This window comes from Rubrivivax gelatinosus, assembly GCF_004340905.1.
Classification (GTDB): Bacteria; Pseudomonadota; Gammaproteobacteria; order Burkholderiales; family Burkholderiaceae_C; genus Rubrivivax; species Rubrivivax gelatinosus.
Genome location: NZ_SLXD01000005.1, coordinates 167,849 through 282,046 on the forward strand (window position 1 = coordinate 167,849; position 114,198 = coordinate 282,046).

Genomic DNA, 114,198 nt, shown 5'->3' on the forward strand with positions numbered 1-114,198 from the left:
GTCTCGTCGTTTTCCTGGAAGTAGCGGTCGGCGGAACCGGCCTTCATCGCCCCGATCGAGCCCATGCCGCGGTAGCTCTTGTAGCTGCGGCCCTGGTAGAGGATGACCTCGCCCGGCGCTTCTTCGGTGCCGGCGAACATGCCGCCCATCATCACCGTGCTGGCGCCGGCGGCGACGGCCTTGGCGATGTCGCCCGAGTAGCGGATGCCGCCGTCGGCGATCAGCGGCACGCCACTGCCGCGCAGCGCGGTGGCGACGTTGTCGATCGCGGTGATCTGCGGCACACCGACGCCGGCGATGATGCGCGTCGTGCAGATCGAGCCCGGGCCGATGCCGACCTTGACCGCGTCGGCGCCGGCCTCGACCAGCGCCAGCGCGGCCGCGCCGGTGGCGATGTTGCCGCCGATGACGTCGACCTGCGGGAAGTTCTTCTTCACCCAGCGCACGCGCTCGATGACGCCGGCGCTGTGGCCGTGCGCGGTGTCGACGACGAGCACGTCGACGCCGGCCTTGACCAGCAGCTCGACACGCTCCTCGGTGCCCTCGCCGACGCCGACCGCGGCGCCGACACGCAGCTTGCCGTGGCTGTCGCGCGCGGCGTTCGGGAAGTCGGTCTGCTTGGTGATGTCCTTCACCGTCATCAGCCCGCGCAGCTCGAAGGCTTCGTTGACGACGAGCACACGCTCGAGCTTGTGGCGGTGCATCAGCTCCTTGGCCTCGTCCAGCGAGGCTTCCTCGCCGACCCAGACCAGACGCTCGCGCGGCGTCATGACCTCGCGCACCGGGGCGTCCAGGCGGGCCTCGAAGCGCAGGTCGCGGTTGGTGACGATGCCGACGACCTTCGGGCCTTCGAGCACCGGGAAGCCGGAGAAGCCGTGCTGGCGCGACAGTTCGCGCACCTCGCGCACCGTCGTCTCGGGCGTCACCGTGATCGGGTCGCGCAGCACGCCCGACTCGTAACGCTTGACGCGTGCCACTTCCGCCGCCTGCTGCTTGGGCGTGAAGTTCTTGTGCACGATGCCGATCCCGCCCTCCTGCGCGATGGCGATCGCCAGGCGCGCTTCGGTCACCGTGTCCATGGCCGCCGACACGAGCGGCAGGTTCAGGGCGATGTTGCGGGAGAGACGGGTCTTGAGGCTGGTGTCGCGGGGCAACACCTGGGAGTACGCCGGCACCAACAACACATCGTCGAAGGTGAGCGCTTTGCCGAGTAGGCGCATGCTGAGGAAAGCTCCAGACGCAAAAGCGGATTATAGGGAAGAGTCGACGCCCTCCGCAGGTGCTGCGCTTTCGTCAAATGCCGGCCCGCCGTGGAGCACTACACTGCCCCGATGCCGCCCGTCCGCCCGTCCCTGCTGCGCCCGCTCGTCCTCGCCGCCTGCCTGCTCGCCTTCGTGGGCACGGTCCAGGCGCAGTGGATCTGGCGCGACCGCAACGGCCAGATCACGGCCAGCGACCTGCCCCCGCCGCGCGAGGTGGCCGACAAGGACATCATCCAGCGGCCGTCCAGCGCACGCCGCCTGCCCCCGCCGCCCGCGGCCGCCAGCGCCGCCTCGGCACCGACAGCGGCCAAGGTCGACCCCGTGCTCGAGCAGCGCCGCCGCGCCGCCGAGCAGGAGCAGCAGTCCAGGCTCAAGGTCGAGCAGGAGCGCGTGGCCCAGGCGCGCGCCGAGAACTGCCGCCGCGCCAAGGCGCAGCTCGCGGGGCTGCAGAGCGGTCAGCGCATCGCGCGCCTCAACGAGAAGGGCGAACGCGAGTTCCTCGACGACAAGGGCCGCGCCGAGGAGTCGCGCCGCGCCGAGGGCATCATCGCCTCGGACTGCGACTGAACCCGGTTCAGCGAGCGCCGCGGTAACGTTGCCGGCGCGCTTCTTTCGGGTCCACCGTCAGCGGGCGGTACAGCTCGACGCGGTCGCCGTCGCGCAGCACGGTCCGGGGCGGTTGCACGCGGCCCCAGATGCCGGCGTCCAGCGCCCCGAGCGCCAGCCCGTGGCGTTCGGCCAGACCGCTGGCACGCAAGGCCTCGACCAGCGTCGTGCCGGCGGCGAGTTCCAGTTCGACGCGGTCGGTGGCGTGCGGCGCGGCGCAATAGACGACTTCGACGCGCATCGTGTGCCCGGCGTGCTCAGCGAGCGCCGTAGACCGACTCGGCGCGTTTGACGAAGCAGTCGACCAGCGTGTTGGCGACGCGGTCGAAGACCGGGCTGACGACGGTCTCCAGCGTCTTGCCCGCGAAGGCGTAGCGCAGGTCGAGCTCGACCTTGCAGGCACGCGCCTCGGGCCCGGCACCGCCCAGCGGGTGGAAGAGCCAGGTGCCTTCGAGCAGCGAGAACGGGCCGTCGACCAGCTTCATCAGCACGCACTCGGGCGGCGTGTTCTCGTTGCGGGTGGTGAACGCGTGTTTCACCCCCATGTAGTGCATGCCCAGCCGAGCGGTGACGCCGTCCTCGTGCGTCTCCAGCACGTCGGCGCGGTCGCACCAGGGCAGGAACTGCGGATAGTGGTGGACGTCCGTCACCAGGTCGTACATCTCCCTCGGGGAGTACCACAGCAGGACCGACTTCTTCACGTGCTTCATACAATGCTTCGATTGTAGGGGGCTGCCCCTTCACGACGACTCCATGGCCAACATCGCAGAAAACCGCCGCGCCCGATTCGAGTACCACATCGAGGAGCAGTACGAGGCCGGCATCGTGCTGTCGGGCTGGGAGATCAAGGCCATCCGCGCCGGCCAGGTGCAGCTGACCGACGGCTACGTGCTGGTGCGCGACGGCGAGCTGTTCCTGATCGGCTGCCGCATCAACGCGCTGCGTTCGGCGTCCACCCACGTGCTGCCCGAGCCCGACCGCACGAAGAAGCTGCTGATGAAGAAGGACGAGATCCGTCGTCTCGTCGGCAAGGTCGAGCAGAAGGGTTTCACCCTCGTGCCGCTGAACCTGCACTACAAGGGCGGGCGGGTGAAGGCCGAGATCGCGCTGGCCAAGGGCAAGGCGCTGCACGACAAGCGCGACACCGAGAAGAAGCGCGACTGGGAGCGCGAGAAGGGCCGGCTGATGCGGCACAAGGTGTCGGGGCCGGCGAAGGACTGACGCCGGGCGGCATGTCCCCGCTGTCGGGTTCGTTCAAGACGCCGGCGCCGGCATCGCGCAGCATCGGGCCTTCACCCGCATGCCCCGCACCATGAAGCTCGCCTACACCATCCTCTACGTCGACGACGTCGCCGCCAGCCTGGCGTTCTACCGTGCCGCCTTCGGCCTCGCGCAGCGCTTCCTGCACGACAGCGGCGACTACGGCGAACTCGACACCGGCAGCACGACGCTGGCCTTCTCGTCGCGCCGCCTGCTGCGCGAGATGGGCCACCACCCGCAGCGGCCCGACGCCCGGGCGCCGTGTTTCGAGATCGCGCTGACCACCGACGACGTGCCCGCGGCGATGCAGCGCGCCATCGAAGCCGGCGCGCTGCCGATGCAGGAGCCGCGGCAGATGCCCTGGGGCCAGACCGTGGCCTACGTCGCCGATCCGGAAGGGTTCCTGGTCGAGCTCTGCACGCCGGTCACGGCTCAGGCGTAACCGGGTTCGGCCAGCAGCGCCAGCAGGTCGGCGCGCCGGCGCAGAGCGCCCGGCGCCAGCCCGAACCAGGCGCGCAGTTCGCGCGTCAGGTGCGCCTGGTCGGCGTAGCCGTGCTGCACGGCCAGGTCGGCCAGCGGCAAGCCCGTGGACAAGGCACGGGCGGCACGCCGTGCACGCGCCAGGCCCTGCCAGTAGCGCGGCGGGCGGCCGGTGGCCGCGTGCAGCAGGCGCTCCAGCGTGCGCTCGCCGACGCCGAGCTGGCGGCGTGCCGCCAGCACGCCCCCAGCCACGGCCAGCGCCTGCAGCGCCTCGTCCAGGCGAGCGTCCAGTCGCACGTGTTCGGCGATCAGCGCCAGCGCCTCGGCCTCGTCGCGCTCCGGGCGCGCCTGCAGCGCGGCCAGCAGCGGCGCCGCGGCGATGCAGGCCGCCGGGCGCAGGCGAAAACCGACGAAACGGTCGCCGGCCTCGCTGCGCACGGTATAGGCGCGGGCCGGCAGTTCGGAGACGAACCAGGCTGGCCGCGCCCCGTTCGGGCAGGACAGGATCAGGTCGCGACAGCCGTCGGGCAGCACCGTCGCGTCGACGACCTCGACGGCCAACGATCGCCAGCAGGCCAGGACCGCCGGCGCCTCCATGCGCTTCAGTCCGCCAGCGCGGCCAGCGTCTGCTCCAGGTCGGCCTTCAGGTCGGCCACCTCTTCGAGGCCGATCGAGAAACGCACCACGGTACCGTCGTAGGCGGGCCGGGCGCGCATCTGCTTCAGGTCGTAGGGCACGACCAGGCTCATCGGCCCGGCCCAGGAGTAGCCGATGCCGAACAGCTGCAGCGCGTCGACGAAACGGTCGACCTGGGCGCTCGTGAAACGCGGGTCGACGATCACCGAGAACAGGCCGGCCGCGGCACGGCAAGTGGTTTTCCAATGCTCGTGGCCGGGCGCGCCGGCCAGCGCCGGGTGCAGCACACGCGTGAACTCGGGCCGCGTGGTGCACCAGGCGGCGAGTTCACGCCCTGCCGCGTCAGCGGCGTGATAACGCAGCGACAGCGACGGCAGCGAACGCAGCATCGCCTCGGCGTCGTTGGCGCCGACGCCCTGCCCCAGCCGGCCGTGCGTCATGTGGATGCGGTCGGCCAGTTCGGCGTCACGCGTGACGACCGAGCCCATCAGCACGTCGCCGCCGCCCGAGGGGTACTTGGTCAGCGCCTGCATGACGACGTCGATGCCGAGATCGAAACCGCAGAACGCGAGGCCCGCACCCCAGGTGTTGTCCAGCGCCGTCGTCACGCCGCGTGCGCGGCAGAGCTCGACCAGCGCCGGCAGGTCCGGGAACTCCATCGTCACCGAGCCCGCAGCCTCCAGCCAGACGAGTTTCGTCGCCGGGCCGATGGCCGCGGCCAGCGAGGCCGGGTCCATCGGGTCGTAGAGCTTGTGCGTGATGCCCCAGGCGGCGAGTTCACGCCGCGCCAGTTCACGGCTCGGGCCGTAGACGTTGTCGGGCAGCAGCAGCTCGTCGCCGCTCTTCAGCAGCGCCATGTTCACCAGCGCGATCGCCGCCAGCCCGCTGGGCACCAGCACGCAGTGCGTGCCGCCTTCCAGCGTCGCGATGCGTTCTTCGAGCGTGAAGGTCGTCGGCGTGCCGTGCAGGCCGTAGGTGTAGCCGTTGCGGTGGCGCCAGTCGCGCGCACGCATCGCCGCGACGTCCGGGAACAGCACCGTCGAGGCCTTGTGCACGCCGACCTGCGGCGCATCGAAACCGGCCGGCGGCCGGTACGGGTGGTGGATCAGTCGGGTGGTCATGGAAGGTTCAGGGGGTCAGAGCGCCATCGCGACGAGATCGTGCCCTTCGGCGGCGACGATGCGCGCCCGCACGAACTCGCCGACCTTCAGCGTGCGCGAGGCCTTCTGCGGCGGCAGCAGGCGCACGCTGCCGTCGATCTCGGGCGCGTCGGCATAGCTCCGCCCGACGCCGCCCTTGCGGCCCAGCGCCGGCGCGTGGTCGACCAGCACCTGCATCGTCTGTCCGACGCGGCGCTGCAGCCTGGCCACCGACACCGCCTCGGCGACTTCCATGAAACGCGCGCGGCGCTCCTCGCGCACCGCGTCGGGCAGCGCGCCCGGCAGCTCGTTGGCCGGGGCGCCGGCCACCGGCGAATAGGCGAAGCAGCCGGCGCGGTCGATCTGGGCTTCGCGCACGAAGTCCAGCAGGGTCTGGAACTCGGCCTCGGTCTCGCCGGGGAAACCGGCGATGAAGGTCGAGCGCACGACGAGCTCGGGGCACAGCTCGCGCCAGCGTGCCAGGCGCTCGAGGTTGCGCTCGCCGCTGGCCGGGCGCTTCATGCGCTTCAAGACGTCCGGATGGGCGTGCTGGAACGGCACGTCCAGGTACGGCAGGATGCGCCCTTCGGCCATCAGCGGCAGCACCTCGTCGACGTGCGGGTACGGGTAGACGTAGTGCAACCGCACCCAGGCGCCGTGCGCCTCGGCCAGCCTGGCCAGCTGCTCGCAGAGCTCGGCGAAACGGGTCTTCACCGGGCGGCCGTCCCAGAAGCCGGTGCGGTACTGGACGTCCACGCCGTAGGCGCCGGTGTCCTGGCTGACGACGAGCAGCTCCTTGACGCCGTTCTCGAACAGCGCCTTCGCTTCGCCGAGCACCTCGCCGACCGGGCGCGAGACCAGGTCGCCGCGCATCGTCGGGATGATGCAGAAGCTGCAGCGGTGGTTGCAGCCTTCGCTGATCTTCAGGTACGCGTAGTGGCGCGGCGTCAGCTTGATGCCGGCCTCGCCGCGGAACTCGGCGCGCACTTCGGGCACGAGGTCGACGAAGGGGTCGTGCGGCTTGGGCACGTGGCGGTGCACCGCGTCCATCACCTCCTGCGTCGCGTGCGGGCCGGTGACCGCCAGCACCTTGGGGTGCACCTGCTGCACCATGTTGCCGCCGGCCTCACCGGCACGTGCGCCCAGGCAGCCGGTGACGATGACGCGGCCGTTCTCGGCCAGCGCCTCGCCGATCGTGTCCAGGCTCTCCTTGACGGCGTCGTCGATGAAGCCGCAGGTGTTGACGATGACGAGGTCGGCGCCGGCGAAGGTTTTCGAGGTGCGGTAGCCCTCGGCGGCGAGCTGGGTGAGGATCAGCTCGGAGTCGGTCAGCGCCTTGGGGCAGCCCAGCGACGCGAAGGCGACGGTCGGAACGGTTTCATGCATCGACGGATTTTCCCAAATCCGCCGGCACCCCGGCTGTGAACGCTTAGCGCTTTCCCGGCGGGAAGCGCCCGAACACCGCCATCTGGTCCTGCATCGCCTCGAACACGGCGCGCGACTGGTCGAGGTAGCTCGTCATCAGGTTCGGGAACACCGGTGGCTTGCCGCCGACGAACTGCTGCTGCAGTTCGACGAAGGCCTTCAGGTTCTGCTCGAGCATCGCGCCCATCGGGCCCTGCATCGCGCTGCCGTAGAAGCGGATGATCTGCGCCAGCATCTCGGTGCTGAACATCGGCACGCCGCCGGACTCTTCCTCGAGGATGATCTGCAGCAGGATGCTGCGCGTGAGCTCGTCGCCGGTCTTGGCGTCGCGCACCTCGAAGTCCTCGCCGCCCATCACCATGCGCTTGACGTCGGCCAGCGTGATGTAGCTGCTGGTGCGCGTGTCGTAGAGACGCCGGTTGGGGTACTTCTTCAGCGTCCTCGGTCCGGGCTGGGCGTTGGCGTCGGCGGCCGGAGCACGGCGGGACGTGGGCATGCGGCAAGGCTCCTGTCGGTGGGTCGAGCGCCGATTCTAGAAGCGCAGCGCCCGTGCACCGCCACGGATTACCCTGCGGCCGCCACCGGCGCGAAGACCTCCGCCAGGAAGGCGTCGACGGCCTCGGTCGGCTCGCCCTCCTGCCCCAGGCGCTCGTTGAGCTCGGCGTGCGTCAGCGCCAGCGGCAGCGAGCGCGCGCGGCCGCCGCGTTCGACCAGCCGGGCGGCGAAGCGTTCGGACTGGCGCACCGAATCCTCGCGCAGCGACGAGCACACCAGCAGCACCGGGGGCGGTGCCGTCAGCGTCGCCGCGCGGTGCCAGGGTGAAGCCGATTCCCAGCCCTCGCGCGCATCGCCGAAGGCGCGGTCGTGCAGCGGCAGGTGCACGCCCTGCATCACCTCGACGACGTCGAGCGCGGCGCTGTCGACCAGCACCGCGGCGGCCGGCGGCTTGCACCCGGCGTCGGCCGCCAGCGCCGTGTCGGCCAGCACCAGCGCCGCGAGGTGCGCGCCGGTCGAATGGCCGAGCACGACGATGCGCCCGGCGTCGCCGCCCCAGCCGGCGCACTCGCGCTGCACGAAGGCCAGCGCGCGCGCGACGTCGGCGGCCTGCTCGCGTGGGTCGGCCCAGGGCAGGCGGCGGTAGTTCAGCGCGACGAGGATCCAGCCCTTCGGGCCCCAGTGCGCCAGCTTGTGGCCGACGACCTGCGGCTGCTGCTTGTCGCCGGTGATCCAGGCGCCGCCGTGCACGACGACGAGCACCGGCGCGGCCTGCGCCTGCGCCGGACGGTAGACGTCCAGCCGCTGCGCCGGCCAGCGGCCGTAGGCCAGGTCGGCGTCGAAGACGACGCCCGGCGGCAGCGCAGGCGCCGGCTCGGCGCTGTCGCGCCGCCGCAGCCAGCCGCCGGTGTCGGGGCTCACCGCTTCAGCGCCTCGTTGGCGGCGAAGTGGATCTCGCAGCCGCCGCGCGGGTTGGGCACGTAGCGGTCGCCGCCCAGCGGCATGATCTTCGGCCCGAACGGGTTGGCGGTGCCGCAGAACAGCCCGTACGGCGAGGACACCAGCGTGCGCAGGCCCATGTTGTACGGGTTGTCGAAGCCGTTGTTCGTCACCGGCACCCAGTTCTCGCCGTCGAAGCTGCGGTACAGGTCGAAGCCCGAGTGGTGGTCGAAGATCGCCTGCGCGCCGACGTGGTTGATGACGTTGGCGAAGGCCTCCGGCCAGCGGCTGCGGTTGGCGTAGCCGACCAGCGTGCTCCACTCGAAGGTGCTGAGGTAGAGCCAGCCGTCGTGCTCCACCATGCGCCAGAAGTAGCCGTTGAAGAAGTTGTTGAAGCCGGGCATGTAGCCCGACAGCGGGATCTTTCGGCCCTGCGGCGTGTCGCGCTCGTCGCCGACCAGCAGGTCCCAGGAACCGTCGGGCCAGACCCGCACCAGTTCCGGCGGCGCCGGGCCGACCTTGTTGGCGGTGTCGATGCCGCCGCCCTGGATGCCGCTGCCGATGTAGAGCGCGCCCTTGAAGGGCAGCATCGACAGCGTGCACTGGTTGAGCTTGCCGCGCCCGGCACCGCGCTCGATCACCTTCTCCCAGACGTAGGGCTTCTCGCCTTCGCAGGTGCTGCGCCAGACCTGGTAGCCCTCGAGGTTGAAGGTGCCGACGTAGAGATGGTCGCCGAAGCCGCACATCTCGAAGATCGTCTTGTTGCCCGGGTCGCCGAAGCCGAAGTCGCTGACCGGCTCCCAGCCGCCGTGCGAGGGGTCGGCGCTCTCGTAGACGACCGAGTGCGCGGAGATGTTCGGGTTGCCGCCGCGCGAGCCCGCCGGCGTCGTGAACAGCCGCCCCTTGAACTCGGTGACGGTGCGGATCGTCGTCACCGGCAGCCCGGTGAGGCCGGGCTCGCAGGTCGGCACGAAGTTGCGGCCGTCTTCCGAGCGCAGCAGGTGCGGCCCCGGCCCGCGCGCCGGCGACCAGGTGCTGACGAACAGCGCCGGCGGCTCGACGCCGCGGCCGGAGTAGACCAGCATGCCGCGCAGCCCCAGCTCGCGCGGGATCGGCTTGCCGTGGCTGCCGAGGATCGTCGGCGACTTGAACACGCGTTCCCACTCGTCGGTGAGCGGGTCATAACGCCAGATCTCGGCGTGCATGTCCAGGTCGAACGGGTTCTCGGGGCACTCGACCGGCCAGACGTCCATCGCGATCGGCAGCCGCGCCTTCATGAACGGGAAGTTGCCGCGTGTCGTGCCGACGTAGAGATGGCCGTTGAACCAGGCCATCGAGTGCGCGTAGGCGTTGTTGCCGTCGCCGAAACCGCCGCGTGCGACGCAGCGGAAATCGCGCCGGTTGAGCCCGGGCCAGATCCCGAGCCGGTTGGCTTGAACCATCAGACCGTCACTGCCATGTCGGAGATGTAGCGTGCGAGTGCGTCGTGGGCCTCGTCGGGCGTGGCGTACGGCCCGATGTGGCCGCGCTCGCGGGTGCTGAAATGCCAGGCGCCGTCGACCTTGAAGACACGGTCGCTGCGGAAGTGGCGGCGTTGCTCCTCGCCCGAGCGCACGACCGGGCGGCGCGAGTAGTCACCGCGCCAGAAACGTTCGCACTCGTGCATCACGTCGGCGGCGCGCGAGACGGGGAAGAAGTGGCCGGCGTCGCGCACGCGGCGGAACTCGCCGTGCGGCCAGACCTCGAGCAGTTCGCCGCCGGTCAGCCGCGCCTGCGAGTGGTCGCCGTAGAGCGCGAGGATCGGGAACAGCAGCCGGCGCAGCGACTCGAGCGTCAGCCCGTCGTCGCCCATCAGCTGGGTGCCGGCGGCGGTCTCGTCCATCAGCTTGACCCACTGCATCGCGGTGCGCTTGCCCTGGCGGCCGAGCATCGGGCCGACGAGCGCGAGCAGGTCCTCGCCCACCGGCTCGTGACGGATCTGCAGGTGCGCCACCTCGGTCAGCAGGCGGTGGCCGAAGTACGGGTCGTGCGTGTCCAGCGCCAGGCCGTGGCGGTCCAGCACCGACTGCACGTAGGCGCGCCGGCTCCATTCGCGCGGCACCGCGTGGCGGCGCACGGCGGAGATGTGGCTGTCGCAGAGCACCAGGCTGGCGAAACGCGCCGGGTCGCTGCAGGCGGCGTTGAGCGCGACGACGCCACCGAAGCTGTGCGCCACGAGGTGGGCGCGGGCGATGCCCAGCTCGTCCATCAGGCCGAGCAGGTCCTGGCCCAGCGCCTGCGGCGTGTAGCCCTCGGGCGTGATCTCGGAGCGGCCGTGGCCGCGCAGGTCGAACAGCGTGACCCGGTAGCGCTTGGCGAAGGCCTGCGCATAGGGCAGATACCAGAACGCCATGTTCGCGGCGAGGCCGTGGACCATCACCAAGTCCTCGCGCGCAGCACCGTGATGGTGGTGATGCGGCTCGTCGACCTGGAGGACGTTCAGGCGCGCGCCGCGGACCAGCGCGTGCGGCATGCGTCTACTCCATGTAGCCCAGCAGCTGCAGCTGGGCCATGATCTGCGCCTTCTCGTCGTCGGCCATCGCGTCGCCGTCGCCGCGCTTGGCGCCGGTGGTCGGCGCGCCGATGAGCACCGGATGCGCCTCCTTGTGCGCCGCGGTGAACATCGCCTCGGGCACCTGGCCCTCGAAGTCGCTGGGCACCGGCAGGCCCAGGCTGTAGAGCAGCGTGGCGCCGACGTCCATGATGCGGCGCCGGCCGATCTGCTTGCCTTCGGAGATGCCGGGGCCGCAGGCGATGAACACGCCGTCGGGGTGGTGGGTGCCGGCGGCTTCGGGGCGCTTCTCGACGACCGGCAGCTTGTTCTTGATCGACACGAAGCCGAAGTCGCGCAGCACGAGCTGCAGGTCGGGCGCGTCACCCATCGCCGAGCCCGGGAAGACGTCCTCGCGCTTGTGGATCTCGGTGACGATGCGCTCGCCGGTCTCCGGGTCGCGGAAGTCTTCCAGGTCGCGGATCAGGCGTTCACGCGTGGCTTCGTACTCGGCCAGCGGGATGCCGGGCTGGCCGGGCTCGCGCGCGACGCGGATATTGATGCCGTTGCTCGACGGCGTGCGGCAGTAGGCCACCGTCTTGCTCCAGTCGAGGTAGGCGAACATGCTGTCCTCGCGCCGGCGGCCCTCCTCGGTGTCGGGCACCGGCTTCCACGCCAGCCAGCCCTTCTCGCCGAGGTAGGTGTTGATGCGCACGACCTCGGTCGTCGCGGTGAAGCCGTGGTCCGAGGCCATGAAGACCTGCACCTCGGGGCCGGCGGCGGTGACCAGGGCCTCGATGAAGCTGTCGAGCTGGCGGAAGTAGTCCAGGCACAGCGCACGCATGCGCAGGTGGTATTCGCCGTCCTCCGGGCTCTGCAGCGCCGGGTCGAGGTACTGCCAGGCCTGGTGCTGCAGCTTGTCGACCCCGTCGAACATCACCGCCATCAGGTCCGGCGCTTCCTCGCGCATCAGGTATTCGGCGATGCGGAACCACTGCTTCTCGCGCGGCAGGTGGTAGCGCACCCAGTTCTCGCGGTCGTGGTCCGACAGGCTTTCCATCGCCTGCTTTTCCTGCTCGAAGTCCCAGGCGAGTTCCTGCGCGCTGAACTCCGGAATCGCCTTCAGGCGGTCGTACAGGTCCGCCGGCGTCGTGTTGCGGCGCAGGTGGCGCCAGGGCACGAAACCCGGGACCATGAAACCGTTGAGGTCCTTCGGCGGCGGCGCCGTGAACGGGAAGTTCAGCGCCGCGACCTTCTTGCCCTGCCGGCTGGCGATCGACCAGATCGTCTCGACGCGGCAGTCGCGCGAGTCGTAGAGCGTGAAGAACACGTCCTCGCCGCGCTCCTCGGCACGGATGAAGTCGAACACGCCGTGGTGGCCGGGGCTGCGCCCGGTCATCAGCGACACCCAGGCCGGGGGCGTCAGCGGGTTGGGCGTGGAGCGCAGCTTGGAGCGCGTGCCGCGCTTGAACAGGCTGCCCAGGAAAGGCATCACCGGCGCGCCGTCGGCGGCCGTGGTGAGCTGGTCGAGGACGGTGAAGGTGGCCCCGTCCATCCCGATGAAAAGCGTCTTGACGGTCACGTCGCGGTTCCCCCGCCTGCGGCGATACGGGTTTCGATGAAGGCGGCGATCTGGCTCACGGACAAATCGCCGACATAACTGCCATCGCGCATCAGGAGATTCTGGAAACCGAGTTTCCGGGAATAGGCTTCCTCGAGCGCGACGCAGAGCTGGATGATGTCGACGGAGGCGAATTCGAGATTCGCCACGAGTAACGTCGAGGGGCCGACGCCGCCGTCTAGCTCGAGCCCCCAGTCTTGAATCAGATCCTCGATCACCGCAATCACGGTGGCCTCGGCGGTCGCCTTCAGCAGACTGCTCATGCCCTTATCCTGATACCTTTTCTTGATATTCGGCGAGTGCAATCACCGAATTCCCAACACGTTCAAGCAAAACTGGGACCATGATATCACCGGAGGTGACCACGGCCCGGCTCGCGACCCCCGATTCGAAGGCCACCGCGAAGGCCTCGGGCGCGCCTTGCAGGCCGGTTCCGAGAAATTTTGCCGCCGCTTCCTTGGCACACCACACGCGCAGCAGCGCGTCGTCGCGCGCGGGGGCCGGCTGCGCCGCCAGCCAGGCCCGTTCAGCCGGCGTGAACGCGGCTTCGAGCAGGTCCGGGCGCTGCACGCGGCCGATCTCCTCGGCATCGACGCCCACCGGCGCACCATCGTCGCGCAGCGCTGCGACATTCCAGCGCGTGCCGTGCGTCAGCGAGACCGCGGGTGCCGCCGCCAGGCTCTGCGTCCACCAGCCGTCGACGAAGGGCGCGCCGCGTTCGTCGTGGCCGACGACCACGTCCGACGGGTAGACGAGCTGGCCGGTGCTTTCGTGCAGCCAGTGGCGCACCAGCTCCTTCAGCGCCAGGCGGCCGTGCAGCCACTGGCGACGCTGGCGCAGGTTGTCGGGCAGCGCACGCCAGGCTTCACGCTCCTCCCAGGCCAGCGTGGCGTGCGCCAGCATGCGCAGGAAGATCGCGTTGGACTGGGCGCAGAAGGCCTCGGGCAGGCTTTCCAGCTGCCACAGCCGCGCGGCGCCCACCGGCGCCAGCGGCTCGCCGAGCCAGCCGCCCAGCGGGTCGCGGCGCACCTGGTAGAAGCGGTGCGGGACGTGGAAGAAGACGTTGACCAGGCCGTCCACGCGCACCAGCGGCCGGCCGTCGGCGCCGCAGGCCTCGAACTGCCAGCGCCGCGCGGCGGCGATGTCGCCGGCCTGCGAGGCGTCGACCGCGCGCTGGCGGCCGCGCAGCAGCAGGCCGGCCTCGGCGGCCGGTTGCCGGCCGAGCAGCTCGATGCGCTCGATCGTCGACGGGAAGCAGTTGAAGTCGGTGCCGACGTGCTCGGCCACCCAGCAGGCGGCGAGCTGGCCCATCGCGTCCATCAGCACCGGGTTCAGCACCATGGACGGCGTCGTCTCGCCGTCGAAGAAGCCGGCCAGGCTGCAGTCGCTCAGTTCGCAGTCGATGCCGCTCTCGTCCCAGCCGCGCACGTGCGCCAGGCTCTGGAAGATCGGCCCGTGGAACATGCCGACGTCGTAGATCGCCTGGCCGTCCCAGCGTGCGGCTCGCGGCGCGGCCAGCGCCGGCAGCGGCGCCAGGCGCGGCGTGTCGGCGAGCCGGAACAGCGCCGTCACGGCCGGCGCACCCCGCTGCGACAGCGTCGCGCGCCAGAGCCCGGTCTCGCCGGCCACCGGCTCGGCGACGACGTCCAGCGCCTGCGCCTCGTCGTCGAGCGCGATCCAGTCGAAGGCGCGCACCTGCTCGATGCTGGCGAAGTCGGCCGTGCCGGCCAGCGCCGCGGCAGCCTCGGCGAGGATCTCCAGGCTGGCCATCAGCGGCACGCAGGCCAGGCCGAAGAGATCGGGGTCGGTGTCCGAACCGCGGCCCGACAGCACGTGATCACGCAGGAAGGCGTCGCGGTGCACGGCGAGGTGGCAGCGCGCGACCAGGCGCTCGGGCGAGGCCTCGACCAGTTCGTCGAGGAACGGCGCCCAGGCCAGCGGGTCTTCGGCCGCCGGCTGCGGCTCGGCCGCGCCCGGTTGCCAGGCTTCGAGCAGCGACTGCTGCTGCGCCAGGAAGGCGCGCATCGTCGCGAAGTAGTCGGCCATCACCGCGGCGCGTGCGGCGGCCTCGCCGTCGTCGGGCCCGGCTTCGGGTTCGGCGGCCACCGCGGCCACTGGTTCGGCGGGCACCGGGACCTTCACCTCGACGACCGGCGCGCCGGCGGCACCGATGCGCTGCAGCAGCGCGCGGTCGGCGTCGGTCAGGCGCAGCACCGGCATCGTGTTGTCGAGCATCGGCCGTTCGCGCGGCACCGGCGCCGGCGCCGTCAGGTCGACGACGGCGACGCGGCGGCGGGCGTACAGCGCCTGCAGCGACATCGGCCGGCCGTGCACCCAGAGCTGGGCCAGCGTCGCCAGCAGCTGCTCCAGGCCGTGCTTGCGGCGCTGGTTGGAGGCCAGCGCCAGGTGCGGCTGGTCGGCCAGGATGTCGTCGACGAAGGCCGTCAGGTTGCCCGAGGGGCCGACCTCGACGAAGGCGCGCACGCCGTCGGCGACCATGGCCTGCACCGTCTCGCGGAAACGCACGGTCTGCGACCACTGCGCCCCGGCCAGCTTGCGCACCGCCGCCGGCGACGCCGGGAACAGCCCGGCCGACGCGCAGGAGTACAGCGGCACCCGCGGCGCGCCCAGCTTGATCGCCTTGTAGTGCTCGGCGAAGGCCGCGCTCATCGCGCCGAAGGACGGCGTGTGATAGCCGCGGTCGAAAGGCAGCGGCATGCAGATCGCGCCGATCGCGGTGAGCCGCGCCTGCACGGTGTCGATCGCCTCGCGCGTGCCGTACAGCACCAGCTGGTTGGCGCAGTTGTCCATCGCGACGTCGATCGCCAGCCCGGTGGCGGCCACCGTCTCGTGCACCATCGCCGAGGGCAGCGCGCCGACGGCCAGCAGCGCGCCGGTCGGGATCCTGCCTTCGGCCAGCACCTGGGCGTAGACGGCGTTCAGGTCGCGGATGAAATCGGCCAGGCGGGTGCGGTCCTCGGTGGGCAGCGCGCCGCTGGCGGCCAGCGCCGACGACTCGCCCGAGCTGTGGCCCAGCATCACGTCGGGCTCGACGCCCAGCGCACGCAGCAGCGAGTACATCGCCTGGCCGCCGATCATCACCGCCTCGCTGCCGACGTCCATGTCGTGCAGCCGCGCCTCGAGCTGCTTGCGGCGCTCGGGCGTCAGCTCGGTGGCCGGCGGGTAGACGATGTCGGTGCGGGTGTCGCCCGGCGCGTCGTCGTACAGGCCGCGCCAGAAGTCCAGCCAGTCGCGCACCTCGTCGAAGCACTGCGCCAGGTCGGCGAACATGCCCAGGTACTGCGAGCCTTCGCCGGGGAACAGGAAGGCCAGCTTGCCGTCCAGCGGGCGCGGCGAATAGAAGACGCCGGCGCGGGTCGCGAACGCCTTGTCGCCGGCGCTGCGCAGCTTGGGCAGCGCCTGCGCCAGGCCCTTGGCCAGCGCCTCGCGGCTCTTGGCGACGATCGCCAGGCGGGCCTCGCCGCCGCGGTCGGCGGCGGCCAGCGCGGCGGCGATCTCGGCCAGCGTCCAGCGCGGTTCACGCGCCAGTGCGGCGACCAGCGTCTCGACGGCGGCGGCCAGCGCCGTGGCGTCGGGCGCCGACAGCACGCAGAGCTCGAACGGCCAGCGCGCCAGCAGCGGCGGCCGCGCGGCGGACGCCGGCGCCTGCTCGACGATGGCGTGGGTGTTGATGCCGCCGAAGCCGAAGCTGTCGACGCCGGCGCGGCGCGGCTGGCCCAGCGGCGCGATCCAGGGCATGGGCTCGGTGTTGACGAACAGCGGCGTGCGTTCGAGGCCGAGCTCGGGGTTGACCTGCTCGCACAGCGTCGGCGGCAGCACGCGGTGGTGCAGCGCCAGCGCGGTCTTGATCAGCCCGGCGACGCCGGCGGCCGGGATGCAGTGGCTGATCATCGACTTGACCGAGCCGATCGCGATGCTGCCGCCGGCACCGCGGCGCGGGCCGAAGACGTTGGCGAGCGCGTTGATCTCGGTCTTGTCGCCCAGCGGGATGCCGGTGCCGTGGGCCTCGATCAGGCCGACGGTCGCCGGGTCGACGCCGCTGTGTTCGTAGGCGCGGCGGATCGACAGCGTCTCGCCGTCGACGCTGGGCGCCAGCAGGCCGGTGCCGCGGCCGTCGCTGGCCTGGCCGATGCCGCGCAGCACGGCGTAGATGCGGTCGCCGTCGGCCAGCGCGTCGGACAGGCGCTTGAGCACGACCATGCCCAGGCCTTCGCCGAGCAGCGTGCCGTCGCTGCCGGCCTCGAAGGGGCGCACGCGGCCGCGCGCGCTCAAGGCGCCGAGCTGGGTGAAGATCGTCGAGACGTCGGCGGGCAGCGAGGCGTTGACGCCACCGGCGATCATCATGCGGCTGCGGCCGGCGCGCAGTTCGTCGACCGCGGCGCTCACCGCCAGCAGCGACGACGAGCAGGCGGCGTCGACGAGGTAGTTCGGGCCCTTCAGGTTGAGCCGGTTGGCGATGCGCCCGGTCATCACGTTGGGCACCAGGCCCGGCGCGGTGTCGGCGCAGTGCGGCGGCAGCTTGGCCAGCAGCGCGCGGCGCAGCTCGGCCTCGCCGGCGGCGTCCAGCCCGGGCAGCGCGGCCTTCAGCAGCGCCATCGTCTGGTCGAGCACGATGTTGTGCTGGATGACGGTGACCTGGCCGCGGTGCAGGTAGGTGCTGTGGCCGAGGATGATGCCGGTGTCGCGGTGGTCGGCGTCGTGGCCGAGGTAGCCGGCGTCGGCGAGTGCGTCGCGCGCCACGCGCAGCGCCAGGTACTGGTCGGGTTCGCCGCCGTCCATCGAGTTCGGCATGATCCCGAACTCCCGCGGGTCGAAGCGGTACAGGTCCTTCAGCCAGCCGCCGCGCGGCGTCTTGATGCGGCCGTCGGCCAGGTAGCGCTCGGCGTCCCAGTTCTCCACCGGGTCGCCGACCGCGTCGACGCCGTCGAGGATGTTGTTCCAGAAGGCCTGCAGGTCCGGCGCGTCCGGGAAGATGCAGGCCATGCCGATCAGCGCGATCGGCTCGGGCGCGGTGTTGGGCGGGTTTCGGCTCATGCGTCGATCGCCGTGCGCGCGCTGCCGCCCAGGCGGTTCAGCGCGGCGCTGGCGATGCTCTCCAGTTCCTCGATCAGCATCACGGGCTCACCACGTTCGTCGCTGAACACCACGTTGGCGCGGATCAGCGTCGGGTCGTCGGTCGGGATGCGTTCGTACTCCATGCGCAGCCGTTCGGGGAAACGTTCGGCGTAGCGCACGACGCGGCCGAACTTCGCCGGCAGCGCCGATTCGTCGCGGAAGGCGCGTGCCCACAGCCAGGCCATCTGCGCCGCGGCGTCCAGCAGCGCCGGGTCGAAGACCCAGCCCGGCGCGTCGGCCGGCGTGCCGCGCAGCCAGCTCGACGGGTGCGTGGAGCGCACCGCCGTGCCGGCACCCTGCTGCGACAGGCCGTCGAAACGTTCGATGACCTGGAAGCGCGGGCCGTGGAACAGCCACTCGCCGTAGGCGCGTTCGACGGTCAGGCTCTTCTCGCGGTGCGGGCGCGGCACGATGCGTTCACCGGCCGGCAGCTGCTGCTCCAGCCGCACCACGCCCTTGTAGTGGGTGATGAAGCGGCCGGCGGCCAGTTCGCTCTGCAGCGCCGCGACGACCTCGAAGCCTTCGCTGCTGCCGTAGGGCGGCGGGCTGACCAGCACCCGCAGCGCACGCGCCGGCTCCTTCAGCTCGACGCCCTTCATCAGCCGGAACTCGCGCACCTCGACGACCTTCCAGCCCGGCCACAGCGTGGCCGCGGCCTCGGCGGTGATCTCCAGCGCGGCGGCCGCCGGCAGCACCGGCGTCGCGTCGATGACGTGTTCCTGCAGATAGAGGTGGCGCGCCACGTCCAGGCGCAGCGCGACGACCTGCTCGCCGCGGCCGGCGTCGAGCACACGCGCGGCGCCCAGCAGCGCGCCGAGCTCGGGGCCTTCGGGCTCGGGCGCCCGTTCGCGCCAGGCGCCGATCTCGGCTTCGTGGCGCTCCCAGGGGCCGGCGCCGCAGACCACCTCGACCGGGCCGCCGGCCGGGCGCGAGATCTCGTCGGCGAAGAGCTTGCGCCCCACGGCCGCGCTGACCAGCGTCACGCCCTTGGCAGCGAACTTGGCCTCGGTCTCTTCGGTCACCATGCCGGCGCCGAACTTCGTCGGGCCCCACGGGCCCCAGCACAGCGCGCTGACGGCGACACGGCCGTCCCAGCGCCCGCGCAGGTGCTCGCAGATGCGGTTCATCAGCTCGTTGGCGGTGGCGTAGTCGCCCTGCCCGCTGTTGCCGTAGCGCCCGGCGACCGAGCTGAAGACGGTGAGGAACTTCAGGCTCTGCGGACGCAGCCACTTCTGCAGCAGCAGCAGGCCGACGACCTTGGTGTCGACGACGCGGCGCCAGCTCGCCGTGCTCTTGTCGGCGATCAGCTTGTCCTCGATGACGCCGGCGCCGTGCACGACGCCGTCGAGGCGGCCGTGGCGGGCGTAGACGCCGTCGAGCAGCGCGCGCATCGAGCCCTCGTCGGTGACGTCCACCGCGTGGTACTCGACGGCGGCGCCGCTGGCGCGAAAGTCGGCGATGTTGGCGCGCATCTCGCGCAGGCCCAGCAAGGCCTGCACATGGCGGTTGATCTCGCCCGGCTTCATCGCCAGCGCGCCGCGGCGCACCTCGGCGATGAAGTGGGTGCGCAGCGCCGCGGCGTCGGCCAGCGCCGCCAGCTCGGCGGGTTCGGCCTCGGGCAGCGTGCTGCGGCCGGTCAGCACCAGCGTGTTGCCGGGCCGTGCCAGCTCGCGCAGCACCTCGGCGGTGATGCCGCGTGCACCGCCGGTGGCGAGCACGACGACGCCTTGCAGCGCGACACGCGGCGCGTCGGCCGGCAGCTCGGCCACAACGCTGCGGAACACGGTGCGCTGGCCGCCGGGGTAGCCGACTTCCTGGCGGCCGCCGTCGAGCTCGAGCTCGTCGAACAGCGCCTGGGCGTGGGCCAGCGCGGTCTGCGTCGGGTCGAGGTCGACGGCCTTGACACGCAGCGTCGGCCGCTCCTCGCGCAGCGACTTCAGCAGGCCGGGCGCGCCGCCGGCCAGCGGCAGCGCCTCGGGCGCGCGGCCGCGGCCGAACAGGCCGCCCAGCGTGCTGGCGGCGAGCACATGGGCCTCGGGCACGAAGGCGGCGCTCAGTTCACGCAGCAGCACGAACAGCGCCTGGTCGCCGGCGGCGAGCGCCGCGCGCCAGTCGTCGGGGCCGGCGTCGGCACCGGGTTGCGGCGCGTCGACCGGGCTCAGGAAGACCAGCCCGGCGACGGGCGCGACGCGGTGCGTGGCGCACCAGGCGACCAGCGCCGCCTCGTCGGCGAGCAGCGCCGGGTCCAGGCGCTCGACCGTGGCGCCGCGTTCGGCCAGGCGCGTGGCCAGGCCGTCGGCGAGCGTGCCGCGGTCGGGCACGATCAGGTAGCGCCCGGCGGCGAGACGGCGCGCGGCCGTCCCGGGCAGGGCTTCGGGTGTCGGTTCGATCAGATGCCGAGACGGGGCATGGCCGGCGACGACGGCGCCGGCCACCGGGGTGCCCGCCTCGGCACGTTCAAAAGGGACGGCCGCCCCTTCCTTGGCCGAGCCGATCAGGTCGAGCATGCCGTTGAGCGTCGGCTGCGTGTTCAGCTTGCTGCGGCGGTCGACCAGCGCGGCGCGCCAGCCTTCGGGCAGCGCCTGCAGCATCGCGCCGACGACCTCGATGCGCTTGATGCTGTCGATGCCGAGGTCGGACTCGAGGTTCTGGTCCAGGCCGACCATGTCCTTCGGGTAGCCGGTCTTCTCCTCGACGATCGCGAGCAGCATCTCGGCGAGCTTGTCGCGCGACAGCGCGGCAGCCGGGGCGGCCGCGGCCACCGGGGCGGGGGCGGCGACGGGGGCGGCGGGTGCCACCGGCGCGACCGGGGCCGCGGCGACCACCGGGGCCGGCGGCACGACCGGTGCGACCGGAGCCACGGGGGCCGCCGGCACGACCGGCGCCGACGCGACGACGGGCGCCACGGGCACGGCCTCGGCGACCCGCGGCAACACCATCGTCGGCATCGGGCGGGCGCGCAGCGCACGCGCCGGCGCGGCCGGCTGCTGGCCGAGGAAGGCGGCCATCACGCGTTCCTGCGACTCCAGGAACTGGCGCATCGTCTCGAAGTACTCGGCCAGCACGGCGGCGTCGGCCGTGGCGGGCATTGGTCGTCGTTCATCCATCGTTCGGACCCTCCGGGAAAACTGGGACGTGATCGGGGTTGCGGAGCGCACTGGTGCGGCCGCGGGCATGACTTGCGGGACGGCCGCCGGGGCGGCCGCGGGGTTCGGGGCGAGCTGCGGGGCAGCCTGCGGGGCGGCCGCAGCGGCCGCGGGCGGCGCCGCCAGCGCGGCCTGGGCCTGCTCCAGCGTCACGCCGACCGGCTTGACCGGGTCGGCGAGGCGGCGCACGCCGGCACCGTTGATGACCCAGGCGGTGCGCGCCGGCGTCTCGCGACGGTCGATCGAGGCCAGCCGTTCGGGGTCGCCGACGCGGCAGTCGCGGCCGGCGAACAGCGGCTCGACGTCGAGCGCGGCGCCGGCCACCAGCAGCTGGCCGATGCCGGCCAGCAGCCCGGCCAGGCCGCTGCCGTCGTCCAGCGCGACGGCCACGTGCGGCTGTTCCTGCAGGATGCGGCCGACCAGGCGCGACAGCACCGCCTTCGGGCCCACCTCGACGAACAGGCGGGCGCCGTCGTCGTGCATCTGGCGCACCTGGGCGACGAACTCGACCGGCTTGACCAGGTGCTCGGCCATCAGCTGGCGGCTGCGCGCCGGCTCGGCCGGGTGCGGCCGCGCGGTGGCGTTGGCGTAGACGGGGATCGCCGTCGGCTGCCAGGGCGTGGCGTCGATCAGCGCCGACAGCGGCCCCTGCGCCGGCTTGACCAGCACCGAGTGGAAGGCCGCGGCCACCGGGATGGCCTGCGCCTCGATGCCGGCGGCGGCGCACTTGGCCACAGCCGCCTCGACGCCGGCACGCGTGCCCGAGACGATGCTCTGCAGCGGCGCGTTGTGGTTGGCGACGATGACGTCGGGCAGGTCGGCGATCAGCTGCTCGACGACACCGCGCTCGGCCGGCACCGCGGCCATCGTGCCGAGCTCGGCGCCGGCATCCTGGGCGGCGTCGACGATGAAACGCCCGCGTGCCGCCGACAGCGCCATCAGCGCACCGAAGTCGATCGCGCCGGCGGCATGCTGGGCGACGAACTCGCCGTAGCTGTGGCCGGCGGCCATGTCGGCCTGGAAACCCAGCGCCTGCAGCAGCCGCCACAGGCCGACCTCCAGCGCGCCGAGCGCGGGCTGGGCGACGTCGGTGCTGGTCAGCGCACGGCGCGCGGCCTCCTGGGCGGCGTCGTCGTAGGCCGCACGCGGGAACAGGAACTCGCCCAGCGTCTTGCCGAAACGCTGCTTGAACGGCACCCGCAGCGCGGTCTCGGCGTCGGCCAGCGCGTCGGCCACTGGCGGCAGGTACAGCGCCGCTTCGCGGCCCATGCCGGTGTACTGCGAGCCCTGGCCCGGGAACAGCACCGCGACCTTGCCGCCGAGCGGCGCGCCGGCGCGGTGGAACACCCCCGGCGGTGCGGCCTTGGCCTCGCCGCGCAGGAAAGCTGCCGCCGCGGCGAGTTTGGTCGCCAGTTCCTCGGGGCTGCGCGCGACCAGCGCCAGGCGCTCGGCGGCGCCGCCCTGCCAGCGGCGCGCCAGGCTGGCGGCCAGGTCGCGCAGCTCGACCGGCGTGGCCGCCAGCTCGGCGTGCAGCGCCGTCAGGCGCGAGACCAGCGCCTCGCGGCTGTCGGCCGAGAACAGCAGCAGCTCGGCCGGCCAGCGCCGCGCGGTGGCGCTGCGCAGCCAGGGCCGGTACTCGCGCTGGTACTCCTCCATCACGACGTGGAAGTTGGTGCCGCCGAAGCCGAAGGCGCTGCAGGCGGCACGCCGCGGCTGCTCGCCGGGCAGCCAGGGCAGCGCGTCGCCGATGACGTGCAGCGGCGTGTCGGCACGCTTGAGCGTCGGGTTCGGATCGCTCACGCCCAGGTGCGGCGGCAGCACCTTGTGGTGCAGCGCCAGCGCGGCCTTGACCAGGCCGGCGACGCCGGCGGTGGCCTTGGTGTGGCCGATCATCGTCTTCACCGAGCCGACGACGGCGCCGTGGGCGCGCGCGCCCTCCTCCAGCATCAGCCGCGTCGTGCTTTCCAGCTCCGCGGTGTCGCCGGCGACGGTGCCGGTGCCGTGCGCCTCGAACAGGCCGACGGTGGACGGGCCGAAGCCGGCCATCTGGTAGGCGCGGCGCATCGCACGCAGCTGGCCCGCGGGCAACGGCGCGGTCAGGCCCTTGGCGTTGCCGTCGCTGGAGCCGCCGACACCCTTGATGACGGCGTAGATGCGGTCGCCGTCGCGCTCGGCGTCGGCCAGGCGCTTCAAGGCCACCATCGCGATGCCTTCGCTGATGACGATGCCGTCGCCCGAGGCGTCGAAGGTGTTGCAGCGGCCGCGCGGCGACAGCGCCTGCGTCTTGCTGAAACACAGGTAGCCGAACGGGCCCTGCACGGTGTCGACGCCGCCGGCGATGACGATGTCGCTGCGCCCGGCGGCCAGTTCGGTGACGCCCTGGTAGACCGCGGCCAGCGACGAGGCGCAGGCGGCGTCGGTCGTGAAGTTGACGCCGCCGAAGTTCAGCCGGTTGGCGATGCGCCCGGCGATGACGTTCAGCAGGATGCCGGCGAAGGAATCCTCGGTCCACTCGGGCAGGCGTTCGGCGACCTCGGCCGGCAGCTGGCCCGAGAAACGCGGCAGCTCCGAGCGCAGGCCGTACTGCGAGCCGACGTCGCCGGTGCCGCCGCTGGCGCCGACGATCACCGAGGCGCGTTCGCGGTCGAAGGGCTTGCGGTCGTAGCCGGCGTCGGCGAGCGTGCGGCGCGCGACTTCCAGCGCCATCAGCTGCATCGGGTCGACGGCCTCGATCGACTTCGGCGGCATGCCGTAGCGTGTCGGGTCGAAGACCAGGTCGTCGATGAAGCCGCCCCACTTCGAATAGATCTTGTCCGGCGCGTGGCGGTCGCTGTCGTAGTACAGGCGCCAGTCCCAGCGGTGCGGCGGGATCTCGGTGATCGCGTCGACCTTGGCCAGGATGTTGTCCCAGTAGGCGGCCAGCGAGTCGGCCTTGGGCAGCAGCGTGGCCAGGCCGACGATGGCGATGTCGACCGGGCCGGTGGCGGCCACCGGCGCGGCCTGGCGCGCGTCGGCCGCAGCGGCGAGCAGCGCGGCGGCGCCGGCCGTCACGTCGTCGTGCAGCGAGGCGACGGTCGTGACGCCGTCGCGCAGCGTCGCCACCTGGCCGAGCATGTACATGCCGTCGGCGTACTGCTGGTGTTCGTCCAGCGTCGTCAGCTTGCCTTCCTCGCCGATGCGCGTCGTGCCCTTGGAGGCGATGCGCAGCCGGCCCATGATCAGGTCGTCGAGCACGCGGCGGCTCTCTTCGCCGGCCACCTTCTGCTCGCGCAGCTCGGCGCGCTTCTTGAAGAACTCCTGCGCGAACGGCGTGTAGCCGCAGCGGCTGGCGTGGCCGGGGCCGGACTCGAGGCTGACGGTGTGGCGGCAGGCGATGACCTCCTGCTGGAACTTGGCCACCACCGCACCCGAGGCGACGATCTCCTCGGTGAACAGGTAGGCGCTGCCCATCAGCACGCCGACCTTGACGCCGCGCGCGACCAGCGGCGCGGCCAGCACCTGCACGAAGGCCGACGAGGCGGCGTCGTGGATGCCGCCGGCGAACAGCAGCTGCAGCTCGGCCGGCGCGACGCGGCGCGCGTCGATCTCGTCGGCGATTCGGTCGACCATCGTCGACCAGAGCACGAAGCTCGACAGCGGGCCGATGTGGCCGCCGCACTCGCGGCCCTCGAAGATGAAACGCCGCGCGCCTTCCTGGACGAACAGCGGGATCAGGTTGGCCGAGGGCACGTGCAGGAAGGTCGGCACGCCCGAGGCCTCGAGCTTGACGGCCTGGTCGGGCCGGCCGCCGGCGATCAGCGCGTAGGCCGGCTTGTACTGCGTGGCCAGCGCGAGCTGCTCGTCGAGCAGCGCCTGCGGCGCGAAGCCCAGCAGGCCGATGCCCCAGGGCTTGCCGCCCAGCAGCTGCTGGGTGCGCGCGAGCAGCTTGTCCAGCGGCGCACCCTTGAGCAGCGCGAAGGCGACCATCGGCAGGCCGCCGCCGTCGGCCACGGCCTGGGCGAAGTCGGCGACGTCGGAGACGCGCGTCATCGGGCCCTGCACGATCGGGAAACGCAGGCCCAGCGCCTGGGCCAGCGGCGCGCCTTCGGCAACCGGCGGCTGGGCCGCGACCAGCGCGAGCTGGGTCGCGACCGCACCGTCGAAGGCCTTCAGCACCGCGGCCAGGTGGCCGTAACGCTTGCGCCAGTCGGCTGCGAAGCAGACGTCGTGGCCCACCGGCAGCAGGCCGGCGCGCGGGTCGTCCCAGTTGATGCGACCGGCGACCTTGGCACGCAGCGCGGCAACGCCGCAGCCGTCGCCCTCGGTGATCAGCGCCTTGGCCACGGCGTGGCCCGGGCGGCTCAGGATGCGGAAGTACTCGCCGTGCTCGCCGTCGCCGACGGCCACGGTCTCGTTGCCCGACAGGCCGGCGATGACCGCCTGGCCGGCTTCGCCCAGGCGCGCCTCGTCGAGCAGCAGGACCTGCGAGTCGAGCGCGCCGCCGGCCACACCCAGCGCGGCGCAGCCCGCGGCGACGGCCGGCGTCAGGCCGCCGCGCACGTGCAGCGGCAGCGCCGTGCGGCCGCGCCACTTCTGCAGCAGGATGAAGCTGGCGTCCTCGCCGACGAAGCCACCGGCCTCGTTGCCCTTGAGCAGCAGCGCGTCGACGTCGGTGTCCAGCGGCCCGGCCGGCCAGTCCGGCGTCGTCAGCTCGGCCATCACACGCAGGCCGGCGGCGCGCAGCGCGGCCAGCGTGTCGCGTGCGGCCGGCACCGCGGCGGCATCGATCAGCAGCCAGGCCAGGCCCGCGGCACGCGCGGCGACCAGGCGCTCGGCGTCGCCGTCGGCCAGCGCCGGCAGCTTCAGCGCGTGGCCGCCGTCGGTGGCCGCGGCCACGGCGGCGAGCGCCGGGGCCCAGCGCGCCGGGTCGGCGTCGAGCTCGTGGTTGACGACGCCGACGGCGCCGGCGCGGCAGGCCGCGATCGCCAGCGACACGTCATCGTGTCCGGCCGGGGTGAGGACGAAGGTCTGGAAGAGGCTCATCTCAGGGGCGGGACAAACCGAGGCCGACGAGGGCCGGGGCGGCGTCACGCATCGTGCGATGCGTCACCGAAGAGGTGCCCACGCGGCAGGCGCGTGAACAAAGGTGAAGAAACGGGAAGCGGTTGGAAACTGAGAGCATCGTGAGGCTTGGTAACCCCGGTCCGGCGGGGTCGCGCTCCGACCTCTTCTTCCCGTGCACCAATTTCGTACTGAAGTTATCACGAGAACGCGTGCGTACCGGGCGTGGCAGGGCTCGCGTCACCCACCCGAGGGGGCCGCACTCAGGGCGTGCGCGAACAATCGCACGGCCCGACTCGGCGCGGCTTCGCGTGACGGGCGTTGACAGTGCATTGCATTGCACCAAATGGCTTAACAGACGCGACACGAGAGCCTCGTGTGCAAGTCCGATGCCGCCAAAGCCGCCGGAACGCGCCGATCCCGGGATCCGGGGGGAGCCGGGGCCGGAACACGGCCCGGAGAATGCTCGCGCCCGTCCCGGTCGCGCCGCTGGACTCGGCCCGCGCGTCACAACCGGCCCTCGGAGGAAACCATGCCCAATGCCACGGCGCGGCAGCGCTGCCGCACCCGCTTCCGGCTCGCCGCCGCGGCACTGGCCGCCTCGGCGGCCTTCCTGCTGCCCGCCTGGGCGGGCACGCCGCTGCGTGCGGTCGAGACCGATCTCGCGAGCGACAACGAACGCATGATCTCGTACCGCCACCAGCAGCACATGTGGCTCACGCCCGACGGCGCGATGCACCTGGTGATGAACCGCGGCAGCTACGAGCCCGGCGGGCTGGCGCTCTACAGCAGCCGTGACGGTGTCGCCTGGCAGCTGGCCCACGCGTTCGCCGACACCGACGACAAGTCCACCGCCGACGTTCAGCTGCAGGGCGAGGACGCGCACGTCGTCTATCACACGGCCGCCGGCAGCGTGGTGCACGAGCTGCTGCACTACGACGCGGCGGCCGGCTGGGCCTCCTCGGGCGCGCAGGCCGCGTTCGCGAGCAACCGCATCTCGGCGCAGAACCCGGCGATCGCGGTCGACGCGCAGGGCGGGCTGTGGGTCGGGTTCCTGGCGCGCACCAAGCTGTCCAACCAGGGCAACCTGCGTGTCGTGCACCGCCCGGCCGGCGGCGGCTGGACCGACCCCGGCCTCGTCTTCGGCCCGACCGACAACCGCGCCGTCGAACGCAGCGCGCGCCCGGCGGCCATTCCCGGGGGCGTCGGCATGGTGTGGACGGTGCGCGAGGTGACCTACTTCTCGCGCCGGCTCGACGGCGATGCCCCGGGGGCGCCCTGGAGCACCGAGACCGTCCACGTGGGCACCGTCGAGAGTTCGCTGGCCGACCCGTACGCGAGCCACTTCAACGTGGTCACCGACGCCGCCGGCGGGGTGCACCTGGTCACGGTGGACAACTACGACATCCTGCACTTTCGCCGTGACCCGCAGACGCAGTCCTGGGACGGGCCGCGCCTGGTCGACGACACACGCAAGGTCGCCTATGCCCAGATGGGCCTGTTCAACGGCAACCCGGTCGTCGGCTACACGGTGCAGCGCGGCAAGGGCACCTTCGAGACGGGTGACGCGCTCGGCCTCGCCTGGGACCCGACCTACGAGCTGGCCATGGTGCCCGCGGTGCCCGGCATCAACTACAACACCGCGCGCATCGAGCTGCCGGCAGCCGCCGCCGGCACGATGCCGGTGCTGCAGCAGTACGACGTGTCGGGCGTGCAGCGCCTGATGCTGTACCGGGTGCCGACACCCTGAAACGACGAAGCCGGCGTCCACGCGGGCGCCGGCTTCGTGTCAGGCCGGCGCGGCGGCCGGCCTTGAGTTCAGAGCCCGGGGTCGGCGAACCAGACGCCGTCGGAGCACTCGGGCTTGCGGCAGGTCTTGTAGCGGCCGCTGTCGGAGACGTCGGGCACCAGGCGGTTGTAGTAGACGCGCGGGCCGGCATCGGTGATGAAGACCTCGGGGTCGGTGCGCGTGCGCAGCGGCTCGGTCGGCGTGATGCGCTTGAAGACCGGCGCCGTGGCGTCGATGTTGGAGACCCAGACCTCGGAGCGGAACTTGTTCGGCCGCACCGTCTGCGACATGAAGATGTAGGACTTGCCGTTCCAGGTGAAGGGCTCGGGCGAGTAGATCTTGTTGCCGCGCACCGCGCTCTGGCTGTAGACGGCCTTCCAGCTGCCCGAGACCTTGCGGTAGACACGCAGCTCGGTCTGGTCGACGAGCGTGAAGAACACCAGCTCGTGGCCGTACTCGGGCGCGCACCACATCCAGACCTCGTACTTCTGGCCCGCGTCGAAGGTCAGCTGCTGCGAGGTGTTGCTGTCGAAGTCGCGGTAGAAGACCTGGTCGACGCCGTCGACGGTGACCGGATAGACGACGGCGCGCGAGCCGGCGATGTCCGGGCGCGAGCAGATCACGTGGCGCACCGGGTAGTTGGAGTCGGGGAAGTCCTCGATGCGGCGTTCGGTCGACGGCGCAAGCAGCTCGGCCCAGTAGTGGACCTCGCGGTTGTCGACGTAGCTGATGCGCGGCGAAGGATCGCCGGCGAGGTTGCTCCCGTACGGTGCCTTGCGCACCGCATCGGACAGGAAAGTGCTCGTCCAGGTGCCGTCGCCGTTGTCCCAGGCCAGCCCGATGCGCGAGTTGCCGTCGGTGTGGCGGCCGTTGTACTTGGTGTGCACCAGCACTTCGCCGGTGGCCGTCGGCACCCATTCGGGGCCGTTCTTGGTCTTCTGAGCGTCCTGGAAGGTCATCGAGTTGGCGTCGACGACGATGCCGCGGCCGTCGGCCGGGACGAACTTGCCGGTGGCGCGCTCGACGCCGGCGACCCACAGGTTGCCCAGCGTGTCGTTCCAGGCGATCTGGGCCCGCGACTGGCTGAACTCGTAGTCGATCAGCTCGGCCTCGGGCGAGGCCTGGGTCTCGTTCGGAGCCCAGGTCTGGGCCGGCGCGTTGGCGGACAGTGCGGCCAGCGCGGCGGCAGCGAGCGGCAGCCGCCAGCACAGCAGCGCGCGGGTCAGGACGGATGAGGGCATGGAACCTCGCGAAGAGTCGGACAGTGGGACAAGCCAAGCAAACCGAGGACCGGAATGCGTGTAACTGGACCTTAACGAGCCCCCGATTCGCGGGCAACGCTCGGCGGCGCGCCGGCACACGAACACGGGGTGCACGAGGCCGACGGGCTTTACATCCCGACCCCGCGAAACGAGGGGCAGCCCGCCATCACCGGTTCGGGGCTTGCTTGCTAGGATCATCCGAACCAATGGAGTCGCCATGAACGACAAAAGCTCTCCCCGCCGTCCGCGTCAGGCGGGCGTCGCCGCAGCGCTGGGCGTCGCCTGCCTGGCCTTCGTGCCCGCGGCGCGTGCCGCCACCCTGCCCGAGGTCCAGGTGACCAAGGCCGCGATTCCCGACTTCGAGTTCGACTCGGCGCGCAACGGCAAGCTCTGCGCGAGCTGCAATGGCGGCCAGAGCAACTCGCTGTTCGCGTTCACAGCCGCCGACGGCAAGCTCTGGGTCGCGACGGTCGACTTCCAGACCGGCGCCTTCTACCCGCCCGACGGCCACGGCGTGCTCGTGGACACCGAGACCGCGCCGGTGGTCGACTTCGGCAACGGCCCGGAGTGGATGTCCGGTGCCTCGGGCTCGCGCATCGTCTACACGCGCTACAAGAGCGGCGCCACGCACAGCGAGAGCACGGCGCAGATCGGCATGGCGACGATGCTCAATGGCAGCTGGACGCCCTCGGTGCTGGCCAACTCCGCCGGCCGTGCGACGCCCGACGGGTCCAAGGACGACACCGACACCGACCCGCGCATCAACTACATCGCCGCGGACAAGAGCGCGCTCTTCTGGCGCAAGATGTCCAAGAGCTCGACCGAGGTCACGATGCCGATCTCGGATCTCACCGGCGGCAACTCCCGCCGCTGGGTCCCGGGCACGCGCAAGATCATCTTCCAGGGCCACGTCGCCACCGACCCGCGCCTCGTCGACCAGGTCTTCACCTACGACACCGACAGCGGCGCCGTCGAGCAGCTCACCTTCGACAAGGTCGGCAAGTACGGCGGCTTCATGTGGAAGGCGCCCGAGTACAACAACGAGTACGTCTTCTTCACGATGGCGGACTTCCGCCGCAAGATCCTCGTCTACCGCAAGGTCGCCGGCACCGACGGCGTCAAGCGCTGGACGGTGACCAAGACGATCACGCCGCCGACCCAGCTGCCCTTCTTCTGGTCGCCCGAGGTGTTCACGCACAACGGCCGCTCGTACATCTTCACCGTCGTCAGCCCGTCCAACAAGTTCTGGGACAAGGCCTACCCGACGCACCTGGCGATCACCGGCATCGACCCGCTGAAGCAGAACTTCAAGATGCTGACGAACGACACGACCAAGCCGCGCGTGCGGCTGGACCCGGAGTACTTCATCACCGCCAAGGGCCCGTTCATCTACTACAACCGCATGGTGCCGGTGACGGACAAGTACCCGGAAGGTGTCAACGACGGCGTCTGGTACGTCGACACCGGACTCGGCGCGCCGGTCTCGAAGTAAGGCCTGGGGCCGCTTCAGGCCAGACGGAAGCCCCCGACCAGCGTCGTCAGCTTGCGCGCCTGCTCGCGCAGGCTGGCGGCAGCGGCGGTCGATTCCTCGACCAGCGCCGCGTTCTGCTGCGTCGACTGCTCGATCTGCACGACCGCGACGTTGACGCCGCCGATGCCCTCGCTCTGCGCGGCCGTCGTCGCGCTGATCCCGTCGACGACCTCGCCGACACGCTGCACCGCGGCGACGATCTCGGCCATCGATCGCCCGGCGTCGCCGGCGCAGCGTGTGCCCGACGCCACCTCGCGGACCGAATCGTCGATCAGCGCCTTGATCTCGCGCGCGGCCTCGGCCGAGCGCTGCGCCAGCAGGCGCACCTCGCCGGCGACGACGGCAAAGCCGCGCCCCTGTTCGCCCGCACGCGCGGCCTCGACCGCCGCGTTGAGCGCCAGGATGTTGGTCTGGAAGGCGATGCCGTCGATCGTCGCGATGATCTCGGCCACGCGGCGGCTGCTGCGCTCGATCTCGGCCATCGAGCGCACGAGCTGGTCGACGACGCCGCCGCCGCTGCGCGCGACGTCGCCGGCTGAACGCGCCAGCGCATCGGCGTTGCGCGCCGACTCGGCGGTCTGACGCACCGTCTCGGTGAGCGTCTGCATCGTGCTGGCCGTGGCCTCGAGGCTCGAGGCGGTGCTCTCGGTGCGCGCGCTCAGGTCGGCGTTGCCGGCGGCGACCTCGCGGCTGGCGACCTCGATCGACTCGGCCACCTCGTGCACCTGGCCGACCAGCGAACGCAGCGCCTGCTGCATGTGGGCGATCTCCGCGCTCAGACGGTCGGTCTCGGCCTCGCCGGCAGCACGCGCGAGCGGCTGCGCCAGGTCGCCGTCGGCGATGCGCCGTGCCGCCGCCTGCAGCGTGGCCAGCGGCCGCGTGATGCCGCGCGTGAGCGTCCAGCCCATCGCGACCGCGGCGACGATGGCGACGATCGACACGACGATTGCCGTGGCGCGCAACTCCTCCATCGCGCTGACGGCCCGGGCCGAGATCTCGCGCTGGCGCTGCTGCTGGAAGGCCAGCATCTGCGCCGACACCTGGATGTACTCGGCCGTGACCTGCTGGAAACGCGCGCCCTCCTCGGCGACGCGTGCGCTGTCGTCGCCTGCAGCCAGCAGCGCCTTGCGCTGGTCGAGGTAACGCTGACGCACCCCGCCGAGCGCCTCGAGGCCGGCGCGCCCGCCCTCGGTGGTCTCAAGTTCGGTGTATCGCTTCTGGATCTCGCTCGTGCGCGCGGTGACGGCCTTCATGCGCTCGGCGAAGGTCCGCTCCAGCCCGGCGTCGCGCGTCAGGCCGATGGCCAGCGCCCGCTGCGAGTTGACCTGGATGTTCTGATGCCACTCGTGCGCCAGCGCCAGACGCTCCGCCTGGACGCCGACCAGCTCCTCGCTGGACCGCTCGGCTCGTGCGATCAGCGCGAGCACCGCGCCGAGCACCACCAGCATCAAGGCGACGACGACGCCGAAGCCAAGAGCCATCCTGGCCCCGATGCGAAGACGCGAGAGCACCGACATTCCGACCCCAAAGGTGTAAAACTGACATCAAATGATACCTATGACACTACCCAGGGTATGCGGAAAAATGCACGCGGCCCGGGAGCCGAAGCCGCCGGGCCGCGTCGTCCACCCCTCGGCGGGGCGGGGTCGGGTTCAGTCGATCAAGGCAGCCACGACCAGACCTGGACGTTGACGAAGCGCACCACCGCCTGGCTGAAGGCCTGCCAGACCGGCATCGTGCCGGCGTCGACCTTGGCGTAGCCGGTCATGCCCGACTTCAGGTCACCGGCGCCGTTGTCGACGACGGCGACGACCTTGACGATGCGTCCGGTGGGCTTGACGCTGACGTTGCCGTCGATGCGGTCGACCTTGCCGACGAAGGTGCGGTCGTTGAACGCGTTCGGCCGTACGCGCACCGGCGCGCCGACCTTGACGTAGCCGATCTCGCCTTCGGGCACGTCGATCTCGACCGTCATCGAGCCGACGGCCTCGACGGTGGCGAAGGGCGCGCCCTTGTCGAGCACACTGTTGAGACGGTCCTTCAGGTGCAGCGACAGGATGGTGCCGTCGAAGGGCATGGCCATCACGGTGCGGCCGGCGCGGCCCTCGAGCTCGGCGCGCTGCTGCACGAGCGACTGCAGCGTCGCCTCCTCGGCGGCGATGCGGTCCGGCGGCGTGCCGGCCTTGACCAGCGCCAGCGCGGCTTCGCGCTGCACGACTTCGCCGCGGTCGACCTCGGCTTCCTTGCGCGCGGTGTCCAGCTCCTCGAACGAGATCGTGCGTTCCTTGAACATGCGCTCCAGGCGCGGCACGCGTTCGCCGCTGAAGCGGGCGCGCTGGCGCGCGGTCTCCAGGTCGCTCTGCGCGACCGCGACCTCTTCCTTGCGCGGCCGCGACTTCAGCTCGGCCACCACCGCCCGCTGCGCGGCGATGCGCGCGTCGAAGGTCTGCAGCTGGGCCTTCATGTCGGTGCTGGCGACACGGGCGATGACCTTGCCCTTGGCGACGCTCTCGCCGCCGTCGAAGTTGACTTCCTCGACGATGCCGCCGACGTCGGTCGTGATGACCTGGCGCGCCGCGGGGAAGATCTCGAAGTCGCCGCCGGCGTCGTACGGGTAGGGCAGGAACAGCAGCAGGATGAAGGTGACGACGAGCGCACGCTTCATGTAGTACCAGGTGCGGCTCTTCGGCGCCTCGGCCTGCGCCTGCTCGGACGCCTCGGAGGGCAGCGCGCGCTTGCGCCAGCGTTCGAACTGCTGCGAACGTTCGTAGGCGCGCGTGATCAGCTGGAAGCGCCGCGTCGTGCGCACCGCGAGGAACACACCGAGCGCGACGACGACGATCAGCGCCGCGCCGCCCAGGCGCATCTCCTTGATCAGGAAGTGGCCGCTGACGTAGACGATCAGCAGCACCACCAGGTAGGCGTAGACGAAGCTGGCGAGCGCGAAGGTCGTCAGCAGCATCTGGCCACGCTCGGTGCTCGCACCGCCGCGCAGGCGGTCGAGGAAGGCGCGGTAGGCCTTGCCACGCAGCTGCGGCTCGTCGACGAAGGCGGCCAGCAGGTGGTAGCCGTTGCCCTTGACCAGCGGGTTGCCGCCCTCGACGAGCAGGTTCACCGCGCACAGGAAGGTCAGGCCCAGGCCGATGTTGGTCAGGCCCTCGTAGCGGCCGCGCGCGTTGTACCAGATGAGCACGCCGATGCTGAACAGCAGCACGCGCGTGAGCAGCGGGCCGGCGTGCATCCACATGCGCTCGCGACGCGACAGCTGCATCGTGTGCCGGATCGGCACCATGAAACGCGGGAAGAAGCCGAAGCGCAGGCCGATGCCCAGATCGCCCAGGCTGGCGCGGAACTTCTGCGCCACCAGCGACTGCGTCACGACGACGGCCAGGTTGATCGTCACCAGGCTGAACAGCGCGTGCACGGCCAGCGTCGTGGCGCTGCGCAGCGAGGTGATGTCGCCCCACAGCAGCTGGAAGTTGCGCAGCACGAGGATCAGCGCCACCAGCGCGATCAGCGGCAGCAGGTAGATCGCGTACTTCAGTGGCTCGACGATCGGCAGCAGCGTGGACGCCAGCGGCTGCATCGGGAAGAACTTGAACAGCTGGCGCGTCTGGCGCGGGTCCAGGCTGTCGGCCTCGTTGACGCCGGCCGGCAGCACCGCGTCCTCGGGCAGTTCGTCGGGCGCGCCGGGCGTCGGCCCGGGCGCGGGCGAGGCGCCCGGCGCGGTGCCGGCCTTGGGCGTCTGCGACGCCATCTTGACCGCCAGCTCCTCGAAGGACTTGGGCTTGATCAGGCCCTGCTCGAGCGCGTAGCCCTGGCGCGTGAACGGCTTGAGCAGCGGATGTTTGGCAGCCTCGTCGTCGAGCAGCTTCTGGTCGGCCAGCTGGGCGAAGAAGCTCATCACCTCGTGTTCGGTGATCTCGCGGCCGAAGCGGTCGGCAAACACCGACAGCAGCTTGTCGGCGGTCTCGCAGCCGGGCAGCACCTCGAGGATGAAGAACTGCCACTGCTCGACGTCGTAGGTCTTGTCGGCGAGCTTGTCGCGCAGCACGTAGCTCGTCTTGTCGCCCCGGACGATGCGGAAGGCCTGGAGGCGGCGCGGCAGGTAGGCGGGCAGCGCCACCAGCTTGGTTTGATCACTCATCGGGAGGTCGTCGTCGATTGGGCGGTGGAAGCGGTGACGGCAGGCAGCGACCAGCCGCCGCCCAGCGCCTTGTAGAGGGAGACGAAGGCGTCGGCGCGCGCGTAGCGGGTCTGGTTCTGCAGCTGCAGCCCCGAGGCCAGCGAACGTTCGGCGTCCAGCACCTGGAAGTAGTCGTCGCGGCCCAGGTCGTAGCGCCGCTGCGCCACCTCGCGCTGGCGCTCCAGCACGGCGATGTTCTCGTCGCGCAGCGCCATCTGCGTCTCGATCTTCTGGCGGCCGACGAGCGCGTCCTGCACCTCGTGCAGCGCGGTCTGGACCGACTTCAGGAACTCGATGGCGGCCTGGCGCTGCAGCGCCTCGGCCTCGCGCACCTGGCCGGTGAGCCGGCCGCCGGTGAAGATCGGGCCGAAGAAGGTCAGGCCGAAGCTGCCGAAGTTGGAGGTCAGCTGGTCGAGCTTGCCGAGTTCGCTGCTGGCGAAGCCCGAGCTGCTGGTCAGGCCGATCGTCGGATAGAACTGCGCCTTGGCGACGCCGATGCGGGCGTTGGCCGAGATCAGCTCCTGCTCGCGCTGGCGCACGTCGGGGCGCTGGGCGAGCAGGTCCGCCGGCAGGCCGGCGGGCACCACCGGCAGCTTCAGCGCCTGCAGCGAACCGCGCGGCAGCGCCCCCGGGTTGCGCCCGGCGAGCGCGCCGAGCGCGTTCTCCAGCGCCGCGATCTCGGCCTCCTTGGCCGGGATCTCGGCGGAGCGCTGCTGCCACTGCGAACGTGCGTGCAGCACCGGCAGCTCCGAGCTGCCGCCGTTGTCCCAGCGCGATTGCGCCAGCGCCAGCGCATCGGCCTCGACCTTCACGCTGCGCTGGAGCAGTTCGAGTTCGCGGTCCAGCGACAGCAGGCGCAGGTAACCGGCGGCGGCCTTGGCGACCATCGCCATCTCCAGCGCACGGCGGCCTTCCTGGCCGGCCATCAGGTTGGCGAACGCGGACTCGTCGGCGCGACGGAGCTTGCCCCAGAGGTCGAGCTCCCAGCGGATCGCGCCGGAGACGGTGTAGTTGTTGTCCACCGGCTCGGTGCCGCGGTTGAGCGGCGACTGGCGGTTCTCGCTCAGCGTGTCGCGCGTGCGCTGGCCTTCGTAGCCGACCTGCGGCAGGCCTTCCGAGCGGCTGACCTGCAGGAAGGCGTCGAGCTGCTCGACCCGGTGCGCGGCGATGCGCAGGTCGGGGTTGTTCGCCAGCACGTCGTGCACCAGCGTGTCCAGGTTGGGGTCGCCGAAGGCCGACCACCAGGCGGTGTCCAGCGCCTCGTGCGCGGCGGCCTGCGGCGCGGACGCGGCCTCGGCGTAGCGCGCCGGCAGCTCGGTTTCAGGACGGCGGTAATCGGGGCCGGTGGTGCAGCCGGCCAGCAGCGCGGCAAGCGCGACGGCCGCGAGCGCGCCGGGCGGATGAAGAGGACGGAGGTCGGGCATGGGGTCGGGATCTCTACTCGCGCTCGGTGCGCTCCAGGACGTCGAGCGCCAGCGCCTCGATCTCGCGCACGCGCAGCAGCCGCGTCTGCAGCTCCAGCAGCATCGCCTCGAACCAGCGGACCTGGTACTCGAGCTGGCGGCGCTCGTCGATGATGTCCTCGATCGGCGCGTTCGCCGGCGGCTGGCCGTGCTCGTCGAAGAGGATCTTGATGGACTCGGCGACCTGGCGGTTGCCGTTGATGTAGTGGACCTGCTTCTCGACGAACTTCTTCGCCTTGCGGGCCTTGAACTCGCGCAGCAGCGCGTCGCGCAGGCCACGCTGTGCCGGCGACAGCCGGCTCAGGTCGGGGTGGGTCGTGACCGGCTTGCCGTCGATCGGGCCGAGCTTGGGGCGCTGGCCCAGCGGGGGGGTGTCGGAATCACTCATGTCAGAAACGTGTTGGCCCAGTTGCGGGGCCAGGCAGCGAACCGCACTCGACCCGCAGGCCCATGCGATCAAGCTTCCCGCCGCGGATCCGGCTCTGCCGGTCCGCCGGCGGACGGCCCCCTCGGGGGGTAGCGAGCGAAAGCGAGCTTGGGGGCCTCATGTCAATAGCCGAACTCGCGCGCGAGTTCGACGACCTCGGGCTTCAGGCCCTGGCCGTCCTCGCGCCAGGGCACCGGCTTGTCCAGCGGCGGCACCTTGACCTTGTGCGGGCGGAAGGTCGGGCCGGAGAGGAAGTTCGGGTCGTTGCCGAACAGCGCATCCAGCGGCCCGAAGCAGGCGAACGGCGAGCGTTCGGGATGCATCATGTCGTCGAGCGCGTCGGCGTCGTCGCGGATGCCCAGCCAGCGGCAGATCATGCCGAGGAACTTCGGCGGGTCGTTCATCACGTCCTCGCCGCGGATGCGCATCTGGCGCTCGGCGGGGATCGTGTCGAGGAAGTTCAGGATGTTGATGTTCAGGTCGTACCAGGCGAACTGCGGCTCGACGATGGCGCGGTCATCGAGGAAGTCGATCGAGTTGACGAAGAGCGCGAAGGTGCCCTCGTACAGGCTCATCACCGACTTGCACTGGCCCACCGGGTGGCGCGTCAGGTGCAGGTAGCGGGCGTCGGGGAAGGCCTCGCGGATGCGCAGCAGGCGCTGGATGTCCACCGTGTAGGCCGGGCTCTTCTCGACCGCGATCAGCGGGTCGATCTTGTCGACCAGCTCGCGGTAGATCTCGCCCGACGTCAGGTTCTGGCGCGCCGCGCACCAGTGGGTGGCCATGCGCACGCTGTCCATCGTCTGCTCGCCGCCGTAGATCTCGGCGACGGCACGCAGCAGGCCGTGGCGCGTCTTGGCCTCGCTGCCCATCTCGTCGGTGGAGCGCACCCACAGGTCGACGAGGCGCTCGACGTTGAACAGGCACAGCTCCGGCAGGCCGAAGCACTGCGGATGCTGGCCCAGCATCGCGTTCATCAGCGAGGTGTAGGACCTCGGCGGCGCCAGCAGGAACAGAGGCGCGGCCATTCAGCCCAGCCGTCCCTCGACGAAGGGAACCTCGAAACACTTCTCGTGCATGATCGGCCCGTGGCCGAAGAAGCCGTCCTCGCCGAAGAGTTCGCCGTGGTCGGCGGTGACGATGAAGTGCGTGTTCGGCGGCGCCATCTCCATGATGCGGCCGATCTGCACGTCGCAGTACTCGATGCACTTGATCTGCTGCAGGCGCAGCATCTCCATCTGCCCGGGCTCGAAGCCGCGTTTGCCCTGGGTGGCCTCGGCCACCGCGTCCATGCCCTTCAACGCGCCGTGCAGGCCCGAGATGTGCGGCAGGTCGGCACCCGACAGCATGTACGGGTAGTGCGTCTCGCCGACGTTGAAGAAGTAGTAGTGCGGCTCGTCGTCGGGGAACTCCATCTCCCCGACCATGCCCTTGAAGTCGTTGTGATTGGGCATGAGCTTGTAGTCGTCGAAGTCGCGGCTGATCAGCGTGCTCTTGTTGAGCACCGGCATCGAGACCTTGGCGACGGTGCGGTAGCCGAGCTTGCGCAGCACCTTGGGCAGCGACAGGTCGGGCAGGAACTCCTTGAACGCGATGTCGGCGCAGCCGGTGCGCTCGCGCCACTGGGCGAACTCGTCCTTGTAGACCTCCGAGGCGAAGACATCCTTGGGGCTCGTGTGCGGCAGCATGCCCATCGCGAAGGTGTGGTGCGACGGCGCCGTCCACGAGGCGTACGAGTAGCGCTTCTGCGCCGCGCCCAGGCGGTCGACGTTCGGCGTTTTCGCGGCGACGAAGCTGTCGTAGCGGCAGCTGTCGAGGACGATGAAGACGATGTGGTTCAGGCTCATTCGGATTCCTTGGGGCGCGCTCAGGGCAGCGCGATCTGCAGCAGGCCGCTGAGGTTGGTGACGCCGTCGGCAGCGGCCGGGGCGCCCCCGACGATCACCAGCGGGTAGTTCTGCATCACCCACACCGGCGAGCCGGAGTACTGCGTCGTGAGCGTGGTGTAGAAGAACGAGGTCGGCTGCTGGTTGTTGGCGGACTGGAGCACGCCCTGGTCGGTGAGGGCGTCGCTGACGACGCCGTAGGTCAGCGCGGCGGCGTCCAGGGTGAGCGCGACCCAGTCCACGTCGGAGGACAGCATCCCGGGCCCGGCGAAGCTGCCGGCGAACAGCCCGATGCGCTCTTCCTTCAGGCCGCCGAGCCACTGCAGGCGGCCGTCGCTCGAGGCGCTGGTGCCGATCGACAGCAGAACCTCCGAGTCGCCGACCTCGGCGATGCGAAAGCTCATCGACGGCACGCCCGAGGTCGACGAGGTGGCGGTGAAGACGCCGTCGGCGATCGTCACCGTGTAGAGCCTGGCGTTGCCGCTGCCGCAGGCCGAGGCGTTGAGCACCTCGGTCTCGCTCTCGCAGACCTTCAACGCGCCGCTGGACAGCGTGGCCGTCGCCGGATGCGTGGTCGCGCCGCTGCCGTCGCTGGCAACGCGGCGGAACATCAGGTTGTAGTTGCCGGCGGCGCCGGTGGTCGAGGTCAGGAAGCTGTTGGCCGCGATGTAAGGCGTGGCCGTGCCGCCGAAGCTGTGCACGCCGACGATGACGCCGTCGGTGGCGCGCAGACGCTCGGGGCCGCTGCCGACGATGTAGCCGCCGGCGCTGTCGGCGGCGAAGCTGCGCGTGTCGGAGACACCCTCACCGCTCATGGTGTAGGTGCCGGCGTCGAAGTCCACCGTCATCTCGTAGGCCTTGCCGTCGGCGGCGTAGACCTCGTAGCTGTCGTTGCGCGCGTCGACGGCCACGGTGGTGGCGCTGGCGGTGTTGTCGCTCGCGTCGGCTTCCTCCGCGGTGGTTGCGACCGCGGTCGCGACGACGTCGCCGCGCGTGGCCGACGGCAGCGTCACCGTGTACTTGAAGACCAGCTGGCGCTGCGCGGGCAGCGTGTCGATCGTCGTGCTCGCGCCCACCGTGGTGGGGCAGACGGCGCTGCTGGCGCTGGTGCAGCTCACCGTGGGCTCGCCGACGTCCACGTCGGCGACCGACCAGGCGAGCGTCACGGGAACCGAGGCGACCTGCGCGGTGTTGGCGACGACGACGGTGAAGGTCACCGATTCGCCGGCGCCAGTGCTGGCCTGCACCGTCTGGGTGAGCGAGATGTCGGCCATCTCGCGGCTCTCGGAGCTGCTGCGGCCGCCGCCGCAGGCGACGAGCGCCAATGTCGCGGCAAGGATCAGCCCCTTCGCGGCCGAGGCCGCGATCTTCCCAACGCTTCTACACATTCGTTCGACTCTTGTGACTTCCGTGAACCGATTGTTAGCGAGCCCCGACCTCAGGGAAACGGCCGGAATGCACGCTCACCTCATGCAAGTGCGGGACCATCCCCGCGACCGCGGGGGGGGTTTCAGCGGTTCGCCGAAGCGACGAAATGCGGGTTGTCGAAACCCGGCTTTCCATAGCGCAGCGGGACGCCGGCAACGGTGTCGACACGGCCACCGGCAGCCGCCAGCACGGCATGGCCGGCGGCGATGTCCCACTCCATCGTGCGCCCCAGGCGCGGATAGAGATCGGCCTCGCCAGCGGCGACGAGGCACAGCTTCAGCGACGAGCCGGCATTGGCCAGCGCCGCCACCTTGCGCCCGGCGAGGAAGGCGTCGAGCGCCGCGGCGTCCCCGTGCGAACGGCTGGCGACGACGGTCAGACCGGCTTCGGGCACCTCGCGGCAGCGGATCTCGCGCACCACGCCGGCTTGTTCGACCCGCGCGCCCTGCCCGCGTGCACCGGCGAAGAGCCGATCGAGCGCCGGAGCGAAGACCACGCCCAGAACCGCCTCACCACGGTGCACGAGGGCGATGTTCACGGTGAACTCGCCGTTGCGGCTGATGAACTCCTTGGTGCCGTCCAGCGGGTCGACGAGCCAGAACCACTCCCCGACTTCGGGGGCCGCGCCGGCCGCGACGGCCTCTTCGGCGACGACCGGCACCTCGGGCGCGAGCTCGCGCAGCGCCGGCACGATCAGCTTCTCCGCACGTTCGTCGGCCTCGGTCACGGGCGACGCGTCCTGCTTGCCGCGCACCGCGAAATCGGTGGCGTAGATCTCCATGATCAGGGCGCCGGCCCTGCGGGCAATGGCGGCAACGTCGTTCAACAGGCCCGGGGCGGCCACTCGATCTTCGGTCATTCGGGATCCTCCTGACGGCAACTTTAGCGGCGCGCAACACGCATCCGGCTGACGCCGCCGACGCCCCGACCCCCTCATCTCCTGGGGCGGGCAGTTGCCAGGACCTTGGGAGATACTCACGGCCCCGCGGCATGCACCTTGCTGCGGCGCAGCACGCGAGATCATCCACACCACGCCTATGCACCCATCGATCAGCCTCACCCATCTGCAGCGCCTGGAAGCGGAGAGCATCCACATCCTGCGGGAAGTCGTCGCCGAAGCCGACAAGCCGGTGATGCTCTACTCGATCGGCAAGGACAGCGCGGTGATGCTGCACCTGGCGCGCAAGGCCTTCTATCCGGCCCCGCCGCCGTTCCCGCTCCTGCACGTGGACACGACCTGGAAGTTCCGCGACATGTACGCGATGCGCGAGCGCATGGCGCGCGAGCTCGGCATGGAGCTCATCGTCTATCACAACCCCGAGGCGATGGAACGCGGCATCAACCCGTTCGACCACGGCTCGCAGATCCACACCGACATGTGGAAGACCCAGGGCCTGAAGCAGGCGCTGGACCACTACGGCTTCGACGCCGCCTTCGGCGGCGCGCGCCGCGACGAGGAGAAGAGCCGCGCCAAGGAACGCATCTTCTCGTTCCGCACCGCGCAGCACCGCTGGGACCCGAAGAACCAGCGCCCCGAGCTCTGGCACCTCTACAACGGCCGCAAGCACAAGGGCGAGTCGATCCGCGTGTTCCCGATCTCGAACTGGACCGAGCTCGACATCTGGCAGTACATCTACCTTGAGAACATTCCCATCGTGCCGCTGTACTACGCGGCCGAGCGGCCGGTGGTCGAGCGCGACGGCACGCTGATCATGGTCGACGACGATCGCATGCGCCTGAAGCCCGGCGAGCAGCCGATGATGAAGAAGGTGCGCTTTCGCACGCTGGGCTGCTACCCGCTGTCCGGCGCGGTGGAGTCCGATGCCGAGACGCTCGTGGACATCATCCAGGAGATGCTGCTCACCCGCACCAGCGAACGCCAGGGCCGCATGATCGACCACGACACGGCCGCTTCCATGGAGAAGAAGAAGCAAGAGGGGTACTTTTAGCCCCCAGGCTCCCTCCCGGTCGCCACCCCCCGAGGGGGCTCTGGCAGCGGCCCGGCAGAGCCGGATCCGCGCCAGCGGCTTGATCGCACGCAACGCCACGTTCTCGCGCGCTCGCTGACCGCGACGCGCAGCCAAACAGGAACCGTCCTTCCATGGCTCACGTATCCGACCTCATCGCCACCGACATCGAGCGTTATCTCGAACAGCACGAGAAGAAGAGCCTGCTGCGCTTCATCACCTGCGGCTCGGTCGACGACGGCAAGAGCACCGTCATCGGGCGCCTGCTGTACGAATCGAAGATGCTCTTCGAGGACCAGCTCGCCGCCATCGAAGCCGACTCCAAGAAGTGGGGCACGCAAGGCGGCGACATCGACTTCGCGCTGCTCGTCGACGGCCTGGCCGCCGAGCGCGAGCAAGGCATCACGATCGACGTCGCCTACCGCTTCTTCAGCACCGACCGGCGCAAGTTCATCGTCGCCGACACGCCGGGGCACGAGCAGTACACGCGCAACATGATCACCGGCGCGTCGACCGCCGACGTCGCGGTGATCCTCGTCGACGCGCGCAAGGGCGTGCTGACGCAGACCCGCCGCCACAGCTACCTCGTCTCGCTGATCGGCATCCGCAAGGTCGTGCTGGCGATCAACAAGATGGACCTGGTGGACTATTCGCAGCAGGTCTACAACCGCATCGACGAGGAGTACCGCGAGTTCGCCAAGCAGATCGGCCTGGCGGACATCACGACCATCCCGCTGTCGGCCCTGAAGGGCGACAACATGACCGAGGCCAGCGAGCACACCGGCTGGTACCACGGCCCGACGCTGATGGGTTTCCTCGAGACCTGCGAGATCGACGAGACGCGGCTGCAAGGCGACCCGCTGCGCCTGCCGGTGCAGTGGGTCAACCGCCCCAACCTCGACTTCCGCGGCTTCTGCGGCCTGATCGCCAGCGGCAGCGTGCGCCCGGGTGACCGCGTGCGCGTGCAGCCCTCGGGCCGCGAGAGCACGGTGGCGCGCATCGTCGCCCACGGCGGCGACCTGCCGGTGGCCGTCGCCGGCCAGTCGGTGACGCTGACGCTGGCCGACGAGGTCGACATCTCGCGCGGCGACGTGATCTCCGGCACCGACGCGCCGGCCGAGGTCGCCGACCAGTTCGAGTGCTCGATCGTCTGGATGGCCGACGAGCCGATGCTGCCCGGCCGCCCCTACCTGCTGAAGCTCGGCACGCGCACCGTCAGCGCCTCGGTGACCGAGCCCAAGTACAAGGTCAACGTCAACACGATGGAGCACCTGGCGGCCAAGCAGCTGGAGTTGAACGAGATCGGCGTGTGCAACATCGCGCTCGACCGCGCCGTGCCCTTCGACGCCTACCAGGCCAACCGCGACACCGGCGGCTTCATCCTGATCGACCGGCTGACGAACAACACGGTCGGCGCCGGGATGCTGCACTTCGCGCTGCGCCGCGCGCACAACATCCACCTGCAGCACGTCGACATCGACAAGGCCGCACGCGCGCTGCAGAAGGGCCAGAAGCCCGCGGTGCTGTGGTTCACCGGACTGTCCGGCGCCGGCAAGTCGACGATCGCCAACCTGGTCGAGAAACGGCTGCACGCGCTGGGCCGCCACTCCTACCTGCTCGACGGCGACAACGTGCGCCACGGCCTGAACAAGGACCTCGGCTTCACCGAAGCCGACCGGGTCGAGAACGTGCGCCGCGTCGGCGAGGTCGCCAAGCTGATGGTCGACGCCGGGCTGATCGTGCTGACGGCCTTCATCTCGCCGTTCCGCGCCGAGCGCCGCCTGGCGCGTTCGCTGGTCGCCGAGGGCGAGTTCATCGAGGTGCATGTCGACACGCCGCTGGACGTGGCCGAGAGCCGCGACGTCAAGGGCCTGTACAAGAAGGCGCGCCGCGGCGAGCTGCGCAACTTCACCGGCATCGATTCGCCCTACGAGCCGCCTGAGAATCCGGAGATCCGCATCGACACCACCGAACTGACCGCGGAACGTGCGGCCGATCGTGTGATCGAGCTGCTGCGCGAGCGGGGTTTCATCGCCTAACGGTGCGGCAGCTGCCAGGAGCCGCGCGTGCCCACCGGGACGCGCGGCTTTTTCATTTCCGGCCTGTCATAGCCGTGGTCAATGGTCCTGATTGAAACGATCGACTGCCAACATCAGCACCGGCCGCTACAGTCTCTCCGTCGCGTTCTCCTTCACTCGCGTCTCTCACCGACCCACCCTCAGAGGAGCAAAGAACCCATGTCGCTGATCAACACCCAAGTCAAGCCGTTCAAGGCCACCGCCTACCAGACCGGCAAGTTCTTCGACGTCACCGAAGAAAGCCTCAAGGGCAAGTGGAGCGTCGTGGTCTTCTACCCGGCCGACTTCACCTTCGTCTGCCCGACCGAGCTCGAAGACCTGGCCGACACCTATGCCGAGTTCCAGAAGCTGGGCGTCGAGGTCTACGGCGTGTCGACCGACACCCACTTCGCGCACAAGGCCTGGGCCGAAACCTCGCCGGCGATCCAGAAGGTCAAGTACCCGCTGATCGGTGACCCGACCGGCACGCTGACGCGCAACTTCGAGGTCATGATCGAAGAAGAAGGCCTGGCGCTGCGTGGCACCTTCGTCATCAACCCCGATGGCCAGATCAAGCTCTGCGAGATCCACGACAACGGCATCGGCCGTGACGCCAGCGAGCTGCTGCGCAAGGTCAAGGCGGCCCAGTACGTCGCCTCGCACCCGGGCCAGGTCTGCCCGGCCAAGTGGCAGGAAGGCGCCGCGACGCTGACCCCGTCGCTGGACCTCGTCGGCAAGATCTAAGCCGTACGGCAACCCCGGCCCGCCACGGCGGGCCTCACGGACGCCCGGCTCGCCCGGGCGTTCTGCCGCCAGGGCCTGCCACCGCAGGCCCCTGTCGCCAGCCCCCGAAGCGGGACGGGCGCTGACGACAGGGCGCGACACCCTCCCTCCCCGCCTCGAATCCAGGAGCCACGCATGCTCGACGCCAACCTCAAGAACCAGCTCAAGGCCTATCTCGAGCGCCTGCAGCAGCCGATCGAACTCGTCGCCTCGCTCGACGACCGCCCGGCCTCGGCCGAGATGCGTGCGCTGCTCGAGGACATCGCGCCGCTGTCGCCGCTGATCAGCGTGCGCTACGACGGCTCGGACGCTCGCCGGCCCTCGTTCTCGATCAGCCGCGCCGGCGCCGACATGGGCCTTCGTTTCGCCGCCATCCCGATGGGCCACGAGTTCACCTCGCTGGTGCTGGCGCTGCTGCAGGCCGGTGGCCACCCGCCCAAGCTGGACGCCGACACGATCGCGCAGATCCAGGGCCTCGAAGGCGACTTCGTCTTCGAGGCCTACATGTCGCTGACCTGCCACAACTGCCCCGACGTCGTGCAGGCGCTGAACCTGATGGCGGTGCTGAACCCGCGCGTTCGCCACGTCGCGATCGACGGCGGGCTGTTCAAGGCCGAGGTCGACGCGCGCCAGATCATGGCCGTGCCGACCGTGTTCCTGAACGGCCAGCCCTTCGGCTCGGGCCGCATGGAGATCGGCGAGATCCTGGCCAAGGTCGACACCGGCGCGGCCGCGCGCGACGCCGCCAAGCTGGCGAAGAAGGAGCCGTACGAGGTGCTGATCGTCGGCGGCGGCCCGGCCGGCGCCGCGGCGGCGATCTACGCCGCGCGCAAGGGCATCCGCACCGGCATCGTCGCCGAGCGTTTCGGCGGCCAGACGCTGGACACGCTGGCGATCGAGAACTTCGTCTCGGTGATGGAGACCGAAGGGCCGAAGTTCGCCGCCGCGCTGGAAGCCCACGTGCGCGCCTACGCCGTCGACGTCAACGTCGGCCAGCAGGTGCAGGCCGTGGTCCCGGCGCCGCAGCCGGGCGCCTACGCGACCGTCAAGCTGGTCAACGGCGCCGAGCTCAAGGGCCGCACGATCATCCTGGCCACCGGCGCACGCTGGCGCAACGTCAACGTGCCCGGCGAGCAGGAGTACAAGACCCGGGGCGTGGCCTACTGCCCGCACTGCGACGGCCCGCTGTTCAAGGGCAAGAAGGTCGCCGTCATCGGCGGCGGCAACTCCGGCGTCGAGGCCGCGATCGACCTCGCCGGCGTCGTCGAGCACGTGACGCTGATCGAGTTCCTCGACCAGCTGAAGGCCGACGCGGTGCTGGTCGACAAGCTGAAGAGCCTGCCCAACGTCACCATCCACACCAACGCCCAGACCACCGAGATCACCGGCGACGGCCAGAAGGTCAACGGCCTGCGCTACAAGGACCGTGTCTCGGGCGCCGAGCACCACGTCGAGCTGGCCGGCGTGTTCGTGCAGATCGGCCTGGTGCCCAACACCGAGTTCCTGAAGGGCACGCTGGAGCTGAGCCGCTTCGGCGAGATCGTCATCGACCCGAAGTGCACGACCAGCGTGCCGGGCATCTTCGCCGCCGGCGACGTGACGACCGTGCCGTACAAGCAGATCATCATCGCCACCGGCGAAGGCGCGAAGGCGGCACTGTCGGCCTTCGACTACCTGATCCGCACGCCGGCCGCCCAGGCCTGAGGCCCGGCGCCCGTTCCCGCCCTGGGAACGGGCCTTGCCATCGGGGGCTGTGCCCCCGATGCACCCCACCTCACTCACCCCCGCCCGCCCCGGCCCGCGCGACTGGCTGGCGCTGGCGCGCCGCGCCTTCGACGCCTGGCTGCAGGACTACGCCCCGAGCATGGGCGCGGCGCTGGCCTACTACACGGTGTTCTCGCTCGGCCCGGTGATGCTGCTGGTGATCTCGATCGCCGGCCTGGTCTTCGGCGAGGAGGCGGCGCAGCGTGCGCTGTTCGGCGAGCTGCAACGCGTGATGGGGCGCGACGCCGCCGAGGCCGTGCAGGCCGTGCTCGCCACCTTCCGCGACGGCAGCCGCGCCGGCACCGGCACCGCGATCGGGCTGGTGCTGCTGCTGGTCGGCGCGACCACCGTCTTCGCCGAGTTGCAGGACGCACTCGACCGCATCTGGCGCGCGCCGACACGCGGCCGGCCGTCGGGGCCCTGGGCGCTGGTACGCGCGCGTTTCCTGTCCTTCGGGCTGATCCTGGGCATCGCCTTCCTGCTGATGGTCTCGCTGGTGCTGAGCGCCGCGGTCTCGGCGCTGGGCAGCTGGTGGGGCACCTGGTTCGGCGCCTGGGAGCTGCTGGCGCAGGCGCTGAACCTGGTGCTCGGCTTCGCGATCACGACGCTGGTCTTCGCGCTGATCTACAAGCTGATGCCGCGCGTGAAGGTGCGCTGGCTCGACGTCTGGCTGGGCGCGGCGATCACGGCGGCGCTGTTCAGCCTCGGCCAGGTGCTGATCGGGCTGTACATCGGCAAGACCGGCGTCGCCTCGGGCTGGGGTGCGGCCGGTTCGCTGGTCATCGTCTTCGTCTGGGTCTACTGGGCGGCGCAGGTCTTCCTGCTCGGCGCCGAGTTCACCTGGGTCTACGCCAAGACCTGGGGCTCGATGCGCGGGCTGGTGACGCCACCGCCGGCCGAGGGCCCGGCGCCGTCACCCGGCGAGGCCGTGACGGCGACGCCGCGCGCCACGCTGGAGCCACCGGGCGCCGCGCTGCCGCCCTTCGACGGCCGCGTCGGCGCCTCAGCGCTGGGCCGCGGCGGGGGCTGAACCGGCCGGTGCGGCCAGACGCTCGACGGCCTTCATCGTGTTGGCCACGTGCTGGTCCGGGTCCAGGCTCTCGTAGACGTAGGCCACGCGCCCGTCGCGGCCGATGACGTAGGACACACGCTTGGCCATGCCCGGCAGGAAGGCGATCTTGGCGTCGTAGGCGCGGATCACGCGCGAGTCGGCGTCGGAGGCGACGGCGAACTTGTCGCGGCAGGCTTCGCTGGAGAACCGCTGCAGCGTCGGCAGGTCGTCGTTGGAGACACCGATGACGGTGGCGCCCAGCTTCTGGAACTGCGGTGTCGCTTCGGCGAACAGGTGCGCCTCGACCGTGCAGCCCGAGGTGAAGGCCTTGGGGAAGAAGAACAGCACCACCGGCCCTCGCGCCAGCGCGTCGGCGAGCGCGAAGCGCGTGGGTTTGCCGGCCAGCGCGGCGTCGGTCGTGAAGTCGGGCGCCTTGGCGCCGACCTCGAGCGCAGCCAGCGCGGCCGGCGAGACGGCGGCCATCGCGGCGGCCGCGGCGAAGGGAAGGATCGTGGAACGCAGCATCGCGGGACTCCTGTTGTGCAGGCAGTCTGCCAGCCTCGCACCGCGCCCGCCCGGCGACTTGCCGAAAACCCCGGCTCAGCGCGCCGGGCGATACAGCGTGCGGCTGACCGCGGCGCCCTGGATCTCGGCCGCCGTGACGCGGAACGCATAGGTCTCGTTGGTCAGCCAGCGGGCGAGGAAGCTGGCGTAGTGCTCGCTGCCGAGCACGCCGCTCTGCCCGCCCGGCAGGATCGACCGCGCCGGGATGCCGCCCGGGCCGGGGGCCCCGACGTAGCGCCGGTTCGGGCCCGACGAGAACATGAAAGCGCCGTCATCGGCGGCCCGCACCCCGTGGTTGGCCACGTCCACCGTGCCCAGCCCGCCGTCGACCGCCAGCCCGGGCAGCCCGGCCACCGAGGGTTCGAAGCCCGGCGTCGCGCCGGGAATGCTCGCGTCGGCGAAGACGGCACGCAGCACGATGCGGTGCAGCTTGCCCCAGCGCCAGTCGGCCTGGTTCGTGGAGCGTGCGAAGGCACGCTCGAAGGCCGGGCCGGAGAGCAGGTCCAGCGCGTCCTGCAGCGCCTTCAGCAGCACGTAGTCGCGGCGCTGCGACGCGTCGGCCAGCCCGGTCCAGGCGAAGAAGTCGACGCCCGAGAGGCCGAGGCCGTCGCGCTCCATCAGGTGGCGCAGCGACTTCAGCGTCTCCAGGCTGCCGGGCTGCGGCAGACCGTGAGCGGCCAGCGTGCGGTCCAGCCCGAGCGCGACCGCCTGGCCGCGCCAGACGGCGTGGATCGTCGCGGCGACGCTGGCGTCGATCTCGCGCTGCGTCGGCGGGCGGCGCTGGCCGTTGAAATCGCTCGCGTCGTAGCCGGTGTCCAGCCCGGTCGGGGTGTCGAAACCCCAGCGGCGCAGGCGTTCGGCGGCTTCGGCGACACGCGCATCGGCGGCCAGCGCCTGCAGTGCCGCCGGTGCGCCGCCCGCGCGGGCGCCGTCGTAGGCGCGCAGCAGCATCGGCACGAAGACCTGGGCGTCGACGAGCACGGTGTCGGCCTGGATGCTGGCCATCTCGCGGCGCGTGACCGGGCCGGCGGCGATCGCCGCACGCAGGCGCTGGGTGATGCGGCCGGCACGCGGGCCGAAGTCGTAGCCCGGGCCGAGGTAGTAGAGGCCGCCGCCGAGGCGGCGCTGGTTCAGCGGGTCGTTGTCCAGCGTCAGCGCCGCCGGGTCGTTGTTGGCGTTGACGAAGAAACCTTCGGGCGGATCGATCAGCTGCGGCATCTCGGCGTACGGCAGCGTCTCGTAGCCGCTGGCGTCGGTGGGGCCGGGCGAAGCCTTCTTCAGCCACTCGTTGCCGCCCTGGCCGTTGCGCACCAGGTAGGGCGGCGCGCCGGCCAGTGTGCCGGCCTGCAGATCCTCGCGCAGCGGCACCTCGCCGCTGGTGAACCAGGCCATGCGGCCGTCGACGTCACCGACAACGAAGTTCTGCGAGCCGACGTCGAAGTACTGCAACGCGGCGCGCACGTCCTCCAGGCTGGCGGCGCGGTTGAGCAGCCGGTAGGCGTCGAGTTCACGCGTCGCGCCGGCGCCGATCCACTGGATCGTGATCGCGCTGCCGGCGGCCGTGTCCAGCTGCACCACCGGCCCGTGGCGCGGCACCAGCAGCACGTAGGGCGGCACTTCGGCGCTCGGCGGCACGGTGTCCAGCGCATCGGTGCGCGAGGGGTCCAGCGCGTTGACCTTGAACGTGATCGGGATCGGCACGATGGCCTCGTTGCGGCCCTGGTAGACCGAGGCCAGGCCGCTGGCGGTGCTGGCGGGCACCACACGCTCGGCATAGGCATCGGTGACGTCGTAGTGGGTCGTCGTCGAGCCCCAGGCGACACGCCGGTTCTGGCCGAGCACGATCCAGGGCACGCCGGGGAAACCGCTGCCGATGGCGTCCAGCCCGTCGGCGGCCACCAGGTGCAGGTCGTACAGGTTGGACGGCAGGCCCAGCGACAGGTGCGGGTCGTTGGCGATCAGCGGCCGGCCGTCGGCACTGAGGCGCGCGCTGACCGCCCATTCGTTGCTGCCGATCTGGTGCTGGCGCCGCGCCATCACGCGTTCGAGCAAGGGCACGGCTTTCGTGCGCTCGATCTGGCGCGCCAGCAGCGGCGCCAGCGCTGCCGGCACCGCGGCCGGGTGCGCCGCCACCGCGTCCGTGCCGATCCAGGGCAGCGGCGCGCCGGCGTCGGTCAGCGTCGAGGCCGGGTCGAAGGGCGCGGTGCGGAAGACGTCGCCGAAGAACAGCGCCTGCGCCACGCGGTCGTCGCCCAGCGCCTGGCGGTAGCTCAGCCAGGCGCTGGTGAGCTCGGTGTCGAAGTCGAACGAGAGCTGGAACGACATCAGCTTGCCGATCGCCAGGCTGTCCACCGGCGTCCAGGGGCTGAACTGCGTCAGCCGCAGGCGGGCGTACTCGGCCGGCAAGGCGTGCGCCGCGACCCAGGCGTTGACACCGGCGGCATAGGCCTCGAGCCCGGCACGCAGCTCGGGCGAGGCCGCGGAGAGCGACTTCTCGGCCGCGCGGCGCAGGCCGATCGTGCGCAGCTGCACGTCCTGCGCAAGCGCCGAGGCGCCGACCAGTTCGGCCAGCGTGCCGCTGGCGGTGCGGCGCAGCGTGTCGGCCTGGAACAGCCGGTCCTCGGCGTGCAGCCAGCCCTGCATGAACAGCGCGTCGCGCTCGCTCAGCGCACGCACATGGGCGACGCCGTCGACGTCGCGCACCACGCTCACCGGGCCGCGCAGCCCGGCGACGGTGATGCTGCCGTCGTCGGCAAGGGCTGGCGGCGCGACGCACGCGAGCCAGGCGGACAAGGGCAGGACGGCACAACGCAGCCAAGAGCGCATGGGGTCTCCTCGTGTCGGGGCCGCGGCAGCGTAGGCCGGCGCCGGTGACGCGTCCATGAAGGCTGTCCCGGCCCCTACCCCCCGCGAACCCGGGGGCCACGCGCTTACATCTTGCTGCTCAAGTGCCCGCGCGGCGGGCCGTAGAGCCGGCATCACCGTCGAGGAGGCTCCCGATGCAGCGCCCGCAGCCCGCCCCTGCCCCCGGCCCCGCGGCCACGCGCTGCGATCACGTCGTCGCCTCGCACGCCGGCCGCCTGGTGAGCGCCTCGGGCTGGTACCGCTTCGTCGGCGAGTACGCCGCGGCGGCGCACTTCCACCATCTGGCGCAGGCCTCGGTGCCGGGGCTGCCGCCGCCGGGCGCCGTGCGCGCCCATGCCTTCTGCCTGGCCTGCGGCGCGAAGCTGGACGCCGCGGCCGTCGAGACCTCGACCCAGGACGCGCTGCTGCAGGCCGTCGACGCGGCCGTCGGCAACGGCCACGAAGAGCCGCGCGGCTCGGCGCTGGACCCGGCGCGTTACCTCGCCTGGGTGGCGCCGCAGATCACCGCGCGCTGACCCGCGCGAGGCCTGGCGCCCGCCCGCGCCTCAGCGGTGCACCAGCACCGGGATGCGCGTGTGCGTCAGAACCTTCTGGGTCTCGCTGCCCAGCAGCAGCGCGCCGACGCCGCGCCGGCCGTGCGAGGCCATGAGGATCAGGTCGCAGCCCAGGCGTTCGGCCGTGCGGATGATCCCTTCGTAGGGTTTGTCGCTGACGAGCACGACGCTGTCGGCGGCCACGCCGGCTTCCTGCGCCAGCGCGTCGGCCTCGGCCAGGATGTCGTGCGCGGCGGCGTCCAGGCGTTCGTGCGCGAGCTGCAGCGCGTGGGCGTTGATGACCACGCCGGCGCCGTCCATCGGCACCGGGGCATTCGGCTCGGCGTGGAAGAAGGTGATGCGCGCGCCGAAGCGGCGCGCGAGCGCGATGGCCTGGGCGACGGCACGCTGGGACAGCGGCGAACCGTCGGTGGGCACGAGCAGATGGCGGAACACGTCGGCTTCTTTCGTGGACGAGGGAATCAGTGGCCGCCGGCGCCGGGCTCGACCGCATTCGCGGGCCGCGGCGCCAGCCAGATGATCGCGGCGGCGAACAGGAAGATGACGCCGATGCCCGCCATCACCTGGTTCGTCGACAGCATCACGCTCTGCGAGGTCAGCATCAGGTCGACGGCCTGGTTCTGCGCGTCGGGCGTCATGCCGCCCTGGGTCAGCAGCGTGCGCACGCTGCCGTCGCGGTCGGCCAGGCCGACGAGCTCGGCGTGGTTGCGTGTCGTCTGGTCGCTCCAGACCGTGGTCACGATCGAGGTCGCGAAGGCCCCCGACAGCGTGCGCACGAAGTTCATCAGCCCGGCGGCCGAATCCATCTCGTGCGGCTCGACGCTGCCCAGCGCCATCCCGGTCGACGGGATGAAGAAGAACGGCATGCCCAGGCCCATCACCGCCAGCGGGATGGCGATGTCCCAGAAACCCATGTCGGTCGTCGCCACCGTGCGCCACAGCGTCGTCAGGCCGAGCACCAGGATGCCGACGAAGACCAGCGGCCGCGGGTCGTGCTTGCTCGCCGCCTGGGCGACGAAGGGCGCGACGAACAGCGCCGTGACCCCGGTCCAGGCCGTCGCCAGCCCGGCGTCGGTGGCGGTGTAGCCCATGAAGCTCTGCAGCCACAGCGGCGTCAGCACGTTGACCCCGAAGAAGGCGGCGAAGGCGAAGCAGATCGTCGCCACGCTGACCGTGAAGCCGCGGTGGCGGAACACGCGCAGGTCGACGATCGGGTGCGGGTCGTGCAGCTCCCAGATCAGGAAGGCGGCGAAACCCACCGCCGCGACGATGGACAGCGCGACGATCTGCGGCGAGCCGAACCAGTCGAGGTTCTTGCCTTCGTCGAGCACCAGCTGCAGCGCCGCCACCCAGACGACGAGCAGCGCCATGCCGACGAGGTCGATCGGGCTGCGCCGCGCCGCCTCCTGGTAGCGCCTGAGCAGGCCCCAGGTCCAGACGCCGAAGCCGATCGCGATCGGGGCGTTGATCAGGAACACCCACGACCAGCTGTAGTCGTCGCACAGCCAGCCGCCGAGGATCGGGCCGACGACCGGTGCCACCAGCGTCGTCATCGACCAGATGCCGATCGCCGCGGCCACCTTCTCGCGCGGGAAGATGCGCATCAGGAGCGTCTGCGACAGCGGCATCAGCGGCCCGCCGCACAGCCCCTGGAAGACACGCGCGACGACCAGCAGGCCCAGCGAGCTGGACAGCCCGCAGATCACCGAGAAGACGCCGAACAGCACCATCGACCAGACGAACACGCGCACCGAGCCGAAACGCGAGGCCAGCCAGCCGGTCAGCGGCACGGTGATCGCCTCGCCGACCGCATAGGACGTGATGACCCAGGTGCCCTGGCTCGACGCCGCGCCCAGCGCGCCGGCGATGTTGGGCACGGCGACGTTGGCGATCGTCATGTTGAGCACGGCGATGAAGTTCGCCGAGGCCAGCATCAGCGCCGCCAGCCAGAGCTGGCCGCCGGTGAGCGGCTGCGGCGCGCCGGGCGCAGCGGGAGAAGCGGTGGCGCTCATCGCGTCAGTTCGAACGCGTGTCGATCTCGGCCGTCATCGACAGGCCCACGCGCAGCGGGCTGGCCGCCAGCTCGGCCGCGTCGAGCTTCACGCGCACCGGCAGGCGCTGCACGACCTTGATCCAGTTGCCGGTGGCGTTCTGCGCCGGGATCGCCGAGAAGGCGGAGCCCGAGCCGCCGGAGAAACCTTCGACGACGCCGTGGTAGACGACGCTCTTGCCGTACAGGTCGGCGTGCAGCTCGACCGGCTGGCCCACACGCACCTTCTCCAGCTGCCGCTCCTTGAAGTTGGCGTCGACGTAGATCTGGCCCACCGGCACGACCGACATCAGCGGCACGCCGGCGGCCACGCGCTGGCCGGCCTGCACCGTGCGCTTGGCGACGACGCCGTCGATCGGGGCGCGGATCACGGTGCGCTCGAAGTCCACGCGCGCCTGCTCGGCGCGGGCACGTGCGGCCAGCACCTCGGGGTTGGTGTCGGTCGTCGTGCGCACGATCAGCGTCGCGTTGGCTTGCCTGGCGGCGACGGCGGCGGCGGTGCCGGCGCGGGCCTGGGTCGCCGCGGCCTGGGCGGCGTCGAGCGCGGCGCGCGCGGCGGCGAAGGCGTTCTGCGCGCGCGTCAGCTCGTCGCCCGACACCGAGCCCGAGCCGACCAGCGCCTCGCGGCGCTTCAGGTCGATGCCGGCGCGCTCGAAGTCGGCCCGGGCCGCGGCCAGCTGCGCCGCGGCGCGTTTCTCGTCGGCCGCGTGCGCGGCCACCTGCTCGGCCAGCGAGCGGTCGGTGGCCTGGTAGCCCTGCACGCGGCGCACGGTGCGGTCGAGCTCGGCTTCGGCGAAGGCCAGCGCCAGGCGCGCGTCGGTGGGGTCGATGACGACGAGCACGTCGCCCTTCTTCACCGCCTGCGTGTCGCTGACTTTGACCTCGGCGACGGTGCCGCCGACGGCCGGCGTGATCTGCGCCAGCTCGGCGGCGGTGTAGGCGTTGTCGGTGGCGACGAAGTGCTGGCCGTGCAGCAGCCAGTAGGCCGTGCTCACGCCGCCGAGGGCGACGACGGCCAGCGCCAGCGCGGCCAGGCGGGTGTTGCGGCGGCGGCGCGTGGCCGCGTCCAGGGTCGTGTCTTGGGTCATGGTCGGACTCTCGGGAATCAGGGGTTCAGCGGGACTGTTCGCGCCAGCCGCCGCCCAGGGCGCGCTGCAGCGCGACGTCCAGCGCCAGCGAGCCGGCGCGCAGGTCGGCCTGGGCGTTCAGGCTGGCGAGCATCGTGTCCTCGGCGGACAGCACCTCGAGGTAGGTGGCGAGGCCGCCGTCGTAGCGCTCGCGGGCGACGCGGTGCGCCTCGTCGGCCGCGGCCAGCGCCTCGTCGGCCTTGGCCAGGCGCGGTGCCAGCGCCTTCAGGCTCACGGCAGCGTCGGCGACGTCCTGCAGCGCATGGGTCACCGTGGCGTCGTAGCGCGCCACGGCCTCGGCATAAGCTGCCTGGGCGCCACGCAGCTGGCCGCGCAGGCGCCCGCCGGTGAAGATCGGCAGCGACACCGCCGGCCCGATCGAGCCCATCGTCGAGCCGGTGCGCGTCAGGTTGTCCAGGCCCAGCGACTGCAGGCCGACCATCGCGCTGAGGTTGACGTTCGGATAAAAGGCCGCGGTGGCGACGTCGATGCGCCGGGCCTGGGCCTCGGCCTGCAGCCGCGCGGCGACGACGTCCGGGCGCCGGCCCAGCAGTTCGGCGCCGAGTTCGGCCGGCAGGCCGAAACCGTGGTCGAGATCGAGCGCCGGCGGCGTGATCGCCAGGCCGCGGTCGGGCCCGGCGCCCAGCAGCGCCGCGAGGCGGTTGCGCTGCAGCGCGATGCGTTCGTCGATCGCCAGCAGCGCGCCTTCGGCGGCGGCCCGGCCGGCGTCGGCCAGGCGCACGTTGCCGCGGGTCTCCAGGCCGTTGCGGTAGCGCTCGGCCACCAGCTCGGCGCTGCGCGTGCGCACCTGCACCGAGCGCGCGGCGGTGTCGCGGTTGGCGTAGAGGCGGCCGAGTTCGGCGTACTGCGCCGCCACCGCCGAGGACAGCAGCAGCCGCGCCTGGGCGTACTCGGCGCGTGCGGCCTCGGCCTCCGAGGTCGCGGCGGCCAGCGCGGCGCGGTTGGCGCCCCAGAAGTCCAGCTCCCAGCCGACCTTCAGCGTGGCGACGCCGACGTCGTCCCAGCCGTCCGGCAGGATCGACGCCGGCGTCACGTGGTTCTTGCTGAAGCGGTCCTGGGTCGCGCTCGCGGAGACGCCGACCTGCGGCTTCAGCGCCGACGAGGCCACCTGGGAGAACGAGGCGGCGCGCTGCAGCCGCGCGGCGGCCGCCGCGAGGTCGGGCGAACCGGCCAGGGCCTCGTCGACCAGAGCGTCGAGCTGGGCATCGCCGTAGGCCTGCCACCAGCGCGACTCGGGCCAGGCGGCGGCCGGCGCGCGCAACGATTCCTGAGCGGCATAAGCGCCCGGCGGCCGCGGGCCGGGTGTCACGACCGGGTCGGGCAGCTGCGCACAACCGGCGAGTGCGGCAGCCGCCAAGCCGACGGCGGCCAGGGGCCGCCAACCGGGGCGGGGCGATGCGGGAGAAGTGTGGAACATCGCGGGCCTTAACTGAACTGGTCGGTACAGTTTAGCTTTGAGATCGACCCCGGCGCAAGCTAAACTGAACCAACTAGTTCACTTGACTTCCCCTTCCGGATGCGTACCAAGAGCGAAGCCCGCCGCCAGGCGATCGTCGACGCCGCCACGGCGGTGTTCCAGGAGACCGGCTTCGAGCGCGCCTCGATGGCCCAGATCTGCGAGCGCATGGGCTGCTCCAAGGCGACGCTGTACAGCTACTTCGTGTCGAAGGAGGAACTGTTCGTCGAGGTCGTGCTGGCCTCGACGCTGGCCGAGTTCGAGGCCCTGCTCGCTTCGCTGGACACCTCGTACCAGGACGTCGCGCGTTCGCTCGACGGCCTGGGCCGCGGGCTGCTGGCACTGCTGTACTCGCCGCAGGTGCGCGCCGGACGCCGGCTGATCGTCGCCGACGCCGGCCGCGCCGAACTCGGCCGCCGCCTGTACGACCTCGGCCCGGCCCGCGGCGAGGCGGCGATCGCCGCCTACCTGGCCGGCGCGATGGAGCGAGGCCTGCTGCGCCAGGCCGAACCGCGTGTCGCGGCCAACCACCTGAAGGGTCTGCTCGAAGCCGAGTGGATCGACCGTTTCCTGTTCCACGTCGTCGACGAGGTCGACGACGCGAGCCTGGCGGACACCGCGCGCCGTGCGGTGGAGGCCTTCCTGCGCGCCTACGCGCCCGAGACGGCGAGACCGGCGCCGAAAGCGGATACGCTTGGCGCGTCCGACCCGAACCCCTAGACCACGATGCCCCGTTCCCTGCTCCGCCCCGCCCTGCTCTGCGCCGCGCTGATCGCCGCGGCCTCGGTGCCCGCCCGCGCCGACAGCCTCGTGTCCTCGGCCTCGGGCGCCGGTTCGGCCTCGTCGGCCAGCGTGTCCGACTCGTTCGAGGCGTCGAGCGACGGCTCCAGCAAGACCCGTGATGCCGTCGCCGGCGACTACCGCGTCGTCGACGTCGCCGACGCCGCCGGCCGCCCCGGCACGCTGCGCGTGACGCTGCAGCCGCTGGCCGACGCCGCCGCCGCGCCCTTCGTGCTCTACCTGCCGCGCCAGGCGGTGGCCGGCGCACCGCTGGCCGCCGGCGAGCGCGTGCAGGCGCGCGAGCGCGACTACGGCTACGAGTTCCGTCGCGGCGAGGCCGCCGAGACCTTCTTCCTCGCCCTGCACGACGACCGGCAGCGCGAGCTGGCGCCGCGCGCCGTCACCCTCTGAAGCCGCTCGCCGCGGCCGCGGCGCTGGTGCTGGCCACGCTGGCCGCGCCGGCGCAGGCCGGCCTGCCCGGCCTGTGCGACCGGCCGCCGACGCTCGGCGCGCTGCAGCAGGCGCGGCTGCTGCAGTTCTCCGAGCTGATCCGGCGCGAGCTGGCGAAGGCGGACACCGGCACCGCGCTCGTCGCGCGCTCGGGCACCGACCTCGGCCGCTTCGGCATCCGCTATTCGCACGCCGCGCTGGCGCTGCGCGACAACCCGCTCGCTCCCTGGGCGGTGCGCCAGCTCTATTACGCCTGCGACGAGGCGCGGCCGCGGCTCTTCGACCAGGGCCTGGCCGGTTTCGTCTCCGGCACCGACGACGCCGAACGCGGCTTCGTCTCGGTGCTGCTGCTGCCGCCCGAGGACGGCCGCGCCGTGCAGGCCGCGGCGCTGGACAACCCGCGCGCGCTGCGCCTGCTGGGCGCGACCTACAGCGCCAACGCCTACGCCTGGGCGACGCGCTACCAGAACTGCAACCAGTGGGTGGCCGAGCTGCTGGCTGACGCCTGGCAGCCGCTGGCTGACGCTTGGCAGCCGCTGGACGGCAGCAGCACGCCGCGCGATCAGGCCCAGGCCTGGCTGCGCGCGCAGGGCTACGTGCCGACGCCGGTGGCGGTGGGCTCGCACGCGCTGGTCTTCGCCGCCCAGCTCGTGCCTTACGTGCACACCGGCGACCACCCGCTGGCCGACCTGCAGGCGCTGACGATGCGCGTCAGCCTGCCGGCGTCGATCGAGGCCTTCGTGCAGCGCCGGCTGCCGGGCGCGCAGCGGCTGGAGTTCTGCCACGCCGGCGGCCGCGCCGTGCTGCGCCGCGGCGGCGGGCCGTTGGACGCGGCCTGCGAGGCCGGGCCGGGCGACGAGGTCGTTGCGCTGGACGACTGACGGCGCCTCAGCGCCCCGCCATCTCGACGCAGCCGAAGGGCACCTCGAAGGAGAAGGCCTCGATCTCCTGGCGGTAGAGCCGGCGCACGATCTCCACGCACTCCTCGTCGTAATAGGCGGCGACGGGCTTGGCCTTGTTGCGGACGCCGGTCTTGGCGGCGATGGTGCCGATCGAGACCTCGAAGCCGAGGCGGGCACTGAGGGCCGCCAGATCCTCGTCGATGGTCTCGAAGCGGCCGATGAAGTCGGCCGCGATGACGTCGTCGATGGTGTAGATCGGCCAGTTCGACACCGTCATCGGGCGAACCTTCTCCGGGTCGGGGCGGTCCGGATCCTGCTGCCGCAGCAGGAACTCGCGGAAGCCGACGGTGGGCAAGGTCTTCCTGCAGCACCACTCGTAGTGCGACACGGCGTGGCTCCAGGGGTTGCGCACGAAGGTGAACTTGAATGCCCGGGCCCACAGCTCGGGGTCGAAGCGGCGCACGATCTCCGCCGGGGTGTGGGCCTCGGCGACGAAGCCGTGGCGGCTGCGGAAGTGATGCTTGATCTGGTTGTTGACGAAGCTGCAGCGCGGCGCGAAACGGCCGTGGCGTACGACATTCTTCAGCGTCGACGTGGTGCAGCGCAGCGGACTGCGCAGTGCGACTCCGAGCGCGAACGCGTTGTAGGGAATGCGGTGCCGGCAGGCGTCGGTCCAGCCGCCGATCATGATGTCGTCGGGCCGCATGTCGCGCGCCAGGGACAGCGACACGGAAGTCCCTGCGGTCTTGGGCGTGTGCAGAAAGATGAAGTTCCTGCCGCGGCTGATGAACATGCTCTGAAGGCCCCGCAAACACAGGCAGCCGGAGAGGCTCCGGCGGGCGACAACCGTGGAGCTCACGGCGCGATCGACCGCCCGGACAGGGTCCGGGGGCCGGCGCACGCAGTCTGGAATGCCACTGTTGCCGGGAGCTTGCGTCAATGTGTCGGTGCCGCCGCTCGCGTGACGGTCCGGCCGCCGGGCAGCGCTGAAGGCCCCCGGCGCCAACGGCTCAAGGGCAGGCCGCAGGGCGTCGGCTGAGCACCGCGCCGCACACGTAGCCCCGCGAGGCCATCGCCCACGGTGCCAGCGTTGCCGCGGTGACGCGCCGCCCGCCGGCCAGCTGCCCGGCGACCCACGCCGCCCGCGCACGTTCGGCCGTGGCCAGCGAGTCCCACCAGACGCGCAGCGTCTCCAGCGGCGCCGGCTGCAGCCACAGGTCCCAGCACGCCTCGTCGGGGCCCAGGCGCCGGAGACCGTCGTGCACCGCCTCGGCGAACCAGCGCAGCCGCACCTGCTGGGCCTGCAAGGGCGACGCGGGCAGGAAGGCCTTGACCAGCGCGTTACGGCCCGCCGCGCTGCACGAGCGCAGCGTGAACAGGCGCTGCACCTGCTGCTCGGCCAGGCGCAGCGAACGCGCCGGCAGCGGCGCCACCAGCGGCAGCAGCGGCGCCTCGGCCGGGCGCGTCGCATGGCAGGGGCCGAGCATCAGCACCGCCAGCCGCAGCCACTGCGCCGGCGTCAGCTCGCCGGCCGGGCGCTCGCCGCGTGCGGCGGCCAGCACCTCGGCGAAAGCGAGCGCACCCTTGGCGCGATTGGCGCGCACGCTCATCACGGCGAGGTTGCCGCTGGCGTAGGCGCCCTCGTTGTTGAGCCGGTCCACCGAGGCGTCGCTGTCGGCGCGCAGGCCGTGCGACAGCGGCTCGCGTGTCACCGGACAGTGCTCGAGGTCGAGCTCGCGCAGCAGCGCCGGCGTCACGTCGGCGGCCACGGCGCGGCCGCGCTGCCAGGCCCCCAGGCGCAGCTGCAGCCACTTGCGCTCGAAGCGGTCGGCGGCACGGCGCCGCAGGCCCCGCGCGGCGGCTTCGGCAAAACCTTCCTGGACGGGTTGCGGCCACTCGGGCCGCGCGGGCTGCAGGCTGCAGCACCAGAGGTCGTGGCCGAGCTGGCGCCCGGCCTCGACGGCGTCAAAATCGTCTGGAGTCATCGAACCCCCTGGCACGGCCCGGCCGCCGGCGATGACACGCCGGCGGCCGGGCCGCGAACACGAGAACCGGCGCGACACGGCGCGCCGGGCGACGGACGGGGCCGGGTCAGGTTCGAGGGGGACGTTCGGAGAGCTCGGGCACGGCGTCGCACCAGCGCGCCGCTTCGGCGGCCGGCCAGCGGACCTGGGCCACCGCCGGGCGCGGCAGCTGCCACCGCGGCGCCAGGGCCAGCGGCATCGCGGCGCTGCCGGCCGTGGCCTGCGCCGAGGCGTCGGCCAGCGAGCCGGCCGCGCCGTCGAGCGCGACGACCGAGTCGTCGTGCGGGTCGTGGCGGTGGCGCTCGAAGACACCGTGCGCGTGCCGGTGCGCCGGCGCGCCGGCGGCATGCAGGTGCGCGAGGCCATGTTCGTGCAGCCGGGCGTGGGCCTCGGCTTCGCCGGGCGCGGCGTCCTGCGGCAGCAGGCGCTCGTGCCAGCGCTGGCGCAGGTCTTCGACCTGCTGCAGCAGCGCGGCGGTGGCGTCGAGCAGGTCGCCCCGTTCGGCGGCGCCGGCGTGGCGGTGCGCCGGGCCCAGCAGCTGCACGAGCACCGCCGACTGCCCGTAGGCCAGCAAGGCCAGCACGAGCAGGCACAGCAGCGGCCGTCGCACGGCCGCCAGCGGCGGGAAGACGGGGTGGCGATTCATGCGCAGTCCGCGGGCCGTCGCACGCTAGCGCCGCCCGATGTCGGCGCCATGACAGCGCAGGCCCCGGCCCCGGATGCGGGGGCCGCGGCCGGCGTCGCCGGTCAGACGCGCGGCAGCCGCACGCGCGCCATCAGCCCGCCGCCGTCGCGCGGCTCGAGCGCGAGCTCGCCGCCGTGGGCGCGCGCGAGGTTGCGCGCGATCGCCAGCCCGAGGCCGGAGCCGCCGTCGTCGCCACGCGCCGCCGCCCCGCGCACGAAGGGCTCGAACATGCGCTCCAGATCGCCGCCGGCCACCCCGGGGCCACGATCGAGCACGCGGATCTCCACGCCGTCGGCGCGCTCGGCGAGCTCGATCTCGGCGCTGCCCGCGTAACGCAGCGCGTTGTCGACGAGGTTCTGCAGCAGCCGCTGCAGGGCGCGCGGCGCGGCGACGAGCGTGACCGCGCCGGCACCGGCGTAGCGGCAGTCCTGGCCGAGGTCGCGCGCCTGCTCGGCGATGTTGTCCAGCAGCGCGTCCAGGTCGACGGCCACCCGCGTTTCCTGCAGCCGCTCGCTGCGGGCATAGGCCAGGCCTTGCTCGACGAGGGCGTCCATGAGGTCCAGGTCGTGCTCCAGGCGGCGGCGCAGTTCGGCGTCCTCCAGCGCCGCGCTGCGCAGCTTCATGCGTGTCAGCGGCGCCTTCAGGTCGTGGGTCACCGCGGCCAGCAGGCTGCTGCGCGCGCGCAACTGGCGCCGCACTTCGCGCTGCAGCGCGTTGAGCGTCTGTGTCAGCGTGCGCACCTCCTCGGGGCCCTGCTCGGGCAGCGGCTCGCGCTCGAGGTCGGCGGTCATCGCGCGCGCCGCCGCCGCGGCGTCGCGCAGCGGGCGCGTGAGCTGCGACACCAGCCGCCAGGCCGCCGCGCCGACCAGCAGCGCAACCGCCGCCAGCCAGGCCAGCAGCTCGGCGCCGCTCGGGCGTGTCGTCGGCAACTCGTCGCGGAACACCATCATCAGGTCCTGCCCGCCGTCGAGCGCGACACGCAGCGCCGGACGGCCGTCATGGCGCGTGGCTGCGGGCCGCGGCAGGCCGGCCTGCGCCGCCGCCCGCACGAGATCGCCGAGGTCGGAATCGTGCACCGGTGCCGCCGGCTCGCCCGAGGCGAGCAGGCGCCAGCCGTAGGCGGCACGCTCGCGTCCCTGCAGCGCCGCCGCACGCGCCGCCGCCGGCAGCACGGCGAGCCGGGCACGCTCGTGCCGCAGTTCCTCGACGATCAGCCCGTTGGCCAGCACCCGCGCCTGCCAGCCGCGCCAGGCCCCGAGCGACAGCAGGCTCAGCGCCTGCAGCGCGACGATCGTGCCCAGCACCGCGAGCAGCAGCCGCGCGTGCAGGCTGCCCGGCCAGCGCGACGCGGAGCCCGTCACGCCGGCACCCGGCGCCGCGGATCGGCGGACCAGCGCACCTCGCGCGCGAGCACGTAGCCTTCGTGGCGCACGGTCTTCACGTAGCCCGGCTCGCGCGCGTCGTCGCCCAGGCGCTTGCGCAGGCGCGAGACACGCAGGTCGATCGAACGGTCGAAGACCTCGGCGTCGCGGCCGGCGAGCTGCACCAGCAGCTGATCGCGCGTGACGACCTGCTGCGCGTGGTCGAGCAGGAAGGCGAGCAGGCCGAACTCGGCGCCGTTGAGCGGGGTGACCGTGCCGCCGGCGTGCACCAGGCTGCGTTCGGCCAGGTCCAGCGTCCAGTCGCCGAAGTGGGCATAACGCAGGCGCTGCGCAGCCTGGCCCGGCGGCAGCATGCGCGCGCGGCGCAGCACCGCGCGGATGCGCGCCAGCAGCTCGCGCGGCGTGAACGGCTTGGGCACGTAGTCGTCGGCGCCCATCTCCAGGCCGATGACGCGGTCGACGTCGTCGGCCAGCGCGGTGAGCATGATCACCGGCACCGCCGCGTGCGGGCCGCGGCGCAGCGCCTGCAGCAGCGCCACGCCGTCGGTGCCCGGCAGCATCACGTCGAGCACGACCAGGTCCACCGGCGACTGCGCCAGCACGGCCCAGAACTCGCGGTCCTGGGCGGCGGTGCTGACCCGCAGGCCCTGGCGCTCCAGCTGCTGGGCCAGCAGGCGGCGGATCTCGGGGTCGTCGTCGACGACGAGGATGTGGTCGGGAGGGCTCACGGAGAGCCAGTGTAGGCAGCGCGCACCGGCGCTTTGTATCCCAGCTTGTCCGCCGGCCGCCCTGACGCAGTACGACACCCGGCGGCGGGCCGCACGACACCTTCGCGCGGCCGGGCGCGGCTGCAATCGGTCCCGGCCCGCCGGTGGCGGCGGGCGACGAAAGGACCGCCATGCAAGGACCCGATCCCCTGTGCCCGGCCGCCGGCCGCGTGCGCCTGCGCGGCGTGCGCCGGGTGTACCGCCAGGGACGCGCGCCGGTGGCCGCCGTCGACGGCGTCGACCTGGACATCGCGCCCGGCCGCTTCACGGTGCTCGCCGGCCCGTCGGGCAGCGGCAAGAGCACGCTGCTGCAGCTGATCGGCGGGCTGGACCGGCCCGACGAAGGCGAGGTGTCGCTCGACGGCACCCGGCTGGACACCCTGGACGACGACACGCTGACGCGGCTGCGCGGCGAACACATCGGCTTCGTCTTCCAGTCCTTCAACCTGATCCCGGTGATGAGCGCGCTCGAGAACGTCGAGCTGCCGCTGCTGCAGGCCGGCCCGAGCAGCACGGGCAGCCGCGAGCGCGCGCGTTCGATGCTCGAGGCGGTGGGGCTGCAGGGCCTGCAACGGCGCCGGCCCGGTGAACTGTCCGGCGGCCAGCAGCAGCGGGTGGCCGTCGCGCGTGCGCTGGTGCACCGCCCGCGCCTGGTGCTGGCCGACGAGCCCACCGCCAACCTGGACCGCGCGAGCGGGCAGGCACTCATCGCGCTGATGCGCACGCTGCAGCGCGGCACCGGCGTCACCTTCGTCTTCTCGTCGCACGACCCGTCGCTGCTGGACGAGGCCGACGTGCGCGTGCAGCTGCTCGATGGGAGGCTGGCATGAGCCCGCAGGACTTGTCCGGGGCTCATTCCCGCTCGGCGGGACCGGCCGCCAGGCCGAAGGGTGTCCCAGTCACCCCCCGCGAGACGTCCGCCTTGCTGCGCCTGGCGTGGCGCAACCTGCTGCGCAACCGGCGCCGCAGTGCGCTGACGCTGGCCATCGTCGCGGTGGCCGCCGCGTCCAGCACGCTGCTCGGCGGCTACCTGGCGGCCACCGTGCGCACGCTGGAGACCGACACCGTGCGCCAGGTGGGCCACCTGCAGATCGTGCGGCGCGGCGCGCTGGACTTCGGCCGCGGGCAGGCCGCGCGCTACGCGCTGCACGGTGGCGACGCGGTGCTCGCCGCGCTGCGCGCCGACCCGGTGCTCGCGCCGCGACTGGCCGTGGCGACGGCGATGCTGCAGGCCGGCGGCGTCGCCGGGCGCTTCGAGGCCGGGGCCTCGACGACCTTCTTCGGCCAGGGCTGGGAGCCGCAGGCGCGGGCCCGCATGCTGGGCTGGGACGGACACGCGCTGGGCATCGCCGCGCTGGCCTCGCCGCTGGACAGCGGCCGGCCGCAGGCCGGCGTCATCGGCGCCGGGCTGGCGCAGCAGCTCGGGCTGTGCGCCGAGCTCCGTGTCGACGGCTGCAAGCCGATGCCCGAGGCGGCGCCGGCCGCGCCGCCGGCCTCCGCGGCCGCCTGGTCCGAGGACCTGGACCGGCTCGGCGAACAGGCCGCGGCAGCACGCGCACCCGCCCGCGGCGGCGCCGAGATCGAGCTGCTGGCCTCCGGTGCCGGTGGCGCGCCGAACGTCGTGCGCCTGCAGCTGCTGGCGGCGCAGCGCCTGGGCCAGCGCGAAGCCGACGCCAGCCACGTCGCGATGCCGCTGCCGCTGGCGCAGCGTCTGGTCTTCGGGCCGGACTCGCAGGCGGTGTCGGCCCTGGTGCTGCAGCTGCGGCACAGCGCCGACCTGCCGCTCGTGCACGCGCACCTGGCACGCTGGCTGGCGCTGAACCGTCCCGATCTGGAACTGCTGGACTTCGAGACGGTGCAGCCGGCGTTCCGCCAGGTGGTGATGATGTTCAGCACGCTGTTTCGTTTCGTCGTCGTGCTGATGGTGGTGCTGACGCTGTTCTCGGTCGGCAACACGCTGAACATGGCGGTGAGCGAGCGCACGCGCGAGATCGGCACGCTGCGCGCGATCGGCTGGCTGCGCCGCCGCGTGCAGCGCCTGTTCCTCGTGGAAGGCGCCCTGATCGGCCTGCTGGGCGCGGCGCTCGGCGTGGTCGGCGCGGCGCTGCTGGCCGCCGGGCTGGTCAACACCGGAAGGTTCCAGTGGACACCGCCGAGCCGCGGCACGCCGGTGCCGATCGCCGTCGACCTGATCAGCGACCCGCGCCTGATCCCCGGCGTGCTGCTGCTGTTCACGCTGGTCGCCTGCCTGTGCTCGTGGTGGCCGGCGCGCCGCGCCGCAGCCCAGCCCATCGTGGAGGCGCTGCGCCATGTCTGAGAACCGCCTCTTGCCGCCGACACGCCGGCGTCTGCTCGCCGGCCTCGTGTCGGGCGCCCTGGCGACCCTGGGCGGCGCCCGCGCCGAGCCCGACCCGGCGCTCTGGCTGCACGACAGCGACCGCATCCGCAACCCGCCCGGCAGCTTCTCGGTCAGGCTGCAGCTCACCGAGTTCCGCCAGCGCCAGCCGGTAGCGGCCAGCACGCTGGTGGTCTACGCCCGCCCGGCCGACGACGGCGGCGAATACCGCAACCTGGTGCGTTTCGTCGCCCCGGCGCGCGACCACGGCAAGCTGATGCTGCGCAACGGCCAGGACCTGTGGTTCTACGACCCGGCCAGCCGCGCCAGCGTGCGCCTGTCGCCGCAGCAGCGGCTGCTGGGACAGGCCTCCAACGGCGACGTCATGACCACCCAGCTGGCCCGCGACTACGACGCGCGCTGGGCCGGCGACGAACGTATCCGCGACGGCGACGGGCGCGAGGTCGCGGCGCACCGGCTGGCGCTCGCCGCGCGCCGGGCCGGGATCGCCTACCCCGGCGTCGACTACTGGCTGGCCGTCGACGACCACCGCCCGCTGATGGCGCGCTACCGCAGCGCCGAAGGGCGGCTGCTCAAGAGCGCGTGGTTCCGGCGCTGGCAGCCGGTGCTGGGCGAGGTCCGCCCGACCGAGACCGTGATCGTCGACGGCCTGGACCCCGGCTGGGTGACGGTGATGCAGCTGTCCGAGCACACGCTGCGCGAGGTGCCCGTGGCCTGGCTGCAGCGCGACTTTCTGCCGCGCTGGAAGGACGAGCCGTGACGCCGCCGGCAGCTTTCGCGGCCTGCGTCCTGCTCGCCTGCGCCGCGGCCGCGGCGCAAGCGCAGGAGCCCGACCCGGCGGCCTTTCGCGTCGAGGCCAGTCCCGAGGCGCCGCCGCCCTGGGGGCTGGGATGGCAGACGACGCTGGAGCTGCGCGACTCCCGCCAGCCGCAGACCTGGGCCGACGCCGCGGCCCTGGAACAGGTGCTGGATCTGCGGCACGAGTGGCAGCCGGCACGCGGGCTGCGGCTGGCGCTGTCGGCACGCGCCGAAACACGCGTCATGCCCGCCGGACGCACCGGGACCGGCGGCGCGCTGCGCGAGGCCTACGCGAGCGCCGAGCCGGCTGCCGGCTGGTTCGTCGACGCCGGCCGCGTCAACCTGCGCCAGGGCGTGGCGCAGGGCTGGAACCCGTCGGACTGGCTGCGCGCCGGCGGCCTGGGCGCCGCCTGGCAGAACCCGGCGGCCGCACGCGAGAACCGCCTGGGCGCGGTGATGCTGCGGCTGCAGCGCAGCGCCGCCTGGGGCAGCGCCGAACTCGCCTGGCTGCCGGACCTGGCGGCGGGCGCCGACACCGGCCTCGCCGACTGGGGCCTGAACCTGGAGCGCGGCAACGACCGGCAGGCCCTGTTCGTGCGCGTCGCGCCCGCCCTCGGCGAGACGCTGACGCTGGACCTCGGCGCGCTGGCGCGAGCCGGCGAACACCCGGCATGGAGCGCCAACCTGACGGCGCTGCTGTCGCCGCGCTGGCTGGCGCTGCTGGAGCTGCAGTGGCAGACGCTCGCCGGCCTCGCCGCGCCCGACCGTTCGGCCCGCGCGGCACGGCCACGCCCGCGGCTGGCGGCCGGGGCCAACGTGACGCTGGACAGCGGCGCGGTGCTCGGGCTGGAGTGGCACCACGCCGCCGACGCCCTGGACCGCGGCGACTGGGCCGCCTGGCGCAGCGCGGCCTCGGTGTCGGCCGAGGGCCGCCAGGCGCTGGGCGCGCTGCGCGCCGGCCGCGCCGCCCGGCTGGACCCGCTGGTGCGCGACGCGTTCTACCTGCGCCTGCAATGGAACGACCCGTGGCACGACGGCCGCCACGACCTGGCCGGCCACCTGCGCTGGAACCCCGCCGACGACAGCCGCTGGCTGCAGCTCGAGGCGGCCTGGCATGCCCGCCCGGACTGGTCGCTGCGTCTCGTGCTCGCCGGCAGCCGCGGACGGCCCTACAGCGAGTTCGGCGCCCGCGCCGTGCGCGGCGTGGCCGCCTTGACGAGCGACTGGCGCTTCTGAGTCCCGCCGCCGGCCGCGCGGCGGGGCCGGCCGCTCAGGGCCGCTCGCCGGCGGCCAGTCGGCGCCCGATGTCCTCGACCACCGCTGGCAGCGCGGCGATCGTGTCGACGACGTAGTGCGGCCGCGCCGGCGCGAACTCGGCGGCGACGCGGCGGCGCGCCAGCTCACGATCGGCTTCGCTGGCGGCGAGGTACTCGTCCAGCGTCCAGCCGCAGGGGCTGCCCGACAGCGCCAGGCCGACGGTCCACATGCCGGCGTTGCGGCCTTCGAGCAGGCCCGGCAGCGTGTCGTCGACCTTCACGCAGTGCGCGACGGCGCCCAGGCCCAGTTCGAGCACGTTGGCCAGCGCCATCCACGGGCCCGGGCGCGCGCCGGCGCGCAGGTCGTCGGCGCAGACGGTGCAGTCGGGCCCGTAGCCCTGGGCCGCCGCCACCTCGGTCAGGCGCTGCATCACGGCGCGCGGGTAGCCGGTCGTCGAGCCGATCTTCAGGCCGCGCGCGCGCAGCGCCTGCACCGCGTCCAGCGCGCCGGGGATCAACTCGCCGTGCTGGCCGACACGTTCGACCTGAAGCGGGATAAAGGTCTGGTACAGGTGCTCGACGTCCTCGCGCCGCATCGCCAGGCCGAAACGCGAATGCCAGCGTGCGGCGATCTCGGGGTCGCGGCCCAGGGCCTCGATGTGCTGCCACTTGCCCAGGCCCATCGGCCGGCGCGCTTCGGCCAGGGTGATGTCGAAGTCGTAGGCCGCCTTGAAGGCGTCGACGAAGATCTGGGTCGGCGCGAACGAGCCGAAGTCGACGACGGTGCCGGCCCAGTCGAGGATCACGGCTTCTGCGTTGTGCTGCATGGTGGTGGTGGGCGTTCAGCCGGAAGTCTTGCGCGAGCGCGCGGCGCCGCAGGCGGCGAGGAAGTCGGGGGCGTGCGGGTCGAAGTCGCCCAGACGGCCGGGCGCGGCCGGTGCCGGGTCGACAAAAGGCGCGACACCCCGCACCAGTTCACCGACCAGCCGCCCCACCCCGCCCGACAGCGCGATGCCCGAACCGTTGCAGCCGGCGGCGACGAACAGCCCGCGCAGGCCGGGTGCGGCGCCGACGACCAACTGGCCATCGGGCGTGTAGGCGCTGGGCCCGCTGACGGCGTGCGCGATGCCCAGTGTCGGCAGCGCCGGCAGGTGGCGGCCCAGGTCCTCGGCGGCGGCGGCCAGCGTCTGCCAACCGTCGGCGTCCTCGGGCTCGAAGGCGAAGCCGCCCAGGTCGGGCGGCAGGCGGCGCGCGTCGACGACCGCCGGCCGCGGCTCGCGCACGCCGAACAGCAGGCCGCCGAGCTCGGGCCGGGCGTAGGCGCGAATCGCCGGCATCAGCACGATCGCGCCGTCACGCGGGAAACACGGCGCCGGCGTGCTGATCCAGTACTGGCTGCGCACCGGCGCCAGCGGCAGCGGCAGGCCGGCCGGGGCGCTCAGCAGGTTGGCCCAGGCGCCGGTGGCGAGCACGACCGTGTCCGCGGCGACGACGCCCTCGGCGGTCTCGACGCCGCGCACCGCGCCGTCGGCGACGACCAGGCGCCGCACCTCGGTGGTCTCGACCTGCACGCCGTGGCGCACGGCAACACGCAGGTAGGCGCTGGCCAGCAGATGCGGGTCCAGCCAGCCGTCGTCGGGGAAAAACAGCGCGTGTTCGAAAGCGCGCGGGTCAAGCCAGGGCGCGAGCGCCAGCGCCGCCTCGTGCGACAGCCACCGCGAGCCGACGCCGTTGGCGGCGCCGATCGCCGCGCGCGCTTCGAGCAGCGGCCGCCACGCGGCCGGCGCGACGTGCAGTGCGCCCGAAGCGTGCCAGCCCAGCGCCTCGCCCTCGGCCTGCAGCGTGGCGATCGCGGCCAGCGTCTGGCGCGCCAGCACGATCTGTCCCGGGTCGTCGCGCACCGCGGTGACCAGCGCCGCGGCGCGCGCGGTGGCGCCGGCGGCCGGCTGCAGCCGTTCGAGCACCCGCACGCGCGGCCCCCAGCCGTGGCGCGCCAGCTCGCAGGCCACCGCAGCACCGAAGACGCCGGCGCCGACGACGAGCACGTCGCGTCCGGCCATCTCAGCGCTGCGCCGGGATGCCCATCGTGCGCAGCGTGCGCGCCACCGCGTCGACGACGCCGTCGACATCGGCCGGCGCCAGCGCGCCGATGCAGCCGACGCGGAAGGTCTCGACCCGCGTCAGCTTGCCCGGGTAGAGGATGTAGCCGCGTTCGCGCACGCCGCGATAGAAGGTGTCGAAGTCCCAGGCCGGGTGGCGCGGTGCGTGGAAGGTGACGATCACCGGCGACTGCACTTCGGGCCGCAGGAAAGGCTGCAGGCCCAGCGCGCCCAGGCCCTCGACCAGGCGCCGGCCGTTGGCGGCGTAACGCGCGCCGCGGGCGGCGACGCCGCCTTCTTCGTCGAACTGGCGCAGCGCCTCGGCCAGCGCGGCGACGACGTGCGTCGGCGGCGTGAAGCGCCACTGCGTCGTGCGCTGCAGATAGCGCCACTGGTCGTGCAGGTCCAGCGCCAGCGAATGGCAGCGGCCGGCGCTGGCCTCCAGCGCGGTGCGACTGGCGATGACGAAGCCCATGCCGGGCACGCCTTCCAGTCCCTTGCCCGAGGCCGCGACGAGGGCGTCGAAGGGCGTCGTGCGCGCGTCGATGGCCACCGCGGCGTAGGAACTCATCGCGTCGACGATCAGCGCCCGGCCGCGTGCGGCGACGACACGCGCGATGTCCTCGAGCGGGTTCAGGATGCCGGTGCCGGTTTCGCAGTGCACGACGGCGACGTGGCTGAGGCCGGGGTCGGCGTCGAGCGCGGCGGCGATCGCCGCCGGCGACATCGGCTGGTCCTCGGGAACCGTCAGCTCGACCGCGGCGCGGCCGATCGTCGCCAGGATGCGCAGGATGCGCGCGCAGTAGGCGCCGTGGTTGGGCACCAGCACCCGGCCGTCGCGCGGCACCAGCGTGCCCAGCGCGGCCTCGACGGCGAAGGTGCCGCTGCCCTGCATCGGCACCGCGACGTGGGTCTCGCCGGCGTGCACGATGTCGACGAGCTGGCGGCAGACCTCGGCGGTGATGCGGTTGAAGGCTTCGTCCCAGGAGCCGCGGTCGTGCAGCATCGCCTGCTTGGTGCGCAGCGAGGTGCTCAGCGGGCCGGGGGTCAGCAGCAGCGGGTCACGGTCGATCAGGGGCATGGTCGTGGCGGGTCAGCGGGGGGCGAGGCGCCAGGCCTGGCGGCTCCTCAGCAGTCGTTCGGCGATCGCGTGCAGCAGGCTGTAGGCGGCCGTGGTCGCGACCACCAGCGCAGCCATCGCCGCGGCCGGGCCCAGGTCGCCGGCTTCGTCGAGGTTGAGGATCGAGACCGAGGCCGGCAGCGTCTCGGGCGAGTACAGGAAGACCAGCGCCGAGACGGTGGTCATCGCGTTGATGAACAGGTAGCGCGCGATCTCCATCACCGCCGGCCCGCACACCGGCAGCGTCACGCGCCAGAAGGTGCGCCAGCGTGCGACCTTCAGCGACGCCGACACGGCCTCGAACTCGCGGTCCAGGCTCTTCAGCGCCGTCAGCGCCGTCAGGTGGCAGGCGCTGTAGTAGTGCACCACCGTCACCGCCACCAGCAGCGGAAAGCCGCGGTACAGCCCGCCCAGCGGGTTGCCGGGGTGGTTGAAGAACAGGATGCAGCCGATGCCCAGCACCAGCCCGGGCACGCCCATCGGCAGCGAGGCCAGGGCCTGCACCGCCGCCGCCAGGCGGCCGTCGCGCAGCCCGGTCTTCTCGATCAGCCAGGCGGTGCCGAAGACGAAGGGTGTGCCCACCAGCGCGGTGGCCAGCGCCAGCCGCAGGCTGTTGAACCAGGCGTCGCCGACGCCGGCCTCGGCCAGGCCCCAGGTGTAGTGGCGCAGCGTCGGCGCCAGGTTGTAAGGCCAGAAGGTGATGAACGAGGTCGCCAGCGCCATGCCCAGCACCGCCAGCAGCGCCGCCGCGACGACGGCGACGAAGGCCAGCAGCAGCCCGTCGCGCAGCGGCTCGGGCCGGGCGACGTAGGGCACGGCACGCGCCGTCAGGCTGGCCTGCTGGCGGCGCTGCACCAGGCGGTCGACACCGAAGGCCAGCAGCACCGGCGTCAGCAGCAGGAGCGCGACGACGGCGCCGCGGCCGAAGTTGTGCAGGCCCACGGCCTGCACGTAGATCTCGACCGCCAGCACCGGGAAGTTGCCGCCGACGACTTTCGGGATGCCGAACTCGCTGACCGAGTAGGCGAAGACGACCAGCGCCGCGCTGACCAGGCCGTAGCGCGCCGCCGGCAGCGTGACGGTGACGAAGCGCCGCCAGCGCGAGGCCCGCAGCGCGTCGGCGGCTTCGTACAGCCGCGCGTCGGCATGGGCCAGCGCGACGACGAGGATCATCAGCGCGTGCGGAAACGCGGCGAACACCGTCGCCAGCACGATGCCCGGCGCGCCGTAGATCGACGCGTCTCCCATCCAGCTCTTGGCCAGCCCCTGGTTGCCGAACCACTGGATGACGCCGACCGCGCCGATGAGCGACGGCCCCAGCAGCGGCGACAGCCCGAAAACGCGCCACAGCGGCTTGCCCGGCAGCGTGCTGCGCTGCAAGGCGTAGGCGTAGACGAAGGCCAGCGGCACGGTGATCGCCGTCACCAGCGCGGCGACCCACAGCGTGTTCCAGGCCGCCGTGGCGACGCCCGGCGTCGCCGCGAACTCGCGAACCCGCGCCAGGCTCCACTGCCCGGCGTCGTCGACCAGGCTCTGGCCCAGCAGCGCCGCCAGCGGCGCCAGCAGGAACAGCGCCAGCAGCGCCGCCGCGCCCAGCAGCAGCAGGCGCGGGCCGGTCTCGGCCGGCGCGACACGCGGCCAGGGCACGGCGACGGTACTCACACGCCCTCCGGCATCGGCAGCAGGTGCTCGGGCGGGATCGCGACCCGCAGCGTCGCGCCTTCGGCGAGCGCGCGCCCGCCTAGGTAGTTGGCCGAAAACTGCGCCACCAGCGGCGCCGCGCCCGGCGGCTCCAGCGTCACCAGCGACACCGGGCCCAGGAACTCGCAGCGCCGCACACGCGCCCAGAAGGCGTTCTCGCCGCCGTCCAGCGTGTCCAGCAGGCGCACGTCTTCGGGCCGCACGCTGAAGCGGTAGCGCCGGCCGGGCTCCAGCGGCGCGCCGCTCTTCAGCGCCGCGCCGGCGAAGGCGACACGGCCGCTCTCGTCGGCCGCAGCTTCGACGAGGTTGCTGCGGCCGATGAACTCGGCGACGAAGGCGTTGCGCGGCTGGCGGTAGATCTCCTCGGGCGTGCCGACCTGCTGCAGCCGCCCGGCGCGCATGACGACGACACGGTCGGCCATCGCCAGCGCTTCCTCCTGGTCGTGCGTGACCATCAGCGTCGTCACGCCCAGGCGCTGCTGCAGCGCGCGGATCTCGCCGCGCAGGCGCACGCGTTCGATCGCGTCCAGCGCCGACAGCGGCTCATCGAGCAGCAGCAGGTCGGGTTTGGTCGCCAGCGCGCGCGCCAGCGCCACGCGCTGCTGCTGGCCGCCCGACAACTGCGCCGGGTACTTGTGCTCGATGCCCGGCAGGCCGACCAACTGCAGCATCTCGGCCACGCGTGTTCGCAGCGCCTCGCGCGCCGCGCGCCGGCCGTCCAGCCCGTAGGCGACGTTGCGGCCGACGTCCAGGTTGGGGAACAGCGCGTAGGACTGGAAGACGATGCCGTAGTCGCGCCGTGCCGGCGGCAGCACCGAGATGTCGCGACCGGCGTGCACGATGCGCCCGGCGTCCTGACGCTCCAGCCCGGCGATCGTGCGCAGCAGCGTCGTCTTGCCGCAGCCCGACGGGCCCAGCAGCACGACAAACTCGCCGCGCCCGACCGCCAGGTCCACGCCATCGAGCGCGACGAAGCGCCCGAAACGTTTGCCCAGGCCCGAGACCTCCAGGTGCGCCATCGGCCGCGCTTACTTCTTCGGCTCGGACTTGGCGCCGTAACGCTTCTGCCATTCGGTCAGCACCGCGTCGCGGTTCTTGGCCATCCAGCCGAAGTCGTTCTTCACCAGGCGCTGCTCGTAGTCGGTCGGCACGTACTTCAGCCGCGTCGCGATGCCCGGGATCGCGGTGATCGCGAAGTTCTTCGCGTACAGCTCGTTGGCTTCGCGCGTGCTCGCCCAGTCGGCCAGCTTCTTGGCCGCCTCGAGCTTGGGCGTGCCCTTGACGATGGCGATCGCCTCCAGGTCCCAGCCCAGGCCTTCCTTGGGGAAGACGACGTCGATCGGCGCGCCCTTGCTGCGCACGGCGTTGGCGCGGTACTCGAAGGAGATGCCGACCGGGAACTCGCCGTTGCCGGCCAGCACGCAGGGCTTGGAGCCGGAATGGGTGTAGACCGCGACGTTCTCGTGCAATCGGTCCATGTACTGCCAGCCGCCCTGCTCGCCGAAGAGCTGCAGCCAGGCGGTGACGTCGAGGAAGCCGGTGCCCGAGGAGTTCGGGTTGGGCATCACGATCTTGCCCTTGAACTCGGGCTTGAGCAGGTCCTTCCAGCTCTCGATGCGCGGCAGGCCCTGCTTCTGCGCCTCGACGACGTTGTAGCAGATGGCCGCGCCCCAGACGTCCATGCCGACCCAGGCCGGTGCCGCGCCGGGGGCGCGGAAACGCGTCTGGATCTCCTTGAGGTTGACCGGCGCGTAAGGCTGCAGCATGCCTTGGCGGTCGAAGACGACCATGCTCGACGCGGCCACGCCCATGATGACGTCGGCCACCGGCTTGTCCTTCTCGGCCAGCAGCTTGGCGGTGACGATGCCGGTGGAGTCGCGTGTCCACTTCAGCTCGATGTCCGGGTAGACCTTGTTGAAGCCTTCCTGGTAGGCCTTGAGCTGGTCGGTCTCCAGCGCGGTGTAGACGTTGAGCGTGGTCTTCTCGGCAAACGCCGGGAAGGCGGCGGCCAGCGCCAGCGTGGCCAGGACGGGAACGAGAGCGAAACGCGTCATCGGGTTGACTCCGGGAAGTGGGACAACGGGAACCGGCCGCGAACGGCGATGGGCGGCACCTTAGGCAGGCTCGATGTCTATTTGTTGACAATCTGCAGTCGACAGTCGGCAGTTGACGATCCGCCGGCGGCGTCTTTACGATCCGCGCCCGTCGCCCCCCGCCGCGCCCATGAGCACCTCCACCGTCACCCGCGAAGCCGCCCTGGCGCTGATGCAGAGCACCTCGCTCGCGCGGCTGGCCGCCGAGTCGGTGGAAGCGCTGATCCTGGCCGGCGAGCTGGGCCCCGGCGCGCGCCTGAACGAAGCCGCGCTGGCGCAGCGCCTGGGCGTGTCGCGCGGGCCGCTGCGCGAGGCGCTGCGCCTGCTCGAGGAAGGCGGCCTGGTGCGCCAGGAGAAGAACCGCGGCGCCTTCGTGCGCGAGATCCCGCTGGCCGAGGCCGCCGAGCTCTACGAGCTGCGCGCCGGCCTGGACGCCACCGCCGGCCGGCTGCTGGCCACACGCATCACGCCCGAGCAGCTGGCCGAGCTGCGGGCGCTGACCGCGGCAATGAGCGCCGTCGGCGAGCACGAGGTCGACCGCTTCCACGAGCTGAACCTCGGTTTCCACGACCGCCTCGTCGTGCTCGCCGGCAACACGGCGCTGCTGGAGACCTACCGCCGCACGACGCGGCTGCTGGCGCTGTTCCGCCGCCGCAACCTGCTGGCGCCGCGGGCGATCCCGCGCTTCGCCGAGGAGCACGCGGCCATCGTCGAGCGCCTGGCCGCCGGTGACGCCGCAGGCGCCGCCGAGGCGCTGTTCGCCCATGCCGACGGTGGCCGGCGCCGCATGCTGGCCGACGGCGAGCTCGGCTGACGATGAACCCCGCGCCCGACGCCTCCGAAGGCGACCTCAACCTCGGCCGGGCGCGCCAGGACTGGCAGGCCCGGCACCTGGACGAACCGACGCGCGCGCTGCTCGCCGAAGACGCCCGCTGGTTCTTCCACCAGGCGCTGTCCACGCCCTGCCTGAACGCGCTGGAGTCCGCTGGCGGCGGCTGGCTCACCGACACCGCCGGGCGGCGGATCCTGGACCTGCACGGCAACAGCCTGCACCAGGTCGGCCACGGCCACCCGCGTGTCGTCGCGGCGATCAACGAGACGCTGGCGACGCTGCCCTTCAGCCCGCGGCGCTACACCAACCGCCCGGCCGTCGAGCTCGCGCGCCGGCTCTGCGGCCTGGCGCCGATCCCGGACGCCAAGCTGCTGCTGGCGCCCGGCGGCACGGCGGCGATCGGCATCGCGCTGAAGCTGGCGCGCGTCGTCACCGGGCGCTTCAAGACGATCTCGATGTGGGACGCCTTCCACGGCGCCTCGCTGGACGCGATCTCGATCGGCGGCGAAGCGGCGTTCCGCCGCGGCATCGGCCCGCTGCTGCCGGGCAGCGAGCACGTGCCGCCGCACGACCCGCAGGCCTGCGCCTTCGGCTGCGGCGGGACGTGCGCGCTGCGCTGCGCCGACTACGTCGAGTACGTGCTGCGCAAGGAAGGCGACGTCGCCGCGGTCGTCGTCGAGACCGTGCGCTGCACCGACGTGCAGGTGCCGCCGCCCGACTACTACCGCCGCCTGCGTGCCGCCTGCGACCGCCACGGCGCGCTGCTGATCCTCGACGAGATCCCGATCGCGCTGGGCCGCACCGGGCGTTTGTTCGCCGTCGAGCACTACGGCATCGAGCCCGACATGCTGGTGCTGGGCAAGGGCCTGGGCGGCGGCTCGATGCCGCTGGCGGCGCTGGTCGCGCGCGGCCGCTTCGACGTCGCCCAGGCGATCTCGCTGGGCCACTACACGCACGAGAAGAACCCGGTGGCCAGCGCCGCGGCGCTGGCGACGCTGGACGTCATCGCCGACGAAGGCCTGGTCGAGCGCAGCCGCGACCTGGGCGCGGCGCTGCTGGCGCGGCTGCGCGCGCAGTGCGCCGGCCTGCCCTGGGTCGCCGAGGTGCGCGGCCTGGGCCTGCTGCTGGGCATCGAGCTGCGCGACGGCGGCGGCCTGGCGGCCGAAGCGCGCGCCGAGGCGCTGCTCTACCGCTGCCTGTCGGCCGGCCTGTCGTTCAAGCTCGGCCAGGGCCGCGTGCTGGTGCTGGCGCCGCCGCTGAACCTGCCGCAGGCCGAGCTGGACTGGGCGCTGGACCAGTTGCTGGCCGCGCTGCGCCTGGCCGACCCGCGCGCCTGACCTCAGGTCGCCGGCTCGGCCGGGCGCAGCGCCGTCAGCGGCGCCACGCCCTGCACGTGGATCGACGCGCCGGTCTGCTTGGCCGTCTGCTTGGCGCGCGCGGCGGCGCTGGCCACGTCCGAGGCGCTGCGGAACAGCGTGCCGGCCGCGACCTCGACGACGCCCATGTACACCGAGACGAAGCCGAAGAAACGTTCGACGCCGTGGCGGTCCTCGGCGCGGATGCCGCCGGCAGCCTGCGCGTCCGCGTCGTAGAGGCCGACCGCGGCGGCGTCGAAGTCGGCCACCATGCGCTCGCAGCGCGCGCGCCAGTCGGCGCTCTGGAACAGGACGACGAAGTCGTCGCCGCCGACGTGGCCGACGAAGTCGCGCCGCGGGTCGGCGTGGGCCTGGATCGTCGCCGCCAGCAGCTTGATCATGCGGTCGCCGCACCAGTAGCCGTAGTGGTCGTTGAAGGGCTTGAACTGCGCCAGGTCGGCGTAGCAGGCGACAAAACTCGCGCCGGCGGCCTGCAGGCGCTCGATGTGCTCGCTGATCGGGCTGTTGCCGGGCAGGAAGGTCAGCGGGTTGGCGTGGCGCGCGGCCTCGATGCGGCTCTCGGTCACCTGGCGCACCAGTTGCTGGCCGGTGCCCAGGCCGCGGTAGCGGCCGTTCTCGACGTAGACGAACCCTTCGCTGAGGTAACGCTGGTCGGGCGAGGTCAGCAGCTCGGCGAGTTCCTCGATGCCGGCGTTGACGTCGACCAGCGTGGGCTCGGTGTTGGCGAAGGCCAGGCAGGGTTTGCGCCCGCAGACCTCCTTGAAGTAGAGCTTGGCGTAGCGGTCCAGGCACTGCTGGCGGCCGACCAGCGCCACCGGGCGCTCGCCGTCGACGAGCGCGATCGCGTGCCACTCGGGGTGCGCGGTGAACATCGCGACGACCTGGTCATTGCTCGCGTCCAGCCCGACCGCGGGCACCTCGACGATCTTGGCCTGGCTCAGCCGGCGCGGCAGCGGCGCGGTGCGTTCGGTGGGCAGCACGGCGATCTGGCGGTCGTTCAGCACGGTCAGCGCCTCGGGCTCGGGCGCGGCGCGCGGCGACGGCGCCGGGCGGCCGAGCAGATAGCCCTGCACCAGCGGGCAGCCCAGGTCGCGCAGCACACGCAGGTCTTCCTGGGTCTCGACGCCCTCGGCAACGAGCATGGTGCCGAAGGTGTCGGCGATCTGCATCAGCGCGCGCAGCGTGCGCAGCCGTTTGGGCTGCTGGGCGATGTCGCGGCTGAAGTACTTGTCGATCTTCACGACGTCCGGGTTCAGCTCCGACCACAGCCGCAGGCTGGAGCGGCCGTCGCCGAAGTCGTCGAGCACGAAGCTCATGCCGGCGCCGTGCACGCCGTCGGCGATCTCGACCAGCAGCGGGATGTCGGCCACACGCTCGTGCTCGGTGATCTCGAAGGCCACGCACTGCGGGTTGACGCCCCAGCGCTGCACGCTGTGGGCGATGTCGCTCGCGCTGCGCCCGGCAAAGCAGCGCACCAGCGCCGAGGCGCTGATGTTGATGAACAGCCGCCCGGCCTGGCGCATCGCCGCCCAGCGTTCCAGCGCCAGCACCACGCAGGCGACCTCGAACTCCTGCAGCAGGCCTTCCTGGCGCGCCTGCGCCAGCAGCGCCTCGGCGCCGTGCAGCGCCGTGCCGCGCGGGCCGCGCACCAGCGCCTCGTGGGCGTGGATGCGGCCGTCGGCCACCGAGACGATGGGCTGGAAATGGATCTCCAGCGCCTGGTCCGCGAGCAGCCGCGCCAGCGGCCGGGAGGTGTCGCCGAGATCGAAGCGCATGGGGTCGGATGCGGGTTCGCAGTAGCGGTGGAAGTGCGGCAGCGCGCTCATTCGAGGCCTCCCTCGTCGAGCGTGCCGGTGCGAAAACGCGCCACCATGCGCACGAGCTCGTACGCCTGGCGCTCGAGCTCGGCGGTGGCCGCGGCGGTCTGCTCGACCAGCGCGCCGTTGTGCTGGGTCGCCGCGTCCAGCGCCTGCAGCGCGGCGGCCACGTGGCGCACCTCGCCACCCTGGCGCACCGCGCCCTCGGCGATCGTCGCCACCAGCGCGCGCGCCTCGCCGGCGCCGCCGACGATGGCCTGCATGCGTTCGCCGGCGCTGCGCACCACGGCGCTGCCGGCACGCACGCCGTCGACGTTCTCGCCGATCAGGCCCTTGATCTCGCGTGCCGCGTCGGCCGAGCGCCGCGCCAGCAGGCGCACCTCGGCGGCGACGACGGCGAAGCCGCGCCCCTGCTCGCCGGCACGCGCCGCCTCGACGGCGGCATTGAGCGCCAGCAGGTTGGTCTGGAAGGCGATGCCGTCGATCGTGTCGACGATGGCGGCGATGCGCCCGGCCGAGGCGTCGACACGCGCCATCGTGCGCACCGCCTCGTCGATCGTCTGCTGGCTGGCGCGCGCCGCCTCGGCATAGGCCTCGGCGGCCACGGCGGCGCGGCCCGAACGCTGCTCGCCGTCGGCGGCGTCGCGGCCGATGCGCTGCAGCGCGGCGTGCGTCTGCTGCAGCCCGGCGGCGGCCTGCTCGCTGCGCTGCGACAGGTCGCCGGCACCGGCGGCGATCTCGCGCCCGGCGCGTGCCACCGTCTCGGCGGCGGTGCGCACCTGGTCGACGACCGCGCGCAGCGACTCGCGCGCCGCGGCGGCGCTGCGCTGCAGCTCGGCGGCCTCGTCGCGGCCGGCCGGCAGCGTCGCCGGGCGCAGGTCGCCCCGGGCGATGCGGCCGAGTTCCTGGCCGACGGCGGCGAAGCCCGACTCCAGCGAGCGTGCGAAGCAGACGAAGAGATAGGCCGCCAGCAGCAGCGCGCCGGCCACCAGCGCGGCATGCAGCGCGACATGGCGGCCGCGTTCGGCACGCCGCTCGGCCAGCCGGGCGTCGACCACCGGCAGCGCCGCCGCGGCCTGCTGCCACAGCGTGTGCAGCGCGCTGCGGCCCTGGGCATAGACCTCGTCGGGCGTAAAGGCGTCGCGCACCAGCGCCGAGACGTCGGCCGCCTGCACGAAGGCTGCCGCAGGCGAGGCGGACTGGCCGGCGTCGGCCAGTGCCGCCTTCGCCAGCGCCTGCCAGGCGGCCTGGCGCTGGTACTGCGCCGGCCCGTCGAGCGCGCCGTGCACGACGCCGTGCACCGCCCAGCCCCACAGCGAAGCGCTGTCGGCCGCGGCGCGCGGCAGCGCCACCAGGGCCTGGCGAACCGGGTCGGCGACCTCGGGGTCGGCGTCGTGCGCCAGCCCGCCCTGGCCCAGCAGCGCCGGGATCAGCGCCGCGGCCTCGGTGGCCGCGGCATCGGCCGCGTCGGCCAGCGCCGGGTCGGCCGTGGCCTCGGCCGGCAGGCTGCCGAGCCGGCCGCGCAGCTTGCCCGGCGACGGCGCGCCGGGCGTGTCGCCCAGCGCCGCGGCCGCCGTACGCGCCTGCGCCAGCGCCTGGCGATAGTCGGCCGCGGCCGCCTCGTGGCCGGCGGCCACGGCGCGTGCGGCGCCTTGCAGCGTCTGCACCGCCTCGACCAGCGGCAGCAACTGGGTGGCGACGGCCAACGCATCGCGTTCGGCCTGAGCGGCCTGCGCCTGTTCAAGCCCGGAGCGCACCAGCGCGCCGCCGGTGACGAATGCCGGCGCCAGCAGCACGGCGCAGATGACGGCGGCCTTGGCACGCAGGCGAAGCGGGCCGAACAGACGCATGCCGGGAGACCAGAGGCCACCGGTCGACGGCTTCGTGGCTCGCAGGCCGCGCGTTGACGGGAGGACGGAATCAGGGAACGAGGTCATGGCAGCCGGCCGCGCGGCCGGTCGTCGGGAAAACGCCCGAAATATCGGCGTAAACCCCTAGAAAGTTAATCAACGAAACTCAAGAAAACAGCTGAAATATCGCCCCGGAAGTCATCAAAAAGTCATTTTCAGGCGACCGAAAGAGGCACTGAAGATAATCTTCAAGATATCGTCATGAAATTGACACAGAAACTTGAGAAGGGAGTCAGCGAGCGGCGCCGGGTCCGGACAGCACGAGTTCGACACGCTGCACGAAGAGCGCCGCGCGGTCCTGTCCGGCGGCTTCGGCGATGCGCCCGGCGCAGTCGCCCAGCCAGCGCTCGAACGAGGCTTCGTCCTGCACCTCGCGCCAGGACTCTCGCAGTTCGGCGTCGCGACCGGCCAGCATTCGCGCCGCCAGATCGATCGCGAACATGCGCGCCGCCGCCAGGCGCCGCCGCGCTGGCGTGGCTTCGGCCGGCTGCGGCGCGGGAGGCACGGCGTCGGCGATCCAGCCGTCGGCGGCCAGGCGTTCGATCAAGGTGCTGCCGTCCAGACCCAGGCCGGCGGCCAGCGTCAGCAGCTCGGTTTCGCTGCGCCGGCCGTCGACGGTGATCAGCCACATGCGCCAGGCCGGCGGCATGGCGGCGCGGTCGTTCAACAAACGGCGCGACAACTCGGTCTTGCGCCAGCGGCGGCCTTTGCGTTCCATGGCGTGGGGCAGGCGGACCGGCGGAGAGCAGCCCGTGGCGCGAGTATTCCCGGCGATTCGTGTCAAATCGTGACAGCGACGGCCTGCGGGGCGATTTCAGTTCCGCCCCCTGACGGCCGATAACCGGACATGACGAACGGCGGCAAGAGCCAGGCCCCGGGGAGGGCACGATGAACGTCCAGATGCCCACGGTGAACGCGAGCGCCAACGGCGGCAGTTCCGATGCCTCGCTGAAGTCGCGCATCCAGGCGCTGATCAAGCAGATCACGACGCTGTCCAAGCAGCTGCAGGAGGTCGCGCACTCGGAGCTGCCAGCCAAGGACAAGCAAAAGCAGGCCGAGCTGCTGCAGACGCGCATCGAGGTCGTACAGGCGCAGCTCGCGGAGCTGTACCGCCAGCAGGCCGAGCAGGCGCAACGACGCCAGGCGCAGGGCCGCAGCGGCATGACGGCCCCAGCCCCGGGCACCGACGACGCCGCCGCGGCGGCACGGCCCGGCAGCCGCAACGCCACCTCGTCGCTGATCGCGGTGGCCTGAGCGGGCGCGCGGCAATTCCCCGCGACGGGCGGCCCGCATACTCGGTGGCACCGAGATGCGGACGAGGAACGCCCGATGAGCCTGAACAGCAACCTGACGGTCGACCCGGCGGCCTTCGCCGAAGAGCTGCGCTACGTGATGGCCGGGCTGCGCGAGGTGCTGCACGAAGCCGGCGAGCCGGCGCTGGCCCAGGCCCTGCCCTGGGCGGACGAGGCCGCGCCGGCGGTGCCCGAGGACCTGCCCGCCGAACGCCTGGTGCAGGCGCTGTCGATCGCCTTCCAGTTGCTGGGCATGGTGGAGCAGCGTGCGGCGGCACGCTTTCGCCGCGGTGTCGAGTGCGAACGCGGGCTGGCCGCGCTGCCGGCGCTGTGGGGCGACACGCTGGCGCAGCTGCGCCAGCGCGGCGTGCCCGCCGAGGCCGTCGCCGCGGCGCTGCCCGAGATGCGCGTGGAGATCGTGCTGACCGCGCACCCGACCGAGGCCAAACGCGCCACCGTGCTCGAGCACCACCGCAGGCTGGACGCGCTGCTCGAGCAGCGTGCGCGGCCGGGCTGGACGCCACCCGAGCAGGCCGCGATCCACGAGCAGATCCTGGCGCTGCTGATGACCTTGTGGTGCACCGGCGAGATCTTCCTGGAGAAACCCGACATCGCCTCCGAGCGGCGCAACATCCTGCACTACCTGCGCTCGGTGTTCCCGGCGGTGCAGCCGCAGATGGACCTGCGCCTGCGCCAGGCCTGGCACGACGCGGGGCTGGACCCGGCGCTGCTGGCCGGCGTCGCCGCGCTGCCGCGTTTCGTCTACGGCACCTGGGTGGGCGGCGACCGCGACGGCCATCCGCTGGTCACCGCCGAGGTCACGCGCACGAGCTTCGCCGAGCTGCGCGCCCAGGCGCTGGACCTGCTGCAGGAGCAGCTGCAGGCGCTGGTGCGCCGGCTGAGCCTGTCCGACCGTCTGCAGGCGCCGCCGGCCGGGCTGCTGGCCCGCGTCGAGGCCACGGCCGCGACACTCGGCGAGGCCGGCGCCGCGGCGCTCAAGCGCAACCCCAACGAGCCCTGGCGCCAGTGGGTGAACCTGATGCTGGCGCGGCTGCCGGCCGGCGGCGCCGGCTACGCCAGCCCGGCCGGGCTCGACGCCGACCTGGCGCTGCTGGAGGACTCGCTGCACGCGGTCGGTGCGCGGCGCATCGCCGAGCAGGCGGTGGGGCCGGTGCGGCGCGCGCTGGCGACCTTCGGGTTCCACCTCGCGACGCTGGACCTGCGCCAGAACAGCCGCTTCCACGACCTCGCGCTGGGCCAGCTGCTGGCCGCCGCCGGGTTCGCCGAGCACCAGGTCGTCGACTGGGACGAGGCGCAGCGCCGCAGACTGCTGGACGCCGAGCTGGCATCGCCGCGGCCGTTCACACGCGCCCGCAGCGGTGCCGGCCTGGGCGCCGAGGCCGACGCCGTGCTCGACTGCTACCGCGTGCTGGACGAGGAGTTCCGGGCCCACGGCCCGGCCGGCATCGGCTCGCTGATCGTCAGCATGACGCGCAGCGCCGCCGACCTGCTGGTGCTGCACCTGTTCGCGCGCGAGGTCGGCCTGCTCGTCGACACGCCCGAGGGCCCGGCCTGCCCGATCCCGGTGGTGCCGCTGTTCGAGACCATCGACGACCTGCAGCGCAGCCCGGCGATCCTGGCCGAGCTGCTGGACCACCCGCTGACGCGGCGCAGCCTGGCGCTGCAGCAGCGCCTGGGCGGCGAGCCGCAGCCGGTGCAGCAGGTGATGGTGGGCTACAGCGACAGCAACAAGGACGGCGGGCTGCTCGCCAGCTTCTGGGCGCTGTACCGCGCGCAGGCGGCGATGAGCGAGGCCGGGCGCCGGCGCGGCGTGCGCATCCGCTTCTTCCACGGTCGCGGCGGCACGATCAGCCGCGGCGCCGGCCCTACGCACCGCTTCCTCAAGGCCCTGCCCGCCGGCGCGCTGGGCGGCGACCTGCGGCTGACCGAACAAGGAGAGGTCATCGCCCAGAAGTACGCCAACGGCGTGACCGCGGCCTACCACCAGGAGCTGCTGCTGGCCGGCACGGCCCGCACCCTGCTGCTGGACCGCCACGCGCCGCCGGGGCCGCACCCGCTGGAGGCGACGATGGACCGGCTGGCGGCCTGGAGCCGCGAGAGCTACCTGGCACTCGTCGGCGCCGAAGGTTTCCTCGCCTTCTTCCGCCAGGCCACGCCGGTGGACGCGCTGGAGGAAAGCCGCATCGGCTCGCGCCCGTCGCGGCGCAGCGGCCAGGCCACGCTGGCCGACCTGCGCGCCATCCCCTGGGTGTTCAGCTGGAACCAGTCGCGTTTCCTGCTGCCGGGCTGGTTCGGGGTGGGCAGCGCGCTGGAGCGGCTGCTCGCCGAGGACCCGGCGGCCTTCGCGGCGCTGGAGCGCGAGCTCGTCGCCTGGGCGCCGCTGCACTACGTGCTGAGCAACGCCGCGACCAGCCTGGCGACCACCGACCGCGAGGTCATGGGCTGGTACGCGGCGCTGGTGGACGACGCGGCGCTGCGCGAGTCGATGATGGCGACCATCCTCGACGAGCACGAGCGCACCGGACGCCTGCTCGAACGGCTGTACGGCGCGCCGCTGGCCCAGCGCCGGCCGAACATCCACGCCATGGTGCAGGTGCGCGCCGAAGGGCTGCGGGTGCTGCACCGCCAGCAGCTCGCGCTGCTGCGCCGCTGGCGCGCCGCGCGCGGGCGCGACGTCGCCGAGGCCGCGGCGCTGGCGCCGCAGCTGCTGCTGACCGTCAACGCGATCGCCGGCGGGCTGGGGTCGACCGGCTGAACCGGGAGGCCCGCGGCGCGCAGGGCCGATAATGCCGGCCGACCCAGCGCCCGCGCGACACCTCGATGCCCTCTGCCACCGCCAGCCGCCTGCCCTGCCGTGCCTGCCTCCCGGCCGGCGCGGTGGCGTGCCTGGCGCCCGGCGCGATGCGCGTCGGCCGCGCGCTGGCGGCGCTGCGCTCCTACGGATCTCCGGCCGTGCCCTCCGCGGCCGTGCGCGGACTTCGGCCCACCGTCCAGGCCTGAAGTCCACGCACGGCGGGCCGGCAGGGCCCTGCCCTGCACCGTGACCGCGGGTCGAGGGGCGCACAGGCGTCCCGTCTCTTGTTCCGGCGCACCCCTGCGCCGGCGCCGCCTCCCGACCTCCCTCTGTTCGCACGCGGCGCCGCCGCGTGTTTCGACACGAGCTTGTGCAGATGGAGATCTCCACGACGGCCCTGAGGGCCAAACGTTCCTGTGCCAGCGGCTACCGCTGGTTCGCCCGGCGCTTCACCAGCGCCGCCGAGTACCTGAAGGTCATCGACGCGCTGGTCGACGACGGCCGCATCGACGACGCCTGCTGGCTGATCGACCGTTTCGGCCCGGTCGACACGGTGCGCGTGCTCGACGAGCTGTCGGCCCCGGCCTTCGCCTTCCCCGGCTCGCTGCAGGTGCGCCACGGCGTCGAAGTCGACACCGTGCTGCGCGTCGGCGGCTCGCTGAGCGCCGGCGGCGGCGTGCGCGCCGGCACGCTGCTGGTCGTCGACGCCGACCTGCGCTGCGGCGGCGGCGTGCAGGCCGAGCGGCTGCGCTGCGGCGGCGACCTCGTCGCCGGCTGGAGCGTCGAGGCCCACGGCAGCCTGTTCTGCAGCGGCGACCTGCGCGTGCAGGGCGACCTCGGCTGCGTCGGCGCGCTGACGGTCGGCGGCACGCTGGTCGTCGCCGGCGACCTGGAGGTCGGCGGCCGCGCCGACTGCGGCAAGAGCCTGCGCGCCGGCGGCCACGTCGCCTGCGGCGAAGGGCTGCGTGTCGGCCACGGCGTGCAGGCCGCAGGCGACGTGCGCAGCGGCGTGCACCTGGACGCCGGCTGGGGCGTGGTGGCCGGCGGCGACATCGTCGCCGAGGGCGCGATCCGCGCCGGCGAGAGCCTGGTCGCCGGCGGCGAGGTGTGCAGCGGCGACGGCTACGGCGTGCACGCCGGCTCCAGCGTGCGCCGTGAAGCCTGGCCGTCCTGCGGGCGCGTGGTCTCGCGCACCCGGCCCGGCGAGCTGCGCAGCGGCGCCTGGCTGCCGTTGGCGGAGGGGGCATGAGCCCTCAGGACTTGTCCGGGGCTCGTTCCCGCCTGGCGGGACCGGCCGAAGGCCGAAGGGTGCCCCAATGAGCGCGGCCGCCTGGGCTTGGCCACCCTGGCCGCGGATGGAACTGCGCATCGACGTCGATCCCGACGAGGCGCGGCTGGAGCAGGAGCTCGACACGCTGCAGCGCCGCCTGCGCCGGCCCGGCGACACGCTGCACGGCATCGCCAGCGAACCGGCGGCGCAGCCGGGCTTTCGCCTGCACTGGCGCGAGGCCGACGGCGAGCTCTACGTCTACGTCGAGGACGTCGTGCGCCAGCGGCTCGCCGGCTACACGGTCTTCAACCGCCTGATCGAGCTGGACACACGCGCCGACCGCCACCTGCGTGCGCCGCACTCCAAGTACCGCGCCGGCTACCGCCGCCGCGGCCTGGCCAGCGCGGTCTACCGCCGCAGCCTGGACGCCGGCTGCTGCCTGATCACCGGCGCGCGCCAGTCGGCCGGCGCGCACGCGCTGTGGCGCCATCTGGCGGGGCACTACCCGCTGCGCTACGTGCAGCTGCGCGACCGCGAGCTGCGCGCGCTGGGCGAGCGTGTCGACCCGGCGCTGCACGACGAGCTGCACACCCGCATGCTGCTGCTGGGCCGCGGCTGGGACGAGGCCCGGCTGGCCGCCGAGGCCGGCCTGCTGCACGAGCGGGGCTGAAGCGCATGGCAGCGCCAATCCGGCACGCGGCGAGCGGGCATGCGTTGCCCGCCAGGGCTCCCTCGGCCGATACTGGCGCCATGGTCTCGCCTGCCCGCACCGCCTTCGCCGCCGCCCCCAAGCGCAGCGCCGCGGTGCGCGGCGCGCCCACGGCGCGCAGGTGCCGCGTCCGGGAGCCCTGGGCCCCGGCAGCACTTCCCCGGGCCCGGCGATAGCCCTCCACCTCAGCTTCAGCACACCTCTATCGCCGGGCCGGACCGTGCGTCCCGCGGCCAGCCGGCCGCGCCGTCGAGGGAGTCGCCGATGCCACCCGCCAGTACCGCCGAGCGCCGCGCCAGCGCGCTCGACTTCGCCCGTGCCCCGTCCCGGGCGCCGCAACCCGTTCCCGCCGCCACCGGCGCCCGCTGGCCGGTCGAGCTGCGTTCGATCACCGTGCTCGGCGAACTGTCCGAGGCCTCCGACATCGCGCTGCAGCGCGCCGCGGCCCTCGCCGCCGCGCACGGCGCGCGGCTGCGGCTGCTGGGCTGGGCCGGCCGCGGCGACATCGCCGACGGCCTGCTGCGGGCGCGCCTGAGCCGCATGGCGCGCCGCGCGGCACGCCGCAGCCAGGTCCCGGTCGAACTCGCCGACACGCCGATGCGCGGGCTGCGCGAGGTGCTGGGCGAGCTGCGCGACGCCGATCTCGTCGTGACGGCCAACCGGCGCTCCGACGGCCTGGCGTCGTTCTGGCGGCCCAACCCGGCCGTCCGGCTGGCCAGCGTGCTGCCGGTGCCGCTGCTGGTCGTCAACGAACCCTGCGGGCTGGCCTACCACGAGGTGCTGGCGGCCGTCGACCTGCAGGCCGAGCCTGAACGGCTGGCGAGCTGGGCGCTCGCGCTGGCCGGCGACGCCGAGGTGGCGCTGCTGCACGTGCTGCGCCAGTGGCGCCCGAGCAAGCGCGCCGGCCACGACGGCCTGCACATGCTGGAGCGCGACCTGCGCCGCCGCGTCACGCGGCTCGAGCGTGTCGTCGATGCGGTGGGGCCGCAGGCCGAGCGCCTGCGCATGATGCTGGCGCTCGGCGACGACGTCGCCGCCGAGCTGCTCGCCCGGCGCCCCGGCGCCGGCAGCCAGCTCATCGTCATCGGCCGTTCGACCGAAGCGCCGTGGCTGGACGCGCTGCTGGGCAGCGTCTCGCGCAGCGTGCTGCGCGCTTCGCCCTACGACGTGCTGGTGGTGCCGGTCGCATCGGCGCTGATGCCGGCGGCGCAGGGCGGGGCCTGAGGCCGCCGGCGGGTGCTCAGCGCACCGTCAGTGTCATCCGCGCCGTCCCCGTCAGGCCGCCGGGATCGCTGGCCGTCACGGTGAAGGCGTGTGTGCCGGCCAGCGGCTTCTTCCAGGCCAGCTTGCCCTTGGAATCGATGCTGAGGCCTGCCGGCGCGCCGGAGACCGTGAAGCGAAGCTTGTCGCCGTTGGCATCCCGGGCGGAGACCTTGAACGACCACTTCTTGCCGGCCGTCGCCGACATCGCGGCGCCATCGACGACGGGCGCCGAGGGCGGCGCGACGACCTTCAGCTTGATCTTCTTCGACACCGAGGCGCCGTAGGCGTCGCTCGCCTTGACGCTCACCGTGAACTTGCCGATGGTCGGCCGGGCCCAGCGGACGACGCCGTCCGCCGAGATGCTCATGCCGGCAGGCGCCTTCGTGAGCGTGTAGCTCAACGCATCGCCGTCGGGATCGGTGCCGGCGACCGTGGCCTCGAACGGCCGCCCGGCGAAGGCCGACCACGACGCCGACGGCAGCGAGGGCTTGCGGTTGGCCTGGCCGATGCTGAAGACCACCGTGCCGCGAGCCTTGTTGCCCTTGGCGTCGAGCGCCGTCAGCGCCACCGAATGGCTGCCGGCGGCCGGCTTCGGCCAGCTGAAGCTCCGGCTCGCGGCGTTGAAGCTCATGCCCTTGGGCAAGGCGCCTTCGACGCCGAGCGTGATCGCATCGCCGTCGGGATCGGACACGGGCACCGTGAACGACAGCGCCGACTTGACCCGCCCCGTGGCTTTCAGGCTGCCGAAGACCGGAGGACGGTTCGGAGCGGTCGCCGGCACCAGCCGGGTGAGCAGCACATCGACGTTGGGCGTGCCGATGCCGGAGGGGTGGTCGTAGCCGACGGCCGCGGTGCAGCCACGGCAGCTGCCGTTGGCACCCGAGGTGATGTCGCTGAACGACGGACTGCCCATCAGGCCGTACAACGAGATGTGGGTCGTCGACAACGCCCCCCAGCCGCGCCGCTGGCGCTGGGCGTTGGCGACGGCGAGGATGCCGGCCCACTGCGGCGTGCCGGCGCTGGTGCCGCCGAGCGCCAGCCACTGGCCCTCGTGGTAGACCTGATGGCCCGTGTACGGGTCGGCGTTGAACGACACGTCGGCGGTGCCGCGGCCGCCGAGCGCCGAGCCCTGCGTCTTGACGGCCAGCTGGTACGAAGGGCGGGAGAAGTAGAGGCTGGTGCCGCCGCCGCTGCCGGACCAGACGTTCTCGCGGCGCGGATTGACGCCGTCGTAGCTCAGCGTGGTGCCGCCGACGGCGAGCACCTCGGGGGTCACCGCCGGCCACAGGCTCTGCGTCCCGTCGTCGCCGACGGCGGCGACGTAGTTCATGCCCCGGCCCTTGAAGCTCGACTGCAGCGACGTGGCCCAGCTGGCTTCTTCAGCCCCCCAGCTCATGCTGACGACGCCGGCCCCCATGCGGTTGGCCAGTTCGACGGCCGGCAACATGTCGGCCAGCGTTTCGCTCGCCGCCTGGATCAGCACCAGTCTGGCCATCGGCGCCATCGCGTGGGCCCATTGCAGATCCAGCGCCGTCTCCATGCCCCACTCGTCGTCGCCGGTCGGCACCTGGCTGAGCAGCTGTCCGGAGGCGTCGACATTGGCCACCAGCAGCGAACATCCGCCCGTCGCCGAGGCCGCGGCGAGCGGCAGCCGGGTTCCCGGCGCCACGGTGGAGCCGCCGCTGCAGCCCGGCAGGCCGAAGCGTCTGGCGAAGACGTTCAGATCGGCGAATGCCGTCGAATGGCGGCCGGCGACGACGATGTAGATCGTCTGCCCGGCGCCTTTCGCCGCGGCATCGGCCGACGCAAGCTTGGGCAGGCGGTAGGCGCGACGGATCTCGTCGGGGTCGTAGACGGTCGCGACCGTCGTGTCGGCCGGCCGCACGATGCCCGACGCCGCGGCGGCACGGACCTCGGCGCGGCGGGCCTCGAACCGGGAAGGCGTCAGCCGCTTCGTGTCGATGCGCGAATCGACGCCGTCGAGCACGATCTGCTGCGGTCCTCCCAGCGCCTGCGCGCTGACCTCGCCGGCGGGCGCCGGTTCGGGCAGCAGCACCGGCAGCGCATGGAACATCGGCCGCACGCGGGCCGTCGCATCGACCGCGGCCGGCGCGACCGGCCCGGCTTCGGCCGTGGCGAGGGCGGCGGCCTGTGCCGAATCGGCATCCTGTTCGTCACCACCGCCGCAGCCGCCGAGGCCGGCGAAGGCGATGGCCACGAGAACGGCGAGCAGGCTGCGTTGGCCCGCGCGGTCACGTCCGTTGAGTCCTCCCACGAGATCCCTTTCCGAATGAGTTGAGCGTCATCCGGATTGTTTCCGCGTGTAAACCCGGGCGATCCATCAAACCCGTGACGACATACGTGAACAGCTGCTCGAATCGCGAGGCGCAAACGCAAGCCCCTGTCACAGCTCAACATTTCGGGTCACCGATGCGATTCTTCGGCGCCGCCGCCGCCAACGGCAGGCGCAGGAAAAAATGAAGTCCGCGTTTCGTTCGGACAGAGGATGGTCGAATCCCGCGGCGAATCGGTGGACGTGACCAAGAAAAAAGCCGCCAAGTCTTGCGACTGGGCGGCTTTCTCGTTGCAACCTTGTTCAGGCGGCGATTGTTCGCTTGGCGGAGTCGGAGTCTGCCGGATTCGAACTTCTGATGATTGCGCCGCGTTGCATATCGGGCGAGGCTCCGTAGGAGAGTGAGAGCGGGGGTGTTTCTCCACCGTGCATCGGATAACATCCAATTGCACCGCGTTTGGCGGGTTGTATGGCAGGAGAACCGATGCCGAAGATCGCAAAGGAGCTGAACGCGCTGGCCGTGTCCCGGCTGAAGGCGCCGGGCGTTCACCCGGTGGGCGTCGTCCCTGGACTGGCGCTGCAGGTTAGCGAGACCGGCGGCCGTAGTTGGGTGCTGCGGGTAATGGTCGGCACGCGCCGGCGCTGGATGGGTCTGGGCGGCTACCCGGAGGTGTCGCTGGCCGATGCCCGCGACAAGGCGCGCGCGGCGCGCGAGTTGGTCCGGCAGGGCGTCGACCCGATCGAGAAGGCGCGCGAGCAGCGCAGCGCGCTGAAGTCCAGTGCCGCACGGACCAAGACGTTCCGCGCCGTGGCCGAGGCCTATGTCGATGCGCACCGGTCTGCCTGGCGAAACGCGAAGCACGCGGCGCAGTGGGCAGCCACCCTGGAGACCTACGCCCACCCCGTCGTCGGCGATCTGCTGGTGGCCGACATCGAGCGGGAGCACGTCCTGGAGATCCTGCGGCCGATCTGGACCGAGAAGACCGAGACGGCGACGCGTGTTCGCGGCCGGGTAGAGTCCGTGCTGTCCTACGCGATGGCGGCCGGCTACCGGCCCGAGGGGCTGAACCCGGCGCGTTGGCGCGGCCACCTCGACAAGCTGCTGCCGAAGCCGTCCAAGGTCGCGAAGGTCGAGCATCACCCTGCCCTCCCGATCCCGCGCGTCGGCGAGTTCATGCAGCGGCTACGAGCGATGCAAGGTATGGGTGCCCGGGCGCTGGAGTTCGCCATCTTGACGGCGGCACGATCTGGCGAGGTGCGCGGCGCGACGTGGAACGAGATCGACATTGAGGCAGCCGTCTGGACCGTTCCAGCCTCAAGGATGAAGGCCGGCAAGGAGCATCGCGTTCCGCTGTCGACCGCAGCCGTGGACCTGCTGAAGGCGGTGCCCCGGCTCGTCAACGACGACAACCTCGTCTTCGTGTCGCCTCGCGGCAAGGCGCTGAGCGACATGACCTTGTCAGCCGTGACCCGGCGGATGGCAGAGTCGGCGGTGCCTCACGGGTTCCGCTCCACCTTCCGGGACTGGGCTGCCGAGCGCACCACATACCCTTCGGACTTGGCCGAAACGGCGCTGGCGCATGCGATCGGCAACAAGGTGGAGGCGGCCTACCGTCGCGGCGACCAGTTCGAGAAGCGGCGCCGGATGATGGCCGATTGGGCCGCGTTCCTCGCCCATGTGGAGCGCTCCCCCGAGGTCGTAGACCTGGCTGAGCGGCGCGCCGCAGGCTGAAGAGCCACACCAGCCAGGCAACTGGCGCCGGCACGCTACAACCGGATCAGCGAGCAGACGTGGTCGTACGCATGCTGCAACTCGGACTGGTAGTTCGGGAAGAGCGACACACACGCGGGGTCCCCCGCCACGCCGGCGAAACGTTCATGCCATGGTGACCCGTCTCGGAGGACGATCACAGCTTCGTCGCAGTCGGGGAACTGGTCTGCTGTGATGTCGACGACAAGGCTGCCTTGCTGAAGCCAAGAGTGATGGTGGTCGCCCCTTCGGCCCTCCACGTAGCGGAAAGGCCCACAGCCCCGATCGAGCAAGTACTGACCGAGCAAAAGCGAGGTGTCGCCGCAGGCGCCGCCCGGAAAGTCCCTGAAGTCCCGAGTCAGTTGCTGGCGATCCGCCGTCTCGATTGCAGCCCTGAACGCGATCGCAAGCGTTCGAACATATGCGGTGTCTTTCCTTCTTGGCATAGGCCAGCTCCTTCGCAGAGTTGTAGCTTCCTCACTCCGCCGCATCGATCCGAGAGGTCCGCACCGTACACCGTACCGATTACGGTATTCGCAACATTCGATCGGCGCTTACGGTAATCACTTCATCCGGAACTCACGATGCCGTCCACACTGACACCCGTTGCAAATCGTTTCGCGTGAGTGCATCGCGCGTGACAACGGAGGATCAGGATGCAAACCAAGAGCCGGTGCGCCGGCAACAGCGGCGACGGGCCGGAGCCGATGATGGAGAGGCTAGCCGCAATTCGGAACCCGGCAACCGCACCCGCCGCCGCCTTGCCGGTCGCACTCCGGGATTTCGACTCGCTGCCGGACTCGGCGTTCGTGCGTCGCCCCGTCGTGCTGGGGCTTCTCGGCGGTATCAACGCAGTAACTCTGTGGCGATGGACACAGAGCGGCAAGTGGCCGTCGCCTGCCCGGATCGGTGGCAATGTCGCCTGGCGCGTCGCTGACGTTCGCAAGGCCCTGGCCGACCTCTCCACTTCCTGAGGTGCGTCTACATGATGACGCCCAAAGAAAAGAGCCCCCAGCGTGGCGAAGCGCTGGGGGCGAAGCGAAGCCCAACCAAGGGCTCGAGCACACGAACGAGGGGAATGGTGCAGGACGGCGGAGGGCAGCGCGCACCCGCCTTTCCGTCTCGCCTGGCCCGCTGTCGCAGCCGCGTGAAGCTCGCCCGCCGGCCCCGACCCATGTCACCGACCGTGCAGTTCACGCTCGCTGGGCTACGCAAGTCCGGCTCGGTCTGGCTCGCCCAGGCACCTGCCGGCCAGACGTCGAGCGCAACTTGGGCGAGGTAGCTCGGCGCCCATGAACTTCTACAAGCACCACATCGGCGACTACGCCCAGGCGACGGCGCACCTGTCTTTCGTTGAGGACGCGGCCTACGCCCGGATGCTCCGGAAGTACTACGCCGAGGAGAAGCCTCTACCGGCTGACCTGAAGGCAGTGCAGCGCCTGGTGGGCGCCCGCACGCGCGAGGAACGCGACGCTGTCGAGCAGGTTCTGAGCGAGTTCTTCTACTTGGATGGGGACGGCTGGCACAACAAGCGCGCAGACGCAGAACTGGCGAGGGCCAGCGCGCAGGCGGAGACAAATCGTCGGATCGCAGAGGAACGAGAGGCCAAACGCCGCGCCCGTCGAGCGCCCAACGAACCGAGCACGAAGCGTGCGGCTACCGAACACGAACCGTTGCACGAATCGTTGGCTTGTCGTGAACCTAGCCAGACACCAGACGCCAGACACCAGACGCCAGAAGAGGAAGAAGAGAAAGAGGAGCGCATAGAACGCATGCGCGCCCAGGCTGAAGCCGATGGCGTGGAGCCCACTTCCGCAGGCCTTGCATGCCGGGTCATCCGAGCCGCCGGCGTGCAGGACGTCAACCCTTCCCACCCCGACCTCGCGAAGCTGCTGGCCGCCGGCGCCACGCCCGAAGAGCTCGGCGATGTGGCCCGCGAGGCCGTTGCCAAGGGCAAGCCCCGGTTCGCCTGGGTGCTCGCCACGGCTGCTGGCCGCCGCCGCGATGCCGCGGACTCGCCAGCCATCCCCATCAAGCCTTCTTCCAACGCTTCCGGTCCGCCAGGCGCCGACTTCCTGAACCGAGCCCGCGCCGCGGCCGGCCTGAAGCCGGAAGAGCCCGAGGACCAAACGATCGAAATGCCCGCCTGACCATGAGGAACGCCGACTTCGAGGAGTTCACAACCCGCCTGCGCGCGATGTTCGCGCTGCTGAGCCACGGCCGCTACGCGCCGGACGCCGACGCGTGCGGCTTGTGGTTCAAGGTGCTCGAGCCGTACCCGATGCCCGCGGTGGTGGCTGGCTTCAATGCGCACGTCCGCTCGCCAGAGACCGGGCGCACGTTGCCGATCCCCGGGGACATCGTCGCCAAGATCGAGGGCATCGTCGCCCGCGCCGACAGCCGGCCCAGTCCCGAGGAGGCCTGGGCGATTGCGCTGCAGGCGCGCGACGAGGCGTTGACGGTGATCTGGACGGACGAGATCGCGCAGGCCTGGGACGCGGCGCGGCGGGTGCTGGAGCTGGGCGACGAGGTCGGTGCCCGCATGGCGTTCCGCGAGGTCTACGGCCGGCTGCTGGAGGCCGCGCGCGCGGAACGCTCGCCGGCCAGGTGGCAGGCCTCGATCGGGACCGACAAGGCACTGGCCGCTGACGCGCTGCGCCGTGCGGCCGCGTCGGGGCGCCAGCTCGACGGGGCGGCCCCCGCCGAGGTGCTGGCGCTGCCGGCGCCGCGCGCCCCGATCCCGCTCCTGACGACCCCGGTCGACGAAGCCGGCCCGGTGCCGCCGGAGAAGCTGGCAGCACTGCAGGCGATCCGCGAGCGGCTGGTGCGGCGCATCGCCGCGCCGGCGGCGTCCAGCGCCGACGCCCAAGCGAAGCGGAGAACTGCACAACTCAGAGACCGAGCCCGTAGGGCCGCGGCCTCCTACGCAACCAACCTCGACGAGAGCATTCAATGAAGACCACCCTCCTGGGCAGCAAGTGGACTGGGCTCAATCCGAGCCTGCTCGCCAGCATCTTCCCGGTCGACGAGAAGGGGCTGCAGACGGACGGGCCGACGGTCGTCTCGCCTCCGCTTGAGTCGACGCTGGAGCTGACGGCCAACTGGCAGTCCGCGTTCGAACAGTCGGGCCTCGACGCCAGGCTGCCGCTGCTGACGCAGACGCTGCAGTCGGGCATCGGCGCGGCTGCGTTCGATTCGATGGGCAAGGCCACCGGCCCGGACACCACCGTCGGGAAGCTGCTCGAGATGGCCGCTGGCGTCATCAAGGAAGGCGCCGGGCGCAGCGGGATGACGAAGCTGAACAGCACACAGATCTTCTGCGGCGCCGCGCCGGTCAAGCTCCCGATCACGCTGAAGTTCCGCGCCTTCAGTGATCCGGCGTCCGAGGTGCAGGAGCCGGTCGACCAGCTCGCACGCTGGACCCTGGCGCGTCAGCTCGCGCGTGATGGCACCGTCGTCAGCGCGGTGAAGAACCTCTCCAACGGGCAGGGACTCCTCAAGTCGCTGCTGCCGTCCGTGGCGCCCCAGATGGTGGGCCTGCGCTTCGGGGGCTACCTCTTCTCGCCGCTTGTGATCGAGAGCATGACCTACAAGCTCACCGAGCCGCGGACTTCCAGCGGCGAACTGCTGCAGGGCACCGTGCAGCTCATGCTGGCCAGCCTGACGGCGCTCGACGCAGAGGACTGGAACCGGTCGCGCCGCGGCCTTCCGTCGCAGCTCTGGAACAACTGAGGGGCCACCGACATGCAGCAACGCGACCACGAGCTGTCCCCGTCCGACTGGGGCATCCCGGCACAAGACCAGCCCACGCCTCAGGAAGTCGCGCAGGCGCCGCGGCCGCCGCATCGCAAGCGCCGCAAAGGGAAGACCGCCTACGACACGCCGAACGACGAGAAGCGTGCATGGGGGCGGCGCCTGGCTGAGGCCCGTGAGGACGCCGGGCTGACGCAGACCGAGGCCGCGCACCGCCTCGGCTACAGCCAGCCGGTGCAGCTCTCCCTGATGGAGTCCGGGCAGCGCATGCCGCCCCTGGGCGTGCTGCTGCAGTGCACCGATCTGTACGGCACCACGATGGATTTCCTCTGCGGCCTGGTGCCCGACTCCGATCGCGACCCTGCTCTCGGCATCCAGCGGCAGCTCGCCGCCGGCGTGTCTGCGGATCTTCGCCGGGTCATCGAGGCGATGACGTCGGCATCGGTCGACCTGGTGCGGACGCTCGGCCCGAGCGCGGTCAGGCTGCGCCAGTTCGCGAGCCTGGTGCTTCTGGCGCAAGAGTGCCTGGAGCGAGTTCGGACGCTGTCACCGAACTTCGACGAGGAGGTGCGCGGCGGGGCGTCGCTGGTGCAGGCGCTCAGCGATGCAGCCGGAGCTGCGCAGAACGAACTGGCGGCGCTGGAGCGGGGTGAGCGCCTGATGCGCCAGCGTGGCCTTGGCGGCGTGCTGGAGGCCGCTGGTGGCCTGGACCTCGACCGGTACCTTCGTTGGCTGCCGCCCGGTCCCGGCAGCATGGACAACGTCCCCGAGCACGAGGATGACGACGATGAAGGCACCACCAGTGACGCACGGAGCCACTGACGTAAGGCGGCTGAGGCCCGCCGGAGAGCTACCACTGATGCGGGGCAGCGGGCTGGTTTCCTTCCGCTGAACCGCCTGCTTTGCCCCCTCCTTGCGTGCGCGCCCACGCGCGCAACAGGCGCAGCGGGAGTAAGTTACTCGGGCGGTCGCGTAACTACTCCCCGACGATGCCATCCGCCCTCGCGTCGTGCGGAAAGGCCTGCGCGGGCGGCTGGCGCGCGCAGGCAATGCTCCTGCACAACACGACACGAACGCGGCGCCAGCCGCAAGAGGCGAATGAAGAACACCGCGCGCAAGGCAGCCACGGGAGTGGCGTTGCCGGAACGAGAACCCCCAGGCAGTCAGCCAGCGCCCCCCGCTGGCGAACGCGCCGGCGTGCCCACCGAAGAGCTTCTGCGGCCCCGTGAAGAGGCGTTCGCAACGCTCCTCGCCAAGGGCAGGAACCAGACCGAGGCCTACCTCGAGGCGTTCCCCCGCTCGCGCACCTGGCAGCGCAAGACGGTCTGGTCGCGTGCTCACCGGTTGGCCAGCGAGGCCCACGTTCGCGAGCGCGTGCTCCACCTCATGGCCGTCGCGGCGAAAGCCAACGAGGTGGACGTCGCCCTGGTCCTGAGGGAGTACCTGGCCCGGCTGCGCGCCGATCCTCGTGAGCTGACCGAGGTCCGGGTATCGGCGTGCCGGTACTGCTGGGGTGCTGGCCACCGCCGGCAGTTCACCGACGGCGAACTCGAGGACGCCAGGGCCCGGCATGCTGAGCTGCGCACGGCGTGCATCGCCGCCAGCAAGGACGCCCCGGGCCCGTTCGACGAGCGCGGTGGTGGCGGCTACTCGCGATCGCTGACACCGAACGCCGACTGCCCGAGTTGCGGCGGAGACGGCGAAGCGCGCGTGCGGCTCCGCGACTCCAGCACCTACAGCGTCGGCGCGCTGGCGCTCTTCGATGGCGTGAAGGAGACGAAGGACGGCATCGAGGTGAAGCTCGCCGACCGTGACCATGCGCTGATGCAGGTGGCCCGGCATGTCGGCTTCTTCGAAGCCGACAACTCACGGGACGTGCACCTTGCCGTTGACCTCGCGGAACTGGACGCGATCTACGACGACGCGATGCGTCGGTCGCGAGAGGCGGGTGAGCGCGCCCGCGCGCGCGGCCAGACGATCGCGGCAGAGGCAGCAGGGGGCAGGGAACCGGCTGGCGACCTCTGAGCGCGCCCGACAGGGCGACGTCCGAGCTCCGCCGGAGCGCAGAACGTCGCCAACGAGGCGCGGCCAGGTCGCCGCGCTGCCCGACTTCAGCAACCCGGTCGCCGCGGCGCGCGCGTCGCTCCCGTGCACCAGACCGCGGTTGATCAGCATGCACGCAGCAGGCGGCCCGGAAAGGAAAACAGCCCCGAGAGGGGCTGCTTCCTGTGACGACTTCCAACGGCGAGGGTTCGGAACCTTCTCGCTTCGCGCGTCACCAGCGTGGCTTAGATCATCGGGCCAACCGGCGAGCCGTGTCAAGAACGCAGGTGCGGCCGCGGCTTCACCTGTGCATGCGCTCCGCAGGGTGGGTCCGACATGAGATGCAGCGGTCGGTAAGACCGTCTCCGCCGGTTCTGGAGAGCGCCCAGCATGGCTAGTGCAGTCACACGGAGTCCCGTGCTGCCGACTCAAAGGACCGATCATGAACCTGAACCTCGGGCCCCTTGGCCCACTCCCCGCGCAAGCGCCCGCGCTGCTCCTCGGACAGAGCGCCGATATCCGCCAGTTGGCTTGCAGTGCGATCAGCCGTCTCCGCACGTTGGTGTCGCGACTGGAGCCGAACGACCTGCTGCTGCGCGCAGCGCTGATGGACGACGGCGAGAGCTGGCTGCGCCGCCTGGTCACCGACGCGGAGGCGCTGCGCCACGAACTGGTGAGCGAACGGCGTGCCTTGGATGAGCTGCGCCGCGAGGACGCGACGCGTCGCAATGCGCTGGACCTTGCCGCCACCGAACTCATGTTCGCGGCCGAAGTAGAGCTCGCCGCGCTGAAGAAGACGGTGCTGGACGTGATCGACGCCGGCGAGAAGTACATGCGCGAGGTCCTTCGGGAGGCCGGCGTTCCGAGCGAGGAGATCGACCGCATCGTGGCCGAGAAGAGCGCCGCCCAGCGCGCGCAAACCGAAGAGCGCATCGAGGAGGCCTCGCGAGTGTCCAGCGTCCTCCAAGCTTTCCTTCGTGATCCGCTGCGGCGGGTGGAGCAACTCGACGAGAGCATGCGAACCGCGGTCGAGGAGCGTCACCGCCTCCGCTACGAGCAGGGCAAGGCCAGCGGCCACATCGCGTAACCGGCTGAAAGCACGATCACATGACGACGTCACCCAGGCGCGTTGCCACTACTGCGACCGATGGCCAGATCGACAAGGAGCTCTACGAGCGCGCCGCCTACTCTCTGATCTGGAAGTTCGACGCGATCGAGGAACAGGCTGCCAAGGGTAGGCCCGCCCCCCGCCCACAGCCCTTCACAGACCCTGTCGTCTATCGCGCCTATGCCGACAAGCTTGGCCAGCACGCGAACAACGTGGCCGGGGCAGCGCGATGCATCCAAGCACTCAACGGGTTCCTCTGTGATGCGCACATGCGGCTCGACCGCCTGGATCCATCGTTGCGAGCGGAGCTCGAGCAGAGGGCACGCGAACTCGGATCAGCGCCGTGGGGAGGCATCCCCCTCTCGGCGTTTCCGGACCCGGAAGACGTGGAGTAGCCGCGATGCACAAGCACGCCGCCATCGGCACGGGCGCGCCCCTGATCGCCTCGACGGGGCACCTTCTGACGTGGACTGAGGCCGCGGCTGTCATCGGGCTGTCCAGCCGGACGCTGCGCCGCCTGAATGCTGCCGGGAGGTTCCCGGAGCCGGTGGTGATCACCGGGCTCCGCGGTCGGCGGTTCCGCCGCGAAGACATCGCGCGGTGGCTTGATTCGGCCGGCGAGCAGCCCGCGCAAGGCGCATAGGCATGCCCACCGACCGCGCCCCTGCGTTGTCGCGCGACCAGCTCGCCGCTTCCTTGGCCGAGCTGCGTCGTCGCTCGCCGCGCATCCCCGTCGACCTCGACGCGGCGATGTCGACGGCGGTGTGGCGCACGCTCATCCGTGGGCACGCCACAGCACGCATGCTCGAGGCAACACGCGCCCGTCGGCGACCGCCGCTGTTGGATGGCCAGGTGAAGCTCAGGCCCATGCCGGACTTCGACTGCCGGCGTGCTGCAGCCGGCGATCTCCGCGACCTGTAGGCGGGGTGCTGGACCGCGCCCTGCGGCGCCAGGTGACCGCTCCCGACGGATCCGGCCTTGCGCCCCCGACTTGGCCGCTTGAGACGCCCTGACTCGCTCCTTGTGGGGATGCCGCCCCGCATTCGCGCGGGCCCGGTTCGCAATGAACCGGGTAAGGATCAGGCGAGGATCAGGCGAGGAATCTGGCATCTCGTGAGCCGTCGGCGGAGGCTCACGCGGGGCCGCAACTTCTGCCGATAAGGGAGCGATGGCGAGATGTCGATGACGTTGGTCTGGGAAGGCGGACCGGAGGCGCAGGCGGCATTCGACCGCAGGCCCGACCCCGAACTCTGGGTCGAGGCCCGTGACTTCGATCGGGAGCGCCGGCGCGCCGTGTTCCTCGCCGACCTCGTAGGCGGCCTGCTGCCTTCCGTGGCGGGCGACGCGTTCGATGCGTGCGTGGCGGCTGTTGGCCGCGAACTGAAGGAGCAGCCGGGCTCCGGACTGGAGCCTGATGCCGCGACGGCGTGGGTCGAGGCGGCCATGATCGTTCAGGCCGGCGGCCACCTGCTGTTCGAGACCCTGGTCTGTGAGCTCCAGATGGCGGCCCGCCGCGCGTTCGCAGCGCTCGATCGACGACAGCGCTTGATGCTTGGATGTCTCGTCAGCCAGACGAGTGGAACGAGCACGCCGAGCTCTGGGACCTCGACAGCCTGCACAGCTTCGACCCGCTGAACGGGAACACGGAAGCGATAGAGAACGAGGTAGCGCGTCAGGTCATCCGCGACCTGGCCTCAGTGCGGATTGAGACGACGGAGGAACGAGTCGGCGTCGACGACCCGGCGTGAAGGCGACCGCAACGTCGGATGTCGCCGTGGATTCGAGTCGGCTGACCGTCAGCGATAGTAGGTCGTCGGTGCCCCGATGCCGCCGCAACAGATGTGAGCGATCGACCTGTCGCGCACGTCCTGTGTCAGCGGGGCCTGGGCGACGACCGTGGTCGGAGCCGACGCCGAGCTGCTGACACGCTCCGGGATCGGTTCTGCCGCTGGTGCAGGCGGAACCGCCGCCACGGCAGGCACACGCGGCACGGTGGCGGCCATGGCTCCGGTGACCGCCACGGGAGATGCAACTCGCGGCGCTACGGCCGCCGTCGGCGCCCCTGCGGCACCGGCGACCGCTGCGGCCTGACGCAGCAGCATCTTCTCCGACGTCGCCCGCTGGAGCTGGCTGGCCCGCACTGCCGGGCTGCTGCTGCGGAAGTAGGCGTCGTTGAACTGGATCTTGCGGTCCTGGATCGCGTCGGTGATCTGCGCGTCGGTCATGCCTGCGAGATCGCGCCCCTTCAGCGAGGCGGCGATGATCTTCGAGGCATCGCCTCCGAACTGCGTCGCGGTCGAGAACACCGCTTCCCGAACCGATGCACCACGGCCGGACAGGTCGAAGCCCGCGGCCTTCAGCTTCGCCATCTCCGGCTCGTAGTGCGTGGCGATCATGAACCGCCGTTGTGCGTCGCCGAAGCCCTGTTCATCGCGCTCAACGACCTGACGGTACTTGGCGTTGAAGTCGGGCGTTCCCGGCGTCAGCCCGGCGAACTGCGCGCCGTACTGCGGGGCCCACCGCAGGAACTCGGCCATCGTCCCTGTGTTCGTCGCGAGCTGGTGCTTGCCGTAGCTGATACCGCCGCGGTCGCCTCTGCCGTTCGAGATCGTGCCGACACCCCGGTTGCCTGACTCGAAGCGCTCGCTGACCCAGCCGAGCTGGCCAGCCTTCTCGCCGGCCTTGCTGCCGAGGTAGGCCCCGAGGACACCGCCGACCACGGTGCCAGGGCCTGGCGCGATCATCGTGCCGAACGCAGCGCCGGCGGAAGCGCCTCCGACGGCCCCCGTGAAGCCGCCCACGTTCTCGGCCCGCTTTCGTGCACGCTCGTCGTCGGTCAAGCCGGCGTCGTTCGCGATTCTGCGGTCTTCCGCCAGGGCCAGCGCAGCCGTGGCGATCGTGCCGATCAGCGGCAGCTTCCCGAGTAACCCGCGCAGACCGCCGGGCTTCGGCGTCGCAGCCTTCGCTGGGTCTGCGTCCCCGGCACTGGCCAGCGCAGGGCCGATGAGCGGCAGCTTCGCCAGTGCGGCACGCAGGCCCGCCACCACGGCCACGACCTTCCCCGCCACGCTGGCGATGCTGGCCACTGCCGGTGCCAGGCTGACCAGCATGCCCAGGAGCCCGCCGCCGCCCTCGCCGCGCGCAGCTCCGGCCGCATCCTTGACGTCCTTCAGCCCTCGGTGCGTCGCACGCGCCGCCGCAGCGTCATCGCGGCGCGCGCCGCGGATCTCGCGCCAGAGCTTGCGCAGCCAGGGCACGCTGGGGTCGTCACGCTCGCGGCGCCGGCCGGAGAAGTAGCTCGCGGCGCGGCCCAGCGGAGCGACGACATCGCGCACCTCGGCCGCGGCGCCGATGATGGGGTCGATTCGTTCGGCGCCGGTGACGGCGGCGCTGGCGCCGGAGGTGATGCCGGTTGCAAGCCGGCCGGCAGTCGCCACGACGCCGGAACCATCGGACTTTTCGGCGCCGCTGCCGAACCGCCCACGGGCGTCGCGCGCCCGGTCGCGCCGCGCGTCGGCCTTGGCGTCCTTGCGCGCCGCCTCCGCGGTGCGTGCCATCTGATCTGCGGACCGCGCTACTGCAGCGGCCGAGCGCGAGTCGGCACCGCTGGAGGTGTCAGCACCTCGGCGCGGTGCGAATCGACCATCTTCACCACGAGTGAGGTTTCGGGAGTTCCACGTTCGTTCGGAGCGCGGAACAGGCGTGGCGATCTTGCGGGGCACCGTGGGGGAGTCAGCCGACGGGGCACGCGAAGCGCGGTCAGCCGAGCGCGGAGCTGGGGTGACCACCGGACGGTTGGAGGCGCCCTGGCGATCGGGGCGGCGCTGCAGGACGTCGAGGATCTTTCCGGTGGTGTCCCGGATGTCACCGAGCAGCTCGCTGTCTTCCTCGGCGGTGGTGTCGATTTGGGTGCCAACGAGCAGGCCGGAGGCGTCCGACTTGATGCGGTCGTTCATGTGAGGTCCTTCTTGTACGAGGGGCGGCGCCGCGGTCTGCATCGGGGCGGGCGCGGTGCGCGCGTCGCATGTTCTGACCGGTCTCCTCACCAGGTCGGGCCCCTTTCCGGCGCCCGCGCACATGGTCAACCAACGGCGGCCTCCCGGGTCGGCGGCCCGCTTCGTCTACGCGCGCTCGATGGATCCTGGGGTGGTGCCGACGCTCGAGCCGACCCCAAGCCTCCCGGCGAGAACGGGCGGTCAACGCCGGAGCCTCGCCGGACCTCAAGGGACGGTTGACCGACTCGCGCGCTCGTTCCGCCGGCACTTCGACTGACCGTTGGGCGGCGGCCAGGCGTCTGGACTGCCCAGGGCCGTGGGTCAGGGGCTGGGCGTACGTGGCCCGCCGCCTTGCGCCTTCTGGGACGCCTTGCGGGCACGCTGCTCCGCCTTGCGGGCACTCTCTGCGGCTCGCTCTTCAGCCTTTCGAGCGCGCTCGGCAGCACGTTGCTCCAGTCGCAGGCTCCGCCGTTCCGCCCAGCGCTGGAACGCAAGCGCACCCGCGACTTCGGCTTCGTGCGCCTCTCGTTGCCTCGCCTCCTCGGCAGAGTTCGGACTGCCTAAGTGCCCTCGGCAGACCGCCTCGTAGTGGGCTCGCTCGAGGATGATGGCGCCAGTCGGAAGGCGTCGCGCCCTCCAGAACCCGTGCTTGTGCAACTCCTTGAGCTGCTTCGCCGGCTGACGGAAGCCGGTCAAGGCGGCGATCTCCTCGGTCGACAGGATCACGCTCGGGAACACGGCATCGCGGCAGGGGGAGCCCTGGCCTGCTTCGTTCATCGCTTCCTCCGTGAGCACGCCTGAAGAACGCGGAGCGCGCCTCGGCGCATGGTTCCCCGGCAGTCTACGCATTGGCCCAGCGTTCGCGGCGTCGCGTTGACAGCTCCGGCCATCCTCTGGCACAGTTTCATCGCCTCGAAAGAGGTGGGGCGTCGAAACCCCAAGGAAAAGCGGAGGCCGCACCCGTCAGTCACGCGGCTTTTTTGCGTCCGTGCCATTCATTTTTGGATGGCCGAGAGGGCGGTTGTCACGGGGCAACCTGTGGCGGGGGAGCGAACCTCCTCGAAATACAAAACCCAGCGATGGGGAATACGCCCGCCTGGCTTTTCCCAGGTTTCGAACCTCTCGGCCATCTTGCCTGGCGCGTGTCGAAACGCTCCGGCAAGACGTTCTCAACGTCTCGAAAAGGAGCGTTCCATGCTCGACCGTCACACCCAGGCGCGCGCCGCCGCAGTTCCCCCCACCGAACAGCCCGCCGAGCGCGAGCAGAAGGTGATCATCGAACCCTGCTGGTGCTGGGAGATCACCGGCAGCCGTGCGCAACTCGAAGCCGATGGGATCAAGGTCCCTGCGGATGCTATTTGGCCTGAAGGAACCGGGGCGTACCGTTGGCGGTCCGGTCGTTGCAAGTTCGAGCTCAGCCGCGCGCTGCCCAACGGTCTGAAGGGCCCCCGCCGGAACCACCCCGACCTCGACTGGTGGTGCGTGTCGTGCCGCGACGCCGCTTTGCCCGGTCCCGCGGGCCGCGCCATCCTCTTGAAGCAGCGCGAAATCGAAGCAGAGATGCGCCGCCAGTCGCCCAATGGACAGCGCGAAGCCGCCACCTTCTGGTACGGCCTCTCGAAGGCGAGCCAGGACGGCGCATTCCAAGCGTTCAAGAGCCGTCTGCTGCAGCGGAAGCGTGGTCGTGAGCCCAAGACCGACGCCAGCTCCACCACCAACCCGCACCGGCCCGGCACCGAAGGCGCCCACCATGCGTGAAGCCCAGATCTAGGTCATCAACGACCGCCAGCGCGCTGCGCTGCAGTCCCGCCTCCTTCGCGGCCATGCCGCGATGCCCGAAGGCCAGCGCGGGAAGTTCCTCGAACGCGCCAAGGCCGACCTGGCGCGGCGTTTCGGCGTGAACTACGTCGAGTCGATCCCGGCCACTCGCTTCGCCGGCGCGCTAGAGGCCGCCGAGCAGATCGTCGACGCGGCCATCGCCGAGCTGCGCGTGCCGGCGGCGCCGCATCGACGGCCGCACCGCCAGCTCCCGCTGGTGGACACCACCGTGCCGGTACCCGCCGCGGCGCGGGCGAAGAATGTCGCGAACGACGCGCTGCCCGGCGCAGGTAAGTTGGCGCTCTCCAGTGGCGCCGGTGTACCGCTGACCATGTCGAGCCGTGAGATCGCGCAGCTGACGGGAAAGCGCCACGACAACGTGATGGCCGACATCCGCAAGATGCTGGTCGAGTTGCACGGCGAAGGGGGTCTCCTGAGTTTTCAGGACACCCACGCCAACGAGCAGAACGGCCAGAACTACCCCATCTTCCGGCTGCCGAAGCGCGAGACGCTGATCCTCATCGCGGGGTACAGCATCCCGCTTCGCGCGAGGATCATCGACCGCTGGCAGGAGCTGGAGGAGCAGGCCGCCGGCGTGCGCCAGGTCGCCGCACTGCCCGACTTCAGCAACCCGGCCGCCGCGGCGCGCGCGTGGGCGGAGCAGTTCGCCAGCTTCAGCGCCTCTTCTCGGTCTCAACCCACCGAGCGTAGCCGGCGATGCTGATGAGTACCGAGCCGTCGGGCGCCTTCCGGTACTCCTTCCCGACGCGCCAAACACCTTCGGCGATCTTCCGGCGGATCGCCTTCTCGGTGTAGCCAGTGATCCGCGACGCCAGGGGGATCCGGACGTAGGGCGCAGGCGCGACGATCTGGGCCACGCCCGGGTCATTCACGGTCTGGCCCTTCCGCGGGACGGGGAGGGAGTGCGGGGCCTCGGATGTGTCCATGCTCTCGTTCGCCTGTTTGCGCGGATGATGCCCGGGTCGCCGATGATGGGGCAACCTGCCGCCGTGCCGGGCTGCGATATGCCGACTCGTTGCTTGAGGTGTCTCGCCATGAGCCACCGCCGCGCGATGCTGCTGCCATGCACTTCAGAATGCCGGCCCTCCGGGCCCAGCCCTGCTGGCACTGCCAGCACTTTGGCGAGATGCGCGCTGCCGGCGCCTCTGCCCGCTGCATCCGCCGCAGCGCCGTGCACATCCAGTCGATGCCTGCCCATGGCTGCGCCTATTGGGAGCGCGAGGCGGGTAGCGACGATGAGCCCGGGCCGCCAGAGACGCGGGACGGTTCCAAGCCCCCGCCGCCTCTACGGCCGCTCGCGGCCGGCGCGGCGATCCGCACGCCACTGCCAGGGGGTGACCGGCTCGGCGTCCGCCCAGAGGCCGACACGAGCCCGGCGCGCCGCGGCCTGGAGGTCGTACAGCGTCAAGTCGCGGGCGTAGCGGTCGAACACCCAGGCCATGCCGGCGCGCACCTGGTCGGCGTTCGCGTCGACGCCGGAGCAGGTCACGCGCGCCACGGTGCGGCCGTAGCGGTCGAGGCCGGCTGATCCAGGCAGCGGGGCCACCTCCGCGCGCTGGCGGAAGCAGATCTGCGCCAGGCGCTGGCGCGATCGTTCGCCGAAGGGCTGGGCCTTCTCGGGCGCGTCGATCTCGGCCAGGCGCACGCGGATCGTCTGCTCGAGCTGGCCTGCAGCCGCGTCGCAGCGCGCGGTGAGCGTGTCGCCATCGGTGGTGCCGACGATCAGGCAGGAGAGGACAGCAGCGGCGATTGGCATGGAGCCTTCAGCGCGCGCAGGGCGCCGCTGGAGCGACCGAGAGGCTCAGTTGTGCACGCTGACGGTGGTCACGTTGCCGTCGTCGTCCATCGGGTGCTTGAAGCTGCTCAGGAGGACGGCGGAGCCGAAGAGGCGGTTGTACTCGTCGACGAAGAACTGGCGCTGATCCCACGCCTCGAAGCACCCCCGGTGCATCGCCGCGTCGGAGTACTTCCAGAGGGGATGGTCTTCCGAGGCGATGAAGTGCGTCGTGGCCACGATGGCCTGATCTTCTTCGATCACCCGCTCACAGAGGGGGCACCTGGACACACCTGGGAGCACGATAGCCATCGGTTCGCTGTCTTCGAGAGGACGACCCCAGATTCTGCGGCGGCCGGCGCGGGCCCGGCGTAAGGCAGCAGCGCGAAGGTCCACCGACCGCCGGACGGCCTGGCGGCGGCCGCGCGTCGCGCACCCCGCGTGATGGGGCCCCCCGCAAGCGTGATGCTCAGGGATCGCTGCGGCTTCAGGATCGCCCGGCGCCGGGACAGTGGGTGCCATTGGCACCTGGACGCGCGCCATTCGGCGAGGAGCAACCGTCCCGGCGCCCTACGCCGCAGGCCCGGCACCGAACACGTCCACGCTGGCCAGGCGGACCAGGGACGCGGCCTCGGCCGCCGTGCCGAACAGCCAGGCGTCGACGTCCTCGCGCTCGATCGGCACGACGGAGCGCTTGTCCTGCTCGTCCGGCGGCAGCTTCGGGTCGGGCTTGTGCATCCTGCTCATCAGCGGGCACGCGTCGGCGTTGAGCGTCAGCATCGTGTAGCTCTCGACCACCTCGCCTGTGGTGCGATCGGCCCAGGTGTTCCAGAGCCCAGCCAAGCCCCAGAGCCCGCCGTCCGCGCGCCGGAAGCGCCACCACACGTTGCGGCCGGTCTCCCAGCACGTTTCATCGAACGAGACCGCGGGGATGATGCAGCGCCGGCCCTTGGCCCAAGAGTCCTTGTAGGAGGCCTTCTGCCTGCCCTCCTCGAAGCGGGCGTTGTTGGTCGAGTAGGTCAGCCGAGCGGTCTTCGCGAACCAGGGCACGAGGCCCCACTGGCCGACGACCAGCTCACGCGCCGGCTCCGTGGACTCGCGGTCTACGCGAATGAACGGACCGAGCGCCCTCGGGAACACTTCGCCGCCCCGCCAGGGCTGCCGGCCACCGATGTGCCAGAACCGCTCGATGGCGGATTCATCGGGGGAGAGGTACCGATTGCACACGGCACGATCGTAAATCGGCCGACGGTCCCACGCTCGATGCAGCCGTCGCCTGACGAAGGTTCAAACGGCCTGTTGCGACGCTCCCGCGCACCCGCCGGGGGAGACACTTCCGGGGTTGGCTGGTCGGATGGCAGGTTTGCAGAGCAGGCAAGAAAAAACCCCAAGTAGATCAACTACTTGGGGTCACATCTGGCGGAGTCGGAGGGATTCGAACCCTCGATGCAGGTTTTGCCCACATACTCCCTTAGCAGGGGAGCACCTTCGGCCACTCGGTCACGACTCCAGCGAAGAGGCGGCATTGTAGCCGCACTTTTCAAGATTTTTTAAGCACCCTCTGCAGGCTGGTCGAGATCGAAGGCCTTGTGCAGCGCGCGCACCGCCAGCTCCATGTACTTCTCGGCGATCACGACGCTCGTCTTGATCTCGCTGGTGCTGATCATCATGATGTTGATGCCCTCTTCGGACAGGGCACGGAACATCGAGCTGGCGACGCCGACGTGGCTGCGCATGCCGATGCCGACGATCGACACCTTGCAGATCTTCGGGTCGCCGATCACCTGGGCGGCGCCGGTGGCCGGGGCGACCTGGTTCTTCAGCAGGTCCATCGCCCGCGGGTAGTCGCCGCGGTTGACGGTGAACGAGAAGTCGGTCTTCCCGTCGTGCGAGACGTTCTGGATGATGACGTCGATGTCGATGTTGGCATCGGCCACCGGACCGAGGATCTGGTAGGCGATGCCGGGCTTGTCGGGCACGCCCATCACGGTGATCTTGGCTTCGTCGCGCGTGAACGCGATGCCGGACACGACGGCTTGTTCCATCTTCTCGTCTTCCTCGAAAGTGATCAGCGTTCCCGAGCGGGCTTCTTCGGCGATGTCGATGTCCCAGGGCGTGAAGCTGGACAGCACGCGCAGCGGCACGCGGTACTTGCCGGCGAACTCGACCGAGCGGATCTGCAGCACCTTGGAGCCCAGGCTGGCCATCTCGAGCATCTCCTCGAAGCTGATGGTCGCCAGGCGGCGCGCCTCGGGCACGATGCGCGGGTCGGTGGTGTAGACGCCGTCGACGTCGGTGTAGATCAGGCACTCGTCGGCCTTCAGCGCCGCGGCCACGGCCACCGCCGAGGTGTCGCTGCCGCCGCGGCCCAGCGTCGTCACGTTGCCCAGGTCGTCGATGCCCTGGAAGCCGGTGATGATGACCACCTTGCCGGCGGCGAGGTCGGCGCGCACGCGCTCGTCCTCGATGCTGCTGATGCGCGCCTTGGTGTAGGCGGTGTCGGTGTGCACAGGCACCTGCCAGCCCGAGTAGCTGACCGCCGGCAGGCCCTCGGCCTGCAGCGCCAGCGCCAGCAGGCCGACCGAGACCTGTTCGCCGGTGGCGGCGATGGCGTCGAGCTCACGCAGCGCCTCGGGCGTCATCGTGGCCGGTTGCAGTTCCTTGGCCAGGCCCAGCAAACGGTTCGTCTCGCCGCTCATCGCGGACGGCACGACGATCATCTGGTGGCCGGCGCGGGCCCACTTGGCCACGCGCTTGGCGACGTTGCGGATGCGCTCGGTCGAGCCCATCGACGTGCCGCCGTATTTGTGAACGATCAGTCCCATGGATCGGTAACGAGCGAAAACGCGCGATTTTAGCCGGCCGTGCGGGTCAACCCTTGCAGCAAGATGACGGCGACCTCAGGCCGGCCGCCAGACCAGCGACAACTGGACCTCGCCGGCTACGGCCAGGCAGCGCGCGTCGATGCCCAGGCCGGGAACGAAGACGAGCTGCTCGCCGTTGAAGACCAGCGGGCCGGCCCGGTCCCAGGCGGCGACGCGGCGCGCCTGGAACTGCTTCTTCAGCGCGCGCGGCGTCGACCGCAGCTCGACCTGGAAGGACTCGCCGCCCAGGCGGGGCCGCAGCTCCGCGGCACGCAGCCAGGACGGCGAGACGCCGCCTTCGCCGACGGCCTGCACTTCGAGCGCCCCGCCCCAGGCCGGCAGCTCGACGACACCCGGGGACGACAGGTCCAGCGCCAGCGGCTCGGGCGCCAGCGTGGCCGCCTGCTGCGACGCGTAAGTCAGCCGTCCGTCGTGCAGCCGCAGTTCGCCGCCCGGCGCCGGCCAGCGGGCGTGGCCAACCGTCGGCAGTTCGTCGGCCAGCCGCCGCACCAGCGACTCGGGCACCGGCTGCGCAACGACGGTCTGCAGCCAGCGACGCAACACCGGCGGCTGCTGCGGCAGCGGGAGCTGCGACCAGCCGGCGACGTCGAGAACGCCGTCGTCGGCCAGCTCCGCGAGTCCGGCCTCGGCCAGCGATTGCAGCGCCGCCGCCGCTTCGGCGGCGCGGCGGGCCGACGCGGCGAGCTGCTGTTCGGCGTCCGGGAAGGCCGCCAGCAGCGCCGGCCAGACCTGGCGGCGCAGACGGTTGCGCGCGAAGGCCTCGTCGTCGTTGCTCTCGTCGTCGATCCAGCGCAGCCGGTGGCGGCGCAGATAGGCCTCGATCTGCTCGCGCGGACGGTCCAGCCAGGGCCGGGCCCAGACCAGGCCGTCGCGCTCGGCGCGGCGCGGCATCGCCGCCAGCGCCTCGGCGCCGCCGCCACGCAGCGCCTGCAGCAGCAGCGTCTCGGCCTGGTCGCGGCGGTGCTGGGCCAGCAGCACGAGATCGCAACCGGCGGACTTCGCCATCGCCGCGAGCGCGGCATAACGCTCCCGCCGCGCCCAGGCCTCGACGCTTTCGCCACGCGCCGGAGCGCTGTTCAGGCAGGTCGCATGGAAGTGCACCGGCAGGCCGGCACGCGCCCAGCGCGCGCACTGCGCACGAAGCTGGGTGAGCCAGCGGTCGGCCGAAGCCACGAGGCCGTGGTGCACGTGCAGCGCGTGCACCTCGAGGCCCAGGTCGCGCGCGGCGCGGGCCGTGGCGTGCAACAGCGCGGTGGAGTCGCGGCCGCCGCTGGCGGCCACCGCCACCGCGGCGGGCAAGTTCAGCGCTCCTTGGTGTCGCTGAAGCGGCCGTAGGATTGCAGGCGCTCGTAGCGGCGGTCCAGCAGCTCCTTGGGCTTCAGGTCGACGACCTGGCGCAGCGCGTCGTTGAGGCCGCGCTTGAGCTGCGCCGCCATCCACTTGGGATCGCGATGCGCGCCGCCGACCGGCTCGTTGACGATCTTGTCGACCAGGCCCAGCGCCTTCAGACGATGGGCCGTGATGCCCAGCGCCTCGGCGGCGTCGGAGGCGCGTTCGGCGGTCTTCCAGAGGATGGAGGCGCAGCCTTCGGGCGAGATCACCGAGTACACCGAGTACTGCAGCATCAGCACCTGGTCGCCGACGCTGATCGCCAGCGCGCCGCCGGAGCCGCCTTCGCCGATGATCGTCGTGATGATCGGCACTTCCAGGCGCGCCATCTCGAAGATGTTGCGGCCGATGGCCTCGGACTGGCCGCGTTCCTCGGCGCCGATGCCCGGGTAGGCGCCCGGCGTGTCGACGAAGGTGAAGACCGGCAGGCCGAACTTCTCGGCCAGCTGCATCAGGCGCAGCGCCTTGCGGTAGCCCTCGGGGCGCGACATGCCGAAGTTGCGCGCGGTGCGCTCCTTGGTGTCGCGGCCCTTCTGGTGGCCGATGACCATGCAGGCGTTGCCGTTGAAACGCGCCATGCCGCCGACGATCGACTGGTCGTCGGCGTAGTGGCGGTCACCGTGCAGTTCCTGGAAGTCGGTGAAGATCTCGGCGACGTAGTCCAGCGTGTAGGGCCGCTGCGGATGGCGCGCGATCTGCGTGACCTGCCACGGCGACAGGCTGGAGTAGATCTCCTTCGTCAGCTGCACGCTCTTGCCTGCCAGCCGGTCGATCTCTTCCGAGATGTCGACCGCCGACTCGTTCTGCACGAAGCGCAGCTCGTCGATCTTGGATTCCAGCTCGGCGATCGGCTGTTCGAACTCGAGGAAGTGGCGTTTGCTCATGCTTTGATCTCGCAGTCTGACGGACGACCCATCAAGCGGCCGCCGTGGGCCGGCTCTGCCGGACCACTGGCGGCGCCCCCTGGGGGGAGCGCCGAAGGCGCTACGGGGGGGTCCTAATAACTCACGGGAAGCGGATCCAGGCTCCGCCAAATATACCAAGTGGCCACCGAGCGGTACGGTGCCCACGCCTCGCCGACCTCGCGCGCCTCGGCACGCGACACCGGCTCGCCGCTGAAGTAGTTGAGGCTGATGCCCTTCAGCAGGCCGAGGTCGTCCAGCGGCAGGACGTTCGGTCGCATCAGGTGGAAGATCAGGAACATCTCGGCGGTCCAGCGGCCGATGCCGCGGATCGCGACGAGCTCGGCGATGATCGCCTCGTCGTCCATCTGCTGCCAGTCGGCGACGTGCACGGTGCCGTCGACGAAGTGGCGCGCCAGGTCGAGCAGGTACTCGGTCTTGCGCGCCGACAGCCCGGCAGCACGCATCGTCAGCGGGTCCAGCGCGTTGACGGCCTGCGGCGCGAGGTGCGTCGCCGGGCCTTCCACCAACGCGGAGAACTTGTTCCACACCGACTGCGCCGCCTTCACCGAGATCTGCTGGCCGACGATCGAACGCGCCAGCGTCGTGAAGGCGTCGCCGCGGCTTTCCAGCCGGGCTTCGCCGAAACGCGGGATCAGCTTCTTCATCACCCGGTCGCGGCGCGACAGGTGGCGGCAGGCGTCGTCCCAGTAGGCCGGCGTCACGGCGAGGACCTGGTCACGAGGGGACATGCGCTCAGGCCTTCACCCAGGTGGTGCCCTGCGGCGTGTCCTTCAGCACCACGCCTTTCGCGGCCAGTTCGTCGCGGATGCGGTCGGCGTCGGCGAAGCGGCGCTCGCGCTTGGCGGCAGCACGCGCTTCGATCTGGCGCTGGATCTCGGCGTCGTCGACGCCGGCACCGGCCTGCAGGAAGGCGCGCGGCGCCTGCTGCAGGATGCCGAGCACGGCGCCCAGCGACACCAGCAGCTTGGCCGTCGCCGCGTCGCGGCTGCGGTTGAGCTCGTTGGCCAGCTCGAACAGCACGGCCAGCGCGCCCGGCGTGTTGAAGTCGTCGTCCATCGCCGCCTTGAAGGCGGCGGCACGCGGCTCGGCCCAGTCGATGTCGCCGGCCGCGGCCTCGGCGCCGTCGAGCGCGGTGTAGAGCCGGCGCAGCGCGGCACGCGCCTCGTCGAGCAGCGAGTCGGCGAAGTTGAACGGGCTGCGGTAGTGCGTGCGCAGCATGAAGAAACGCACCGTCTCGCCGTCGAACTTCTTCAGCACGTCGGCGATGGTGAAGAAGTTGCCCAGGCTCTTGGACATCTTCTCGTTGTCGACGTTGAGGAAGCCGTTGTGCAGCCAGTAGTTGACGACCGGATGACCGTAGGCGCCTTCGCTCTGCGCGATCTCGTTCTCGTGGTGCGGGAACTGCAGGTCCATGCCGCCGCCGTGCAGGTCGAAACGTTCGCCCAGCAGCGCGCAGCTCATCGCAGAACACTCGATGTGCCAGCCCGGGCGCCCGGCGCCGAAGGGGCTGTCCCACTTGGCGTCGGCCGGCTCCTCGGGTTTGGCCGACTTCCAGAGCACGAAGTCCAGCGGGTCGTCCTTGCCGCCGGCCACCTCGACACGTTCGCCGGCCCGCAACTCGTCCAGCGACTTGCCGGAGAGCTTGCCGTAGCCGGGAAAACGCCGCACCGCGAAGTTCACGTCGCCGTCGTCGGCGCGGTAGGCCAGGTTGTTGCGCTCCAGCCGGCCGATGATGTCCAGCATCTGCGGCACGTAGTCGGTGGCGCGCGGCTCGTGCGTCGGCAGCGCCAGGCCCAACGCGGCGAAGTCGCGGTGCATCGCCTCGATCATCTGGTCGGTCAGCGCGCGGATGGACAGGCCGCGTTCGAGCGCGCGGCGGATGATCTTGTCGTCGATGTCGGTGATGTTGCGGACGTAGGTGACGTCGTAGCCGCTGGCCTCGAGCCAGCGGTAGACGACGTCGAAAGCCAGGTTCATCCGCGCGTGCCCCATGTGGCACAGGTCGTACACCGTGATGCCGCACACGTACATGCGCACACGGCCGGGCTCGAGGGGAACGAAGGTCTCGAGGCGGCGCGTCAGGGTGTTGTGGAGGCGAAGCGTCATGCAGTCCGGAATCTTCAGGGAGGCGCGCCGATACAATCTTTCAGTATAGCGGGCCACCTGTCGTGGCCTGCCCGTTCCGCCCCCCGATGCCGATGCTCCGTGCCCTGATCGCCGCGTTCGCGCTTTGCGTCGCCTCCCTCGTGCATGCAGACGATGTCGCCGACGCGCAGCGACTGCTTCAGGGCGGGCAACCCGAGGCCGCGCTCGCACGCGCCGAGGCTGCCCTCGCGCAGCGTCCGAACGATGCCTCGCTGCGCTTCACGCGCGCGGTGGCCCTGATGGACCTGGCCCGCGACGCCGAGGCGCTCGACGCCTTCCAGCGCATGACCCAGGACTACCCCGAACTGCCCGAGCCCTACAACAACCTGGGCCTGCTGTACGCCCGTGCCGGCCGGCTGGAGGAGGCACGCGTGGCGCTGGAGACCGCGTTGCGCAACGACCCTGCGCACCGCGTCGCACGGCGCAACCTCGGAGACGTCCTGCTGAGACTGGCGCTGCAGGCCTGGGAGGGGGCCGACGCCGCGTTGCCCGGCGACCCGGAGCTGCAACGCCGCATCCGCATCGGCCGCGAGCTGGCTGCGAGCCCCCGCTGAGCCCGGGGCCCGGCGCCAGCGCGCGACGGGCGTCGCTAGACTTCCCGCACCCGCCAACACGAGGCCTTTCATGCTCCGCCACGCCAAGTTGCTCGCCTTTG

96 protein-coding genes and 1 tRNA gene (2 of these 97 only partly in view) are annotated in these 114,198 nt (G+C 71.7%); 41 read left to right on the forward strand and 56 right to left on the reverse strand.

The genetic code is table 11. The annotated features are described in order from the left end of the window. Positions 1-1,220, reverse strand: the 5' portion of a protein-coding gene (gene guaB / locus EV684_RS09710) for an IMP dehydrogenase (RefSeq protein WP_132646622.1). It extends 253 nt beyond the left edge of the window; only the first 1,220 of its 1,473 coding nucleotides appear in the window; the start codon lies at positions 1,218-1,220; its stop codon lies off the left edge, out of view. Positions 1,221-1,331: 111 nt separating this feature from the next. On the opposite strand from guaB, the gene EV684_RS09715 reads away from it, so the two are divergent. Then, entirely contained in the window at positions 1,332-1,829 is a 498-nt protein-coding gene (locus EV684_RS09715; RefSeq protein ID WP_132646624.1) for a DUF4124 domain-containing protein, read from the forward strand. 7 nt (positions 1,830-1,836) lie between these two features. On the opposite strand, the gene EV684_RS09720 is transcribed toward EV684_RS09715, so the two are convergent. Both EV684_RS09720 and EV684_RS09725 read right to left on the reverse strand, forming a co-directional pair. Continuing rightward, entirely contained in the window at positions 1,837-2,109 is a 273-nt protein-coding gene (locus tag EV684_RS09720; protein ID WP_132646626.1) for an RnfH family protein, read from the reverse strand. A gap of 16 nt (positions 2,110-2,125) precedes the next feature. Further along, positions 2,126-2,578 (reverse strand): type II toxin-antitoxin system RatA family toxin, encoded by a 453-nt coding sequence (locus tag EV684_RS09725; RefSeq protein WP_132646628.1) that lies wholly within the window; start codon positions 2,576-2,578, stop codon positions 2,126-2,128. Positions 2,579-2,621: 43 nt separating this feature from the next. Between EV684_RS09725 and smpB the strand changes: the two genes are divergently transcribed. Further along, complete coding sequence (gene smpB, locus EV684_RS09730; RefSeq protein WP_132646630.1) at positions 2,622-3,089, forward strand: SsrA-binding protein SmpB; 468 nt, start codon at positions 2,622-2,624, stop codon at positions 3,087-3,089. A 91-nt stretch (positions 3,090-3,180) separates the two neighbouring features. Continuing rightward, positions 3,181-3,570: a VOC family protein gene (locus tag EV684_RS09735; protein WP_132646884.1), complete on the forward strand. Its 390-nt coding sequence runs from the start codon at positions 3,181-3,183 to the stop codon at positions 3,568-3,570. Here EV684_RS09735 and EV684_RS09740 read toward each other — a convergent pair. The 11 genes from EV684_RS09740 to EV684_RS09790 form a co-directional block, all read right to left on the reverse strand. After that, positions 3,561-4,205, reverse strand: coding sequence for a helix-turn-helix domain-containing protein (locus EV684_RS09740; RefSeq protein WP_132646632.1), 645 nt, complete (start codon positions 4,203-4,205; stop codon positions 3,561-3,563). The two genes, EV684_RS09735 and EV684_RS09740, sit on opposite strands and share 10 nt — an antisense overlap. 5 nt (positions 4,206-4,210) lie before the next feature. Then, the gene (locus EV684_RS09745; RefSeq protein WP_132646634.1) at positions 4,211-5,365 is read right to left on the reverse strand and encodes a PLP-dependent transferase; all 1,155 of its coding nucleotides are present in this window, start codon (positions 5,363-5,365) and stop codon (positions 4,211-4,213) included. 15 nt (positions 5,366-5,380) lie between these two features. Next, positions 5,381-6,769, reverse strand: coding sequence for a 30S ribosomal protein S12 methylthiotransferase RimO (gene rimO / locus EV684_RS09750; protein ID WP_132646636.1), 1,389 nt, complete (start codon positions 6,767-6,769; stop codon positions 5,381-5,383). A 43-nt stretch (positions 6,770-6,812) separates the two neighbouring features. Then, positions 6,813-7,304 carry a polyhydroxyalkanoate synthesis repressor PhaR gene (gene phaR, locus EV684_RS09755; RefSeq protein WP_132646638.1) on the reverse strand — a complete coding sequence of 164 codons (492 nt, stop codon included), beginning with the start codon at positions 7,302-7,304 and terminating at the stop codon, positions 6,813-6,815. 68 nt (positions 7,305-7,372) lie between these two features. Continuing rightward, positions 7,373-8,224, reverse strand: coding sequence for an alpha/beta hydrolase (locus EV684_RS09760; RefSeq protein ID WP_132646640.1), 852 nt, complete (start codon positions 8,222-8,224; stop codon positions 7,373-7,375). Then, on the reverse strand, positions 8,221-9,684 hold the full coding sequence (locus tag EV684_RS09765) for a hypothetical protein (RefSeq protein WP_132646642.1): 1,464 nt from the start codon (positions 9,682-9,684) through the stop codon (positions 8,221-8,223). Before EV684_RS09765 ends, EV684_RS09760 begins: the two co-directional genes overlap by 4 nt. Beyond that, positions 9,684-10,754 carry an alpha/beta fold hydrolase gene (locus EV684_RS09770; RefSeq protein ID WP_132646644.1) on the reverse strand — a complete coding sequence of 357 codons (1,071 nt, stop codon included), beginning with the start codon at positions 10,752-10,754 and terminating at the stop codon, positions 9,684-9,686. Before EV684_RS09770 ends, EV684_RS09765 begins: the two co-directional genes overlap by 1 nt. Before the next feature lie 4 nt (positions 10,755-10,758). After that, positions 10,759-12,354 carry an alkaline phosphatase family protein gene (locus EV684_RS09775; protein ID WP_132646646.1) on the reverse strand — a complete coding sequence of 532 codons (1,596 nt, stop codon included), beginning with the start codon at positions 12,352-12,354 and terminating at the stop codon, positions 10,759-10,761. Beyond that, positions 12,351-12,656, reverse strand: coding sequence for an acyl carrier protein (locus tag EV684_RS09780; protein ID WP_132646648.1), 306 nt, complete (start codon positions 12,654-12,656; stop codon positions 12,351-12,353). Before EV684_RS09780 ends, EV684_RS09775 begins: the two co-directional genes overlap by 4 nt. A 4-nt stretch (positions 12,657-12,660) precedes the next feature. Next, positions 12,661-17,448, reverse strand: coding sequence for a type I polyketide synthase (locus EV684_RS09785; protein ID WP_132646650.1), 4,788 nt, complete (start codon positions 17,446-17,448; stop codon positions 12,661-12,663). Then, positions 17,445-25,697, reverse strand: a complete 8,253-nt coding sequence (locus tag EV684_RS09790; RefSeq protein WP_132646652.1) for a type I polyketide synthase — start codon at positions 25,695-25,697, stop codon at positions 17,445-17,447. Before EV684_RS09790 ends, EV684_RS09785 begins: the two co-directional genes overlap by 4 nt. 550 nt (positions 25,698-26,247) lie before the next feature. Here EV684_RS09790 and EV684_RS09795 point away from each other — a divergent pair. Then, positions 26,248-27,465, forward strand: coding sequence for a hypothetical protein (locus EV684_RS09795; RefSeq protein ID WP_132646654.1), 1,218 nt, complete (start codon positions 26,248-26,250; stop codon positions 27,463-27,465). Positions 27,466-27,533: 68 nt separating this feature from the next. On the opposite strand, the gene EV684_RS09800 is transcribed toward EV684_RS09795, so the two are convergent. Further along, positions 27,534-28,745, reverse strand: a complete 1,212-nt coding sequence (locus EV684_RS09800) for a hypothetical protein (RefSeq protein WP_132646656.1) — start codon at positions 28,743-28,745, stop codon at positions 27,534-27,536. Positions 28,746-28,983: 238 nt separating this feature from the next. Here EV684_RS09800 and EV684_RS09805 point away from each other — a divergent pair, with 238 nt between their 5' ends. After that, positions 28,984-30,258: a TolB-like translocation protein gene (locus tag EV684_RS09805; RefSeq protein ID WP_132646658.1), complete on the forward strand. Its 1,275-nt coding sequence runs from the start codon at positions 28,984-28,986 to the stop codon at positions 30,256-30,258. 14 nt (positions 30,259-30,272) lie between these two features. Here the strand turns inward: EV684_RS09805 and EV684_RS09810 are convergent, their stop codons facing one another. The 8 genes from EV684_RS09810 to cysQ all read right to left on the reverse strand — a co-directional run bounded on the left by EV684_RS09810 (position 30,273) and on the right by cysQ (position 40,546). Continuing rightward, positions 30,273-31,778 (reverse strand): methyl-accepting chemotaxis protein, encoded by a 1,506-nt coding sequence (locus EV684_RS09810; RefSeq protein ID WP_132646660.1) that lies wholly within the window; start codon positions 31,776-31,778, stop codon positions 30,273-30,275. A 179-nt stretch (positions 31,779-31,957) separates the two neighbouring features. Further along, positions 31,958-34,444, reverse strand: a complete 2,487-nt coding sequence (locus EV684_RS09815; RefSeq protein ID WP_132646662.1) for an HlyD family secretion protein — start codon at positions 34,442-34,444, stop codon at positions 31,958-31,960. Next, positions 34,441-35,907, reverse strand: coding sequence for an efflux transporter outer membrane subunit (locus EV684_RS09820; protein ID WP_132646664.1), 1,467 nt, complete (start codon positions 35,905-35,907; stop codon positions 34,441-34,443). Before EV684_RS09820 ends, EV684_RS09815 begins: the two co-directional genes overlap by 4 nt. A 13-nt stretch (positions 35,908-35,920) precedes the next feature. Beyond that, positions 35,921-36,334, reverse strand: coding sequence for a hypothetical protein (locus EV684_RS09825; protein WP_132646666.1), 414 nt, complete (start codon positions 36,332-36,334; stop codon positions 35,921-35,923). Between the two features lie 161 nt (positions 36,335-36,495). After that, positions 36,496-37,401 carry a sulfotransferase family protein gene (locus tag EV684_RS09830; RefSeq protein WP_132646668.1) on the reverse strand — a complete coding sequence of 302 codons (906 nt, stop codon included), beginning with the start codon at positions 37,399-37,401 and terminating at the stop codon, positions 36,496-36,498. After that, positions 37,402-38,220, reverse strand: a complete 819-nt coding sequence (locus EV684_RS09835) for a sulfatase-like hydrolase/transferase (RefSeq protein WP_132646670.1) — start codon at positions 38,218-38,220, stop codon at positions 37,402-37,404. Between the two features lie 20 nt (positions 38,221-38,240). Continuing rightward, positions 38,241-39,647 carry a hypothetical protein gene (locus EV684_RS09840; RefSeq protein WP_242478634.1) on the reverse strand — a complete coding sequence of 469 codons (1,407 nt, stop codon included), beginning with the start codon at positions 39,645-39,647 and terminating at the stop codon, positions 38,241-38,243. Positions 39,648-39,769: 122 nt separating this feature from the next. Next, positions 39,770-40,546, reverse strand: coding sequence for a 3'(2'),5'-bisphosphate nucleotidase CysQ (gene cysQ, locus EV684_RS09845; protein WP_132646672.1), 777 nt, complete (start codon positions 40,544-40,546; stop codon positions 39,770-39,772). Between the two features lie 178 nt (positions 40,547-40,724). On the opposite strand from cysQ, the gene cysD reads away from it, so the two are divergent. The 5 genes from cysD to EV684_RS09870 all read left to right on the forward strand — a co-directional run bounded on the left by cysD (position 40,725) and on the right by EV684_RS09870 (position 47,288). After that, the gene (gene cysD, locus EV684_RS09850; RefSeq protein ID WP_200222405.1) at positions 40,725-41,636 is read left to right on the forward strand and encodes a sulfate adenylyltransferase subunit CysD; all 912 of its coding nucleotides are present in this window, start codon (positions 40,725-40,727) and stop codon (positions 41,634-41,636) included. A gap of 152 nt (positions 41,637-41,788) precedes the next feature. Then, positions 41,789-43,693, forward strand: coding sequence for a sulfate adenylyltransferase subunit CysN (gene cysN / locus EV684_RS09855; protein WP_132646674.1), 1,905 nt, complete (start codon positions 41,789-41,791; stop codon positions 43,691-43,693). Between the two features lie 198 nt (positions 43,694-43,891). Beyond that, on the forward strand, positions 43,892-44,455 hold the full coding sequence (gene ahpC / locus EV684_RS09860) for an alkyl hydroperoxide reductase subunit C (protein ID WP_132646676.1): 564 nt from the start codon (positions 43,892-43,894) through the stop codon (positions 44,453-44,455). A gap of 174 nt (positions 44,456-44,629) precedes the next feature. Further along, on the forward strand, positions 44,630-46,198 hold the full coding sequence (gene ahpF / locus EV684_RS09865; protein ID WP_132646678.1) for an alkyl hydroperoxide reductase subunit F: 1,569 nt from the start codon (positions 44,630-44,632) through the stop codon (positions 46,196-46,198). Positions 46,199-46,256: 58 nt separating this feature from the next. Further along, entirely contained in the window at positions 46,257-47,288 is a 1,032-nt protein-coding gene (locus EV684_RS09870) for a YihY/virulence factor BrkB family protein (RefSeq protein ID WP_132646680.1), read from the forward strand. On the opposite strand, the gene EV684_RS09875 is transcribed toward EV684_RS09870, so the two are convergent. Continuing rightward, complete coding sequence (locus tag EV684_RS09875; RefSeq protein ID WP_132646682.1) at positions 47,262-47,834, reverse strand: peroxiredoxin; 573 nt, start codon at positions 47,832-47,834, stop codon at positions 47,262-47,264. The genes EV684_RS09870 and EV684_RS09875 overlap by 27 nt on opposite strands. A 75-nt stretch (positions 47,835-47,909) precedes the next feature. Next, on the reverse strand, positions 47,910-50,699 hold the full coding sequence (locus EV684_RS09880) for a penicillin acylase family protein (RefSeq protein WP_132646684.1): 2,790 nt from the start codon (positions 50,697-50,699) through the stop codon (positions 47,910-47,912). Between the two features lie 173 nt (positions 50,700-50,872). Here EV684_RS09880 and EV684_RS09885 point away from each other — a divergent pair, with 173 nt between their 5' ends. After that, on the forward strand, positions 50,873-51,253 hold the full coding sequence (locus EV684_RS09885) for a hypothetical protein (protein ID WP_132646686.1): 381 nt from the start codon (positions 50,873-50,875) through the stop codon (positions 51,251-51,253). Positions 51,254-51,283: 30 nt separating this feature from the next. Here the strand turns inward: EV684_RS09885 and EV684_RS09890 are convergent, their stop codons facing one another. Genes EV684_RS09890 through EV684_RS09905 form a run of 4 tightly spaced genes read right to left on the reverse strand, consistent with a single transcriptional unit; the run spans position 51,284 to position 55,907 of the window. After that, complete coding sequence (locus tag EV684_RS09890; protein WP_132646688.1) at positions 51,284-51,727, reverse strand: universal stress protein; 444 nt, start codon at positions 51,725-51,727, stop codon at positions 51,284-51,286. Between the two features lie 26 nt (positions 51,728-51,753). Beyond that, positions 51,754-53,304 carry a DHA2 family efflux MFS transporter permease subunit gene (locus EV684_RS09895; protein WP_132646690.1) on the reverse strand — a complete coding sequence of 517 codons (1,551 nt, stop codon included), beginning with the start codon at positions 53,302-53,304 and terminating at the stop codon, positions 51,754-51,756. Between the two features lie 4 nt (positions 53,305-53,308). Then, positions 53,309-54,430, reverse strand: a complete 1,122-nt coding sequence (locus EV684_RS09900; RefSeq protein ID WP_132646692.1) for an HlyD family efflux transporter periplasmic adaptor subunit — start codon at positions 54,428-54,430, stop codon at positions 53,309-53,311. A 25-nt stretch (positions 54,431-54,455) separates the two neighbouring features. Beyond that, on the reverse strand, positions 54,456-55,907 hold the full coding sequence (locus tag EV684_RS09905; protein WP_132646694.1) for an efflux transporter outer membrane subunit: 1,452 nt from the start codon (positions 55,905-55,907) through the stop codon (positions 54,456-54,458). A 99-nt stretch (positions 55,908-56,006) separates the two neighbouring features. Here EV684_RS09905 and EV684_RS09910 point away from each other — a divergent pair, with 99 nt between their 5' ends. From EV684_RS09910 to EV684_RS09920, 3 genes are read left to right on the forward strand one after another with little or no spacing between them, the layout of a single operon-like run. Continuing rightward, entirely contained in the window at positions 56,007-56,666 is a 660-nt protein-coding gene (locus EV684_RS09910; RefSeq protein ID WP_132646696.1) for a TetR/AcrR family transcriptional regulator, read from the forward strand. Between the two features lie 6 nt (positions 56,667-56,672). Then, a complete protein-coding gene (locus tag EV684_RS09915; protein WP_132646698.1) occupies positions 56,673-57,137 on the forward strand; it encodes a hypothetical protein in 465 nt (154 codons plus the stop codon). Between the two features lie 26 nt (positions 57,138-57,163). Then, positions 57,164-58,057 (forward strand): DUF2145 domain-containing protein, encoded by an 894-nt coding sequence (locus EV684_RS09920; RefSeq protein ID WP_243651133.1) that lies wholly within the window; start codon positions 57,164-57,166, stop codon positions 58,055-58,057. Positions 58,058-58,064: 7 nt separating this feature from the next. Here the strand turns inward: EV684_RS09920 and EV684_RS09925 are convergent, their stop codons facing one another. From EV684_RS09925 to EV684_RS09945, 5 genes are all read right to left on the reverse strand, one after another. Then, positions 58,065-58,871, reverse strand: a complete 807-nt coding sequence (locus tag EV684_RS09925) for a sulfotransferase family 2 domain-containing protein (RefSeq protein ID WP_132646702.1) — start codon at positions 58,869-58,871, stop codon at positions 58,065-58,067. A gap of 217 nt (positions 58,872-59,088) precedes the next feature. After that, complete coding sequence (locus tag EV684_RS09930; protein WP_132646704.1) at positions 59,089-60,063, reverse strand: hypothetical protein; 975 nt, start codon at positions 60,061-60,063, stop codon at positions 59,089-59,091. Positions 60,064-60,169: 106 nt separating this feature from the next. Then, positions 60,170-60,748, reverse strand: a complete 579-nt coding sequence (locus tag EV684_RS09935; RefSeq protein WP_132646706.1) for a hypothetical protein — start codon at positions 60,746-60,748, stop codon at positions 60,170-60,172. A 101-nt stretch (positions 60,749-60,849) separates the two neighbouring features. Next, positions 60,850-62,148, reverse strand: a complete 1,299-nt coding sequence (locus EV684_RS09940) for an ATP-binding protein (RefSeq protein ID WP_132646708.1) — start codon at positions 62,146-62,148, stop codon at positions 60,850-60,852. After that, positions 62,145-62,897: a response regulator gene (locus tag EV684_RS09945; RefSeq protein WP_132646710.1), complete on the reverse strand. Its 753-nt coding sequence runs from the start codon at positions 62,895-62,897 to the stop codon at positions 62,145-62,147. Before EV684_RS09945 ends, EV684_RS09940 begins: the two co-directional genes overlap by 4 nt. Positions 62,898-63,067: 170 nt before the next feature. On the opposite strand from EV684_RS09945, the gene EV684_RS09950 reads away from it, so the two are divergent. The 4 genes from EV684_RS09950 to EV684_RS09965 all read left to right on the forward strand — a co-directional run bounded on the left by EV684_RS09950 (position 63,068) and on the right by EV684_RS09965 (position 67,326). Continuing rightward, positions 63,068-63,766 (forward strand): ABC transporter ATP-binding protein, encoded by a 699-nt coding sequence (locus EV684_RS09950; protein ID WP_132646712.1) that lies wholly within the window; start codon positions 63,068-63,070, stop codon positions 63,764-63,766. A gap of 92 nt (positions 63,767-63,858) precedes the next feature. Then, positions 63,859-65,253 carry an ABC transporter permease gene (locus EV684_RS09955; RefSeq protein ID WP_242478633.1) on the forward strand — a complete coding sequence of 465 codons (1,395 nt, stop codon included), beginning with the start codon at positions 63,859-63,861 and terminating at the stop codon, positions 65,251-65,253. Further along, a complete protein-coding gene (locus EV684_RS09960) occupies positions 65,246-66,052 on the forward strand; it encodes an outer membrane lipoprotein-sorting protein (protein WP_132646716.1) in 807 nt (268 codons plus the stop codon). Before EV684_RS09955 ends, EV684_RS09960 begins: the two co-directional genes overlap by 8 nt. Next, the gene (locus tag EV684_RS09965) at positions 66,049-67,326 is read left to right on the forward strand and encodes a hypothetical protein (RefSeq protein ID WP_132646718.1); all 1,278 of its coding nucleotides are present in this window, start codon (positions 66,049-66,051) and stop codon (positions 67,324-67,326) included. The genes EV684_RS09960 and EV684_RS09965 overlap by 4 nt, the downstream gene beginning before the upstream one ends. 34 nt (positions 67,327-67,360) lie before the next feature. Here the strand turns inward: EV684_RS09965 and phnX are convergent, their stop codons facing one another. The 6 genes from phnX to EV684_RS09995 are packed head-to-tail and all read right to left on the reverse strand — an operon-like array spanning position 67,361 to position 74,320. Continuing rightward, the gene (gene phnX, locus EV684_RS09970; RefSeq protein WP_132646720.1) at positions 67,361-68,173 is read right to left on the reverse strand and encodes a phosphonoacetaldehyde hydrolase; all 813 of its coding nucleotides are present in this window, start codon (positions 68,171-68,173) and stop codon (positions 67,361-67,363) included. A gap of 15 nt (positions 68,174-68,188) precedes the next feature. Beyond that, complete coding sequence (locus EV684_RS09975; RefSeq protein WP_165908451.1) at positions 68,189-69,406, reverse strand: NAD(P)/FAD-dependent oxidoreductase; 1,218 nt, start codon at positions 69,404-69,406, stop codon at positions 68,189-68,191. Position 69,407: 1 nt separating this feature from the next. Next, positions 69,408-70,526 carry a 2-aminoethylphosphonate--pyruvate transaminase gene (locus tag EV684_RS09980; RefSeq protein ID WP_132646724.1) on the reverse strand — a complete coding sequence of 373 codons (1,119 nt, stop codon included), beginning with the start codon at positions 70,524-70,526 and terminating at the stop codon, positions 69,408-69,410. A gap of 12 nt (positions 70,527-70,538) precedes the next feature. Continuing rightward, a complete protein-coding gene (locus EV684_RS09985) occupies positions 70,539-72,227 on the reverse strand; it encodes a putative 2-aminoethylphosphonate ABC transporter permease subunit (RefSeq protein WP_132646726.1) in 1,689 nt (562 codons plus the stop codon). Then, positions 72,224-73,285, reverse strand: coding sequence for a putative 2-aminoethylphosphonate ABC transporter ATP-binding protein (locus EV684_RS09990; RefSeq protein ID WP_132646728.1), 1,062 nt, complete (start codon positions 73,283-73,285; stop codon positions 72,224-72,226). The genes EV684_RS09985 and EV684_RS09990 overlap by 4 nt, the downstream gene beginning before the upstream one ends. A gap of 9 nt (positions 73,286-73,294) precedes the next feature. Continuing rightward, the gene (locus EV684_RS09995) at positions 73,295-74,320 is read right to left on the reverse strand and encodes a putative 2-aminoethylphosphonate ABC transporter substrate-binding protein (RefSeq protein ID WP_132646730.1); all 1,026 of its coding nucleotides are present in this window, start codon (positions 74,318-74,320) and stop codon (positions 73,295-73,297) included. A 169-nt stretch (positions 74,321-74,489) separates the two neighbouring features. On the opposite strand from EV684_RS09995, the gene EV684_RS10000 reads away from it, so the two are divergent. Next, the gene (locus tag EV684_RS10000; RefSeq protein WP_132646732.1) at positions 74,490-75,173 is read left to right on the forward strand and encodes an FCD domain-containing protein; all 684 of its coding nucleotides are present in this window, start codon (positions 74,490-74,492) and stop codon (positions 75,171-75,173) included. A gap of 2 nt (positions 75,174-75,175) precedes the next feature. Then, positions 75,176-76,528, forward strand: coding sequence for a (R)-1-hydroxy-2-aminoethylphosphonate ammonia-lyase (pbfA, locus tag EV684_RS10005; protein ID WP_132646734.1), 1,353 nt, complete (start codon positions 75,176-75,178; stop codon positions 76,526-76,528). A gap of 2 nt (positions 76,529-76,530) precedes the next feature. Here the strand turns inward: pbfA and EV684_RS10010 are convergent, their stop codons facing one another. From EV684_RS10010 to EV684_RS10020, 3 genes are all read right to left on the reverse strand, one after another. Continuing rightward, a complete protein-coding gene (locus EV684_RS10010) occupies positions 76,531-78,393 on the reverse strand; it encodes an EAL domain-containing protein (protein ID WP_132646736.1) in 1,863 nt (620 codons plus the stop codon). Beyond that, positions 78,390-80,234 carry a methyl-accepting chemotaxis protein gene (locus EV684_RS10015; RefSeq protein ID WP_207896852.1) on the reverse strand — a complete coding sequence of 615 codons (1,845 nt, stop codon included), beginning with the start codon at positions 80,232-80,234 and terminating at the stop codon, positions 78,390-78,392. The genes EV684_RS10010 and EV684_RS10015 overlap by 4 nt, the downstream gene beginning before the upstream one ends. A 292-nt stretch (positions 80,235-80,526) precedes the next feature. Next, positions 80,527-81,012: a hypothetical protein gene (locus EV684_RS10020; protein ID WP_132646738.1), complete on the reverse strand. Its 486-nt coding sequence runs from the start codon at positions 81,010-81,012 to the stop codon at positions 80,527-80,529. A gap of 170 nt (positions 81,013-81,182) precedes the next feature. On the opposite strand from EV684_RS10020, the gene EV684_RS10025 reads away from it, so the two are divergent. The 5 genes from EV684_RS10025 (at position 81,183) to EV684_RS10045 (ending at position 87,604) form a co-directional block, all read left to right on the forward strand. Then, positions 81,183-81,548, forward strand: coding sequence for a FlxA-like family protein (locus EV684_RS10025; protein ID WP_132646740.1), 366 nt, complete (start codon positions 81,183-81,185; stop codon positions 81,546-81,548). 75 nt (positions 81,549-81,623) lie between these two features. Next, the gene (locus EV684_RS10030; RefSeq protein WP_132646742.1) at positions 81,624-84,362 is read left to right on the forward strand and encodes a phosphoenolpyruvate carboxylase; all 2,739 of its coding nucleotides are present in this window, start codon (positions 81,624-81,626) and stop codon (positions 84,360-84,362) included. Between the two features lie 415 nt (positions 84,363-84,777). Continuing rightward, positions 84,778-85,650: a hypothetical protein gene (locus EV684_RS10035; protein ID WP_132646744.1), complete on the forward strand. Its 873-nt coding sequence runs from the start codon at positions 84,778-84,780 to the stop codon at positions 85,648-85,650. 106 nt (positions 85,651-85,756) lie between these two features. After that, a complete protein-coding gene (locus EV684_RS10040; protein ID WP_243651135.1) occupies positions 85,757-86,341 on the forward strand; it encodes an N-acetyltransferase in 585 nt (194 codons plus the stop codon). 303 nt (positions 86,342-86,644) lie between these two features. After that, positions 86,645-87,604 (forward strand): universal stress protein, encoded by a 960-nt coding sequence (locus tag EV684_RS10045; protein WP_132646748.1) that lies wholly within the window; start codon positions 86,645-86,647, stop codon positions 87,602-87,604. Between the two features lie 16 nt (positions 87,605-87,620). Here EV684_RS10045 and EV684_RS10050 read toward each other — a convergent pair whose 3' ends face one another. After that, positions 87,621-89,861, reverse strand: a complete 2,241-nt coding sequence (locus EV684_RS10050) for a S53 family peptidase (protein ID WP_132646750.1) — start codon at positions 89,859-89,861, stop codon at positions 87,621-87,623. 559 nt (positions 89,862-90,420) lie between these two features. Here EV684_RS10050 and EV684_RS10055 point away from each other — a divergent pair. The 12 genes from EV684_RS10055 (at position 90,421) to EV684_RS10110 (ending at position 100,225) form a co-directional block, all read left to right on the forward strand. Further along, on the forward strand, positions 90,421-91,668 hold the full coding sequence (locus tag EV684_RS10055; protein WP_132646752.1) for a tyrosine-type recombinase/integrase: 1,248 nt from the start codon (positions 90,421-90,423) through the stop codon (positions 91,666-91,668). A 674-nt stretch (positions 91,669-92,342) separates the two neighbouring features. Further along, the gene (locus EV684_RS10060) at positions 92,343-92,660 is read left to right on the forward strand and encodes a helix-turn-helix transcriptional regulator (RefSeq protein ID WP_200222399.1); all 318 of its coding nucleotides are present in this window, start codon (positions 92,343-92,345) and stop codon (positions 92,658-92,660) included. 318 nt (positions 92,661-92,978) lie between these two features. Next, positions 92,979-93,836 carry a YdaU family protein gene (locus EV684_RS10065; RefSeq protein WP_132646754.1) on the forward strand — a complete coding sequence of 286 codons (858 nt, stop codon included), beginning with the start codon at positions 92,979-92,981 and terminating at the stop codon, positions 93,834-93,836. Between the two features lie 2 nt (positions 93,837-93,838). Further along, a complete protein-coding gene (locus EV684_RS10070) occupies positions 93,839-94,642 on the forward strand; it encodes a hypothetical protein (protein ID WP_132646756.1) in 804 nt (267 codons plus the stop codon). Beyond that, complete coding sequence (locus tag EV684_RS10075; protein ID WP_132646758.1) at positions 94,639-95,418, forward strand: hypothetical protein; 780 nt, start codon at positions 94,639-94,641, stop codon at positions 95,416-95,418. Before EV684_RS10070 ends, EV684_RS10075 begins: the two co-directional genes overlap by 4 nt. A gap of 12 nt (positions 95,419-95,430) precedes the next feature. Continuing rightward, complete coding sequence (locus tag EV684_RS10080; RefSeq protein ID WP_132646760.1) at positions 95,431-96,261, forward strand: helix-turn-helix domain-containing protein; 831 nt, start codon at positions 95,431-95,433, stop codon at positions 96,259-96,261. A 276-nt stretch (positions 96,262-96,537) separates the two neighbouring features. After that, positions 96,538-97,464, forward strand: a complete 927-nt coding sequence (locus EV684_RS10085) for a terminase small subunit (protein WP_132646762.1) — start codon at positions 96,538-96,540, stop codon at positions 97,462-97,464. Positions 97,465-97,924: 460 nt separating this feature from the next. Next, positions 97,925-98,569: a hypothetical protein gene (locus EV684_RS10090; RefSeq protein WP_132646764.1), complete on the forward strand. Its 645-nt coding sequence runs from the start codon at positions 97,925-97,927 to the stop codon at positions 98,567-98,569. Between the two features lie 20 nt (positions 98,570-98,589). Beyond that, positions 98,590-98,985: a hypothetical protein gene (locus EV684_RS10095; protein ID WP_132646766.1), complete on the forward strand. Its 396-nt coding sequence runs from the start codon at positions 98,590-98,592 to the stop codon at positions 98,983-98,985. Positions 98,986-98,990: 5 nt separating this feature from the next. After that, positions 98,991-99,233, forward strand: a complete 243-nt coding sequence (locus EV684_RS10100) for a helix-turn-helix transcriptional regulator (RefSeq protein WP_132646768.1) — start codon at positions 98,991-98,993, stop codon at positions 99,231-99,233. 2 nt (positions 99,234-99,235) lie between these two features. Next, a complete protein-coding gene (locus EV684_RS10105) occupies positions 99,236-99,511 on the forward strand; it encodes a hypothetical protein (protein WP_132646770.1) in 276 nt (91 codons plus the stop codon). A gap of 255 nt (positions 99,512-99,766) precedes the next feature. After that, positions 99,767-100,225 carry a hypothetical protein gene (locus EV684_RS10110; RefSeq protein ID WP_132646772.1) on the forward strand — a complete coding sequence of 153 codons (459 nt, stop codon included), beginning with the start codon at positions 99,767-99,769 and terminating at the stop codon, positions 100,223-100,225. A 161-nt stretch (positions 100,226-100,386) separates the two neighbouring features. Here EV684_RS10110 and EV684_RS10115 read toward each other — a convergent pair whose 3' ends face one another. Together EV684_RS10115 and EV684_RS24175 are read right to left on the reverse strand one after the other, a co-directional pair. After that, positions 100,387-102,546: a VgrG-related protein gene (locus EV684_RS10115; RefSeq protein ID WP_132646774.1), complete on the reverse strand. Its 2,160-nt coding sequence runs from the start codon at positions 102,544-102,546 to the stop codon at positions 100,387-100,389. Positions 102,547-102,906: 360 nt separating this feature from the next. Continuing rightward, a complete protein-coding gene (locus tag EV684_RS24175) occupies positions 102,907-103,362 on the reverse strand; it encodes a DUF4224 domain-containing protein (RefSeq protein ID WP_207184542.1) in 456 nt (151 codons plus the stop codon). 417 nt (positions 103,363-103,779) lie between these two features. Between EV684_RS24175 and EV684_RS10125 the strand changes: the two genes are divergently transcribed. Both EV684_RS10125 and EV684_RS24180 read left to right on the forward strand, forming a co-directional pair. Next, positions 103,780-104,343, forward strand: coding sequence for a hypothetical protein (locus tag EV684_RS10125; protein WP_132646776.1), 564 nt, complete (start codon positions 103,780-103,782; stop codon positions 104,341-104,343). Positions 104,344-104,416: 73 nt separating this feature from the next. Then, positions 104,417-105,127 (forward strand): Rha family transcriptional regulator, encoded by a 711-nt coding sequence (locus EV684_RS24180; protein ID WP_200222397.1) that lies wholly within the window; start codon positions 104,417-104,419, stop codon positions 105,125-105,127. On the opposite strand, the gene EV684_RS10135 is transcribed toward EV684_RS24180, so the two are convergent. The 10 genes from EV684_RS10135 to cysS form a co-directional block, all read right to left on the reverse strand. Beyond that, positions 105,078-105,350 carry an excisionase gene (locus tag EV684_RS10135; RefSeq protein ID WP_310733555.1) on the reverse strand — a complete coding sequence of 91 codons (273 nt, stop codon included), beginning with the start codon at positions 105,348-105,350 and terminating at the stop codon, positions 105,078-105,080. The two genes, EV684_RS24180 and EV684_RS10135, sit on opposite strands and share 50 nt — an antisense overlap. Positions 105,351-105,709: 359 nt before the next feature. Next, the gene (locus tag EV684_RS10140) at positions 105,710-106,180 is read right to left on the reverse strand and encodes a thermonuclease family protein (protein WP_132646778.1); all 471 of its coding nucleotides are present in this window, start codon (positions 106,178-106,180) and stop codon (positions 105,710-105,712) included. A gap of 45 nt (positions 106,181-106,225) precedes the next feature. Further along, positions 106,226-106,462 (reverse strand): hypothetical protein, encoded by a 237-nt coding sequence (locus tag EV684_RS10145; RefSeq protein WP_132646780.1) that lies wholly within the window; start codon positions 106,460-106,462, stop codon positions 106,226-106,228. 306 nt (positions 106,463-106,768) lie between these two features. Beyond that, positions 106,769-107,425 (reverse strand): SOS response-associated peptidase, encoded by a 657-nt coding sequence (locus EV684_RS10150; protein ID WP_132646782.1) that lies wholly within the window; start codon positions 107,423-107,425, stop codon positions 106,769-106,771. Positions 107,426-107,615: 190 nt separating this feature from the next. Then, a tRNA-Ser gene (locus tag EV684_RS10155) sits at positions 107,616-107,708 on the reverse strand. A gap of 40 nt (positions 107,709-107,748) precedes the next feature. After that, positions 107,749-109,023 (reverse strand): aspartate kinase, encoded by a 1,275-nt coding sequence (locus EV684_RS10160; RefSeq protein WP_132646784.1) that lies wholly within the window; start codon positions 109,021-109,023, stop codon positions 107,749-107,751. Between the two features lie 75 nt (positions 109,024-109,098). Next, positions 109,099-110,382, reverse strand: coding sequence for a tRNA lysidine(34) synthetase TilS (gene tilS / locus EV684_RS10165; RefSeq protein ID WP_132646786.1), 1,284 nt, complete (start codon positions 110,380-110,382; stop codon positions 109,099-109,101). A gap of 2 nt (positions 110,383-110,384) precedes the next feature. Then, positions 110,385-111,356, reverse strand: a complete 972-nt coding sequence (locus EV684_RS10170) for an acetyl-CoA carboxylase carboxyltransferase subunit alpha (RefSeq protein WP_132646788.1) — start codon at positions 111,354-111,356, stop codon at positions 110,385-110,387. 113 nt (positions 111,357-111,469) lie between these two features. Next, positions 111,470-112,126: a DNA-3-methyladenine glycosylase family protein gene (locus EV684_RS10175; RefSeq protein ID WP_014429363.1), complete on the reverse strand. Its 657-nt coding sequence runs from the start codon at positions 112,124-112,126 to the stop codon at positions 111,470-111,472. A 4-nt stretch (positions 112,127-112,130) separates the two neighbouring features. Beyond that, on the reverse strand, positions 112,131-113,504 hold the full coding sequence (gene cysS, locus EV684_RS10180) for a cysteine--tRNA ligase (protein WP_132646790.1): 1,374 nt from the start codon (positions 113,502-113,504) through the stop codon (positions 112,131-112,133). A 92-nt stretch (positions 113,505-113,596) separates the two neighbouring features. Between cysS and EV684_RS10185 the strand changes: the two genes are divergently transcribed. Both EV684_RS10185 and EV684_RS10190 read left to right on the forward strand, forming a co-directional pair. Continuing rightward, positions 113,597-114,097, forward strand: a complete 501-nt coding sequence (locus EV684_RS10185; RefSeq protein WP_132646792.1) for a tetratricopeptide repeat protein — start codon at positions 113,597-113,599, stop codon at positions 114,095-114,097. A gap of 70 nt (positions 114,098-114,167) precedes the next feature. Next, a protein-coding gene (locus EV684_RS10190; RefSeq protein ID WP_132646794.1) for a peptidylprolyl isomerase crosses the window boundary here: on the forward strand, positions 114,168-114,198 show its 5' end (the start). It continues 533 nt past the right edge of the window; only the first 31 of its 564 coding nucleotides appear in the window; the start codon lies at positions 114,168-114,170; its stop codon lies off the right edge, out of view.

Excerpts from the sequence above, each read along its gene's own strand:
- EV684_RS09765 (WP_132646642.1), bottom strand. The coding sequence starts at position 9,684 with ATGGTTCAAGCCAACCGGCTCGGGATCTGGCCCGGGCTCAACCGGCGC.
- EV684_RS09885 (WP_132646686.1), top strand. The coding sequence starts at position 50,873 with ATGCAGCGCCCGCAGCCCGCCCCTGCCCCCGGCCCCGCGGCCACGCGC.
- EV684_RS09820 (WP_132646664.1), bottom strand. The coding sequence starts at position 35,907 with ATGCCCGACCTCCGTCCTCTTCATCCGCCCGGCGCGCTCGCGGCCGTC.
- EV684_RS10065 (WP_132646754.1), top strand. The coding sequence starts at position 92,979 with ATGAACTTCTACAAGCACCACATCGGCGACTACGCCCAGGCGACGGCG.
- EV684_RS10060 (WP_200222399.1), top strand. The coding sequence starts at position 92,343 with ATGCAAACCAAGAGCCGGTGCGCCGGCAACAGCGGCGACGGGCCGGAG.
- smpB (WP_132646630.1), top strand. The coding sequence starts at position 2,622 with ATGGCCAACATCGCAGAAAACCGCCGCGCCCGATTCGAGTACCACATC.
- EV684_RS09835 (WP_132646670.1), bottom strand. The coding sequence starts at position 38,220 with ATGAGCCTGAACCACATCGTCTTCATCGTCCTCGACAGCTGCCGCTAC.
- EV684_RS09805 (WP_132646658.1), top strand. The coding sequence starts at position 28,984 with ATGAACGACAAAAGCTCTCCCCGCCGTCCGCGTCAGGCGGGCGTCGCC.
- EV684_RS09780 (WP_132646648.1), bottom strand. The coding sequence starts at position 12,656 with ATGAGCAGTCTGCTGAAGGCGACCGCCGAGGCCACCGTGATTGCGGTG.
- EV684_RS09735 (WP_132646884.1), top strand. The coding sequence starts at position 3,181 with ATGAAGCTCGCCTACACCATCCTCTACGTCGACGACGTCGCCGCCAGC.
- EV684_RS09815 (WP_132646662.1), bottom strand. The coding sequence starts at position 34,444 with ATGAGTGATCAAACCAAGCTGGTGGCGCTGCCCGCCTACCTGCCGCGC.
- ahpF (WP_132646678.1), top strand. The coding sequence starts at position 44,630 with ATGCTCGACGCCAACCTCAAGAACCAGCTCAAGGCCTATCTCGAGCGC.
- EV684_RS09980 (WP_132646724.1), bottom strand. The coding sequence starts at position 70,526 with ATGCCCCTGATCGACCGTGACCCGCTGCTGCTGACCCCCGGCCCGCTG.
- EV684_RS10025 (WP_132646740.1), top strand. The coding sequence starts at position 81,183 with ATGAACGTCCAGATGCCCACGGTGAACGCGAGCGCCAACGGCGGCAGT.
- EV684_RS10090 (WP_132646764.1), top strand. The coding sequence starts at position 97,925 with ATGAACCTGAACCTCGGGCCCCTTGGCCCACTCCCCGCGCAAGCGCCC.
- EV684_RS10055 (WP_132646752.1), top strand. The coding sequence starts at position 90,421 with ATGCCGAAGATCGCAAAGGAGCTGAACGCGCTGGCCGTGTCCCGGCTG.
- EV684_RS09930 (WP_132646704.1), bottom strand. The coding sequence starts at position 60,063 with ATGACTCCAGACGATTTTGACGCCGTCGAGGCCGGGCGCCAGCTCGGC.
- EV684_RS10080 (WP_132646760.1), top strand. The coding sequence starts at position 95,431 with ATGCAGCAACGCGACCACGAGCTGTCCCCGTCCGACTGGGGCATCCCG.
- EV684_RS09960 (WP_132646716.1), top strand. The coding sequence starts at position 65,246 with ATGTCTGAGAACCGCCTCTTGCCGCCGACACGCCGGCGTCTGCTCGCC.
- EV684_RS09840 (WP_242478634.1), bottom strand. The coding sequence starts at position 39,647 with ATGTGTAGAAGCGTTGGGAAGATCGCGGCCTCGGCCGCGAAGGGGCTG.
- EV684_RS09880 (WP_132646684.1), bottom strand. The coding sequence starts at position 50,699 with ATGCGCTCTTGGCTGCGTTGTGCCGTCCTGCCCTTGTCCGCCTGGCTC.
- EV684_RS10105 (WP_132646770.1), top strand. The coding sequence starts at position 99,236 with ATGCCCACCGACCGCGCCCCTGCGTTGTCGCGCGACCAGCTCGCCGCT.
- EV684_RS09975 (WP_165908451.1), bottom strand. The coding sequence starts at position 69,406 with ATGGCCGGACGCGACGTGCTCGTCGTCGGCGCCGGCGTCTTCGGTGCT.
- EV684_RS09990 (WP_132646728.1), bottom strand. The coding sequence starts at position 73,285 with ATGGCGCACCTGGAGGTCTCGGGCCTGGGCAAACGTTTCGGGCGCTTC.
- EV684_RS10140 (WP_132646778.1), bottom strand. The coding sequence starts at position 106,180 with ATGCCAATCGCCGCTGCTGTCCTCTCCTGCCTGATCGTCGGCACCACC.
- EV684_RS09720 (WP_132646626.1), bottom strand. The coding sequence starts at position 2,109 with ATGCGCGTCGAAGTCGTCTATTGCGCCGCGCCGCACGCCACCGACCGC.
- EV684_RS10010 (WP_132646736.1), bottom strand. The coding sequence starts at position 78,393 with ATGAGCGCGCTGCCGCACTTCCACCGCTACTGCGAACCCGCATCCGAC.
- EV684_RS09725 (WP_132646628.1), bottom strand. The coding sequence starts at position 2,578 with ATGAAGCACGTGAAGAAGTCGGTCCTGCTGTGGTACTCCCCGAGGGAG.
- EV684_RS24175 (WP_207184542.1), bottom strand. The coding sequence starts at position 103,362 with ATGAACGAAGCAGGCCAGGGCTCCCCCTGCCGCGATGCCGTGTTCCCG.
- pbfA (WP_132646734.1), top strand. The coding sequence starts at position 75,176 with ATGAACCCCGCGCCCGACGCCTCCGAAGGCGACCTCAACCTCGGCCGG.
- EV684_RS10100 (WP_132646768.1), top strand. The coding sequence starts at position 98,991 with ATGCACAAGCACGCCGCCATCGGCACGGGCGCGCCCCTGATCGCCTCG.
- EV684_RS10135 (WP_310733555.1), bottom strand. The coding sequence starts at position 105,350 with ATGGACACATCCGAGGCCCCGCACTCCCTCCCCGTCCCGCGGAAGGGC.
- EV684_RS09825 (WP_132646666.1), bottom strand. The coding sequence starts at position 36,334 with ATGAGTGATTCCGACACCCCCCCGCTGGGCCAGCGCCCCAAGCTCGGC.
- EV684_RS09910 (WP_132646696.1), top strand. The coding sequence starts at position 56,007 with ATGCGTACCAAGAGCGAAGCCCGCCGCCAGGCGATCGTCGACGCCGCC.
- EV684_RS09810 (WP_132646660.1), bottom strand. The coding sequence starts at position 31,778 with ATGGCTCTTGGCTTCGGCGTCGTCGTCGCCTTGATGCTGGTGGTGCTC.
- cysS (WP_132646790.1), bottom strand. The coding sequence starts at position 113,504 with ATGACGCTTCGCCTCCACAACACCCTGACGCGCCGCCTCGAGACCTTC.
- EV684_RS10160 (WP_132646784.1), bottom strand. The coding sequence starts at position 109,023 with ATGGGACTGATCGTTCACAAATACGGCGGCACGTCGATGGGCTCGACC.
- EV684_RS10095 (WP_132646766.1), top strand. The coding sequence starts at position 98,590 with ATGACGACGTCACCCAGGCGCGTTGCCACTACTGCGACCGATGGCCAG.
- EV684_RS10110 (WP_132646772.1), top strand. The coding sequence starts at position 99,767 with ATGTCGATGACGTTGGTCTGGGAAGGCGGACCGGAGGCGCAGGCGGCA.
- EV684_RS09895 (WP_132646690.1), bottom strand. The coding sequence starts at position 53,304 with ATGAGCGCCACCGCTTCTCCCGCTGCGCCCGGCGCGCCGCAGCCGCTC.
- ahpC (WP_132646676.1), top strand. The coding sequence starts at position 43,892 with ATGTCGCTGATCAACACCCAAGTCAAGCCGTTCAAGGCCACCGCCTAC.
- EV684_RS10085 (WP_132646762.1), top strand. The coding sequence starts at position 96,538 with ATGAAGAACACCGCGCGCAAGGCAGCCACGGGAGTGGCGTTGCCGGAA.
- EV684_RS09870 (WP_132646680.1), top strand. The coding sequence starts at position 46,257 with ATGCACCCCACCTCACTCACCCCCGCCCGCCCCGGCCCGCGCGACTGG.
- EV684_RS10020 (WP_132646738.1), bottom strand. The coding sequence starts at position 81,012 with ATGGAACGCAAAGGCCGCCGCTGGCGCAAGACCGAGTTGTCGCGCCGT.
- cysN (WP_132646674.1), top strand. The coding sequence starts at position 41,789 with ATGGCTCACGTATCCGACCTCATCGCCACCGACATCGAGCGTTATCTC.
- EV684_RS10170 (WP_132646788.1), bottom strand. The coding sequence starts at position 111,356 with ATGAGCAAACGCCACTTCCTCGAGTTCGAACAGCCGATCGCCGAGCTG.
- cysD (WP_200222405.1), top strand. The coding sequence starts at position 40,725 with ATGCACCCATCGATCAGCCTCACCCATCTGCAGCGCCTGGAAGCGGAG.
- EV684_RS09745 (WP_132646634.1), bottom strand. The coding sequence starts at position 5,365 with ATGACCACCCGACTGATCCACCACCCGTACCGGCCGCCGGCCGGTTTC.
- EV684_RS10115 (WP_132646774.1), bottom strand. The coding sequence starts at position 102,546 with ATGAACGACCGCATCAAGTCGGACGCCTCCGGCCTGCTCGTTGGCACC.
- EV684_RS10030 (WP_132646742.1), top strand. The coding sequence starts at position 81,624 with ATGAGCCTGAACAGCAACCTGACGGTCGACCCGGCGGCCTTCGCCGAA.
- EV684_RS10000 (WP_132646732.1), top strand. The coding sequence starts at position 74,490 with ATGAGCACCTCCACCGTCACCCGCGAAGCCGCCCTGGCGCTGATGCAG.
- EV684_RS09830 (WP_132646668.1), bottom strand. The coding sequence starts at position 37,401 with ATGGCCGCGCCTCTGTTCCTGCTGGCGCCGCCGAGGTCCTACACCTCG.
- EV684_RS09995 (WP_132646730.1), bottom strand. The coding sequence starts at position 74,320 with ATGACGCGTTTCGCTCTCGTTCCCGTCCTGGCCACGCTGGCGCTGGCC.
- EV684_RS10185 (WP_132646792.1), top strand. The coding sequence starts at position 113,597 with ATGCTCCGTGCCCTGATCGCCGCGTTCGCGCTTTGCGTCGCCTCCCTC.
- EV684_RS09935 (WP_132646706.1), bottom strand. The coding sequence starts at position 60,748 with ATGAATCGCCACCCCGTCTTCCCGCCGCTGGCGGCCGTGCGACGGCCG.
- EV684_RS10045 (WP_132646748.1), top strand. The coding sequence starts at position 86,645 with ATGCCACCCGCCAGTACCGCCGAGCGCCGCGCCAGCGCGCTCGACTTC.
- EV684_RS09915 (WP_132646698.1), top strand. The coding sequence starts at position 56,673 with ATGCCCCGTTCCCTGCTCCGCCCCGCCCTGCTCTGCGCCGCGCTGATC.
- EV684_RS10075 (WP_132646758.1), top strand. The coding sequence starts at position 94,639 with ATGAAGACCACCCTCCTGGGCAGCAAGTGGACTGGGCTCAATCCGAGC.
- phnX (WP_132646720.1), bottom strand. The coding sequence starts at position 68,173 with ATGCAGCACAACGCAGAAGCCGTGATCCTCGACTGGGCCGGCACCGTC.
- EV684_RS09950 (WP_132646712.1), top strand. The coding sequence starts at position 63,068 with ATGCAAGGACCCGATCCCCTGTGCCCGGCCGCCGGCCGCGTGCGCCTG.
- EV684_RS09925 (WP_132646702.1), bottom strand. The coding sequence starts at position 58,871 with ATGTTCATCAGCCGCGGCAGGAACTTCATCTTTCTGCACACGCCCAAG.
- EV684_RS09900 (WP_132646692.1), bottom strand. The coding sequence starts at position 54,430 with ATGACCCAAGACACGACCCTGGACGCGGCCACGCGCCGCCGCCGCAAC.
- EV684_RS10035 (WP_132646744.1), top strand. The coding sequence starts at position 84,778 with ATGGAGATCTCCACGACGGCCCTGAGGGCCAAACGTTCCTGTGCCAGC.
- EV684_RS09905 (WP_132646694.1), bottom strand. The coding sequence starts at position 55,907 with ATGTTCCACACTTCTCCCGCATCGCCCCGCCCCGGTTGGCGGCCCCTG.
- EV684_RS09875 (WP_132646682.1), bottom strand. The coding sequence starts at position 47,834 with ATGCTGCGTTCCACGATCCTTCCCTTCGCCGCGGCCGCCGCGATGGCC.
- EV684_RS10015 (WP_207896852.1), bottom strand. The coding sequence starts at position 80,234 with ATGCGTCTGTTCGGCCCGCTTCGCCTGCGTGCCAAGGCCGCCGTCATC.
- EV684_RS24180 (WP_200222397.1), top strand. The coding sequence starts at position 104,417 with ATGCCCGAAGGCCAGCGCGGGAAGTTCCTCGAACGCGCCAAGGCCGAC.
- EV684_RS09770 (WP_132646644.1), bottom strand. The coding sequence starts at position 10,754 with ATGCCGCACGCGCTGGTCCGCGGCGCGCGCCTGAACGTCCTCCAGGTC.
- EV684_RS09785 (WP_132646650.1), bottom strand. The coding sequence starts at position 17,448 with ATGAGCCGAAACCCGCCCAACACCGCGCCCGAGCCGATCGCGCTGATC.
- EV684_RS10070 (WP_132646756.1), top strand. The coding sequence starts at position 93,839 with ATGAGGAACGCCGACTTCGAGGAGTTCACAACCCGCCTGCGCGCGATG.
- EV684_RS09800 (WP_132646656.1), bottom strand. The coding sequence starts at position 28,745 with ATGCCCTCATCCGTCCTGACCCGCGCGCTGCTGTGCTGGCGGCTGCCG.
- EV684_RS09790 (WP_132646652.1), bottom strand. The coding sequence starts at position 25,697 with ATGAGCCTCTTCCAGACCTTCGTCCTCACCCCGGCCGGACACGATGAC.
- EV684_RS09795 (WP_132646654.1), top strand. The coding sequence starts at position 26,248 with ATGCCCAATGCCACGGCGCGGCAGCGCTGCCGCACCCGCTTCCGGCTC.
- phaR (WP_132646638.1), bottom strand. The coding sequence starts at position 7,304 with ATGCCCACGTCCCGCCGTGCTCCGGCCGCCGACGCCAACGCCCAGCCC.
- EV684_RS10040 (WP_243651135.1), top strand. The coding sequence starts at position 85,757 with ATGGAACTGCGCATCGACGTCGATCCCGACGAGGCGCGGCTGGAGCAG.
- cysQ (WP_132646672.1), bottom strand. The coding sequence starts at position 40,546 with ATGACCGAAGATCGAGTGGCCGCCCCGGGCCTGTTGAACGACGTTGCC.
- EV684_RS10125 (WP_132646776.1), top strand. The coding sequence starts at position 103,780 with ATGCTCGACCGTCACACCCAGGCGCGCGCCGCCGCAGTTCCCCCCACC.
- EV684_RS10175 (WP_014429363.1), bottom strand. The coding sequence starts at position 112,126 with ATGTCCCCTCGTGACCAGGTCCTCGCCGTGACGCCGGCCTACTGGGAC.
- EV684_RS09740 (WP_132646632.1), bottom strand. The coding sequence starts at position 4,205 with ATGGAGGCGCCGGCGGTCCTGGCCTGCTGGCGATCGTTGGCCGTCGAG.
- rimO (WP_132646636.1), bottom strand. The coding sequence starts at position 6,769 with ATGCATGAAACCGTTCCGACCGTCGCCTTCGCGTCGCTGGGCTGCCCC.
- EV684_RS09715 (WP_132646624.1), top strand. The coding sequence starts at position 1,332 with ATGCCGCCCGTCCGCCCGTCCCTGCTGCGCCCGCTCGTCCTCGCCGCC.